This window comes from Butyrivibrio sp. XB500-5 (assembly GCF_003625505.1).
Taxonomy (GTDB): Bacteria; Bacillota; Clostridia; order Lachnospirales; family Lachnospiraceae; genus Butyrivibrio.
The window spans coordinates 1-115,343 of record NZ_RAIS01000006.1 but is presented as its reverse complement, the minus strand read 5'-3'; the positions used below and the strand labels follow the sequence as shown (position 1 = coordinate 115,343).

107 protein-coding genes and 1 tRNA gene (1 of these 108 running past the window's edge) are annotated in these 115,343 nt (G+C 42.1%); 106 read left to right on the top strand and 2 right to left on the bottom strand.

All coding sequences use genetic code 11. The features are described 5' to 3' along the window. From ilvN to D6856_RS11405, 23 genes are all read left to right on the top strand, one after another. On the top strand, positions 1–467 hold the 3' portion of the coding sequence (gene ilvN / locus D6856_RS11515; RefSeq protein WP_092242975.1) for an acetolactate synthase small subunit. The gene continues 37 nt to the left of window position 1, outside the view; 467 of the gene's 504 nt are visible here — the last part of the coding sequence; its start codon lies beyond the left edge, outside the window; it ends in the stop codon at positions 465–467. A gap of 62 nt (positions 468–529) precedes the next feature. Then, complete coding sequence (gene ilvC / locus D6856_RS11510) at positions 530–1,558, top strand: ketol-acid reductoisomerase (protein WP_092242972.1); 1,029 nt, start codon at positions 530–532, stop codon at positions 1,556–1,558. A gap of 134 nt (positions 1,559–1,692) precedes the next feature. Further along, positions 1,693–4,152 carry a YfhO family protein gene (locus D6856_RS11505; protein WP_120686998.1) on the top strand — a complete coding sequence of 820 codons (2,460 nt, stop codon included), beginning with the start codon at positions 1,693–1,695 and terminating at the stop codon, positions 4,150–4,152. A 94-nt stretch (positions 4,153–4,246) separates the two neighbouring features. Then, positions 4,247–5,518 carry a 3-isopropylmalate dehydratase large subunit gene (leuC, locus tag D6856_RS11500; RefSeq protein WP_120686997.1) on the top strand — a complete coding sequence of 424 codons (1,272 nt, stop codon included), beginning with the start codon at positions 4,247–4,249 and terminating at the stop codon, positions 5,516–5,518. Positions 5,519–5,545: 27 nt separating this feature from the next. After that, positions 5,546–6,043, top strand: a complete 498-nt coding sequence (leuD, locus tag D6856_RS11495) for a 3-isopropylmalate dehydratase small subunit (RefSeq protein WP_092242960.1) — start codon at positions 5,546–5,548, stop codon at positions 6,041–6,043. Then, complete coding sequence (locus D6856_RS11490; RefSeq protein WP_120686996.1) at positions 6,043–7,029, top strand: glycosyltransferase family 2 protein; 987 nt, start codon at positions 6,043–6,045, stop codon at positions 7,027–7,029. Before leuD ends, D6856_RS11490 begins: the two co-directional genes overlap by 1 nt. A 98-nt stretch (positions 7,030–7,127) precedes the next feature. Then, a complete protein-coding gene (locus tag D6856_RS11485; RefSeq protein ID WP_092242954.1) occupies positions 7,128–7,946 on the top strand; it encodes an Mrp/NBP35 family ATP-binding protein in 819 nt (272 codons plus the stop codon). Between the two features lie 17 nt (positions 7,947–7,963). Next, entirely contained in the window at positions 7,964–9,355 is a 1,392-nt protein-coding gene (locus D6856_RS11480) for an AI-2E family transporter (protein WP_120686995.1), read from the top strand. A 100-nt stretch (positions 9,356–9,455) separates the two neighbouring features. Further along, entirely contained in the window at positions 9,456–10,487 is a 1,032-nt protein-coding gene (locus tag D6856_RS11475) for a branched-chain amino acid aminotransferase (protein ID WP_120656813.1), read from the top strand. Positions 10,488–10,631: 144 nt separating this feature from the next. Further along, positions 10,632–11,684, top strand: a complete 1,053-nt coding sequence (locus D6856_RS11470) for a hypothetical protein (protein WP_120686994.1) — start codon at positions 10,632–10,634, stop codon at positions 11,682–11,684. 11 nt (positions 11,685–11,695) lie between these two features. Then, positions 11,696–12,178, top strand: a complete 483-nt coding sequence (rlmH, locus tag D6856_RS11465) for a 23S rRNA (pseudouridine(1915)-N(3))-methyltransferase RlmH (protein ID WP_120686993.1) — start codon at positions 11,696–11,698, stop codon at positions 12,176–12,178. Next, positions 12,175–13,224, top strand: coding sequence for a PhoH family protein (locus D6856_RS11460; RefSeq protein ID WP_120686992.1), 1,050 nt, complete (start codon positions 12,175–12,177; stop codon positions 13,222–13,224). The genes rlmH and D6856_RS11460 overlap by 4 nt, the downstream gene beginning before the upstream one ends. After that, positions 13,214–14,425 carry a hypothetical protein gene (locus D6856_RS11455; protein WP_120686991.1) on the top strand — a complete coding sequence of 404 codons (1,212 nt, stop codon included), beginning with the start codon at positions 13,214–13,216 and terminating at the stop codon, positions 14,423–14,425. The genes D6856_RS11460 and D6856_RS11455 overlap by 11 nt, the downstream gene beginning before the upstream one ends. Next, complete coding sequence (ybeY, locus tag D6856_RS11450; protein WP_120686990.1) at positions 14,409–14,912, top strand: rRNA maturation RNase YbeY; 504 nt, start codon at positions 14,409–14,411, stop codon at positions 14,910–14,912. Before D6856_RS11455 ends, ybeY begins: the two co-directional genes overlap by 17 nt. Before the next feature lie 24 nt (positions 14,913–14,936). Beyond that, on the top strand, positions 14,937–16,577 hold the full coding sequence (locus D6856_RS11445) for a polysaccharide biosynthesis C-terminal domain-containing protein (RefSeq protein ID WP_120686989.1): 1,641 nt from the start codon (positions 14,937–14,939) through the stop codon (positions 16,575–16,577). Continuing rightward, entirely contained in the window at positions 16,574–17,809 is a 1,236-nt protein-coding gene (locus D6856_RS11440; RefSeq protein WP_120686988.1) for an NAD(P)/FAD-dependent oxidoreductase, read from the top strand. Before D6856_RS11445 ends, D6856_RS11440 begins: the two co-directional genes overlap by 4 nt. Positions 17,810–17,918: 109 nt before the next feature. After that, entirely contained in the window at positions 17,919–19,568 is a 1,650-nt protein-coding gene (locus D6856_RS11435; protein WP_330544344.1) for an NAD(P)/FAD-dependent oxidoreductase, read from the top strand. A gap of 9 nt (positions 19,569–19,577) precedes the next feature. Then, positions 19,578–21,074: a GH39 family glycosyl hydrolase gene (locus D6856_RS11430; RefSeq protein ID WP_120686986.1), complete on the top strand. Its 1,497-nt coding sequence runs from the start codon at positions 19,578–19,580 to the stop codon at positions 21,072–21,074. Between the two features lie 22 nt (positions 21,075–21,096). After that, positions 21,097–21,651: a 5-formyltetrahydrofolate cyclo-ligase gene (locus D6856_RS11425; RefSeq protein ID WP_120686985.1), complete on the top strand. Its 555-nt coding sequence runs from the start codon at positions 21,097–21,099 to the stop codon at positions 21,649–21,651. Between the two features lie 69 nt (positions 21,652–21,720). Beyond that, positions 21,721–22,965, top strand: coding sequence for a glutamate-5-semialdehyde dehydrogenase (locus D6856_RS11420; RefSeq protein WP_120686984.1), 1,245 nt, complete (start codon positions 21,721–21,723; stop codon positions 22,963–22,965). Beyond that, a complete protein-coding gene (locus tag D6856_RS11415) occupies positions 22,962–24,080 on the top strand; it encodes a class II aldolase/adducin family protein (protein ID WP_120686983.1) in 1,119 nt (372 codons plus the stop codon). The genes D6856_RS11420 and D6856_RS11415 overlap by 4 nt, the downstream gene beginning before the upstream one ends. After that, positions 24,077–25,201 (top strand): S66 family peptidase, encoded by a 1,125-nt coding sequence (locus D6856_RS11410; RefSeq protein ID WP_120686982.1) that lies wholly within the window; start codon positions 24,077–24,079, stop codon positions 25,199–25,201. The genes D6856_RS11415 and D6856_RS11410 overlap by 4 nt, the downstream gene beginning before the upstream one ends. 131 nt (positions 25,202–25,332) lie before the next feature. Next, positions 25,333–26,397 carry a lactonase family protein gene (locus tag D6856_RS11405; RefSeq protein ID WP_120686981.1) on the top strand — a complete coding sequence of 355 codons (1,065 nt, stop codon included), beginning with the start codon at positions 25,333–25,335 and terminating at the stop codon, positions 26,395–26,397. A gap of 92 nt (positions 26,398–26,489) precedes the next feature. Here the strand turns inward: D6856_RS11405 and aroC are convergent, their stop codons facing one another. Further along, positions 26,490–27,590 carry a chorismate synthase gene (gene aroC / locus D6856_RS11400; protein WP_120686980.1) on the bottom strand — a complete coding sequence of 367 codons (1,101 nt, stop codon included), beginning with the start codon at positions 27,588–27,590 and terminating at the stop codon, positions 26,490–26,492. A gap of 157 nt (positions 27,591–27,747) precedes the next feature. On the opposite strand from aroC, the gene D6856_RS11395 reads away from it, so the two are divergent. The 12 genes from D6856_RS11395 to glgB all read left to right on the top strand — a co-directional run bounded on the left by D6856_RS11395 (position 27,748) and on the right by glgB (position 44,525). After that, positions 27,748–28,908 carry a M15 family metallopeptidase gene (locus D6856_RS11395; RefSeq protein ID WP_120686979.1) on the top strand — a complete coding sequence of 387 codons (1,161 nt, stop codon included), beginning with the start codon at positions 27,748–27,750 and terminating at the stop codon, positions 28,906–28,908. A gap of 9 nt (positions 28,909–28,917) precedes the next feature. Further along, positions 28,918–30,099 (top strand): tRNA guanosine(34) transglycosylase Tgt, encoded by a 1,182-nt coding sequence (gene tgt, locus D6856_RS11390; protein ID WP_120686978.1) that lies wholly within the window; start codon positions 28,918–28,920, stop codon positions 30,097–30,099. Positions 30,100–30,165: 66 nt separating this feature from the next. After that, a complete protein-coding gene (yajC, locus tag D6856_RS11385) occupies positions 30,166–30,525 on the top strand; it encodes a preprotein translocase subunit YajC (protein ID WP_092242880.1) in 360 nt (119 codons plus the stop codon). A 101-nt stretch (positions 30,526–30,626) separates the two neighbouring features. Continuing rightward, entirely contained in the window at positions 30,627–31,736 is a 1,110-nt protein-coding gene (gene leuB, locus D6856_RS11380; RefSeq protein WP_092242877.1) for a 3-isopropylmalate dehydrogenase, read from the top strand. Then, on the top strand, positions 31,705–33,399 hold the full coding sequence (locus tag D6856_RS11375; protein WP_120686977.1) for a glycosyltransferase family 39 protein: 1,695 nt from the start codon (positions 31,705–31,707) through the stop codon (positions 33,397–33,399). The genes leuB and D6856_RS11375 overlap by 32 nt, the downstream gene beginning before the upstream one ends. 23 nt (positions 33,400–33,422) lie before the next feature. After that, positions 33,423–35,099, top strand: coding sequence for a dihydroxy-acid dehydratase (gene ilvD / locus D6856_RS11370; RefSeq protein WP_120687110.1), 1,677 nt, complete (start codon positions 33,423–33,425; stop codon positions 35,097–35,099). 29 nt (positions 35,100–35,128) lie between these two features. Continuing rightward, positions 35,129–36,811: a biosynthetic-type acetolactate synthase large subunit gene (gene ilvB, locus D6856_RS11365; protein ID WP_092242870.1), complete on the top strand. Its 1,683-nt coding sequence runs from the start codon at positions 35,129–35,131 to the stop codon at positions 36,809–36,811. Positions 36,812–36,847: 36 nt separating this feature from the next. Next, positions 36,848–38,374, top strand: a complete 1,527-nt coding sequence (locus D6856_RS11360) for a L,D-transpeptidase (protein WP_120686976.1) — start codon at positions 36,848–36,850, stop codon at positions 38,372–38,374. A 178-nt stretch (positions 38,375–38,552) separates the two neighbouring features. Beyond that, entirely contained in the window at positions 38,553–39,635 is a 1,083-nt protein-coding gene (gene serC / locus D6856_RS11355; protein WP_092242861.1) for a 3-phosphoserine/phosphohydroxythreonine transaminase, read from the top strand. Continuing rightward, entirely contained in the window at positions 39,635–40,804 is a 1,170-nt protein-coding gene (locus tag D6856_RS11350) for a phosphoglycerate dehydrogenase (RefSeq protein ID WP_092242855.1), read from the top strand. Before serC ends, D6856_RS11350 begins: the two co-directional genes overlap by 1 nt. Before the next feature lie 2 nt (positions 40,805–40,806). Next, on the top strand, positions 40,807–42,060 hold the full coding sequence (locus D6856_RS11345) for a DUF1015 domain-containing protein (protein WP_120686975.1): 1,254 nt from the start codon (positions 40,807–40,809) through the stop codon (positions 42,058–42,060). Between the two features lie 44 nt (positions 42,061–42,104). Beyond that, positions 42,105–44,525 (top strand): 1,4-alpha-glucan branching protein GlgB, encoded by a 2,421-nt coding sequence (gene glgB, locus D6856_RS11340; RefSeq protein WP_120686974.1) that lies wholly within the window; start codon positions 42,105–42,107, stop codon positions 44,523–44,525. A gap of 35 nt (positions 44,526–44,560) precedes the next feature. Here glgB and D6856_RS11335 read toward each other — a convergent pair. Further along, positions 44,561–44,633, bottom strand: a tRNA-Thr gene (locus tag D6856_RS11335). Positions 44,634–44,804: 171 nt separating this feature from the next. Between D6856_RS11335 and D6856_RS11330 the strand changes: the two genes are divergently transcribed. From D6856_RS11330 to D6856_RS10975, 71 genes are all read left to right on the top strand, one after another. Further along, entirely contained in the window at positions 44,805–45,329 is a 525-nt protein-coding gene (locus D6856_RS11330) for an adenine phosphoribosyltransferase (RefSeq protein ID WP_092242844.1), read from the top strand. Positions 45,330–45,334: 5 nt separating this feature from the next. Beyond that, positions 45,335–47,614 carry a RelA/SpoT family protein gene (locus D6856_RS11325; protein ID WP_120686973.1) on the top strand — a complete coding sequence of 760 codons (2,280 nt, stop codon included), beginning with the start codon at positions 45,335–45,337 and terminating at the stop codon, positions 47,612–47,614. After that, positions 47,614–48,267 carry an MBL fold metallo-hydrolase gene (locus D6856_RS11320; RefSeq protein ID WP_120686972.1) on the top strand — a complete coding sequence of 218 codons (654 nt, stop codon included), beginning with the start codon at positions 47,614–47,616 and terminating at the stop codon, positions 48,265–48,267. The genes D6856_RS11325 and D6856_RS11320 overlap by 1 nt, the downstream gene beginning before the upstream one ends. Before the next feature lie 228 nt (positions 48,268–48,495). Next, positions 48,496–49,668: a phage tail tip lysozyme gene (locus tag D6856_RS11315; protein WP_120686971.1), complete on the top strand. Its 1,173-nt coding sequence runs from the start codon at positions 48,496–48,498 to the stop codon at positions 49,666–49,668. 80 nt (positions 49,669–49,748) lie between these two features. Next, complete coding sequence (hemZ, locus tag D6856_RS11310) at positions 49,749–51,161, top strand: coproporphyrinogen dehydrogenase HemZ (RefSeq protein ID WP_120686970.1); 1,413 nt, start codon at positions 49,749–49,751, stop codon at positions 51,159–51,161. A gap of 11 nt (positions 51,162–51,172) precedes the next feature. Further along, positions 51,173–51,841 carry a hydrogenase nickel incorporation protein HypB gene (gene hypB, locus D6856_RS11305; RefSeq protein ID WP_120686969.1) on the top strand — a complete coding sequence of 223 codons (669 nt, stop codon included), beginning with the start codon at positions 51,173–51,175 and terminating at the stop codon, positions 51,839–51,841. 214 nt (positions 51,842–52,055) lie between these two features. After that, a complete protein-coding gene (locus tag D6856_RS11300) occupies positions 52,056–53,204 on the top strand; it encodes a GGDEF domain-containing protein (protein WP_120686968.1) in 1,149 nt (382 codons plus the stop codon). A gap of 103 nt (positions 53,205–53,307) precedes the next feature. After that, complete coding sequence (gene topA, locus D6856_RS11295) at positions 53,308–55,413, top strand: type I DNA topoisomerase (protein WP_092242826.1); 2,106 nt, start codon at positions 53,308–53,310, stop codon at positions 55,411–55,413. Between the two features lie 151 nt (positions 55,414–55,564). Beyond that, complete coding sequence (gene codY / locus D6856_RS11290; protein ID WP_092242823.1) at positions 55,565–56,344, top strand: GTP-sensing pleiotropic transcriptional regulator CodY; 780 nt, start codon at positions 55,565–55,567, stop codon at positions 56,342–56,344. Positions 56,345–56,574: 230 nt separating this feature from the next. Then, complete coding sequence (gene flgB / locus D6856_RS11285) at positions 56,575–56,970, top strand: flagellar basal body rod protein FlgB (RefSeq protein WP_120686967.1); 396 nt, start codon at positions 56,575–56,577, stop codon at positions 56,968–56,970. A 14-nt stretch (positions 56,971–56,984) separates the two neighbouring features. After that, positions 56,985–57,431, top strand: a complete 447-nt coding sequence (gene flgC, locus D6856_RS11280; protein WP_092242819.1) for a flagellar basal body rod protein FlgC — start codon at positions 56,985–56,987, stop codon at positions 57,429–57,431. Between the two features lie 44 nt (positions 57,432–57,475). Beyond that, positions 57,476–57,820 carry a flagellar hook-basal body complex protein FliE gene (locus D6856_RS11275; protein ID WP_092242815.1) on the top strand — a complete coding sequence of 115 codons (345 nt, stop codon included), beginning with the start codon at positions 57,476–57,478 and terminating at the stop codon, positions 57,818–57,820. Positions 57,821–57,864: 44 nt separating this feature from the next. After that, positions 57,865–59,481 (top strand): flagellar basal-body MS-ring/collar protein FliF, encoded by a 1,617-nt coding sequence (gene fliF / locus D6856_RS11270; protein WP_120686966.1) that lies wholly within the window; start codon positions 57,865–57,867, stop codon positions 59,479–59,481. Between the two features lie 74 nt (positions 59,482–59,555). Next, complete coding sequence (gene fliG, locus D6856_RS11265) at positions 59,556–60,590, top strand: flagellar motor switch protein FliG (protein WP_242948067.1); 1,035 nt, start codon at positions 59,556–59,558, stop codon at positions 60,588–60,590. Continuing rightward, positions 60,583–61,458 carry a FliH/SctL family protein gene (locus D6856_RS11260; protein ID WP_120686965.1) on the top strand — a complete coding sequence of 292 codons (876 nt, stop codon included), beginning with the start codon at positions 60,583–60,585 and terminating at the stop codon, positions 61,456–61,458. Before fliG ends, D6856_RS11260 begins: the two co-directional genes overlap by 8 nt. Positions 61,459–61,488: 30 nt before the next feature. Beyond that, positions 61,489–62,847 carry a flagellar protein export ATPase FliI gene (gene fliI / locus D6856_RS11255; protein WP_330544341.1) on the top strand — a complete coding sequence of 453 codons (1,359 nt, stop codon included), beginning with the start codon at positions 61,489–61,491 and terminating at the stop codon, positions 62,845–62,847. Between the two features lie 19 nt (positions 62,848–62,866). Next, the gene (fliJ, locus tag D6856_RS11250; RefSeq protein ID WP_092242805.1) at positions 62,867–63,325 is read left to right on the top strand and encodes a flagellar export protein FliJ; all 459 of its coding nucleotides are present in this window, start codon (positions 62,867–62,869) and stop codon (positions 63,323–63,325) included. A 2-nt stretch (positions 63,326–63,327) separates the two neighbouring features. Further along, positions 63,328–64,287, top strand: a complete 960-nt coding sequence (locus tag D6856_RS11245) for a hypothetical protein (RefSeq protein WP_120686964.1) — start codon at positions 63,328–63,330, stop codon at positions 64,285–64,287. A 116-nt stretch (positions 64,288–64,403) separates the two neighbouring features. Beyond that, a complete protein-coding gene (locus tag D6856_RS11240) occupies positions 64,404–65,891 on the top strand; it encodes a flagellar hook-length control protein FliK (RefSeq protein ID WP_120686963.1) in 1,488 nt (495 codons plus the stop codon). Positions 65,892–65,917: 26 nt separating this feature from the next. Continuing rightward, positions 65,918–66,799 (top strand): flagellar hook capping FlgD N-terminal domain-containing protein, encoded by an 882-nt coding sequence (locus D6856_RS11235; RefSeq protein WP_120686962.1) that lies wholly within the window; start codon positions 65,918–65,920, stop codon positions 66,797–66,799. 27 nt (positions 66,800–66,826) lie between these two features. After that, on the top strand, positions 66,827–67,252 hold the full coding sequence (locus D6856_RS11230) for a TIGR02530 family flagellar biosynthesis protein (protein ID WP_092242792.1): 426 nt from the start codon (positions 66,827–66,829) through the stop codon (positions 67,250–67,252). Positions 67,253–67,410: 158 nt separating this feature from the next. Beyond that, complete coding sequence (locus D6856_RS15395) at positions 67,411–70,530, top strand: flagellar hook-basal body complex protein (protein ID WP_243114082.1); 3,120 nt, start codon at positions 67,411–67,413, stop codon at positions 70,528–70,530. A 359-nt stretch (positions 70,531–70,889) separates the two neighbouring features. Then, positions 70,890–71,069, top strand: coding sequence for a flagellar FlbD family protein (locus tag D6856_RS11215; protein ID WP_243114081.1), 180 nt, complete (start codon positions 70,890–70,892; stop codon positions 71,067–71,069). Between the two features lie 27 nt (positions 71,070–71,096). After that, complete coding sequence (locus tag D6856_RS11210; RefSeq protein WP_120686961.1) at positions 71,097–71,906, top strand: motility protein A; 810 nt, start codon at positions 71,097–71,099, stop codon at positions 71,904–71,906. Beyond that, positions 71,906–72,739, top strand: coding sequence for an OmpA/MotB family protein (locus D6856_RS11205; protein ID WP_120686960.1), 834 nt, complete (start codon positions 71,906–71,908; stop codon positions 72,737–72,739). The genes D6856_RS11210 and D6856_RS11205 overlap by 1 nt, the downstream gene beginning before the upstream one ends. 22 nt (positions 72,740–72,761) lie before the next feature. Next, on the top strand, positions 72,762–73,301 hold the full coding sequence (locus D6856_RS11200; protein WP_120686959.1) for a flagellar basal body-associated FliL family protein: 540 nt from the start codon (positions 72,762–72,764) through the stop codon (positions 73,299–73,301). Between the two features lie 52 nt (positions 73,302–73,353). Further along, positions 73,354–74,337 carry a flagellar motor switch protein FliM gene (fliM, locus tag D6856_RS11195; RefSeq protein WP_092242786.1) on the top strand — a complete coding sequence of 328 codons (984 nt, stop codon included), beginning with the start codon at positions 73,354–73,356 and terminating at the stop codon, positions 74,335–74,337. A gap of 4 nt (positions 74,338–74,341) precedes the next feature. Then, a complete protein-coding gene (gene fliY, locus D6856_RS11190) occupies positions 74,342–75,577 on the top strand; it encodes a flagellar motor switch phosphatase FliY (protein WP_120686958.1) in 1,236 nt (411 codons plus the stop codon). 31 nt (positions 75,578–75,608) lie between these two features. Then, positions 75,609–75,947, top strand: coding sequence for a flagellar biosynthetic protein FliO (locus D6856_RS11185; protein ID WP_092242784.1), 339 nt, complete (start codon positions 75,609–75,611; stop codon positions 75,945–75,947). Between the two features lies 1 nt (position 75,948). Next, a complete protein-coding gene (gene fliP, locus D6856_RS11180) occupies positions 75,949–76,893 on the top strand; it encodes a flagellar type III secretion system pore protein FliP (protein ID WP_243114080.1) in 945 nt (314 codons plus the stop codon). Between the two features lie 30 nt (positions 76,894–76,923). After that, complete coding sequence (fliQ, locus tag D6856_RS11175; RefSeq protein ID WP_092242779.1) at positions 76,924–77,196, top strand: flagellar biosynthesis protein FliQ; 273 nt, start codon at positions 76,924–76,926, stop codon at positions 77,194–77,196. Positions 77,197–77,212: 16 nt separating this feature from the next. Then, entirely contained in the window at positions 77,213–77,998 is a 786-nt protein-coding gene (locus D6856_RS11170) for a flagellar biosynthetic protein FliR (protein ID WP_092242777.1), read from the top strand. Between the two features lie 4 nt (positions 77,999–78,002). Then, a complete protein-coding gene (gene flhB, locus D6856_RS11165; protein WP_243114079.1) occupies positions 78,003–79,130 on the top strand; it encodes a flagellar biosynthesis protein FlhB in 1,128 nt (375 codons plus the stop codon). A 49-nt stretch (positions 79,131–79,179) separates the two neighbouring features. Next, positions 79,180–81,237 (top strand): flagellar biosynthesis protein FlhA, encoded by a 2,058-nt coding sequence (flhA, locus tag D6856_RS11160; protein ID WP_092242775.1) that lies wholly within the window; start codon positions 79,180–79,182, stop codon positions 81,235–81,237. 1 nt (position 81,238) lies between these two features. Beyond that, positions 81,239–82,489, top strand: a complete 1,251-nt coding sequence (gene flhF / locus D6856_RS11155; protein ID WP_092242773.1) for a flagellar biosynthesis protein FlhF — start codon at positions 81,239–81,241, stop codon at positions 82,487–82,489. 27 nt (positions 82,490–82,516) lie between these two features. Next, positions 82,517–83,440: a MinD/ParA family protein gene (locus D6856_RS11150; RefSeq protein WP_120686957.1), complete on the top strand. Its 924-nt coding sequence runs from the start codon at positions 82,517–82,519 to the stop codon at positions 83,438–83,440. 48 nt (positions 83,441–83,488) lie between these two features. Further along, positions 83,489–84,214 carry a flagellar brake protein gene (locus D6856_RS11145; protein ID WP_120686956.1) on the top strand — a complete coding sequence of 242 codons (726 nt, stop codon included), beginning with the start codon at positions 83,489–83,491 and terminating at the stop codon, positions 84,212–84,214. A gap of 2 nt (positions 84,215–84,216) precedes the next feature. Further along, positions 84,217–85,287 (top strand): chemotaxis-specific protein-glutamate methyltransferase CheB, encoded by a 1,071-nt coding sequence (gene cheB, locus D6856_RS11140; protein WP_177223766.1) that lies wholly within the window; start codon positions 84,217–84,219, stop codon positions 85,285–85,287. Between the two features lie 39 nt (positions 85,288–85,326). Beyond that, on the top strand, positions 85,327–87,438 hold the full coding sequence (locus D6856_RS11135; protein ID WP_120686955.1) for a chemotaxis protein CheA: 2,112 nt from the start codon (positions 85,327–85,329) through the stop codon (positions 87,436–87,438). 33 nt (positions 87,439–87,471) lie between these two features. Beyond that, on the top strand, positions 87,472–87,969 hold the full coding sequence (locus D6856_RS11130; RefSeq protein ID WP_092242767.1) for a chemotaxis protein CheW: 498 nt from the start codon (positions 87,472–87,474) through the stop codon (positions 87,967–87,969). 14 nt (positions 87,970–87,983) lie between these two features. Continuing rightward, positions 87,984–88,616: a chemotaxis protein CheC gene (locus tag D6856_RS11125; RefSeq protein WP_092242766.1), complete on the top strand. Its 633-nt coding sequence runs from the start codon at positions 87,984–87,986 to the stop codon at positions 88,614–88,616. A 14-nt stretch (positions 88,617–88,630) separates the two neighbouring features. After that, a complete protein-coding gene (locus D6856_RS11120; protein WP_092242765.1) occupies positions 88,631–89,116 on the top strand; it encodes a chemotaxis protein CheD in 486 nt (161 codons plus the stop codon). Then, complete coding sequence (locus D6856_RS11115) at positions 89,113–89,457, top strand: hypothetical protein (protein ID WP_092242762.1); 345 nt, start codon at positions 89,113–89,115, stop codon at positions 89,455–89,457. The genes D6856_RS11120 and D6856_RS11115 overlap by 4 nt, the downstream gene beginning before the upstream one ends. A gap of 20 nt (positions 89,458–89,477) precedes the next feature. Beyond that, a complete protein-coding gene (locus D6856_RS11110; RefSeq protein WP_092242760.1) occupies positions 89,478–90,251 on the top strand; it encodes a FliA/WhiG family RNA polymerase sigma factor in 774 nt (257 codons plus the stop codon). A gap of 30 nt (positions 90,252–90,281) precedes the next feature. After that, positions 90,282–91,859 carry a DUF342 domain-containing protein gene (locus D6856_RS11105; protein ID WP_120686954.1) on the top strand — a complete coding sequence of 526 codons (1,578 nt, stop codon included), beginning with the start codon at positions 90,282–90,284 and terminating at the stop codon, positions 91,857–91,859. An 83-nt stretch (positions 91,860–91,942) separates the two neighbouring features. Further along, the gene (locus tag D6856_RS11100; RefSeq protein WP_120686953.1) at positions 91,943–92,338 is read left to right on the top strand and encodes a hypothetical protein; all 396 of its coding nucleotides are present in this window, start codon (positions 91,943–91,945) and stop codon (positions 92,336–92,338) included. A gap of 58 nt (positions 92,339–92,396) precedes the next feature. Further along, positions 92,397–93,341, top strand: coding sequence for a DUF6115 domain-containing protein (locus tag D6856_RS11095; RefSeq protein ID WP_120686952.1), 945 nt, complete (start codon positions 92,397–92,399; stop codon positions 93,339–93,341). Positions 93,342–93,354: 13 nt separating this feature from the next. Next, on the top strand, positions 93,355–94,182 hold the full coding sequence (locus D6856_RS11090; RefSeq protein WP_120686951.1) for a hypothetical protein: 828 nt from the start codon (positions 93,355–93,357) through the stop codon (positions 94,180–94,182). A 239-nt stretch (positions 94,183–94,421) separates the two neighbouring features. Continuing rightward, positions 94,422–95,174 carry a 30S ribosomal protein S2 gene (rpsB, locus tag D6856_RS11085; protein ID WP_120686950.1) on the top strand — a complete coding sequence of 251 codons (753 nt, stop codon included), beginning with the start codon at positions 94,422–94,424 and terminating at the stop codon, positions 95,172–95,174. Positions 95,175–95,222: 48 nt separating this feature from the next. Beyond that, the gene (gene tsf, locus D6856_RS11080; RefSeq protein WP_092242753.1) at positions 95,223–96,176 is read left to right on the top strand and encodes a translation elongation factor Ts; all 954 of its coding nucleotides are present in this window, start codon (positions 95,223–95,225) and stop codon (positions 96,174–96,176) included. Between the two features lie 114 nt (positions 96,177–96,290). Beyond that, the gene (locus D6856_RS11075) at positions 96,291–97,049 is read left to right on the top strand and encodes a septum site-determining protein MinC (RefSeq protein WP_120686949.1); all 759 of its coding nucleotides are present in this window, start codon (positions 96,291–96,293) and stop codon (positions 97,047–97,049) included. A 12-nt stretch (positions 97,050–97,061) separates the two neighbouring features. Beyond that, positions 97,062–97,841 carry a septum site-determining protein MinD gene (gene minD, locus D6856_RS11070; RefSeq protein WP_092242749.1) on the top strand — a complete coding sequence of 260 codons (780 nt, stop codon included), beginning with the start codon at positions 97,062–97,064 and terminating at the stop codon, positions 97,839–97,841. Between the two features lie 15 nt (positions 97,842–97,856). Then, positions 97,857–98,135, top strand: a complete 279-nt coding sequence (gene minE, locus D6856_RS11065; RefSeq protein WP_120686948.1) for a cell division topological specificity factor MinE — start codon at positions 97,857–97,859, stop codon at positions 98,133–98,135. A 129-nt stretch (positions 98,136–98,264) separates the two neighbouring features. After that, positions 98,265–98,717, top strand: coding sequence for a MarR family winged helix-turn-helix transcriptional regulator (locus D6856_RS11060; RefSeq protein ID WP_120686947.1), 453 nt, complete (start codon positions 98,265–98,267; stop codon positions 98,715–98,717). Between the two features lie 108 nt (positions 98,718–98,825). Continuing rightward, positions 98,826–99,122 (top strand): metal-sensing transcriptional repressor, encoded by a 297-nt coding sequence (locus D6856_RS11055; protein WP_092242744.1) that lies wholly within the window; start codon positions 98,826–98,828, stop codon positions 99,120–99,122. A 42-nt stretch (positions 99,123–99,164) separates the two neighbouring features. Continuing rightward, on the top strand, positions 99,165–101,093 hold the full coding sequence (locus D6856_RS11050; RefSeq protein WP_243114078.1) for an NADH-quinone oxidoreductase subunit 5 family protein: 1,929 nt from the start codon (positions 99,165–99,167) through the stop codon (positions 101,091–101,093). Continuing rightward, entirely contained in the window at positions 101,093–101,962 is an 870-nt protein-coding gene (locus D6856_RS11045; protein WP_120686946.1) for a respiratory chain complex I subunit 1 family protein, read from the top strand. Before D6856_RS11050 ends, D6856_RS11045 begins: the two co-directional genes overlap by 1 nt. Before the next feature lie 18 nt (positions 101,963–101,980). Next, a complete protein-coding gene (locus D6856_RS15475) occupies positions 101,981–102,733 on the top strand; it encodes an NADH-quinone oxidoreductase subunit B family protein (protein ID WP_120686945.1) in 753 nt (250 codons plus the stop codon). After that, on the top strand, positions 102,733–103,065 hold the full coding sequence (locus tag D6856_RS11035; protein WP_092242732.1) for an NADH-quinone oxidoreductase subunit C: 333 nt from the start codon (positions 102,733–102,735) through the stop codon (positions 103,063–103,065). The genes D6856_RS15475 and D6856_RS11035 overlap by 1 nt, the downstream gene beginning before the upstream one ends. Before the next feature lie 14 nt (positions 103,066–103,079). Further along, positions 103,080–104,159 carry a hydrogenase large subunit gene (locus tag D6856_RS11030; protein ID WP_120686944.1) on the top strand — a complete coding sequence of 360 codons (1,080 nt, stop codon included), beginning with the start codon at positions 103,080–103,082 and terminating at the stop codon, positions 104,157–104,159. Between the two features lie 39 nt (positions 104,160–104,198). Next, complete coding sequence (locus tag D6856_RS11025; RefSeq protein ID WP_120686943.1) at positions 104,199–104,705, top strand: 4Fe-4S dicluster domain-containing protein; 507 nt, start codon at positions 104,199–104,201, stop codon at positions 104,703–104,705. Continuing rightward, positions 104,705–107,020, top strand: coding sequence for a carbamoyltransferase HypF (gene hypF, locus D6856_RS11020; protein ID WP_120686942.1), 2,316 nt, complete (start codon positions 104,705–104,707; stop codon positions 107,018–107,020). Before D6856_RS11025 ends, hypF begins: the two co-directional genes overlap by 1 nt. 31 nt (positions 107,021–107,051) lie before the next feature. After that, on the top strand, positions 107,052–107,270 hold the full coding sequence (locus D6856_RS11015; protein ID WP_092242720.1) for a HypC/HybG/HupF family hydrogenase formation chaperone: 219 nt from the start codon (positions 107,052–107,054) through the stop codon (positions 107,268–107,270). A gap of 1 nt (position 107,271) precedes the next feature. Next, positions 107,272–108,318 carry a hydrogenase formation protein HypD gene (hypD, locus tag D6856_RS11010; protein ID WP_120686941.1) on the top strand — a complete coding sequence of 349 codons (1,047 nt, stop codon included), beginning with the start codon at positions 107,272–107,274 and terminating at the stop codon, positions 108,316–108,318. Positions 108,319–108,322: 4 nt separating this feature from the next. After that, positions 108,323–109,333 (top strand): hydrogenase expression/formation protein HypE, encoded by a 1,011-nt coding sequence (hypE, locus tag D6856_RS11005; protein WP_120686940.1) that lies wholly within the window; start codon positions 108,323–108,325, stop codon positions 109,331–109,333. A 41-nt stretch (positions 109,334–109,374) separates the two neighbouring features. Further along, complete coding sequence (locus D6856_RS11000) at positions 109,375–110,271, top strand: adaptor protein MecA (RefSeq protein WP_120686939.1); 897 nt, start codon at positions 109,375–109,377, stop codon at positions 110,269–110,271. A gap of 76 nt (positions 110,272–110,347) precedes the next feature. Further along, positions 110,348–111,067: a pseudouridine synthase gene (locus D6856_RS10995; RefSeq protein ID WP_120686938.1), complete on the top strand. Its 720-nt coding sequence runs from the start codon at positions 110,348–110,350 to the stop codon at positions 111,065–111,067. Positions 111,068–111,181: 114 nt separating this feature from the next. After that, positions 111,182–113,224 carry an NAD-dependent DNA ligase LigA gene (gene ligA, locus D6856_RS10990; RefSeq protein WP_199704158.1) on the top strand — a complete coding sequence of 681 codons (2,043 nt, stop codon included), beginning with the start codon at positions 111,182–111,184 and terminating at the stop codon, positions 113,222–113,224. Continuing rightward, positions 113,214–114,191 carry a homoserine O-acetyltransferase MetA gene (metA, locus tag D6856_RS10985; protein WP_120686937.1) on the top strand — a complete coding sequence of 326 codons (978 nt, stop codon included), beginning with the start codon at positions 113,214–113,216 and terminating at the stop codon, positions 114,189–114,191. The genes ligA and metA overlap by 11 nt, the downstream gene beginning before the upstream one ends. A gap of 135 nt (positions 114,192–114,326) precedes the next feature. Then, the gene (locus D6856_RS10980) at positions 114,327–114,806 is read left to right on the top strand and encodes a hypothetical protein (protein ID WP_120686936.1); all 480 of its coding nucleotides are present in this window, start codon (positions 114,327–114,329) and stop codon (positions 114,804–114,806) included. Between the two features lie 146 nt (positions 114,807–114,952). Continuing rightward, the gene (locus D6856_RS10975) at positions 114,953–115,261 is read left to right on the top strand and encodes a hypothetical protein (protein WP_120686935.1); all 309 of its coding nucleotides are present in this window, start codon (positions 114,953–114,955) and stop codon (positions 115,259–115,261) included. Positions 115,262–115,343 lie beyond the last annotated feature (82 nt).

Below are 115,343 nucleotides of genomic sequence, written 5' to 3'. Positions count from 1 at the left end.
ATCCCGGTGTACTTTCCAGAATATCGGGACTGTTTTCGAGAAGAGGATATAATATTGAGAGCATCACCGCCGGTGTTACCGCAGATTCGAGATATACCAGGATCACGATCGTTGCGGCGGGAGATGATGTGATACTTGATCAGATTGAGAAACAGGTAGCCAAGCTTGTCGATGTAAGAGATATTCATGAGCTCATCCCTGCGGACAGCGTATACAGAGAGCTTGCAATGGTCAAGGTAAGAGCACATGCGGATCAGAGACAGAGTATTCTTGCAACTGCCAATGTGTTCAGAGGTAACATTGTTGATGTAAGTATTGATTCACTTATTATAGAGATCACAGGTAGCCAGTCCAAGATTGATGCTTTTCTTAAGCTTCTTGAGGGCTATGAGATCTTGGAGCTTGCAAGAACAGGTATTGCCGGACTCGGAAGAGGAACGGACAATGTCATCTATCTCGATGACTGATGATCGCCTTTTAAATTATTAAAATATATAATCTATCTAAAGGAAAAAATGGAGGAAAAACAATGTCACAGGAAGCACGTATTTTTTATCAGGAAGATTGCAACTTATCTTTACTTGAGGGTAAGACAATTGCAATTATCGGCTATGGCTCACAGGGACATGCACATGCCCTTAACCTTAAGGATTCAGGCTGCAACGTTATTATAGGACTTTACGAGGGTTCAAAGAGCAAGGCTAAGGCTGAGGCTCAGGGACTTAAGGTTTACAATACAGCTGAGGCTGCTAAGATGGCTGATATCATCATGATCCTTATCAATGATGAGAAGCAGGCTAAGATGTACAGAGAGGACATCGAGCCCAACCTTCAGCCCGGCAACATGCTTATGTTCGCACACGGTTTCAACGTACACTTCGGACTTATCAAGGCTCCCGCAGGTGTTGACGTTGCTATGATCGCTCCCAAGGCTCCCGGTCACACAGTTCGTTCTGAGTACCAGGCAGGAAAGGGAACACCTTGTCTTGTAGCTGTTGAGCAGGATGCTACAGGTAAGGCACTTGATATCGCACTTGCTTACGGTGCAGGTATCGGCGGTGCAAGAGCAGGTCTTCTTGAGACTAACTTCAGAACAGAGACAGAGACTGACCTCTTCGGTGAGCAGGCTGTTCTTTGCGGCGGTGTTTGTGCACTTATGCAGTGTGGTTTCGAGACTCTTGTTGAGGCAGGATACGATCCCAGAAATGCATACTTTGAGTGTATCCATGAGATGAAGCTCATCGTTGACCTTATCTATCAGTCAGGTTTCGCAGGAATGAGATATTCAATTTCCAACACAGCTGAGTACGGTGATTACATCACAGGACCCAAGGTTATTACACCTGAGACTAAGAAGGCTATGAAGCAGATCCTTAAGGATATCCAGGACGGAAGCTTCGCTAAGGAATTCCTTCTTGATATGTCAGAGGCAGGCGGACAGGTTCACTTCAAGGCTATGAGAAAGCTCGCTTCCGAGCATCCCGCTGAGAAGATCGGTGAGGAGATCAGAAAGCTTTACAGCTGGAACAACGAGTCTGATAAGCTCATCAACAACTAATTTAAGCCTAACTTTACGTTGAAAAACTTTGTTAAGTAGACTAATATTAAAAGAGTGTCATTATGGCACTCTTTTACTTTTGTTTATTTCAAAAAAACGATGCATTTTTGCATGATGGTTGAAGGGGAAAGGTTTTGAATTCTAATAATTTAGAGTATGCAGGATCCAATAATAAAAAGGGCCGGTATGTGACACTTATCGTGTTCCTTAGCTCGTTTTTGTTCTATATTTTGGCGGTGTTGCCTATCTTTATACGCAGAGGTTTGCCGTTCTTTTATTACGGGGATTACAACGTTCAGCAGATTCCGTTTTATATTGTTGCTCACAGGGCAGTCAGAAGCGGAAGCCTTTTTTGGAACTGGAATATTGATCTGGGCGGCACGATGCTGGGCGACTTTGCCTTTTATCTGATGGGTAGTCCTTTCTTCTGGATATCTACACTATTTCCCGAGGCTGCGATACCTTATATGATGCCTTTTTTAATGGCGCTTAAATATGCTACTGCCGCAGCTTGCGCATATGTTTATATAAGAAGATATGTTCATAAGTACACCTACGCCATGATAGGTGCATATCTTTATGCATTTTCGGGCTTTAACGCCTGCAACATTGTCTTCAACCATTTCACCGAAGCGGTTGCGTTTTTCCCGTTGTTCCTTTTGACATTTGAAGAGCTTATGAAGGTTGATGACGGAAAAGAAGAGGTTAGCATTAAATTTTCCGGACTTCCTTTTGTAAGATTCGCACTTATGACAGCACTTATGTCCGTTATTAATTATTATTTCTTCTTCGGACAGGTTGTCTTTATGGTGATATACTTTGTCATTCGCTATGCACTCAGCAATAAGATCAAGACTACGCTTGTTATGATGCTTCGTGCTGTGCTTGCGGGTATAAGCGGTATTTTGGTTTCTGCGTTTTTTCTTCTTCAGGCATTTGCCGGACTTAAGGGAAATACCAGACTCAATAACTTTGTACTTGGCTATGATATGTTTGTTTATCCAAGCGAAAAGATGCTCTGGGATATCGTAAAGAGCCTTGCCATGCTTCCGGATATCATCGGAAAAGGTACTTTGTTCTATACGGGTACGGTTAAGAACGCTTCACTTGCGGCATATATTCCTTTGTTTGGAATATCCGGTGTCATCGCTTTCTTTTTAATTTATAAGAAAAAGAAAAACTGGGAAAAGAGTCTTTTGATAGCATGCGCAATAATAGCTGTAATACCTTTGTTTAATGCGGCATTTTCAATGTTTAACAGCGCATATTACGCAAGGTGGTTCTACATGCCCATTCTTATAATGTGTCTTATGACAGCTCAGGTCGCTGAGAGAGGTAAGTCTCCTCAGCTTAAAAAGGGCGCGGTTGTATCCGTTATCCTGTTCCTGTTCTTTGTGCTTGTGTACTACTTGCCTTCAAGGAATGATGATGGTGAGATTGTTTTCTTTAACATGACGGAGAATACCGAGATATTCTTAAGAGATGTCATGGGGACAGCGATCCTATGCTTTGTTCTTTTGGTTATAGTATTCGCTCTGCCCAAGAGATTTAAGAAGGAAAAAGAACTTACGGGTAGACGTGTGTCTTGGAGAGATAGAATAGTTCTGGTTGTAGTTATGCTCAGCTGTATCTTGTCAACATATATCCCTCTTCAAAACGGAAGCTCGATCATAAGCGAAAGAGGAAAGAAGATGTGGCAGCAACAGATGATTTTTAATAAAGTCACTGTAGATATGAGTGATTTCTGCCGCGGAGAAGTTGACAGCACTTCTACCAACTATGATATGGTCTGGGGAATTCCTTCAATTCATTGCTTCCTTAGTACGGTTCCTTCCGAGATTTTTGATTTCTTATACGGAACAGCGGGTATTAAGAGAACGGTAGAGACTACAATACCTGTAAACAGATGCGGCGCAAGAGCGATCCTTTCCGCAAGATATTACATGGAAAATGCCGAGATCAGTAAGAACAGAGTTTTCTACAATGATGAAGGTACGGAAGGATATCATTTTGCTGATCTTATGAACGGCTTTGATATCTTTGAAAACGAGAATTTTATCCCTATGGGATTTACATATGAGAATTACATAACAGAGTCAGAGTGGGAGGATCTAAACCCTGCAGATCATGACTATGATCTTTCGAGAGTTCTTATAATCTCTGATGATGATGCCCTTAAATACGGCGATAAGATCGGAATGAAAGAGCTTACCGCTGAAGATATCGCGAACGATGAGTTCTCGTATTCTGATTTTGCAAATGAGTGTAAAAAGAGAGCACAGACTTCATGTACGGACTTTGTATATGATACACATGGCTTTACTGCCAAGACATCGGCACTTTCAGAGGATACACTTGTATTTTTCTCAGTTCCTTGCACGGAAGGTTTTGTTTGCACGGTAGACGGAAAAGATACCGAACTTATCAAGGCGGATTACGGCCTTATGGCAATCCCTGTAACTGCGGGTGTTCATGAGATCAACGTGACATATATTCCCGAAGGCTTTAAGCTTGGTCTTATACTGAGCATTGTAGGAATCGCTTTTCTTGGGACTTATCTGGTTGTCATATTAAAAAACGTCAAGAAAAAGTGATTAAATTTGTTATGTGTTTTTTATGATCGGTGTATGTTATATTTACTGTTAAGTTTTTGATTTATATTAACTATAGATGTGAAGGAGACAGACTATGAGTGGAATGACAATGAGCCAGAAAATATTGGCTGCTCATGCCGGACTTGATCATGTTGAGGCAGGACAGCTTATTGAGGCAAATCTGGATCTTGTACTTGGCAATGATATTACCAGTCCCGTTGCCATCAATGAGATGAGCAAGTTTACTACAAAGGGAGTTTTTGATAAGGATAAGATCGCGCTTGTTCCCGATCACTTTGTTCCCAATAAGGATATCAAATCAGCTGAGAACTGTAAGTGCGTTCGTGAGTTTGCAAGAAAGAACGAGATCACCAATTATTTTGAAGTCGGAAAGATGGGTATCGAGCATGCTCTTTTACCTGAGCAGGGTCTTACTGTTCCCGGTGACCTTATTATCGGTGCTGACTCTCATACATGTACATACGGAGCACTCGGAGCTTTCTCTACAGGTATCGGTTCAACCGATATGGCTGCAGGTATGGCTACAGGAAAGGGATGGTTTAAGGTTCCTTCCGCAATTAAGTTCAATATTGTAGGAAAGCCTTCAAAGTGGGTTAGCGGAAAAGACGTTATCCTTCATATCATCGGTATGATCGGCGTTGACGGCGCTCTTTACAAGTCAATGGAATTTGTGGGAGAGGGAATTAAGAATCTTTCCATGGATGACAGATTTACTATCGCAAACATGGCTATCGAGGCAGGCGGAAAGAACGGTATCTTCCCTGTTGACGAGCTTACTGTTGCTTACCTTGAGGAGCACGCTCCCGGTAAGAAATATACTGTATTCGAGGCTGATCCCGATGCGGTCTACGATGAGGAATACACGATTGATCTTGGCGCTCTTAAGTCAACCGTTTCATTCCCTCACCTTCCCGAGAATACACATACATTTGACGATATCGCAGATATCAAGATCGATCAGGTAGTTATCGGCTCTTGTACAAACGGAAGACTTGACGACCTTAGATGTGCCGCTGAAGTAATAAAGGGACATCACGTTGCGGACGGTATCAGATGTATCGTAATACCTGCTACACAGCAGATCTTCTTAAAAGCTATGGAAGAAGGTCTTGTAAGAACATTTGTTGAAGCCGGTGCGATCATCTCAACTCCCACATGCGGACCTTGTCTTGGCGGATATATGGGTGTTCTTGCTTCGGGGGAGAAGTGCGTATCTACTACAAACAGAAACTTTGTGGGAAGAATGGGAGCGATCGATTCCGAGATTTATCTTGCTTCACCCGCTGTTGCGGCTGCAAGTGCCATCACAGGAAAGATTTCTCAGCCGTCTGAAATCGGGTTATAATAAAAGAGATTATTAAGGAGAGTTAAAATGAAAGCTGCTAAAGGAACAGTTTTTAAATATGGTGACAATGTGGATACGGATGTTATCATCCCCGCAAGATATCTCAACAGCACTACCGGAGAAGAGCTTGCCAAGCATTGCATGGAAGATATAGATAAGGATTTTACCAAGAACGTTAAGAAGGGCGATATCATTGTTGCCGAGAAGAATTTCGGCTGCGGTTCATCAAGAGAACATGCGCCTATTTCAATTAAGGCTGCCGGTGTTTCTTGCGTTATCGCAAAGAGCTTTGCAAGAATCTTTTACAGGAATTCGATCAATATCGGACTTCCCATCATTGAGTGTGAGGAAGCTGCCGATGCTATTTCAAACGGTGATGTTGTAAGCATCGATTTCGATTCCGGCCTTATCACCGATGAAACAACCGGAAAGACATTTAAAGGACAGGCATTCCCTCCTTTTATGCAGAAGATAATCGATTCCGAAGGTCTTATCAATTACATTAACTCATCGGAGGATAAGTAATGAGCAGATTATTCTGTGTAATCCCTTGTTATAACGAACAGGAAGTTCTGCCCGAGACTGCGAAGAGACTTAAAGAGAAGTTTGAAAGTCTCATCGCAAATGGGAAAATCGACGAGGATAGTAGGGTTTTATTTGTTAATGACGGTTCAAAAGATGAAACCTTCAATATGATCAAAAAACTTCATGAAGAGAATAAGCTTTTTCAGGGTATCAATCTGTCCAAAAACATGGGACACCAGAATGCGCTGCTTGCGGGACTTATGACCGCAAAAGATTTATGTGACATGGCAATATCGATGGATGCCGATCTTCAGGATGATATAAATGCCATTGATGCCATGGTTGATAAGTTTAATAACGAAGGCTGTGATGTTGTTTACGGAGTAAGATCCAAGAGAGCAACAGATACTTTCTTTAAGAGATTTACTGCCGAGTCATATTACAAGCTTATTGACTCGATGGGAGCCAAAACCGTATATAATCATGCTGATTACAGACTTTTGAGCAGACGTGCGCTCTTTGCGCTTTCTGAGTTTGGCGAGGTTAATCTTTTCCTTAGAGGAATCGTTCCCATGCTCGGCTTTAAGTCAGATATAGTTTACTACGAAAGAGCCGAGAGATTTGCGGGTGAGAGTAAGTATCCTCTTAAGAAGATGCTTAGCTTTGCGATTGAAGGAATCACGAGCCTTAGCACCAAGCCCATCAAGATGATCACGGGTCTTGGCTTTATGATCGTTTTTATCACTTTGCTTGTATTTATCTATTCACTTGCAAGGTATTTCACGGGACACAATGAGCCCGGATGGACAACCATCGTTATGTCTGTCTGGTTTATCGGTGGTCTTACAATTTCTTCGATCGGTATAATCGGAGAGTATATCGGTAAGATTTATCTTGAGACCAAGAACAGACCAAGATTTATAATCGAATCATATGTCGGCGACGATGAAGATGTGGAAGTATCCGATTATATCTACAAGCGCTGATATGTAAGTAATAAGGAATGTGTCTTTTTGCATAGTATAATATATGCTAAAGGCACTCCTTTTATGTTCTAAAATAAATTCAGAAACGGAGACATATAATGGCTAACGGACACGGCAAGAAACCCGAAGATTTCAAAAAGCAGATGGAAGATAATTTCAAGGTTAAACCATCTGAGCATTCTCATATTAAAAAGGTTATAGGTATAGTGAGCGGAAAGGGCGGCGTCGGAAAGAGCCTTGTGACAGGACTTTCAGCCGTTTACATGAATAAAAAAGGTTATAAGTGCGCGATCATGGATGCCGATATCACAGGACCTTCAATACCTAAGATGTTTGGCATAGGCCAGGCCAAGAACGCGGATGAGACAGGTCTTTTGCCGGCTGATTCCAAGAACGGCATTAAAGTTATGTCGCTTAATATGCTTATGGACAACGAGACAGATCCCGTTATATGGAGAGGACCTGTAATTGCGGGAATCGTTAAGCAGTTCTGGTCGGATGTAAACTGGGGCGATGTTGATTATATGTTTGTTGATATGCCTCCCGGAACAGGTGACGTTCCGCTTACGGTGTTCCAGTCTCTTCCCGTTGACGGAATAATCGTAGTTTCAACTCCTCAGGAGCTTGTAAATATGATAGTCGAGAAGGCTGTAAATATGGCTACCATGATGAATATCCCTGTGCTGGGAATAGTTGAGAACATGAGCTATATGAGCTGTCCTCACTGCGGAGAAATGATTAATATTTTTGGAGACAGCGGGCTTGATTCATACGCCGCATCCAAGGGAATTGACGTTCTCGGAAGACTCCCTCTCGATCCCAAGATTGCGGGATTATGTGATTCTGGTAAGATAGAAGATATAGAAGAGAATTATCTTGATAGTCTTGTTTATGTTCTTGATGCTATGAAAGAGTAAATAGGAGAGTAATTATTATGAAGATGAAACCCGAGAAAAATCAGGTCACATGGGCAATCACCATATTTTGCTTGTGTATTGCACTTATGCTTGCATATTATGTGCTGTTTGACGGAAAGACGATCGTAAAAACTTTTTCGTCAATATTAGATTCGCTTTCGGGCATTGTAATCGGTATAGTTATCGCGTTTGTGCTTATTCCGCTCCTTGAGTTCATCGAGGAGAAGATTCTTATGCCTATCTATAAATTGAGAGGTATAGACGTATCCAGAGCGAGCACAGCCGATAAGAAAAAGAGAAAGCATATAAGATATATTTCTGTTTTGATCACAATGATCATTTTTCTCTTTATTATGTACGGGCTATTTAGGATCATTATCCCCGAGCTTATAAGGAGTTTACGTGAGATCATAAGGAATATGCCTATTTATATCAATCAGATTGATACGCAGTCCAACAAATATCTCGCCGATAACCCCGAGCTTCAGAAGTTTATCGATTCTCAGCTCGATACTTATTATGAGAACTTGAGCTCTTATATTACCAAGCAGCTTATCCCGATGATGCCGAGTGTAAATACCATCATGAAGTTTGCTTCACAGAGCTTCTTTTCAGTATTCGGTGTTATCCTTGATCTTGTAGTCGGTTTTATTGTTGCGATCTATGTGCTTCTTTCAAAGGAACGCTTTACAACGAGCGGCAAGAAACTTGCATATGCGATCTTCAGAGAAGACTTTGCCAATGAACTTATCGGCGGTTTCAGATTTGTGAACAATACATTCGAGGGCTTTGTAGGCGGTAAGCTTGTTGATTCCTTCGTAATAGGTGTTATCTGTTACATAGGATGTCTTGTCCTTAAGCTTAAGTATCCGCTTTTGATTTCGGTTATTGTAGGTGTTACCAACATTATTCCTTTCTTTGGTCCTTATATCGGAGGAATAATGGGAGCGCTGCTACTTGTGCTCATTGATCCGATACAGGCTTTGATATTCCTTATATTTGTCATCGTGCTTCAGCAGTTTGACGGCAATATCTTAGGGCCTATGATCCTTGGAAATTCCACGGGACTTTCAAGCTTTTGGGTTATCTTTTCCATTATGTTGTTTGGCGGACTGTGGGGAATTGTAGGATGGCTTATAGGTGTTCCTATTTTCGCTGTTATTTATGCGCTTGCTTCTCGCCTTACGAATATTCTTTTGGAAAAGAAGGGACTCAGTACAAACACCAAGGATTACTATGATCTTGCCTATATAGAAGATAAAGAATATAAGACGCTTAGCAATCCCGATAATACCAAATTTAACGCAGGAAAAGAAACATCAACATTTAAGAAGATCTTTAGTATCAATTTAAAAGAAAAGATAAGTGCCGCCAAGAACAGTAAAAATAAGGCGGATAAAAATAAGTGATATAAAATCGTATAGCTTACTTGACGCACGAAAATAAAGGGTTATAATTTAAACATTAGTGTTTTGACGTGCTAAAGTAATCTAAGGAGATGGAAGAAAGATGAGCAAGAAGAATTTGGATTGGGCAAATATTGGTTTTAGTTATATGGTTGCTGATAAGAGATTTGTCTCCAACTATAAAGACGGCAAGTGGGATGATGGTGTCATTACAAGCGACAACACAATCGTACTCAGTGAGGATGCCGGTGTTCTTCATTACGCACAGGAGTGCTTCGAGGGACTTAAAGCTTATGAGACAGAGGATGGCAAGATCGTAACCTTCAGACCCGATCTCAATGCCAAGAGAATGGTAGACTCAGCTAAGAGACTTGAGATGCCTGCATTTCCTGAAGATAAATTTATAGAAGCAGTTGAGAAGGTTGTTGAAGCCAACAAGGATTGGGTTCCCCCTTACGGAAGCGGTGCAACACTTTATATCAGACCTGTTATGTTCGCTACAGGTAATGTTATCGGTGTTAAGCCTGCAGATGAGTATCAGTTCAGAATCTTTGTTACTCCCGTAGGACCTTACTTCAAGGGCGGCGCTAAGCCTATCGTTGTTAAGATCAGTGATTTTGACAGAGCAGCACCGCACGGAACAGGTAATATCAAGGCCGGACTTAACTACGCAATGAGCCTTCATGCTATCGTTACAGCACACAACGAAGGTTTTGCAGAGAACGTATATCTTGATGCCGAGAGCAGAACATATATCGAAGAGACAGGCGGAGCAAACATCATCTTCGTTACAAAAGAGGGCGGACTTGTAGTTCCCCAGTCACATACAGATTCAATCCTTCCTTCAATCACAAGAAGATCACTTGTGCAGGTTGCAAGAGATATCCTTGGACTCAATGTTGAGGAGAGACCCGTTAAGCTTTCAGAGGTTGAGAACTTTGTTGAGATGGGACTTTGCGGAACAGCTGCTGTTATCAGCCCTGTCGGAAAGATCAACGATCACGGCAAGGAAATCTGCTTCGCAAGCGGAATGGATGAGATGGGACCTGTTATCAAGAAGCTTTACGATACACTCACAGGTATCCAGATGGGTACAGTTGAAGCTCCCGAGGGATGGATCCACACAATCTGCTGATCACGGCAAAAAAATAATGGTTATTAAGGGTCACGTTCGCGTGACCCTTTTTTGTATCTGAAGCTAAGAATTGTAGTATTCTTCGTGCTTGGAATTGTGGTATAATGAGCGTTGTAGTATGAAAAAAAGGGGAAGAGAAATATTATGGATAACAAAGAAAAAATGAGAGTAGCAATAACGGCAGGAGTTATCGCCGTTATATTATTGATATTGATAGCTTACATTGCAATATCAGGTAAAAAGGTTGATAAGAATAGCGAGGATGCGCTTCTTGCAAGCGATATCATGGAATATGCGAACAGCGGAGCATCCGATGATCAGTCATCAAATCTTGTCTCACAGGGCGTATCACTAGGTTCTTCGGATAGCTCAGAGGATGCTTCATCTGCGGCTTCTTCCGATAATGCCGATTCGAGCGTTTCATCATCAACAGTTATTGAAAAGAACGAGAAAGTAAATAAGGAACCCGGTAAGTGCTTTTACAGAGCAGATGCTGCCGAGCTTAAGGATAAATACGGCAAGGTTAAATACGACAGAGATGCTCAGCTTAAGGAAATGCACGATTACTGGGCTAAGAATAATATGAACGCCGTAAGAGAACTCGCTCATCTCGAAAGATATGAAGCGATGTCTTATGCTCTTAACGGAAGCTACGACTTTTATTATTACGGTGAAAAAAATAAAGACGGTAAACCCGAAGGAAAAGGTCTTGCGGTATATGCCAACGATCAGTATTACTTCGGTGAGTTCAAGGACGGAAAGAGAAGCGGAAGCGGTTCATGGATCTGCTTTTATCCTTCATATTCCGGCAATGTCGTAACCGAGCACACTTATTCCGGCGAGTGGGCTGAGGATCGTCCGAACGGAAAAGGTCAGGAGCACTATGACTATGACACAAGTAGAATGAACACTGCAGATGTCTATATTCAGAATGCGATAGGTTCTTTCAAGGATTCTTATTATGACAAGGAAATGTATATTATTACCGTAGATAAGTCCGAACATACCGATGAGTGGGTCGGAACATGTACTGAAGGAAAGTTTAACAGCCCTGCGCATGCTTCCAAGGATAAAACAGGAAGATATCCCGTTATGTCACTTAAAGGTAATGATGATACACATCTATATATGACCGATAAGGAAATTGAAGAGAATCTTATCAGAGGTATCATCACAGGCGGAAATGCCGCAAACTAAAAGGAGAATTATTGAGCTCTGTAGATATAATATGCGTCGGTAAGATCAAAGAAAAATACTGGAATGATGCTATCGCTGAATACTCCAAGCGACTTTCAAGGTATTGTAAGCTTAATATCATAGAAGTTCCGGATGAAAAGACTCCCGATAATGCTCCGCCTGCTATAGAAGAGCAGATCAAGCAAAAAGAGGGAGAGAGAATCCTTAAAAATATTGATGATAAAGCCCATGTTTGTGCGCTTGCTATCAAAGGTAAAAAACACAGCTCAGAGTCTTTTTCCGAATTTATAAATGACTTGGGAGTAAGAGGTGTCAGTCGTATTCAATTCGTTATCGGAGGATCGCTCGGACTTTCTGACGAGGTACTTAATAGAACCGATTCGCAGATAAGCTTTTCGGATATGACGTTTCCTCATCAGATGATGAGAGTAGTGCTTTTGGAGCAGATCTACAGGGGTTATAAAATTATAAGCGGAGAACCATACCATAAATGAGTGAGATTACAGAACTTAGCCTGGCGCTTACAGCTGAAGACGAGCGCAATATATTCGGAGGTAACGACAGCTATATCAGAAAGATCGAGGACAGCCTTCATGTCGAGATAATCGATCGAAACGGTGAGCTACATATTATCGGAGATAAAGAGGGCGCTCAGAAGGCATCCGAGATAATAAGAGAGCTTGTGCAGCTTTCAAGACGCGGCTCTGACATTGAGGAGCAGAGCGTTGATTATGCAATTCTTTTAAAGGATGACGAAGAAAAAAAGAATAATCCGGAAGCTGATAACAGCAATGTCCTTGCTGACATAGACAGAGATATTATCTGTCATACCATTTCGGGAAAACCTATAAAGCCCAAGACTCTCGGGCAAAAGAAATATATCGATGCGATCAGAAATAAGATGATCGTCTTCGGTATCGGTCCTGCCGGTACAGGTAAGACTTACCTTGCCATGGCTATGGCTATAACCGCATTTCAGAGAGAAGAAGTAAGCAGGATCATTCTTACGAGACCTGCTATTGAAGCGGGAGAAAAGCTGGGATTTCTTCCCGGTGACCTTCAGAGTAAGGTCGATCCTTATTTAAGACCTTTATATGATGCGCTGTATCAGATAATGGGAACAGAGAACTTTATCAAGAATATGGAGAAGGGACTTATTGAGGTTGCACCTCTTGCATATATGAGAGGAAGAACACTTGATAACGCATTTATTATTCTTGATGAAGCTCAGAACACTACACCTGCACAGATGAAGATGTTCCTTACCAGAATCGGTTTTGGCTCCAAAGTGATCATTACCGGCGATGAGACGCAGAAGGATCTTTCTGCCGATGTAAGAAGCGGACTTGATGTTGCCCAGAGTGTACTTAAGACCATAGACGATATCGCATTTTGTAAGCTGACCAGCAGCGACGTTGTAAGACATCCGCTTGTTCAGAAGATTGTAAAAGCATACGAAGACTTTGAGAAAAAGTCTGCCAATAAGATGACCAAGAAAGAAATACAAAAGATGGAGAGACGTTCAAAGAATGGCAAATGAGAATTCAACTGCTAAGAAGATCAAGCTTTTATATTCTGTAATGTTTTTTCTTACGGGCATTTTTGTATTTGCATTTTCATATTTTACCGATAAGAGCATCGAAGCGATAATAAGAAACACCGTTGTTTCTCTAATGATGAGCGGAACTGTGATATTCATGCTTCTTGATGCTTCTTCAAGGGGAAGAGAGGGCTTTTTTTACGATAACTACGATCAGAGAAACAGATTTGTTCTGGCTTATATAATCGGCCTTTTGCTTTCGCTTGTTCTTTCACTTGTACCGAATATGTTCTGGCCTTATCTGGCTTTCTTTGTAATACTTTCTCTTTTATCCAATACGGAGATCGGACTTATAACCGGAACTTTTTTTGTTTGCCTTTCGGTTATGCTTGAGGAAAGCAGCGGATGCAGCGAACTGTTTATGTATGTTCTTGCCGGAGTAGTTGCCATTGCAATGTTCAGGGATCTTAAGGAAAACAGTTCGATCGGACTTCCGACCTTTGTTTCGCTCTTTATGCAGGCGGTACTTCTTATCGCTTTCAATATTTTGTTCCTTAACAGGACGCTTTCGTTTAATCTTTTTGTTGCACCGTTCATCAATCTGATGATCAATCTTATTTTCTTACTTCTTTTCCTGAATTTATTCGGGGTGTATGTAATAAGAAAATCCAATGATATGTATATGGAGATCAACGATCCTGAGTTTCCGCTTCTTGTATCCTTAAAGGAAAAAGATAAGGATGAATACTTCAGGGCGATTCATACAGCTTACCTTGCCGAGCGTATAGCGATGGGGCTTTCGTTTAACGCAAGAGCTGCCAAGACCTGTTCATATTATCACAGGATAGGGGCTCCTGAAGGAAAGCTTAAGTGGGATGAGATCAAGCACTATTATGAGGAAAACAATTTCCCTACGGAAGCGATCGAGCTTCTTCATGAGTACACGGAACCTCAAAAAGGAAACGTAAAATCCAAGGAATCTCTCACAGTTATGTTAAGTGAGACCGTTATTGCTTCGATCATGTATCTTATCAAGAAAGATAAAGACATCAAGATTGATTACGATAAGCTCATTGATTCTGTATTGGAGAAAAAGATGAGTGAAGGTAAGCTAAAGGACTTTGACGTTACGTTCAGAGAGTTTGACGAGATCGGAAAGATACTTAAGAAGGAGAAACTCTACTATGACTTTTTACGTTGAGAATGAGGTGAACGCCGAGTTTGACTTTGATATAGAAGAGGTTGCCGAAACAGTTGCAGCGGAGGTACTTAAGGAAGAGGGCTGCGAGCACGACGTAGAGATAAGCCTTACGATCACCGATGATGAAGGCATCAGGGAAATGAACAGGGATTTCAGAGATATAGACAGACCGACAGATGTTCTTTCTTTTCCGAATGTTTCCTACGATGAGCCGGGCGATTTCTCCGTGATAGACGGAGAGCAAAGGGTAGACCTTTTTAATCCCGATACAAATTGCATTATGTTTGGTGATATAGTTATTAATGAAAAAAGAGTTCGCGAGCAGGCTTTAGAGTATGGACACAGCCTTAAGCGAGAATTTGCTTTTCTCGTAGCGCACAGTATGCTTCATCTTTGCGGCTACGATCATATGGAAGAGGACGAGGCTGCTGTTATGGAAAAGAAGCAGAGCGACGTTCTTAATAAACTTGGAATTACAAGAGACTGATTTTTAGGCATTTGGAGAACTTGTATGAAAATTTATTCTGAAGAAAAGAGAATACGTCCTGATATACTTACATCTGCGGTATATCTGGCTGTTGTTATAATGATGTTGTTTGCGATTTTTTCAATTCGCATTTTCGGAGATAAAGGAGCCGGCTTTGTATGCGCTCCGCTTGCATTTTTCTTTACCTTTTATGCTATTTTCGTTCTGGCTGTTCAGAAGGCTGTTTGGGTAATGGTAAGAGTGCGCGCAAGACGTTCGCAGTTTGTAAATGCCGAGCACAATATGAAAAGTTCGCTCAGATTCTTTGCTGTTTCGGGAGGAATTGCGGCGTTTCTTCTTGTGCTTATCAATATATTCGCTTCTAATTTTCTTTTCGGTACACAAAGAGGGCTTATTCAGGGACTTATTGCCGCAGTAAGTATTTTGTTCTTGGCGGTTCAGGGTGTCCTTAGGGGCTATCTTCAGGGAATAGGTTACACCAAACCTATCGTGATATCGGATGTGATCATAGCTGCCGTTGCTTTAATATTCGGCATTCTTTTTTCATCGGTTCTTTTCGGATACGGAATTAAAGTAAATGCACTTTTTCATGTAAATGAATTCAGCGCTGTTTACGGCTCTACAGGAATGATGATCGGTATTTTGATTGCTTCATTGGCGGGCCTTATACAGATCGGTATCAGTTTTTATCTAAGAAGAGATGAGCTTAGAGATATAGTTAAGGGCGGAGCTCCCAGATATCTTGACAGCAGTAATGATGTGCTCAGCAGTGTCAGACCGCTTATTTTCTTATATGCAACGCCCGGTGTGATGCTTCTTTTTGATCAGATCTTTTATTTGATCTATGAAAGAAAGATTGGAAGCGAAGCGGATACACTTCTTAATTTCGGAATATACGCGGGAAGAGTCGTTACTTTGATTGTTCTGTTTTCGATCCTTGTTTGCATTCCGTTTATCAAAACGTGGAACAGGATCATGGCCAGAGCTTCGAGAGATGAGTTCGACGGAGCAAGGGACAGATACGCTACTTTTGTAAAGAGGTTCTCACTTCTTGTATTTCCTGTAGTGATATTTGTGTTTACACTTGCTTCACCCATTGAGGTCGCGTTATTTGGAAAGACTTCGCAGCTTGCGGACGGTCTTTTGAGAGCGAGCGCTTGTTTGATATTGCTTGTTCCCATTGCGGTTTTTGCTTCATGGATGCTTAGTCAGATGGGCAAGACTATCCTTATAGTCACCAATCTTGCGACCGCATGGCTTTTCCATATTGGAATGACTGTTGTGTTTGAGATCATTCTCAAGATGGGAATCTACGGAGCAGCTGTAGCTACGATCGTCTCGGTACTTGTTTATGATATTTTATGTCTTCTTATGTTCTCTAAGATGTTTAGGATCAAAGTGAATAAAATGAGGACATTTGTATTTCCGCTTGCGTGCAGCGCTGTTGCGGGACTGGTTGTATTCTTCCTTAGTATGGCACTTGTCAATCTTATAGGTGATATACTTACCATCGCAGTATGCTTTATACTGTTTTATGTAGTTTATGTAGTGGCAATTGTGCTGCTTAGGCTCGTTAATTCTTATGAGATCGGAGTTATTCCCTTTGGCAAAGCTTTTTCCGGACTTCTTATGATGTTCGGCGGCTTTGATGGAGATGAGGAATGAGCGTAAATAAAAAGAAAATAATAGTTGCGGGAGGCGGCGCGTCAGGACTGTGTGCGGCTATATGTGCGGCAAGAAGCGGCGCCGAAGTAACTTTACTTGAAAAAAATAATGTTCTTGGAAAAAAGCTGTCGATGACGGGAAACGGAAGATGTAATCTTACGAATCTTAAAATTGACGGCTCGTATTATAATGCAGCTGCGAAAAGCAGGATCGGCTCATGGCTTAATGAATTCGGTGCATTGGATACGATAGAGTTTTTCAGATCTCTTGGCGTTATCACGATGAGTGAAGATGGCTATGTATATCCCGTATCAGAGCAGGCGGCCGGTGTTGTTAGTGCTCTTTCCAATGAGCTTTCAAGACTTGGTGTTACTATTGTATATAACAGCCAGCTTAAGAGCGTTGAAAGAACGGGAGAATCCGTAGGTTATACGGTAAAGACTTCCGAGGGTGTTTATGAAAGCGATAAGGTTATCATCGCGACAGGTTCGTTATCGGGCGCGAAGACTACAATGTCTACGGGCGATGGCTATTATATTTGTAAAAAGCTTGGAATGAGCGTAAAGGATACTTTTCCCGCACTTGTAGGCTTTAAGACGACGGATGAAGATATCATGCCTGCTGCCGGAGTCAGGAGTAAAGCCGCTATTTCTTTTTATCTGGGAGAAGAGCTTCTTACTTCCGAAAAAGGTGAAGTGCAGCTACTTACTGATGGTATTTCGGGTATTCCCGTCATGCAGGCAAGCAGGGAAATAATCAAGCTTGTTTCCGAGAATAAACCTGTTTATGCACTTCTTGATCTGTATCCCGATTATGACGAAGAGTCTTTTGACAGGCTCATCAATGAAATGATAAAAATTCGAGACAGTCGTAGTATTTCTGAGCTTCTTTCGGGATTTGGAAATAGCTATATCAATGAGATGGTCTTAAAGCGAATGAAGCTTTCACCGACTATGAAAGCTGTCAATATCTCAGAGAGCATGCTCAGATGCATATTTGAAAACTACAGAAAGCTTAAGTTTAATATAAAAGAGTGCAACGGCTATGCGGCTTCTCAGGTGACAATAGGCGGGATCAGCATTGGAGATATTAACGATGATTTTTCATATAAAAACGATCCCGGTATATATGTTGTCGGAGAGCTTTTGGATGTTGACGGAAGATGCGGAGGTTATAATCTCCAGTTTGCTTGGACTTCCGGGTATATCGCGGGAAACACCGCTTCGCACTGATTGCGAGGCTTAAATATAAATTAATTGAGGAATTTAAATGATCCGAATCAATCAGATTAAAATTCATAATGATCTAAATACAAGCAAAACAAAGGAGGAGCTTTTTGATATGCTGTATCAAAAGGCTTCTAAGCTTTTACGGATAAACAGGAGCGATATCGAAAGCCTTGAGATAATAAGGCATTCGATCGATGCCAGGAAAAAGCCCGATATCTTTGATGTTTACATGGTAGACCTTTCCGTTAAAACGGGCTCTTATGAAAGAATCGTAAAAAAGTGTAAGGATAATAATATATCTGTTGTTTCGGTAGCCAAATATAATTTCGAAGAAATGGCTAAAGCTGCCAAGACAAAGGTTTCGGAGCATATTGATAAAGATGGAAAGATAGTTATTGTCGGGGCAGGTCCCGCAGGACTTTTCTGTGCATATATGCTTTCGGAGGCAGGATACAAACCTCTTGTGATCGAGAGAGGTTCCGATGTTGATAAAAGGCTGCATGCAGTGGAAGCCTTCTGGAGCGGAAAAGAGCTTGATGAGCATACGAATGTTCAATTTGGTGAAGGCGGTGCAGGTACTTTTTCCGACGGTAAGCTTAATACCATGGTAAAAGATAAGGACGGCAGAGGAAGAAAAGCACTGTCGATATTTGTAGAGCACGGTGCAAGTGACGATATCATGTACGAGGCAAAGCCTCATATCGGTACGGATATCTTGTGCAGAGTAATCAAGAGCATGAGGGAAAAGATCAAAGAACGCGGCGGAGAGTTTATGTTTGACTCTAAAGTCGATGAGCTTATGCTTGATGAAACAGGTAAGCTTACAGGCGTTAAGGTGGCGGATAAGATTATAAGCTGCTCATGCGCGGTTCTTGCGATCGGACACAGTGCGAGAGATACCTTTTACATGCTAAAGGATAAAAAGGTAAATATAGAGCCCAAGCCTTTTGCTGTGGGATTTAGAGTAGAACATCCGCAGAGTATTATAAATTTATCACAGTATGGAGTCGCAGATCCAAAGTCGCTTCCGGCATCACCATATAAGCTTGTGATGAATACGGATAAGGGCAGAGGGGTTTATTCGTTTTGTATGTGCCCCGGAGGTTATGTCGTAAATGCTTCTTCCGAAAAAGGAAGGCTTGCAGTTAACGGAATGAGCTACAGTGCCAGGGATTCCCGCAACGCCAATTCCGCGATAATCATGACGGTTTCACCAAAAGATTTTGGCGGTGATGATGTTTTGTCGGGAGTTGAGTTCCAAAGAAGACTTGAAGAAAAGGCTTTTGAGATCGGAAAAGGTAAGATTCCCGTTGAGTACTACGGTGATTTTAAGAAGGCCGTTAGCGGTAACGACAGCTCTTTTGACAAGAATAATAATGGAGATGCATCCAAAGCGGTACCTGAAAATGAGCTTATAAAAGAGCTTGATAAAAAAACCAATCTGCCGTGCATGAAGGGTGAATACTCTTTTGCGGAAGTGCATAAGATACTTCCCGATGAGCTTAACAGGGACTTCATACAAGGAATGGAGAAGTTCGGAAGGATGATAAAAGGATACAACAGTGACGGAGCGCTGGTTTCGGGCATTGAGTCAAGAACATCGTCACCCGTAAGGATACCGAGGGGGGATGACGGTGTGTCTACGAATATAAGAGGTCTGTATCCGTGCGGTGAGGGCGCGGGATATGCAGGCGGAATAATGTCCGCTGCGATGGACGGAATTAAGACAGCTGAGCTTATAGCAGCAAGTATAATGAATTAAGGAGTTTATATGAGCGACATGATCAAAATCGATTCTGCCGGCAAGGTTAACTTTAACAACAATGTCGATTACTGCGTCGGAACAGGACGCTTAGGGCTGGCTCTTACAGAGGAATATCTTAAAGAGCTTAAATATGTTCAGGATATGATCGGTTTTTCTTTTATAAGAGGACACGGTCTGTTTTCCGATGATGTCTCCATCTATCATGAGTATGAAGAAGACGGAGAAACAAAGGTTGAATATAATTATACGTATATAGACAGGATCTTTGACAGCTACTTAAAGCTGGGAATTCGTCCGTACCTTGAGCTTGGCTTTATGCCGGAGCAGCTCGCGAGCGGAATTCAGACTATCTTTTACTGGAAAGGAAACACCACACCTCCCAAGGATTACAAGAAGTGGACGGATATGGTGATAGCTCTTTTGCAGCATCTTATGGACCGCTATGGCGATGAAGTTGCAACTTGGCCCATAGAAGTATGGAATGAGCCCAATCTTGCCGGCTTTTGGTACGAAGCCGATATGGATGAGTATTTTAAGCTCTTTAAAGAGACATTTTATGCGATAAAGAAGTTTGATTCACGTTTTATGGTCGGAGGTCCCGCAATCTGCGGAGTTAAGGATGCCGAGTGGATAGAAGGCTTTTTAAAGCTTTGTAAAAAAGAGGGTATCCGTCCCGACAGGATAACGAGACATCATTATACGGTTGATTTCCCCGAGAGGATCGGGCATTATGATTATTCCACATTGGAAGACAGCGAGATGCGTTTTGACAATCTTAAGTCTACGCGCGATATAGTTGATTCTTTTGAAGAGTATAGAGGTCTTCCGATTCATCTAACGGAGTTTAGTACTTCTTATACTCCAAAGGGTGTTATTCATGATACGAATATCAATGCGGCTTACCTTGCAAGGCAGCTTTCAAGACTCGGCGATGTAAACGAAGCATATTCGTATTGGACTTTCGGAGATGTGTTTGAAGAGCAGGGTGTTCCTGATTCTCTTTTCCACGGAGGTTTTGGAATGGTCGCTGCGGGTAATATCCCCAAGCCAACTTTCTGGACATTCTATTTCTACAAGCAGCTTAAGCTTTTTGGAAGTGATTGTGTATATAGGGATGATAATTCTGTTATAGTTAAAAATGACAAAGGATTTAGCGGAATTCTTTGGAACATAGATGAAGAGGATATAGAGAGGCAGTATTCGTTTGACCTTGATCCTTCATCCGAGTACACGCTGATAAAAAAGATTGTTGATGAGTCTACATGTAATCCGCTTAAGCTTTGGCACGATATGGGTGAGCCCGCATATCCTATGGGCGATGAGATCGAGATGATCAAGAGCGGCGCTAATCCGCTTGTTTCAAGTGCCGTTGTCGCAGGTAAGATTGGCGCGGAAGTTTCTTTTGAGGTTAAAAAACACGGTGTTGTCTATTTTACTCTTACAAAGAGAAATTACACACCGGATCGCGGATATGATTATGATAAAGTGATATCTTTTCACTGATATTTTTTATGAAGGGGAGTATATGAAAAGTAAAGACGACATTAGGAAAGAACTGCTAAAGAAAAGAGATATTCTGACTTCGGAAGAAGTTGAAGTAAAGAGCAGAGCGATCTTTGAAAAGCTTGTGAATAACGAAGCCTACAAAAACGCAGAGAATATTCTTATTTATGCTTCATTTTTGACTGAAGTTAAGACGGATGAGATCATTCTCGATGCGCTCAGCCTTGGGAAAAATGTCTTTTGCCCAAAGGTTACGAACAGGGATCTGGGCTTTATGAAGTTTGTAAGGATATATGATACTTCGGAGCTTTCGGAAGGCTATTTTGGAATCAGAGAGCCTGAAATATCGGAAAATTCTGAGATCTACACTTCTTCGCCGAACACACTTGTGATAATTCCGGGAGTTGCCTTTGATAAAAAGGGTAACAGGATTGGCTACAAGGGCGGTTTTTACGACAGATTCCTGGCCGATCACAATGAAGCTTATAAAATTGCGATAGCTTACAGTTTTCAGATTTTGGATGAAATTATTCCCGAAATTCATGATATTCCTGTAAATGAGGTGATTTGTGAGTGATTTTCGGATATAATGTATTGAAGATTTTGATTTTTGAATCTGAAGAATTAAAAACGATGGGAGTATTAAATGGAACTTATTGAGATATGCAAACGTGCCAAAGAGGTTAAGTACGAAGTTCAGAATCTTTGCACGGATAAAAAGAACAAGGCACTGCTTGCCGTTGCGGATAAGCTTGAAGCAAAAGCGCAGGATATAATAAATGCCAACAAGAAAGATTACGAGAACGGTGAAAAGAACGGAATGTATCAGGGGCTTCTTGACAGACTCCTTCTTGATGAAAAGAGAATCAAGGCTATGGCTGACGGACTTCGTGTTGTAGCCGAGCTTCCCGATCCCGTGGGCGAGGTCACCGAGGAATTTGAAAGACCTAACGGACTTAAGATAAAGAAAGTAAGAGTTCCTATGGGCGTTATCGGAATAATCTACGAGGCACGTCCCAATGTAACAGCCGATGCATTTGCGCTTACTTTTAAAGCGGGAAATGCGGTTATCTTAAAGGGCGGAAGCGATGCGATCAATTCAAATATCGCTATTGCCAATACAATGAGAGAAGCTCTTACAGATGAGGGAATCAATCCCGATGCGATCCAGCTCATAGAGGATACGGACAGAAGCGTAACTACACAGTTCATGCAGATGAACGGTTATGTTGATGTTCTTATTCCCAGAGGAAGTGCCGGACTTATCAGAGCAGTTGTTGAGAATTCAACTATACCCGTTATTGAGACAGGTACCGGTAATTGCCACATCTATGTTGATAAGGCTGCCGATCTTGATAAGGCCATTCCCATTATAATCAATGCCAAGACTCAGAGGATCGGTGTATGTAATGCCGCTGAATCATTGGTTGTTCACGAGGCAGTTAAGGACGAATTCCTTCCTAAGTTTGAGAAAGCTATGAAGGAGCATAACGTTGAGATAAGAGGTGACAAGGACAGCGCGGCTGTAATGAGTTCAGCCAATCCCGCCACTGAAGAGGACTTTGGAAAAGAGTACCTTGATTACATTATCTCTGTTAAGACGGTTAAGGATGTTGATGAAGCTATCGCTCATATCAACAAATTCAACACAGGGCATTCCGAATCCATTATCACAGAGGATAAAGAGACGGCTCAGAAGTTCCTTGACAGAGTCGATGCTGCTTGCGTATACGTTAATGCTTCGACCAGATTTACGGACGGTTTTGAGTTCGGATTCGGTGCCGAGATCGGAATCAGCACACAGAAGCTTCACGCGAGAGGACCTATGGGTCTTAAAGAGCTTACATCATACAAATATCAAATTGTGGGAGAAGGACAGATCAGGGGATGATAGAAAACGAAATGGAGTTACTTGAAGCAAAGAAACATATCATAGCAGTTTCGCGCGAGCTCCACGAAGTCGGATTGCTCGTTCGAACCTGGGGAAACATAAGCCAAAGAATTGATGATAACAGTTTTTTAATTACACCTACGGGAATCAGATATGAAGATCTTACATCCGACATGATCTGTGAGGTTAAGATATCAGATCTTTCTTGTAAGGGAGATTATGCACCGTCAAGCGAGACGGCTGTTCATGCGGCTGCTTATAAAGCAAGAAAGGATGCGGGCTTTATTGTCCACACGCATCAGGTGTACGCATCATGCTGCAGCGCACTTGGTCAGAAGAAGATATATACATATTTTGACGATGAGGATATTGTTGTTCCTTGCGCTCCTTTTGCGCTTCCATGGACAGACAAGCTTGCTCAAAATGTCGGCGCCACACTTGAAAAATACAGTGATGCGCAGGGAATAATCATGGCCAATCACGGCGCACTCTGCATCGGAAGAGATTCGAAGGAAGCTATTTATGTTGCCGAGAAGCTTGAGGTTTCCTGCAACAACTTCCTTATCGATGTATGTAAGACGGATATGACGCATGGAGTGGAAGAGGGCTATAGCAGTCATCTTGAAAACGGACATATAGTCTATGATATTCACGATACTCCGAACAGAGTTAAGGATATTCACAAAGAGATATATGCAAAACGTCCCGATGTGAGATATATCATACACAATAAATCGGAGGCTGTTGTAACCGTATCGAGAACGGCAACACATATGAGACCTCTTTTATATGATTTTGCACAGCTTATCGGATACAGTATCAAGGTGCCCAGCAATGAGCACGGTAAAGACGGAATGAATTACCATAACATCAAAAAGAATGTAAACGCCGTTTTTGCTCTAAATGACGGAGCATATTGCCTCGGTGTTACTTACGATGATGCCATGGATGCTTCGATCGTTCTTGATAAGGGATGTATTGCACATCTGGCTGCGCTTCGACACGGAGAATGTCACTATCTGTCTATCTTTGATTGCATCAGGATGAACAGGCTATACAGGAATAAATATTCCAAGCTTGCAGATATGTACAAGCATAACAAGGAGAATGAATGATAAAAAGGCCAAAGAGTATAGGTCCGGGATCCGTTATCGGTATTACCGCACCTTCTTTTGGTTGTGCGCGAGAACCGTACAGCTATCTAATAGATGTTGCCATTGAGAATATTACTAAAAGAGGCTATAAGATATTGGAAGGCAAGACAGCCAGACTCGGTGACGGAATCGGAATCAGCACCGATCCCAAAGTGGCGGCTGCGGAGCTTACAGAGTTTTACAAAAGAGACGACATAGACGCGATAATCTCTGCGGGCGGCGGCGAGCTCATGAATGAGACAATAACTTATGTTGATTTTGAGGAGCTTAAAAGTGCAAAGCCCAAGTGGTTTGTAGGCTATTCAGACAATACCAACTTTATTTTTCCTCTTGTGACCATTACAGGCGTTCAGGGAATTTACGGACCTTGTATTTCGGGCTATGGTAAGGTCTTTGAAGCTACGGAAGAGGATGCGTTTGCTCTTTTGGAAGGAACTAAGAACGAATTTAAGGGCTATGACAGCTTTGTAAAAGAGCCTGAGAAGACAGATGAATGTGAAGCGGAAGCTTTAGACGATACGGAGCCTGAACAGGATCTTTTTTCAAAGCCGAGAGAAGAGATCTTAAAAGTTTTGCGCGAGTATAGATTTGAATTAAATGAAAAGAAGGTTCTGACTTCTTTTTCATGTGACGGAGGAAAGGTTGTTAAGCTATCTTCCGGCGATAAGGTAAGTGCCTCCGGAATTCTATTGGGCGGCTGCCTTGAAGTCCTTGAAAACCTTGTCGGTACAAGATTTGACAGGGTAAAAGAGTTTAAGAAAGAAAATAAAGATATTATATGGGTTCTTGAAAAGTGTGAAATGAATCCGATGAGTTACAGAAGGAGTCTTTGGAATCTCAGAGAAGCGGGATGGTTTGACGGTGCTGCCGGCTTTATAATAGGTCGCCCCGGAAACTTCTTTGACGGCGACATGATGGGAGTAGACAGATTTAATGCTGTTACAGATATACTTGCGCCTATCGGAGCTCCGATAATAATGGATGCCGATATAGGACATGTCAATCCCATGCTTCCCGTGATAATGGGAGCTGATGCGCTTGTTACAGCCGTCGGAAATGACCTTAATATCAAATATCTATAGATTAAAAGCCATATACACCCTGACTTTATGACGAGCCGGGGTGTATTTTTGTTCCCACTTTTCTTTATCTGTGCTAAAATATGAAGAAGACAAAGCTTTTACAAATCGCTTTAGGGAGGCATATATTAACAATGGCTGGTAATAAAAAGTATGTTGCTTACGTTTCAAGCTACACATCCGGACTTGGTTCTGATTACGGAATCAGAATTTATGATGTAGATCTTAAGAAAGGCAGACTCACCGAGAAACAGAAGGTTGAGATCACCAATTCTTCTTATATAGGAATCGCACATAACAAAAAGACATTGTACTCGATCACCGACGAAGGTGTTGAGGCTTATCATATTGAGAAGGACGGAAGTCTTAAGTTCCTTAACGAGGCTTCTATCAACGGTATGCGCGGATGCTATGTTAATATGGATCAGCAGGATAATTATCTTATCACCGCAGGTTATCACGACGGTAAGGTTACAATCCTTAAGCTTAATAAGGACGGAAGCATTGGCGAGATAACAGATGAGAGATACCATAAGGGACTTGGTACAGCTGCGGGCAGAAACCATGTTCCTCATGTTCAGTGTATCAAGGTGTCCAAGGACAATCAGTATCTTCTTGCGGCAGATCTTGGTATGGACAGAGTTAATGTTTATAAGCTAGATCTTGAGACAGGTAAGATCAAGGAAGTTGACGTTATTCACTGCGATCAGGAATCATCACCCAGACATATGCAGTTTTCCAAGGATGGAAAATTCTTGTATGTTTGTCTTGAGCAGAAGTGCGCGATCGAAGTTTATGAGTATGTAGATAACAACGGCGATCCCGATTTTAACAAGGTTCAGTCCGTTTCATGTTCCGATGAATCCGATTCACTCGGCGTGGCAAGCAGCGCGCTTACTTTCTCTGAGGACTACAATTACCTTGTAAGCTCAACAGCAGGAGAGAACAACGTGATCGTATTTAAGGTTGATAAGGATACGGGACTTCTTACGAAGCTTATCCAGCTTCCTGTTGCGGGAGAGTATCCCAAGGATGCAGCTCTTTTCCCCGATAACAAGCATTTGGTATCACTCAACCACGAGTCTGATTCAATGACTTTCTTCCATGTTGATATGAAGGCGGGAACGATCGTTATGAACGGACCTGAGCTTCCGATACCCAGACCTAACTGTATCGTATTCCATCAGCTTGAGGATTGATCAAAATAAAAAATATTAAAGCCGCAGGAATCTGAGTTTTCAGAACCTGCGGCTTATATTATTTGATTTTTTGTTATATCGGAATATATTCTTTATTTCTTGTAGAAGTTTATGACATTTTCTGCCTTTGCATACATATTGGATATCATGAGGTCCAAAAGTGTGATGGCGCACATGCTCTCAACAACGACAACCGCTCTCGGAACTACAACGGGGTCGTGACGGCCTTTGATATTGATCTCGATATTTTCACCGTTTTTGTTTACGGTATTCTGAGAAGCAGCGATGCTGGGAGTCGGCTTTACATGGGCTCTTAACATGATGGAAGAGCCATCGGACATTCCTCCGAGTATTCCGCCTGAGTGGTTGGTAGCTTTGGCTACTGAGCCTTCTTCCATAATAAATTCATCGTTGTTTTCAGATCCGGTATATTTTGAAACATTGGTGCCATCACCAATCTCGATTGCTTTAACGGCACCTACACTCATAACGGCTCTTGATAGAAGAGCATCAAGTTTATCAAAAACAGGTTCTCCGATTCCTGCGGGAACTCCCGTTATCTTACATTCTATGACACCGCCTATAGAGTCACATTCGGCGCGTTTAGCCGCAATAAGTTCCATTGCTTTTATATCTGCATCTCTGTCAGGCATTGAAGTGGGAGTCGAGAAGATCGCGTCCTTATCAAACTTGGAATCGTCAATCTCGACATCTCCGATAGAACGTGTATATGCGCATACATCGATGCCCATTTGCGAAAGAAGCTTTTTGCAAAGAGCTCCTGCGGCAACTCTGCCGATTGTTTCTCTTCCCGAAGATCTTCCGCCTCCTCTGTAATCTCTAAAGCCATATTTCATATCAAAAGGATAATCGGCATGACCGGGGCGATAGTAGCTTGCAATCTCACTGTAATCCCCAGAGCGCTGAGAAGTATTCTCAACAAGCATTGAGATGGGGGTTCCGGTTGTCTTACCTTCGAATATTCCGGATAAGATCCTTACCTTGTCATCCTCTTTTCTTGAAGTTGTAGCGGCGCTTGTTCCGGGCTTTCTTCTGTCAAGGAGCTTCTGAACGTCTTCTTCGCACAGCTCCATGCCTGCAGGGAAACCGTCTATAACCACTCCCAGAGCGGCTCCGTGAGATTCTCCCCATGTTGATATTTTGATATTGTTTCCGAGAATTGAACCTGACATTTTAGTTCCTCATTTCCAGTATTAGTTGTCTTTCTATATCATAATACATTACCTAGGGCAAAAAATGTAAAAAAAGATGAAAACGGTACAAAAATGTTATATAATATATAAAGACTTTGATTAAGGCATAATATCGAAATATGAGGGGATTTCCGATATGAACGCTAGTAATCTACAGATGAAGCTCACCTTTAAGAATAAGGTGGTTTCAGCCGTTAGTAAATTTAACAGGAAGCATAAGGCTTTGTCCTTTTTAGGCATCGCTTATGCGTTATTTGCGATAACTGTTTACAATATTCTGTTTTGTTTTTACAGAAATGCAAAGAGGCATATTTGTCTTGCGTGTATCTTACTGTTCTTTGTCTTCAGCAGCAGCTTTTCTTATCCTGCTATGTCCCTTAACATCAGTTTTGCTACAGATATGAGTATAGAGGATTATTCGGCCGATGATTCTATAAGTCTGTCCGAGACGGAAGTTGCGGAATCAGATGCTGAGCTTGCTGTTGTAAATGATGTTGACAAGACTCTTATCGAAGAAGCTATGGACAGCGTCAATCCCGACGTTGCCGAGGCTGAACACATGAATCCCGAAAAGCAGGCATCACTTTCTCAGATCTTGGAGTCTGCCGGCGATTCCGATGATACATCAATAGAAAATACTGCCGATGATGTAGAGTCTAACTCTGAAAAAGCAGATCCTGTGACAGAGTATTTTTCACAGTTTACGGAAACAGGTAAGGTTTTTGACAGCAGCGAATGGAATATCATTCTTGTCAACAAACAGCACCCGATACCCGAGAATTATGAGTTTCCTCTTGGAGTTATCAGCGGAAGCATGAAGTGCGATGAGAGGATCATCTCACCGCTCCTTGATATGATGAGAGCGGCAAGCGCCGATGGTGTTAGTCTTATTATCTGTTCTCCTTACAGAGATCGTGACAGACAGACAATGCTTTTTGACAACAAGATTGACAGATACATGGATGGCGGAATGTCTTATATGGAAGCTTATAACCTTGCGTCTCAGGCTGTTACGGTTCCGGGATCTTCAGAGCACCAGATCGGACTTGCGATTGATATTATCAGTGACAATTATTCCAACCTCGATGAGGGATTTGGCAATACACCGGCCGGAAAGTGGCTTCACGACAACAGTTACAAGTATGGATTCATATTAAGATATCCCGAGGGAAAAGAGAAAATTACAAGTATTGAGTACGAACCCTGGCATTTTAGATATGTGGGGGTTGACGCAGCAACGATTATCTACGAAAATGATATCTGCCTGGAGGAATTCTGGAATACATACGTTAAGTAGAGGATATATATGTACAAAATAATTAAAAAAGACGGAAACGCCAAGAGAGCTGAATTTACTACCGTACACGGAGTGATTCAGACTCCCGTGTTTATGAACGTTGCAACGGTTGCGGCAATAAAGGGCGGTGTTTCCACTTATGATCTTGAAGGTATAGATACTCAGGTGGTTTTGTCCAACACCTACCACCTGCATTTAAGACCGGGAGATGATCTGATCTACAGAATGGGCGGGCTCCACAAGTTTATGTCGTGCGATAAGCCTATTCTTACTGATTCGGGCGGATTCCAGGTCTTTTCTCTTGCAAAGACAAGAAGAATCAAGGAAGAAGGCGTTTATTTCCATTCGCACATTGACGGACATAAGCTCTTTATGGGTCCTGAGGAGAGTATGAGAATACAGTCGCACCTTGGTTCCACGATCGCGATGGCTTTTGATGAATGTCCTTCCGCCAAGGCTGAGCATGATTATGTTCAGATGTCTGTAGACAGGACAACAAGATGGCTTGAGCGTTGCAAAAAAGAGATGGACAGATTAAACAGCCTTCCTTACACGGTCAATCCGAATCAGATGCTTTTCGGTATAAATCAGGGAGCAATCTTTGATGACATAAGAATTGAACACGCCAAGAGGATCAGCGAGATGGATCTTGACGGTTATGCTGTCGGCGGACTTGCTGTAGGTGAGAGCCATGAAGAAATGTATCATGTTCTTGAAACTACGGTTCCTTATCTACCGGAAAACAAACCCACATATCTGATGGGTGTCGGAACACCGGCCAATATTCTTGAAGCGGTAGACAGAGGAATAGACTTTTTTGACTGTGTTTATCCAAGCAGAAACGGTCGTCACGGCCATCTTTATACAAAGAGAGGCCATATCAATATCTTAAATGCAAGATATGAATATGATGACACACCGATTGAAGAAGGATGTAAGTGTCCAGCATGTACGAGATATTCCAAGGCCTATATAAGACATCTTCTTAAGGCCGGAGAGATGCTTGGAATGAGACTTTGTGTTCTTCATAATCTCTATTTTTACAATCATCTTATGGTTGATATTAGAAATGCCATTGAAAAGGGAGAGTATTCGTCCTTTAAGAAGCAGATGATCGAAGGAATGCAGGAATTTGACGGCGCTGAATCAAAAAGTAAATACAACATCGCCGTTAATTGGAGAAAAGGTTGAATTTAGCTTTTCTTTTTAGTATTATTTATTGGTGTATATTAAACTAACTAATAGTTGGAGGATGTTATGGTATTATTTTTAACAGCTCAGGAAGCCGGAGCCGGCACTCCTATTTACGGAACATTGGCTATATATGCGGTATTCATGGTAGCTATTTACTTTTTGATGATCCGTCCCGGAAGAAAAGATCAGAAGCAGAAGGCACAGGTACTTGCTTCTCTTGATATCGGTGACAGTGTTAGAACAACAGGCGGATTCATCGGTACAGTTATTGATATCAATGATGATATGGTTATCGTTGAGTTCGGTAACAATAAGAATTGCCGTATACCCATGGTAAAGGATGCAATCGTTGAGGTTGAGAAGCCTGAGGATGCAACCGTTAAGGCAGACAGCAAGGATGCCAAGGATTCCAAGAAAAAGTAATCACTTTAGAATTCTTAAAGCCTGATTGGCATGCCAATCAGGCATTTGTTCTATAATAGAAATTTATTAAATTAACTTACTAAAGCATCAAGGGAGTCATTATGAAAATGAACATTACTTGCATCCCGGGTGACGGAATTGGACCCGAGATCGTTACAGAGGCCAAGAAGGTTCTCGATAAAGTTTGTGAGAACTTTGGTCATGAGATTGAATACAAAGATATTTTGATGGGCGGATGCTCAATAGATGTACACGGAGTTCCTCTTACAGATGAGGCAATTGCCGATGCCAAGGCTGCCGACGCGGTTCTTATGGGATCGATCGGAGGAAACACTTCAACATCTCCTTGGTATAAGCTTGAACCACAGCTTCGTCCCGAGGCAGGACTTCTTAAACTTCGCAAGGCACTTAATCTTTTTGCCAATTTAAGACCTGCATATCTTTATCCTCAGCTTAAGGACGCTTGTCCTTTGAAGGAAGCCGTTGCGGAAGAGGGCTTTGACATGCTCATTATGAGAGAGCTTACGGGTGGCCTTTACTTCGGAGAACGCAGCACAGAGCTTAAAGACGGAGAGATGGTCGCAACAGATACACTTACATACAAAGAGAGTGAGATCAGAAGAATAGCGATCAGAGCTTTTGATGTTGCAAGAAAGCGCAGAAAGAGCGTTATCAGTGTAGATAAGGCCAACGTTCTTGATTCTTCAAGACTTTGGAGAAAAGTAGTCGAGGAAGTTAAAAAGGATTATCCCGATGTGACTTTAGAGCATATGCTCGTAGATAACTGCGCAATGCAGCTTGTTAAGAACCCTGCTCAGTTTGACGTTGTTCTTACAGAGAATATGTTCGGAGATATTCTCTCCGATGAAGCCAGCATGATCACAGGATCTATCGGAATGCTCTCAAGCGCATCCTTAAATGATACAAGCTTTGGACTTTATGAGCCCAGCCACGGCAGTGCTCCCGATATTGCGGGAAAAGATATCGCCAATCCCATTGCAACGGTTTTGTCGGCTGCAATGATGCTCAGATATTCATTCAACCTCGATAAAGAGGCTGATGCCATTGAAAAGGCAGTTGAGAAAGTACTTGAGGACGGTTTTAGGACTGTAGATCTTTTACCTAAGGGTGAAGAAGATAAGTTTACACTTGTCGGATGTAGCCGGATGGGAGACCTTATTGCTGAACGAATCATTTGTAGCAAAGAGTGAAAAAAGAATATATGACCTGTTACCGCATGAACCTGAGACAATCGGTGTAACCTTGTTTATAATCGGTATGGCCGTCTATTATCTGTGGCGTATGTTTGCGATTACTCCTCAGTATGATGAGCTTTATACTTTTTATACTTTTATAAGTAAAGGACCGGTATATTCAGCAATTCATTGGCCGCTTCCGAATAACCACGTAGGATATTCGGTTTTGTCTGCGATACTCAATGTTTTCGGCAATCCGTATATCGGACTTCGCGGTATTTCTTATATCTGCGCGGTTTCAAACCTTATTCTTGTCTACAGGATATGTAAAAGATACTACGCTCACGGACTTCCGCTTGGTGCGGTGTGCTTATACAGTGCAATGCAGATTGTTAATGAGTACAGTGTTCAGGGAAGAGGATATACGCTTGCGACAACATGTTTTTTGATAGCAATCTATGTTATCGGAGACATTTGCAGAATCGGTGAGGATGATACGTTCCCTTATGCCAAGCTTACCATTGCGCTTGTGCTCGGTTTATATACCGTTCCCAGCAGCATTTACTGGGTTATCCCGGTCGGTTTGTCGGCAGTTCTTTTTCTTGTTATCAATGCATACAGAAGTAAGAGCGTTTACACCAAGATAGGGGATAATATTTATTATAAGAAGCTGCGTTCCTTGGTTATTTCGGGAATAGTAGCGGCGGCCATCACATTCTTTTTATATCTTATTATTTGGCTCGCTATCGGTTCCAACCTTTTGGTGAAAACCGAAGATTCCGGATTCTATGGAATGTCACACGTAAGTGTGCTCCTTCATGCTCCGTTTAAAGCGGCCGGAACGGGAATTAATTACATGCTTTCGCAGCCTTATATTCAGAGTGTCAGTGCCGCAGAGTTTAAGGCCAGATACCCGGGCTGGATCATAAGTCTTTTTGAATACATGATACCGAGAGGCGGAGCAGTACTTCTGATTTTTGTTATCATAAGCTTGGGATGTCTTTTTTATGAGTGTTTCAAGCATTTTGAATACAGTAGAACGGTCATAAACCTTGTTGTTATAGTAAATGTGCTTTTTATAGCGATCGTATTGATCCTTCAGCGTAAATTGCCTTATCTTAGGGTGTTCAGCTACAGCGGTTTTATTTTTGCCTTATGCATTTGCACTGTAATGGAGAGGCTTATCAATGTGACGGTAAGACTTTACAACAAAAAGAAAATGGCCGGAAACTGGGATGCTTCTTTACATCTCGAAAATGAGAGCATTGAAAAAAGCGGAAAGTGGTACGGCGGACTTGGCGTCTATCTTCCGATGGCGTTCATGCTGCTTGTGTTTATCTGCAGATTCTTTAGTCCTTCGTACAGCATGCAGCTGGGCGGACGAGAGAATGAAGTGTTCAACATTCTGTATATTGCCGATGTTCCGATCAGAGACAATATGGCGGTGCTTGACTGTGATCAGCAGTATCTTCTTAAGTTTGGATGGGACATAAATTGCAATAAGATGGATGTTACTGATTCGGATTGTGTTATTCTTGATAAGAATATGATGACTCCCGGATACAGCGGTGATGATTTTTGGAAATTCTATCAGACATATGAGACCATTGATTGGGATTATCTGAATACACTTCATGTTTTATATGAAAATGAGAATTTTATTCTATATATCAAGTGAGAAAAAGGAGAAATGTTATGGCTATGAATAGTGACAGAGTTATGGAAGGTTTACAGCAGGCTCCTCACAGAAGCTTGTTTAATGCTCTCGGATTTACCGAGGAAGAAAGAAAAAGACCGCTTATCGGTATTGTTAGTTCATACAACGAGATTGTTCCCGGTCATATGAATCTTGATAAGATCACTGAGGCTGTTAAGCTTGCGATTGCGGAAGCCGGTGGAATGCCTGTCGTTGTTCCCGCTATCGCTGTCTGCGACGGTATTGCCATGGGACATATCGGAATGAAGTATTCACTTGTTACAAGAGATCTTATCGCTGACAGTACGGAATGTCTTGCTACAGCACATGCTTTTGACGGAATGGTATGCATTCCCAACTGTGACAAGAACGTTCCCGGACTTCTTATGGCAGCTGCAAGAGTAAATATCCCTACAGTATTCGTTTCGGGCGGACCTATGATGGCCGGAAGAGTTGACGGTCATAAGACATCACTTTCTTCTATGTTTGAAGCGGTTGGAAGTGTCTCAGCAGGTAAGATGACAAACGAAAAGCTCTGCGAGTATGAAGAGAAGGCTTGTCCCACATGCGGATCTTGCTCAGGTATGTACACAGCCAATTCTATGAACTGTCTTACAGAGGCGATCGGTATGGGACTTCCCGGAAACGGAACAATTCCCGCCGTATATTCAGCACGTATCCGTCTTGCTAAGCACGCAGGTTACGCTGTAATGAACCTTATTAAGAACAACATTCGTCCCAGAGACATCATGACAAAAGAAGCATTTATGAATGCTATGGCTATGGATATGGCTCTTGGATGCTCTACAAATACAATGCTGCATCTTCCGGCTATTGCTCATGAAGCAGGTGTTGATATCAACATGGAAGTTGCCAATGATGTATCAAGCAGAACTCCCAATCTTTGTCACCTTGCACCCGCCGGTGCCACATACATGGAGGATCTCAACGAGGCAGGCGGTGTTCTTGCCGTTATGTCAGAGCTTGTTAAGAAGAATCTTCTAAATCTTGATGTTCTTACGGTTACAGGTAAGACCTTGAAAGAGAACCTTGAAGGTGTTAAGAATCTCAATCCCGAAGTTATCAGGCCTATTGAGAATCCTTATATGGAGTCAGGCGGAATTGCCGTACTTAAGGGAAATATTGCTCCCGATACAGGTGTTGTTAAGAAGTCTGCCGTTGTTCCAGAGATGCTTGTTCACGAGGGACCTGCCAGAGTATTTGACTGCGAGGAGGATGCTATCGAAGCTATCCTTACAGGTAAGATCGTTGCAGGAGACGTTGTGGTTATCAGATATGAAGGACCTAAGGGAGGCCCCGGAATGAGAGAGATGCTCAATCCCACATCTGCGATCGCAGGTAGAGGACTTGGCTCAAGCGTAGCTCTTATCACTGACGGAAGATTCTCAGGAGCCAGCCGCGGAGCTTCTATCGGACACGTTTCTCCCGAAGCTGCAGTCGGCGGACCTATTGCTCTTATCGAAGAAGGTGATATAATCAGCATCGATATTCCTAACAATGCACTTAATGTTAAGGTATCCGATGAAGAGCTCGCAAAGAGAAGAGAGAAATGGCAGCCCAGAGAGCCCAAGATCACTACAGGCTATCTTGCAAGATACAGAGAGCTTGTTACCAGCGGAAACAGAGGAGCAATCCTTGAGATTCCCGGTACTTCAAAATAATTATATATAAATAGGATGGTATATAAGAAATGCAACTTACTGGTTCACAGATCGTTTTGGAATGTTTGAAAGAACAGGGCGTGGATACCGTTTTCGGTTATCCCGGCGGAAGTATTCTCAATATTTACGATGAGCTGTACAAACAGCAGAATGATTTTTTGCATATCAGAACTTCACATGAGCAGGGCGCGGCACATGCTGCCGACGGTTATGCAAGAGCTACGGGTAAGGTTGGCGTTTGTTTTGCGACAAGCGGACCCGGTGCTACCAATCTTGTAACCGGAATCGCTACCGCATATATGGATTCTGTTCCCATGGTTGCGGTTACATGTAACGTTAATCTGCCTCTTCTTGGAAAAGATACTTTCCAGGAGGCTGATATTGCAGGAATCACGATGCCTATCACCAAGCATGGCTATATTGTAAAAGACATTAAAGAGCTTGCTTCCACTATGAGAAAGGCATTTAAGATCGCTACTTCAGGTCGTCCCGGTCCGGTTCTTGTTGATATCACCAAGGATGTAACAGCCAAGACCTGTGACTTTAAGCCTCTTAAAAATGATAAAAAAGAAGAGCCTAAGAAATCTTATACAGATGAAAACATAAATGCTGTTCTTAAGATGCTCAAGGCTTCAAAGCGTCCTTTTATTTATGTAGGTGGCGGAGCCGTTATTTCAGGTGCTTCCAAAGAGCTTGCAGAGTTTGTTTCCAAATTCAATGCACCTGTTTGCGACACACTTATGGGAAAAGGCGCTTTTGACGGAACAGATAAGCTTTATGCCGGAATGATCGGTATGCACGGAACAAAGGCTGCCAATTTCGGTGTAAGTGAGTGCGACCTTCTCGTTACTCTCGGAGCCAGATTCTCTGACAGAGTTACAGGTAACGCCAAGACATTTGCTTCAAAAGCAAAGATCCTTCAGATTGATGTAGACGCTGCAGAGATCAACAAGAATATCAGGACCAATTATTCTATAGTCGGAGATCTTAAGGAAGTTCTTTCTGATATCAATAAAGTACTTCCCAAGATGGATCATTCCGATTGGGTTGCCAAGATTGATGATTATAAGAAGCAGTTTCCTCTTAGCTATGAGAAGGATAAGCTCACATGCCCTTATATCATCGAAACATTAGATAAGCTTACCAAGGGTGATGCCATTATCTCGACCGATGTAGGTCAGCATCAGATGTGGACAGCTCAGTATTATAAATTCAGAAATCCCAGAACCTTCCTTACATCGGGAGGCCTTGGTACTATGGGATACGGACTCGGAGCTTGTATCGGAGCCAAAGTCGGCATGCCTGATAAGGTTTGTGTAAATATCACAGGCGACGGCTGCTTTAGAATGAATATGAACGAGCTTGCTACCGCTTCCGGATACGGTATTCCTATCGTTGAGATCATTATCAACAACAGCGTTCTCGGAATGGTAAGACAGTGGCAGACTCTTTTTTATGAAAAGCACTACTCACAGACTGTATTTTCCGATAAGGTTGATTATTGTAAGGTTGCAGAGGCACTTGGCTGCAAAGCGATCAGGATTACCAAAAAGTCTGAAGTTGAAGATGCTTTGAAGAAAGCGTTAAATTCAAAAGTTCCTGTAGTGATCGATTGCGTTATAGAAGAGGACGACAAGGTGTTCCCTATGGTTCCCGCGGGCGCTTCTATCAGTGAAGCTTTCGATGCCAAGGATCTTGCGAAGAAAAAATAATCTTTATAAATACTTCATTTAAGTTGGGGAAAAAAGATGAAGAGAAAATTTAAGCGGATATGGCTTGTGCTTTGGTTAAACCTGGCGGCCATTATAGCTTTGTACATAGCACTTGCGTTTTATTACAGTGAAGGTTTTCCTTGCTGCTGTTGGATAAACGGTGTTTATTGTACAGGAAAGAGTGTTGAAACAGTAAATAAAGAACTTCTTGCTAAGCACGGATACGAAGGCGTCAATGTAATTGACGCCGGAGGAGCCGAGCTTTATATAAGTGCGGAATCCGTAGATTTTAATGCGGATTATACCGAATCACTTGATTCTTTTATTGAGTTACGGAATTCTTTTCTCTGGGGCTATAATCTTTTTCAAAATCTCATTGTAAAAGTTGAACCGAGAGTATCTCTTAATGAAGATAAGCTTCTTGGTTTTGTAAATGATTGGGAGATCTTTTCTGATATAGGAAGTAATGATGTCTATATAGAAAAGGGCGATAACGGTTATATTCTTATAAACGGTATAACCGATGTTCCCAATAAAGAAAAGATAGTAAATACCGTATATCATTGTATGCTTCATCTTGAAGATACAGCCGATCTCGGAGCTACGGAAGGCTGCTATACGGAGGTTGAGGCTACAGAACAGCAGAGGGCTACGATAGATCTTTTTGATAAGGTAAAAGAGCTCCAGACCTGCGGTATCACTTATGATATCGGAGGTGAGCTGATAAGCTTCGGCCCGTCGGTTGCATCTGATTGGTTTGTGACGGCTGATGAGGTTGATGAATATTTGAATCAGGAAACATCGTCTACGGACCCTGCAAGCGGATTGTTTATCATAGACAGAGCCGTTAGAACATTCCCTTCGGAAGAAGAGATGTATACACTGAACGGTTTTGTATGTGATGTAAATGGAAGTCCAATCCTTAGTGAAAAGAAAATATATGATACTTTGAACAATATCGCAAGGTCGCACAGCACAAAGAGCTTGATCGAGAGATACAGACAGACTCATGAAGGAAGCATTTTGGTCAAAAAGGGAAGTAAAGGTGACGGAAGTCTCTATGATGTGAACGGAGAGTTTAACTATCTCATTGATAAGTATGTTTCCGGCGATATCTCTGCTGAAGAGAGCAGACCCCTTTCTTATTATGATTCTGTTGTCTCTTATGATGCGGCGAGTGAGCTCGGTGATACTTATATAGAAGTAAATATGAGCGAGCAGCTTCTTTCTTATTACGTAAACGGTGAGCTTAATATGCAGATGCCTGTGGTTACCGGAAATATCAACAGAGGAAGAGGAACGCCGGCAGGACTTTTTAATGTCTATAATAAAAGATATCACACTTATCTTAGAGGAACCGATTATGTTTCTTATGTAAATTATTGGCTCGGAGTTAATAAAGGCGTCGGAATTCATGACGCAACATGGAGAACTCAGGAAGAATTCGGAGGAGATACTTTCAAAAGAAACGGATCTCACGGATGCATAAATTGTCCTTTGGAATCAGTCGAACAATTGTGGAATGTCGCGGAAGTAGGCACTCCCGTCATATTATACTATTAAATTATCCGCTCTTTTATGATTAAAGGAGCGGATAATTTTTTGGCCAAAAACCGATTTAAAAAAATAAAATAACAAAGATTATGGAATGACGTTATTGACATTTTTTTATCTGCGTATAGAATAAAATTATTGAGGCTTTTTAATGCTTTAATATGATAAAACACAGGAGGATACAAAAGTGTCACGAGTTTATAATTTTTCTGCCGGACCGGCAGTGTTACCCGAGGAAGTATTGAAGCAGGCAGCTGCAGAGATGCTTGATTACAACGGATGTGGAATGTCCATCAACGAGATGAGCCACAGATCCAAGACTTTCGATGAGGTTATTCAGACTGCCGAGCAGGATATCAGAGATCTTATGAATATTCCTGACAACTACAAGGTTCTCTTTTTACAGGGTGGCGCAAGCCAGCAGTTCGCTGCAGTTCCTCTTAACCTTATGAAGAACGGCAAGGCTGCATATATCGTTACAGGTCAGTGGGCTAAGAAGGCTTACCAGGAAGCTCAGAAATACGGTGAGGCTATCGAGGTTGCTTCAAGTGCTGACAAGACTTTCTCTTACATTCCGGATTGTTCAGATCTTGACATCCCTGAGGATGCTGATTACGTATATATCTGCGAGAACAATACAATCTACGGAACAAAGTTCAAGACTCTTCCCAATACTAAGGGGCATGTTCTTGTTTCCGACGTATCATCATGCTTCCTTTCAGAGCCTGTTGATGTTACAAAGTACGGCGTGATCTACGGCGGTGTTCAGAAGAACGTAGGACCTGCAGGTCTTGTTATCGCTATCATCAGAGAAGACCTTATCAGAGATGACGTTCCCGCATTTACACCTACAATGCTTAAGTGGAAGACTCAGGCAGACAACGGTTCACTTTACAACACACCTAACTGCTGGAGCATCTACATGTGCGGTCTTGTATTTAAGTGGCTCAAGAAGCAGGGCGGACTTGAGGAGATGAAGAAGAGAAACGAAGCTAAGGCTAAGATTCTTTACGATTATCTCGATCAGAGCAAGATGTTCAAGGGTACAGTAAGACCTGAGGACAGATCACTTATGAACGTTCCTTTCGTAACTGACAGCGAAGAGCTTAATGCTAAGTTCATCAAAGAAGCTACAGCTGCAGGCTTTGTAAGCCTTAAGGGACACAGAACGGTTGGCGGTATGAGAGCAAGTATCTACAACGCTATGCCTATCGAAGGTGTTCAGAAGCTCGTTGAATTTATGGCTAAGTTTGAGAAGGAGAATTCATAATGTATAAGTACAAATGCATGAACCCGATTGCCAAGATCGGTCTTAATAATTTCACTGATGAGTATCAGGTAGTAGACAATGTTGATGACGCAGAAGGCATTCTTGTAAGAAGTGCCAACATGCTTGAGATGGAGTTCTCTGACAACCTTCTTGCAATCGCAAGAGCAGGTGCCGGAGTTAACAACATCCCCCTTGATAAGTGCGCTGAGCAGGGTATCGTTGTATTCAACACACCCGGTGCCAATGCCAACGGTGTTAAGGAGATGGTTCTTGCTGCAATGCTTATTGCTTCAAGAGATATCATCGGCGGTACAGAGTGGGTTAAGGCTAATGCAGGAGACCCCGATATCGCTAAGCTTACAGAGAAGTCAAAGAAGAAGTTTGCAGGAACTGAGATCTTCGGTAAGAAGCTCGGTATCATCGGACTCGGGGCTATCGGTGTCAGAGTAGCTAATGCCGCAAGACAGCTTGGTATGGATGTTTACGGATATGATCCTTATCTTTCAATTGACGCCGCTTGGAGACTTTCTTCAGACGTTAAGCACGTAACCAATGTTGATGATATTTATTCTAAGTGCGATATCATCACAGTTCATGTTCCTGCGCTTGATTCTACAAAGGGCATGATCAATGCGGACGCTATCGCTAAGATGAAGAAGGGAGTTATCCTTATCAACCTTGCAAGAGATATCCTTTGCAACGAAGTTGATGTTCTTGCAGGAATCAATTCAGGCAAAATCCGTAAGTATGTTACAGATTTCCCGAACCCTACAACATCAGGTCACGACGGATGTATCGTTATCCCTCACCTTGGTGCTTCTACAGAGGAGTCTGAGGATAACTGTGCTGTTAAAGCAGTTCTTGAGCTTAAGGATTATCTTGAGAACGGTAACATCAATAATTCGGTTAACTATCCTAACTGCGACATGGGCATCTGCACACGTCCCAGAATCGGAATTTTCCATAAGAACGTTGCCAACATGATCAGCCAGTTCACAACTGCGCTCGGTGATGCAGGTTACAACATCTCCGATATGACCAATAAGTCTAAGGGAGACTATGCTTATACACTTATCGATCTTGAAGATAAGATCACAGACGACCTTGTTAAGAAGCTTACTAAAGTTGACGGTGTTATCAGAGTCAGAGTTGTAAAGAAAGAAGCATAATTATGGCGGATATCAGACCTTTTAAGGCATACAGACCGACAAAAGAAAAAGTGGGAAGAGTTGCGGCTCTTCCCTATGATGTTTTTAGCAGAAAAGAGGCTCTTGAATATGTAAAAGAAAATCCCGAGTCTTTTCTTGCTATAGACAGACCTGAGACACAGTTCGAGCCCGATCATGACATGTATGCGCCCGAAGTTTACAAGAAGGCACATGACATGCTTCATGAGCAGATGGAGAACGGTGTCTTTGTTCAGGACGAAGAAAAGAGTTATTACATCTATGAGCAGACAATGAACGGCAGAACTCAGACCGGTATAGTTGCCTGCGCTTCTATAGATGACTATTTAAACGGAGTCATCAAGAAACATGAGAATACAAGAGCTGACAAGGAAGAAGACAGAATTAAGCATGTCTATAACTGTGAAGCTCAGACGGGACCTATTTTCCTTTGCTATAGAGAAAATAAGATGCTTTCCGATCTTATTAATAAGGTTAAAGAAGTGGATGAACCCGTTTATGATTTTGTTTCCGCAGATGACGTGAAGTCCAGAGTATGGGTTATTGATGACAATGAGGAGACCGATACAATCAGCAGGATTTTTGCCACCATCGATGCCGTATATATTGCGGACGGTCATCACAGATGTGCATCGGCGGTCAAGGTCGGACTTAAGAAAAGAGAAGAGAATGAAGGAAAGGTTCGCGGTAAGCAAGAGTATGACTATTTCCTTTCGGTTCTTTTCCCTGACAACGAGCTTATGATCATGGACTACAACCGCGTGGTTAAGGATCTTAACGGCCTTTCCAAGGATGAATTCTTTGATAAGCTTAAAGAGAAGTTTGATCTTGTAAAAGAAAATGAGGCTGTTAAACCTTTTAAAAAAGGCGAGTTTGGCCTGTTTATCGATGACGAATGGTTTAGACTTTCCGCTCATGCAGACATATTAAAGAGCGATGCTGTAGACGGACTCGATGTTTCTGTTTTACAGAACGAAGTTCTTTCACCGATTCTTGGTATCGGAGATCCCAGAACGGATAAGAGAATTGATTTTGTCGGAGGAATCAGAGGACTTAAAGAGCTTGAGGATAGGTGCCATAATGACATGAAGCTTGCTTTTTCCATGTATCCCACATCTATTTCGGAGCTTTTTGCCGTTGCCGATGAGAAGAGACTTATGCCTCCAAAGTCAACTTGGTTTGAGCCTAAGCTCTTAAGTGGGTTATTTATTCACGAAATTAATGGTACAATTATCTAAATAACAACAATTTAAGTATTGTTTTTTATTTGGAGGGGACCATAGTGAATAACAGACTGTACAAGATGATGAACTGGCCGGAGATTGAAGAGATTATTTATTCTGACGGAGACGATCCGCACAGAATACTCGGAGCACATAAGGTTGGAGGAAACTATCTTGTGCAGGCTTTTTATCCAAATGCGAAGGCTGTAAGTGTTCTTGTTGAGAATACCAAGAAGGCTTATGAGATGGAGCTTGCTGATGAAGCCGGTTTTTATGCGGCTATTGTTCCTTATGTTGACAAGCTTAAGTACAAATTCATCATAACCGATGAAAACGACAAGCAGGAAACTGTTATTGATCCTTATTCCTTCGGACCTACCATGGACCGTGAGGATTTTATAAAGTTCGGTAGCGGTATTCATTACCGTATCTATGAAAAATTAGGAGCTCATCCCATGAGGCGTGGCGGAGTAGCCGGCACGCAGTTCGCGGTATGGGCTCCTTCTGCTGCCAGAGTCAGCGTTATTGGTGATTTCAATAATTGGGACGGAAGAATGTGTCAGATGCACAGACTCGATCCTATCGGAATTTTTGAGATATTTGTTCCGGGCGCCAAGGTAGACGACGGCTATCAATTTGAAGTTAAGACCAGAAGCGGTCACATCTATAAAAGACCCGATCCCTATGCTACAAAATCAAAAGGAGAAAACGGCGTTATTTCCGTTATAAATAAGTTTGTTCCGTTTAAATGGACTGATGAAAAGTGGATCGCCGCAAGAAAGAAATTCGACAAGGACGAGGGAGCTCTTTCTATTTGCGAGCTTTCTCTTGATGCGTTTGCCGAAAGACATGAGCATAAGACTACAATAGAAGAGATAACGCAAGATATCCTGACTTATGTTACGGACCACGGCTTTGATACAGTTGAACTTATGCCTGTTATGAAGCATATTCCCGAGCATTTTTATCATATTCTTGATTTCTTTGCTCTTGACGATGCCAACGGTAAGCCTGAAGAGTTTATGAACTTTGTAAATACCATGCATGAGAACGGAATCAGAGTCATCCTTGATTGGGTTCCAACGTTCTTTCCCAAGGCGTCATACGGACTTAGCGATTTTGACGGTAAAGCTCTTTATGAATACGAAGATCCGAGAGTCGGAATCCATCCCAAATCAGGCGATCTGATATTTGATTACGGTAGAAAAGAAGTTACGAATTTCCTTGTTTCAAACGCTCTTTTCTGGATTGAAAAATATCATGTGGACGGTCTTAGGATATCCGATATCTCAAGGATTCTTTATCTTGACTATGACAGAAAACCGGGAGAATGGATGCCTAATATCTACGGCGGAAACGAGAATTTGGAGGCGCTTGAGTTTCTTAAACAGTTAACTACTGCCGTACACAAGGATAATCCCGGAGTATTCATGATAACCAAGGAGACGGCATGCTGGCCGCAGGTTACCGACAGTATAGACGACGGCGGTCTTGGGTTTGATTATAAGTGGAACAACGGCTGGACGAGAGATTTTCTTTCTTACATGCAGAACGATCCATTGTTTAGATCGGGCCACCACGACGAGCTTACGTTTAGCATTATCTACAGTTATACAGAGCGCTTTATCTTAAGCTTTACGCATGAGGAGCTTGAAAAGGGACTGGATGGTCTGTATTATCTCATGCCGGGTGATTCCAATCAGAAGATGGCAAATCTAAGGCTGGCGCTGAGCTTTATGATGGTTCATCCCGGAAGAAAGCACATATATATGGAACCTGATGCACTCACTGTTGACCAGTCGGTGTTTGTTGAAAACATGCTTTCAAAGCTTAATGCTCTTTATAAAGAGCATCCGGCACTTCATCAGCTTGACAGTGTTGAGGGCGGCTTTGAATGGATCAATAATCTGGCTGCGGATGATTGCATGATCTCTTTTGCACGTAAGAGTTCTGATGAAAAAGAGATTCTGCTCGTTGTTGCCAACATGGCGGGAATCGAGCGTGAATATGAGATAGGTGTCATCGCTGACGGAAGATATACGGAAATTTTTAACAGTGACGATGTCAGCTACGGCGGATCCGGAATCCTCAATGAAGGTAAGATAGAAGCTAAAAGAAAAGAGGCCGACGGACGCGATTATTCCGTAAGCATAAAGCTTGCTCCCGTTTCACTTGCAATCTTCTCGCTTACTCCTTATACACAGCAGGAGAAGAAGATACGCGCCATTAAGGAAGAAGAGGAGATCAAGAAAGAAAAAGAGCGTGATGAGAAGCTCACCGCTCTAAAAGAAAAGCAGAACGAAGAGGAACAGAGACTTCTTTCGGAGCTTAAGAAAAAATATGAAAAAGAGCTCGCGAACGAGGAAAAGGCTATCGAAGAAAAATATGCCAAGATCGAAGAGGAAAGAATATTTGATATAGTATCAAAGGAAGCAATAAAGAATATCAATAAGAAAAAGCGTGGCAGAAGAAAAAAGTAATAAAAAAAGAAGGCTGATAAAGCCTTCTTTTTTTAAGCTGGAAAAGGGACTTGAACCCTCGACCTACTGATTACGAATCAGTTGCGCTACCAACTGCGCTATTCCAGCATGCCCATGCTTTCTTGACACAAAAATGATTATACATTCAGGATGCCCATTTGACAAGAGAAATTGGAAATATAATTATTCAAATGCAGTCAGTTTGTGATATACTAATATACTGAAATAATATTTTGTATTGCCGGTGCGTTTTAGCGCAAGGTAGAGAGGATTTTCATTATGAAAGATTTAAAAGATTACGTTAGAACCATTCCTAATTTTCCCGAGGAAGGAATCATGTTTAGGGACATCACATCTGTTTTACAGGATCCCGACGGATTTAAACTTGCTATCGACAAAATGCAGGATATGGTAAAGGATTTGGATTTTGACGTTGTTCTTGGTGCTGAATCCAGAGGCTTTATCTTTAGCGCACCTATAGCATATAACAGAGGTAAGGCGCTTGTTCCTGTTCGTAAGAAGGGTAAGCTTCCTTGCGAGACAATCGAGGTAGAATATGACCTTGAATACGGTAAGGCTGTACTTGAGCTTCACAAGGATGCGATCAAGCCCGGACAGAAGGTTCTTCTTGTAGACGATCTTATGGCTACAGGCGGTACCATCGAAGCTATGATCAAGCTCGTTGAGAAGCTTGGCGGCGAAGTTGCCGGAGTTCTTGTTCTTATGGAACTTAAGGGCCTTAAAGGAAGAGAAAGAATCAGCAAGTACAGACTTGATGCTGCAATAAGCTACGAAGGGAAGTAATGTAAATGCCGCAGGACTTCGATGACGGAAAAATTGAAGCCATTGAGGAATTTCAGGCGCCTGATAAGCTCTATGAGGGACTTATAGAGAGAGTCAGAAAGTATCACCCTTCAGATGATATTTCCCTTATAGAAAAGGCTTACAACACAGCGGCTGAAGCTCACAAGGACCAGTTACGCAAATCGGGTGAACCTTATATTATTCACCCTCTTTGTGTTGCCATAATCCTTGCCGACCTCGAAATGGATAAAGAGACTATAGCAGCGGGCCTTCTTCATGATGTTGTTGAGGATACTATCTACACCAAGGAAGAGGTCGAAGCGGAGTTTGGCGCGGATGTTGCGTTACTTGTAGACGGTGTTACCAAGTTGACGGCTCTGCAGCTTTCAACAGATAACGCCAATAAGACGCAGGAACAGCTTGATATGCAGGCTCAGAACCTTCGTAAGATGTTCCTTGCGATGGCTAAGGATATCAGAGTCATTCTGATCAAACTTGCCGACAGACTTCATAATATGAGGACTCTTGCTCATATGCCTCCGGAGAAGCAGTCAAGGATTGCTCAGGAGACCCTTGATATTTATTCCCCTATTGCGGGAAGACTTGGTATCAGCCGTATCAAGGTTGAGCTTGATGACCTTTCACTTAAATATCTTAAACCCGATGTTTACTATGATCTTGTGGAGAAGGTTTCCGTAAGAAAGAGCGAGAGGGAGAAATACGTTGAGGATATCTGCGCCAATGTCAGAAAGGCTATAGCAGATGCCGGAATAATCGGTGATGTCAACGGAAGAGTTAAGCATTTCTTTAGTATTTATAAGAAGATGCGCAATCAGAACAAGACTCTCGATCAGATTTACGATCTTTTTGCCATAAGAATCATTGTTGCGACTGTAAAAGACTGTTATGCGGCTCTTGGTGTCATTCACGAGATGTATAAGCCTATTCCCGGAAGATTCAAGGATTACATCGCTATGCCCAAGCCCAATATGTATCAGTCTCTTCATACGACGCTTATCGGTCAGACTGGACAGCCTTTTGAGATTCAGATTCGCACCTATGATATGCACAGAGCTGCTGAATACGGTATCGCTGCCCACTGGAAATATAAGGAAGCATCCGACGGTAAAAAGGCTGAAAACGGAGAAGAGGAGAAGCTTATCTGGCTTCGTCAGATCTTGGAATGGCAACAGGACATGTCTGACAACCAGGAGTTCATGAATCTTCTTAAGAGTGACCTCAACCTTTTCTCAGAGGATGTTTATTGTTTTACTCCTACAGGAGAAGTCAAAAACCTGCCTGCAGGTTCTACGCCTATTGACTTTGCTTACAGTGTTCACAGTGCTGTCGGCAACAAGATGATAGGTGCCAAAGTTAACGGTAAACTTGTGCCGATCGATTATAAGATCCAGAACGGTGACAGAGTTGAGGTTATCACCAGCCAGAATTCAAGAGGCCCGAGCAGAGACTGGCTTGCCATTGCCAAGGCCACATCAACCAAGAATAAGATCAATCAATGGTTCAGGCATGAGCTTAAAGAGGAGAATATTGCCAAGGGCAGAGAGCTCCTTATCGAGTATTGTCGCAGTAAGGGAATAGATCTTTTTGCAATTTCCAAGCCTGAATTCCAGAATATTGTTATAAGAAAATACGGTTTCCATGATTGGAACGCAGTTCTTGCCGCAGTCGGACACGGCGGACTCAAGGAAGGCCAGATCATCAACAAGATGCTTGAGCTCGGAGAGAAAGAGCATAAGCGTAACATCACCGATGAGGAAGTTCTTGCTGCCGTTGCGGAGTCCAATGTTACTCCTCAGGTTTCCGGTTCCGACAATGCTATTATCGTTAAGGGTGTACATGACGTAGCTGTTAGATTTTCCAAGTGCTGTAATCCTGTCCCCGGCGATGAGATATGCGGTTTTGTTACAAGAGGGCGAGGTGTATCGATTCACCGAAAAGACTGTGTCAATGTTATTAAGATGCAGGAAGAAGACAGAACCAGACTTATCGAGGCAAGATGGCAGTCTGATTCCACAACGGGAAGTCAGTATGCCGCTACGATCAAGATATTTGCCAATAACAGAAGCGGTCTTCTTGCCGATATTTCAAGAGCGCTTACCGAGAAAGATATCGATATCATCTCGATGAATACAAGAACGAGTAAGCAGGGGCTTGCCACAATGGAGACTTCGTTCCGTGTAAGCTCCAGAGAGCAGCTCAGAATTATCGTCGATAAGATCAGACAGATTGATAGCGTTATTGACATTGAAAGGACAACAGGCTGATGGCAAAAAGAAAACTTAATGTCGGGTTACTTACACTTGGCATGGTTGCTACCAACTTTTACTTTGTTTTTGATCCGGAGAAGATTGATGAAAGCGGGAAAAAGCACGTTATATGCTTTGATCCCGGAGACAGAGGAAAGTATATCTATGATTATCTTTCCGAAAAAGACTTTGTGGTTGACCTTATATTACTTACGCACGGTCATTTCGATCATATCGGCGGAGTTGAGGAACTTAAAGAGCTAACGGGAGCGAAGGTTGGCTGTTATGAAAAAGAAATTGCCATCTGCCAAGATCCCCATCTTAATCTTTCCAATTATTACGGAATGAATTTAGGAATAACTCCGGATGTAACATATAAAGACGGAGATATAATTGAAGCTGCGGATCTTTCGTGCAAGCTTATTGCCACTCCCGGACATACCTCCGGTGGCTGCTGTTACTATTTCGAAGATGCAGACATACTTATAAGCGGAGATACGCTTTTTGAGGAATCTATCGGAAGAACCGATTTTCCTACCAGCTCCACAAGCGAGCTTGTAAGATCAGTTACAGAAAGACTGTTTGTCCTCCCTGATGAAACTTATGTATATCCGGGGCACGGAGAGATGACAACAATCGGTCATGAAAAGGAATATAATCCTTTTTTCTAAAAAAAATTTGCAGCTGTAAATGCAGTAACGAAGAGCCTTTGCGGGCTCTTTTTTAATTTATTTTAAAAAAATAATTAAAAAAGATTTGACAAATAGTTACATACGATGTAATATATGATCGTCCGATGATTACAAAATCAATAAGGACAAAGTTATAGTAAATTGCTTTTGGCAATAACTCAGTTTAACAAATATGCTTATTTAAAATGAAAGGGAGAAATTTTAAAAATGTTTAACAGAAAAAAAGTAAATGTTCTTTGCAGAACAGTCGCGGCTGTAGTCGCTTCAATATCTATGATGCTCGGATGTGTTGTACCTTCATTTGCACAGGTACCCGGAAACACTCCTGATGAGCAGATCTACAATTTCATGAAGAATGAATGTGGTGTTAAGAATGATGCCGCTATCGCAGGTATTATTGCCGTAATCGAACAGGATTCAGAATTTAATCCTCAGATGGTTGCTTGTGACGGTGACACAGGGGCAGACAGAATCGGTCTTTGCTTATGGACAGGAAATAGACTTAATAATCTTAAGGCTTTCTGTAAGAAGAACAATTATGATTGGCAGAGCTTCGAAGGTCAGTTACGTTTTATTAAATACGAGTGGGAAACTTCATTTAAGAACGTAAACAGAGCAATGCATAATACTCCTATCGATCAGGATTATAACTTCCCTGATTCAGAGGCAGGTGCACAGAGTTTTGGTGATTACCTTGTATGCCAGTATGTTCTGACAGGTTTTGCGGAAAATGATGAAGGAAAGAGAGCAAAGGAGTATTACCCCAGAGTAAAGCAGATTGCACAGGCTTCATCAGCAAATGCAGCTACAACAAATGCATCAACTCAGGCACCCGCTGTAACTAACAGTGCAGCACCCGCTCCCGCAGCTCAGGCAGCTTCAGCTCCCGGTCAGTCACAGGAGAGCACAGAGCAGCATATTTACAATTTCCTTGTAAATAATGCAGGAATTAAGAATAAGGCTGCTATTGCAGGTATCATGGCAACTATGGAATTTGATACAGGTTATAATCCCAATGCTGTTAATAATCAGGACGGTGTTGAGAGATATGGTCTTTGCTCATGGTCAGGTGACAGACTTAAGGGATTAAAGGTATATTGTAAGAAGAATAAGCTTGATTACCAGAGTGTTGACGGCCAGCTCAACTACATGGTATATGAGTGGAATACATATTTTAAGAACATTGACAGAGTAATGCATAACAACGTAAAGGATCAGGATTATAATTTTGCTGACAGCGCAGAAGGCGCAGATCAGTTTGCTACATTCTTTGTACTTCAGTATACAAAATTTACAAATGTTATCAATAACGAGTTCGCCGGTGACAGAGCGCGTAACGTAACATATCAGAAGGTTGTTAACGGATTCACAGCTAAATAAAAATATCTTTAAAAGAGCCGCTTGCGGCTCTTTTATTGTGGTATAATCTTTTGGATATTAGTATTTCAAAAGGTATTACAATGATTAAGATTATTATTTCGGAAGATAAATTTGCATATGACATCCATTCTCTTTTTAAGGCTTTTTTTCCTAAAGAAGAGATAAAGGTTATTCCCGGAGACACTAATTTTATAGAAGATTCAGCCGGCGAAGATATTGTTTATAACATTGATGTAAATGTTACCAAGAATGAGCTTAAAAGAAATATATATAAGCTCTTATCTAAAGAAACCGGGAAAGAGCTTCCATGGGGCAATCTTACCGGTATCAGACCTACAAGGATTGTGATGAATCTTTTGGATGAAGGCATGTCTGATGATGAGATTCGCACCTATATGAAAGAGACTTACTTTGTCAGTGATGAAAAGATCGAGCTTAGCCTTCTTATAGCTCACAGGGAAAAAGAGATCCTTAGTGATATAGATTATGAGAACGGCTATAGTCTATACATCGGAATCCCTTTTTGCCCGACAAGATGTCTTTATTGTTCTTTCACGGCTTATCCGATCGGAGCATATGCGAATATCGTTGATGATTATCTTACTTGCCTTGAAAAAGAAATTGATTATGTTTCGGAGAATTTCAAAGGTAAGACACTTGATACGATCTATATAGGAGGAGGAACACCCACAACACTTGAGCCGAATCAGCTCAAGAGACTTTTGTCTTATGTTTACGATAAGCTCGATGTCTCCAAGGTAAAAGAGCTTACGGTTGAATCCGGAAGACCCGACTCTATTACAAGAGAAAAGCTCAAAGTGATGAAAGAGATGGGAGTAACCAGAATATCGGTTAATCCTCAGTCAATGAAGGATGAGACACTTGAACTAATAGGAAGAAGGCATACTGTCAAAGAGCTTGTCGATGCTTTTAACTTGGCAAGGGAAGAGGGCTTTGATAATATCAATATGGATATTATTCTCGGCCTTCCCGGTGAAGAAGAAAGAGACGTTGCCTATACTATGAGTGAGATAAAAAAGCTGGATCCCGATGACCTTACGGTGCATTCGCTTGCCATAAAAAGAGGTTCGAAGCTTGCGGAGATCCTAATGGAAAGAAAGGCTGACGCCGAGAAAAAAGGCAATATTCTTCACGGCGAAGAAGATGAGGCTGTTATTATGGCGGGAATGATGAAAGAAGCATCTGAGGGAGCTAAGCAGATGGGTCTTTTACCATATTATCTTTATCGCCAGAAGAATATCAGCGGAAATTACGAAAATACCGGCTATGCAAGAAAAGGAAAGGCCGGAATCTATAATATACTTATTAATGAAGAGGTTCAGTCAATAGTTGCTCTCGGTGCAGGCACAGTTACAAAGAGAGTTTACGGTTTCGGCGGACGAATACAGAGGTGTGATAACGTCAAGGATATTAAGCTTTATATGGAGCAGATTGACGAGATGATAGAAAGAAAGAAAAAATTATTTTCATAAAGGAGACAGCAATGGGTAACATACGCGTGGTTGAAGTTAAGAGAAGCATCTTTGAAGATAACGATCAGGATGCGCAGAAGCTTAGAAACGAGCTTAAAGAAAGTAAGACATTTCTTTTGAATCTGATGTCATCACCCGGATCGGGAAAAACAACGACTCTTACAAGAACGATCGAATTATTAAAAGACAAATACAGGATTGGTGTAATGGAAGCCGATATCGATTCAGACGTTGATGCTATCAAGATCGCAGAGACGGGCGTTAAGTCAATTCAGCTTCATACAGGCGGAATGTGTCATCTTGATGCCGATATGACAAGACAGGGCGTTAAGGAACTCGGTGTCGAGGATATTGATTTTGCTGTACTTGAAAATGTAGGAAATCTTGTTTGTCCCGCAGAGTTTGACACGGGTAGTACCAAGAATGCCATGATCCTTTCGGTTCCCGAGGGACACGACAAGCCTCTTAAATATCCTTTGATGTTTTCAATCTGTGATGTTGTTCTTATAAATAAGATTGATGTAATGCCATATTTTGATTTTGATCTTGAAAAATGTAAAGAGAACATACTTATGAGAAATCCTAAGGCTAAGATCATTCCCATCTGTGCCAAGACAGGCGAAGGCATGGAAGAATGGGCAAAGTGGCTTTCGGAAAACATAGAAGAAAGCATCAGATAAGGGATTGTGGTCACTTTTAATAGCAAGTGTTTTTGTTTATACAATTTTTATAAATTCTGCAAAAAGTCCACTTGACCCCGATGGGGTCTGGTGGCTTTATTTGCATAAAGCGAAAATGGCATCTTGATATTTTTTCTTCTTCGTAGTAAAAATGTTTATGGGTTTATCTGGGAGAAGGATGGATATGATATTCATATAACAGTGGGGTAGATGTATGAATATGGCTTGTTTAGGGGATTTGGTAATCAATATCTACACATTTTCGTTGGCAATGATGCTTCTTGTCTTTCAGGAAAATGATAGAAAATCCAAATCAAATTTAAGTTTTACCAGATTGATAGGAATTTTGGCCATACTTGTTATTGCCTCAGCTCTTATCGATGTAGGCACGCTTGTAGGCGGTACGTTTACAGGCTTTTCTAAATTTGCCACATACGTTATATTCTCACTGGATCCCTTCGGATTTCTTTTCGCAATCCATTATATCGATTGTTTCGTTAAGAAAGACGAGCTGACCGACGACCTTAGCGGCTTTTTTATATTGCCCGTTAAGGCGTACGCTATCAGCAATTTCTTTATCATCACCGTTTCGACATTGTTTAGCTTAAATTTGTTCTTTTACTATGATCTTGCAGGCTACCACAGAGGTAATTTCTTTTATATAAGACTTGTTTTCCATGCAATGGCATGTATCTGTATTCTTGCGTATATCATTTATTACAGAAACGCAATTATATCGGTATACAGAACGCCGCTTCTTGCTTTGCCCATTATTGTAGGCGTCGGCATAATCTCGCAATTTATTATTACAGGCATTAATTTTGCTTACGCGGCAACGGTCTTTGCTTTCCTTATTTTGTTTATCTATGTTCAAAGATGCGACGTCAACATGGATTATCTGACGGGTGTGGTTAACAGAAGAGGAATCGACAAGGCTCTTAAAAAAGCGGTTAACGACAGTGTGTTTAAGTCTTTTTCCGTTATTATGGTAGATATTGACTACTTTAAGCTTATTAACGACAGATTCGGACACAGATCCGGAGATGAAGTTTTATCCGCTATCGCGAATATATTAAAAGAAACTTTTGATGACGATACTGTTGTCGGAAGATTCGGCGGAGACGAATTCTGCGTTGTAACTCCGATTTCCGATGAAAAGATACTAAAAGAGCGTGTTGATAAGATCAAGGATGCGGTATCCATGATCGAATGGAGCAATAAAGGCGAGATGGATCTTTCCGTAAGTACCGGAATTGCTACTTATAAGCGCAACAGTAAGATGCAGATCAAAGACTTTATAGATCATGCCGACAGAATGATGTATGAGGAGAAAACTCGGCATCATCTTGCAGCCGGTCTGTAATGTATAACAACACTCTTAAAATTTTAGGGTTGACGAAAACTCTTAAAATGTTTATTAATAAGAACGTGAGTAAATTTTGTATGAAGGGGTTGTATTTACAGTAATGGCAACTAAGAAACCAGTATCAAAGAAAAATTCACTTCTTATTGTTGAGTCACCGACAAAAGTTAAGGCTATAAAGAAATTCCTCGGCTCGGGATATGAAGTTGCGGCCAGCAACGGACATGTCAGAGATCTTCCGAGGAGTCAGATGGGCGTAGATATCGAGCATGATTTTGAGCCCAAGTATATTACTATCCGCGGAAAAGGAGACGTTCTTGCGGCACTTCGTAAGCAGGTTAAGAAAGCCGACAAAGTGTATCTCGCAACCGACCCGGACCGTGAGGGAGAAGCTATTTCCTGGCATCTTATCTCCGCACTTAAGTTAAAAGAGGGCGAAGCCAAGATCCAGAGAGTCACATTTAATGAGATCACCAAAAATGCGGTAAAAGAAGCTATGAAACACCCAAGAGACATCGATATGAATCTTGTCGATGCTCAGCAGGCAAGGCGTGTCCTTGACAGAATGGTTGGTTACAGTATTTCTCCGCTTTTGTGGTCAAAGATCAAAAGAGGTCTTTCTGCAGGAAGAGTACAATCTGTTGCTCTTAGAATAATCGCGGACAGAGAAGAAGAAATCGATTCTTTTATACCCAAGGAATATTGGACACTTGATGTAAAACTTGATATTGCGGGAGAAAAGAAGCCTATCGTTGCGCACTATTACGGTAAGGGCAACGAGAAGAAGGAGATTGAATCCAAAGAAGAGCTTGATGCTATCTGCGCATCCTTAAAGGGTAAGAGCTATAAGGTTTCCGATATCAAGACGGGAGAGAGAACCAAGAAGGCTCCGCTTCCTTTCACTACATCAACTCTTCAGCAGGAGGCATCCAAGGCCCTTAATTTCTCAACTCAGAAGACAATGAGGGTTGCTCAGCAGCTCTATGAAGGAATTGATCTTGGAAGTGAAGGGACAGTCGGTCTTATCACTTACCTAAGAACCGATTCAACCAGAGTATCAGATGAAGCAGTGGCTGCGGCCAATGATTATATCAAAGAGAACTTCGGTGATAAGTATCTTGCGGACGGATCCGTTTCCAAGAAAAAAGACGTTAAGATTCAGGATGCACACGAAGCGATCAGACCTACTTATGTTGATAAGACACCGGTTAAGGTCAAAGATTTCCTTTCAAGAGACCAGTTCAGACTTTATCAGCTTATCTGGAGACGCTTCATGGCAAGCAGAATGGCTGCTGCCAAGTATGAGACAACTTCGGTTAAGATCGATGCAGGTGAGCATCGCTTTACACTTGCCGCATCCAAGACTGTTTTTGACGGATTTTTAAATGTATATACAGATGATGAGGATCAGATTGAGAAGAATGTAATCAGCTCCAATCTTAATGCCGATTCAAAGCTCTCTTTTGACTCATTTGAATCAGATCAGCACTTTACACAGCCGGCTCCTCATTACACAGAGGCATCACTTGTTCATGACCTTGAGGCACTCGGAATAGGCAGACCTTCAACTTATGCTCCGACTATCTCTACTATCATGGCAAGACATTACATTACCAAGGAAAACAAGAGTCTCTACATAACAGAGCTTGGACAGGCCGTTAACAAGATGATGATGGATGCATTTCCCCAGATTGTCGATGTTAACTTTACTTCCAACATGGAGGCGCTTCTCGACGGAATCGCTGAGGGTGATGTTAAGTGGAAGACTGTTATAAAGAATTTCTATCCCGATCTTGAAGAAGCTGTAAGTGCAGCTGAAAAAGAGATGGAGAAGATACAGGTTCAGGATGAGGTTACTGACGAGATCTGCGAGGTTTGCGGAAGAAATCTTGTTATCAAATACGGCCCTCACGGTAAATTCCTTGCATGTCCCGGATTCCCGGAGTGTAAGAATACCAAGCCTTACTATGAGAAGATTGGTGTTAAATGCCCTAAGTGCGGCAAAGACATTGTAATGAAACGTACAAGAAAAGGTCGTATTTTCTACGGATGTATCGATAATCCCGAGTGTGACTTCATGTCATGGGCTCGTCCTGTCGACAAGAAATGTCCCAAGTGCGGAAGCCTTATGGTCGCAAAGAGCAACAAGCTTGTTTGCAGTAATCAGGATTGCGGATTTATCTGCTCGAAAGACGATGAAAAGAAATAACTGATAATTTGATTGAATTTTTAGAAAACTTTAGCTTTTTTTCATAATTGTAGGCGCTTTGTGGTTTGAAGCGCCTATTTTTTTATGATATGATTACAATAGTGTATATAATAAATTGTCGCTATTTGGACAACAAAAGGAGATATTTTTAATGAGTAGTGTTCAACTTTTGGATAAGACCCGTAAGATTGGTAAACTATTACACAATAGCAATTCCGGGAAGGTCGTATTCAATGATATCTGCAGAGTGTTGTGCGACATTTTGTCTTCTAATATGTTTGTTATCAGCAAAAAAGGCAAGGTTCTCGGAATAGGTGAGAGCGTAGGCGTTGATTCGTTAAGTAAGATGCTTGCCGCAACGGTTGGTGAATTCATCGATCCGATGCTTAACGAAAGACTTCTTACCATTCTATCCACCAAGGAAAATGTAAACCTTGAGACGCTTGGATTTGAAGGGTTGGACAGCTCCAAATTTCAGGCAATAATTACTCCTATTGAGATAGCGGGTGAGAGACTGGGAACTTTGTTTATCTATAAGACCAAGGTTCCGTATGATATCGATGACATTATACTTTGCGAATACGGAACGACGGTAGTCGGACTTGAGATGCTAAGGGCCGTCAACGAAGAGAACGCTGAAGAAAACAGAAAGCTTGCGGTTGTTAAATCGGCGATCAGCACACTTTCTTTTTCCGAGATGCAAGCAATTATTCATATATTTGATGAGCTTGACGGAATGGAGGGCGTTCTTGTAGCAAGTAAGATCGCGGACAGAGTCGGCATAACAAGAAGCGTTATAGTTAATGCGCTTAGAAAGTTTGAGAGTGCGGGCGTTATAGAATCAAGATCTTCGGGAATGAAGGGAACATATATCAAAGTTACGAACGATGTTGTCTTCTCCGAGATAAAAAAGCTCAAACAAGAGATGTAATAAGGCTTTTGGCATAATATCCAAATTCATATCAGGATGGAATTTGATGAAAGGATTTATCGTTTTTGATAAATCCTTTTTATATATTTTGTAGTGAGTTTTTAATACAAGCACAAGATAAAGTATATTTTGCTTGTATTTTGAACAAAATAATTCTATTATAAATATAAGTATGATACCAAAACTGTATCTATCATTATGTTCATTTTTGGTATCGAGGAGGGCGAGATATGATTAACAGCAATGTTTTTGATTACATCAACGTCCTTGATAAGGCGGCAGATGCCTCCTGGACAAGGAATGAAGTACTTTCCAACAATATTGCCAATGTTAATACTCCGGGCTATAAGAGGCAGGATCTTAACTTTGAGGCTGAGCTTGAAAGAGCGCTCGGTCATTCCAAGTATAGGACCATGGATCAGAAGGTCGGAGATCTTAAGGATAAGCATCTTAAGGCAAGAGTAGTTAATGATTATTCCAATTTCTCATATAGAACCGATGGGAATAATGTCGATATAGATACTGAGAACGTAACTCTGGCTGCCAACCAGCTTAAGTACCAGGGACTTATGGAAGGGCTTAATGCAGAGTTTAAGAACCTTCAAATGGTAACGAAGTCATCATAACGGAGGGATAGAGTATGAGTATATTTGATTCTTTTAATATCAATTCATCGGGCATGACTGCTGAGAGATTTCGTATGGATATAATCTCTGAGAATATTGCCAATGCAAATACAACAAGAACCAAGAACGGAAGCCCTTATGTAAGAAAAGTGGTTACTTTTGCTGAGAAAGGCTCACAGACTCCGTTCTCAAGAATCCTTAACGAGAGAATGGACCATTATTCGGGACGCGGCGTTAAGGTTACCAAGGTTCAGGATGATACCTGGACTCAGATGAATATTGTTTACGATCCTTCACATCCCGATGCGGATGAGAACGGTTACGTTACATATCCCAATGTAAATACGGTCACAGAGATGACCAATCTCATAGACGCAAGCCGTTCTTATGAGGCTAATGCAACTGCATTTAATGCAAGCAAGAATATCGCAACAAGAGGTCTTGAGCTCGGACAGGGCTGATGTTCTCGGAATTATTATGAGTATCTTTTTGGGAGGATATTTATATGGCATCACTTGATATTTCTCAGCTTAGAAACGTATCATCACCTGTTATCAGGAATGCTGAGAAGGCTAACAGCAGAGTATATAACGTTCTCGGTAGCGATCAGAAGGGCAATGAGCAGGCTTTTTCAGTGTTCTTTGATAAGGCTGTGGAGAATATCCATACAACCAATGCTTATTTATCTGACGCAGAGAATGAAGAGATCAAATGGGCGCTCGGACAGACCGACAATACCCACGATCTTTCAATTGCTCTTCAGAAAGCGCAGATGGCTCTTCAATATACAACGGCCATCAGAGACAGAGCGCTTGCTGCTTACAGAGAGCTTACTCAGATGCAGATCTGATGTTTTTTAGATTTATTTTTTAGTTTTTTGGGGAGGGAGAATACATGGCTGAAAGACTTAAGGCCTTGTGGCAGAAAATTCTCGACTGGTGGAATCAATTTACTGCAAAACAGAAAACACTCGTTGTTGGGGCGGGTTCTGTTATATTACTGACCATAATTATAACGGTTTCCGTACTTAATCAGCCTCAGTATATTCCTTTGGCTACCGCCAATTCTACGAAAGAAGCTTCAGAGATAAAAGAGCTTCTTGATTCTAACTCTATTAACTACAAGATTTCCGATGACGGATTGGAATTCAAAGTACTTAAAAAAGATCAGGCCAACGCCAATCTGTTGCTTGGAGCCAACGATATTCAATCATACGCTTACAGTATCGATAATGTCACAAGCGGCAGTTTTTCAACAACGGAATCAGACAAACAAAAGAAATATGTGCTTTACTTGGAGAGTAGACTGGAATCCGACTTTATCCAAAAGTTCAGCGCAATAAAAAGTGCCAACGTCAATCTCCATATTCCGGATAATGACGGAACACTTATCGGTAATAAGGAACAGTCAAGCGCCAGTATATTATTGGAGCTTGCTGAGGGCGCCGAATTTTCGGAAGATAATGCGGCTTTCCTTGCCAAGGCCGTTGCCAAGGCTATAGGTAATGACAATACTCAGAATATTGTTATTCTTGATACTAACGGAAACATGCTCTTTTCCGGAGACGAGGATACAACCACTTCCGGAATGGCAAGCACACAGCTGTCTGTTAAAGCCAAGGCTGAGCAGATAGTTAAAAATGAAGTGAAGAAAGTATTACTTGGAACCAAGCTGTACGATGATATAGAGGTTGCAAGTAATCTTGTCATGGATTTTTCTCATGAAGAGACTGTAGATCATACTTATACACCCGCCGAAGATCAGACTCAGGGTGTACTTAGTCATGAGGATATTTATACTGCGGAGAACGTAAACGGTATCAGTGGAATTCCGGGAACGGATACCAATGCCGATGATGAGACCACATACGTAACTCAGGACAATAACAATTCAAGTTCGAATATCAACGAGGAATCAAGGGATTATCTTCCCAATGAGAAGATAACCACAAGGACCAATCAGCCGGGTGCTATAAAGTACTCGGATTCATCAATATCTGTTACTGCGATCAACTACATTGTCATGAAAGAAGAGGATTATGATCCTGCTGAGAATGAAAACATGACATGGAATGAGTTTAAGATCGCAAACAAGGAGCCTATTCCGACCGAGGTTCCCGAGGATATGATAAATGTTGTTTCCAAGGCAACGGGTATCAGCCCCGAGAATGTTGCGATGACGGCCAATAATGAGTATGTATTCTTTGACAGAACAGGATCGAGGATGACTCTTACAGATATCCTTCAGATACTGATGATACTCATTATTCTCGGACTTTTGGCATTCATTATCGTCAGAAGTATGTGGATGCAGAAAAAGACAGAGGAAGAGCCCGAACCCGAACCGCTTTCGGTTGAATCACTTCTCGAGTCACAGCCTGAGGAAGTTCTTGAAGATATCGAGATTGATACGGGATCTGAGACTAAGAGACTTATCGATAAGTTTGTTGATGAGAATCCCGAAGCCGTTGCGACACTTCTTCGCAACTGGCTCAATGAGGATTTTGGTTGATATATTTAATTTTGAGCATCTAAGTTTTTTAACTTAAAAATATATACAAATAAAAGTTTCAAGAGGGTAGAATTATGGACGCTGGGATGAGAGGAACCAATCCGCTTACCGCGGATTTTACCGGCACACAAAAAGCGGCAATACTTCTTATAGCTTTAGGACCTGAGAAGTCATCCGCCATATTCAAACATCTCAAGGAAGAGGAAATTGAGGAGCTTACTCTTGAGATTGCCAACACAAGGAGCGTAACATCGCAGATCAAGGAGGCAATTCTTGAAGAGTTTTACGGTGTCTGTCTTGCGCAACAGTATATTGCGGAAGGTGGTATCAACTACGCCAAAGAGCTTCTTGAAAAAGCCCTCGGTGAAGATAAGGCTCTCGATGTTATCAGTAAGCTTACCGCTTCACTTCAGGTTAAGCCATTCGAGTTTATCAGAAAGACCGAGCCGTCTCAGATACTTACCTTTATTCAGGACGAGCATCCGCAGACCATCGCTCTTATTTTGTCATACATGTCACCGGCACATTCATCGCTCATTCTTTCGGCTCTTCCGCCTGACAGACAGGCTGATGTTGCCAAGAGAATTGCGACCATGGACAGAACAAGTCCGGATACCATAAAGGAAGTGGAAAAAGTGTTGGAATCCAAGCTGTCTTCTTTGGTAAATCAGGATTATACGATCATCGGCGGCGTAGATGCTGTTGTAGAGATCTTGAACACAGTAGATCGTGCAACGGAGAAGCATATCATGGAGACTCTCGAGATCGAAGAGCCCGAGCTTGCCGACGAGATCAGAAAGAAAATGTTCGTATTCGAGGACGTTCTCCTTCTGGACGACCGTTCTATTCAGAGAGTGCTGCGTGAAGTTGAGAACAGTGACCTTGCTCTTGCATGTAAGGGTGCTACCGAGCAGGTTCAGAATGCTATCTTTAACAACCTGTCCAAACGTCTTGCTGCAATGATCAGAGAGGATATGGACTTTATGGGTCCTGTTCGTATGAAGGATGTTGAAGAAGCACAGCAGAAGATTGTTAACGTTATCAGAAAGCTTGAAGATTCCGGCGAGATCGTAATCTCCAGAGGCGGAGGTGATGAGCTAGTTGTCTAATCTTTTTAAGGCCGGTTATGTAAGCTTTGATCAAGGCGAAGCCCGCATAATTGACAATAACGAACTTGCCAACAGAAAAATAGAAGAATATCAGGAGCAGGAAATAAAACGCCAAAGAGCTCAGATGGCAACGGAAGAGGGCTTTGAGGAAGAAGGTGCTCCCGAGGAATTCACACCCGGAATAGATATGAACCAGCTTACTCAGCTCACGGAAGATCAGGGCATGCTTGGTTCTTTTCCTGACCCTCAATTTGACATGGAAGCAATGCAGGCTGAGATCGATCTTAAGCTCCAGCAGGCGCAGGAGCAGGCTGATATGATCATAGAAAATGCCAATGCACAGGCTGAAAATATCAGAAATCAGGCTATTGAAGAGGGACGAACAGAAGGCTTTAACGCCGGTTATAATGAGGGCGTTGCCGAAGCGGAAGCCATTAAACAGGAGGCTGAAGCGCACAAACAGGAGCTTGATAAAGAGTATCAGCAGCTCGTAGATGAGATAGAACCCGAGATGGTTGATGTTCTTACGCAGATATATGAGCACGTATTTGATATCGACCTTAGAGAAGATAAGGGTATTATCTTACATCTTTTGAAGAGTACTCTCGGTCGAATTGAGCCCGGAAATGACCTTATCGTTCATGTTTCATCCGATGACTATGACGAGATAATGGATCATAAGGAAACTCTGGATGCGTGCATAACTTCACCGAATACCACGATGGAGATCATTGAAGATCCGCTTCTTAAAGAGAACGAGTGCATGATCGAGTCTGACAGTGGTGTATTCGACTGCAGTCTCGGCGTAGAGCTTAAAGAGATTTCAAGGAAGCTGAAGCTTCTTTCTTTTGACAGAAAAAAGAGATAGTAAATTTGAAGAAAAAAGAAGGAACTGCCTATGCTTACATCGTCTATTGATTTTTCAAAATATAAAAAGATGCAGACCGCGCCTTTTTATCGCATGAGAGGCAAGGTCGTCAATGTTATCGGCCTTACCATTGAATCTGCGGGTCCCGATGCTAAGCTTGGTGACATCTGTCTTATTTATCCTAAGAAAAAAGACAATGAGTCTGCGACTGAACATGTCGAAAGACCTGCAATGGCTGAGGTTGTTGGATTTAAAGACAATCATGTTCAGCTTATGCCTTATGAAAATACCAGCGGAATCGGTAACGGAAGTATTGTAGAGAATACCGATTCGCCGCTTCGCGTTAACGTTGGAGAGGGGCTACTGGGAAAGACTCTCGACGGACTCGGAAGGATTGACGGAACGAGCTTTGGAAAAGGTACTATGCTCGAAGGCGGAGTTGCCTATTCTGTTGAAAATCAGCCGCCGGATCCAATGACAAGAGACCCGATATCGGATGTGCTTTCACTCGGAGTTAAGGCTGTTGACGGACTGCTCACAGTCGGAAAAGGCCAACGTATCGGAATATTTGCAGGTTCAGGTGTCGGAAAGAGTACACTCCTTGGCATGTTTGCAAGAAATACTCAGGCCGATATTAATGTTATCGCACTTATCGGAGAGCGTGGAAGGGAAGTTCGAGAGTTTATCGAACGAGACCTTGGCGAAGAAGGTATGAAGAGATCCATCGTTGTTTGTGCAACCAGCGATAAACCTGCGCTTGAGAGACTTAAAGCTGCTAAGACGGCTACTTCTATAGCCGAATATTTCAGAGATAAGGGTAAAGACGTTCTTCTTATGATGGATTCGCTTACCCGTTTTTCCATGGCACAGAGAGAAATAGGACTTGCCAGCGGAGAACCTCCTGTTTCGAGAGGATATCCGCCCAGTGTTTACGCAGAGATGCCCAAGCTCCTTGAGAGAGCCGGCAGATCAAGAAAAGGATCCATAACAGGTCTTTATACCGTTCTTGTAGACGGTGATGACATGAATGAACCCATTACCGATACTGCCAGAGGTATCTTGGACGGACATATCGTTCTTAACAGAAAGCTTGCGCAAAAGAATCACTATCCTGCGATAGATGTTCTTGCGAGTATTTCCAGATGTATGTCGGCAATAGCCGATCCCGAGCATAAAAAAGCCGCGGGAAAGCTTAAAAACGTTCTTGCCACATACAATGACGCCGAGGATCTTATCAATATCGGCGCTTATAGAGCAGGTGCCAATAAGAATATCGATTATGCCGTATCCAAGATAGAACGTGTTAATGAGTTTCTTATGCAGGAAACGGATGAGAAATTCTCTTTTGAACAGATCAGAGAGATGCTCTTAAACATTTTTGCCGATTGATTTTTATAAGTGGTAGTGTATGGCGAGATTTGTCTATAGAATGCAAAGTGTCCTAAATATCAAGCAAAAGACCGAAGGGCAGATAAAAATGGAATTTGCCGCTGCCCAGGCCGAGCTTAACAGGCAGTATGATATTTTGGATGAATATATAAACAGAAAAGAGAATTATCTTATCGAAGCCGAGAAGCTTCGAAACGAAGAGACTCTTCCGCTTCAGGATATTCTCGACAATCAGTATGCGACTGCGCAGATGGACGTTATGATCGCTTCGCAGTACAAGATTGTTCAGGAACATGAGGCAGAAGTGGAAAAGGTTCGTGTCAGGCTCACAAGGGCCATCCAAGAAAGAAAGATGCAGGAAACCTTGAGGGAAAGAGCCTACGCCGAATATCTTGAAGAAGAAAAACAGGAAGAAGCCAAGGAAAACGACCAGAGAAGCAGTTTTACTTACGGACAGAGACAACAGGAGAATAACTGATCATGGCAGATACCAATTTAACAATGCCGCCGTTTGACGATCCCAAGGCGGCAAAAGCCAAGCTTAAGGCTGATAAAAAAGAATACAGAAAACAGCTTCGCGAACAGAGAAAAGAACAGAGGGTAAAAGAAAAAGAGTTTGCCGACAGAGCAGCCGATCTTAGCGGGGATGACGCCGGCGGACTTGCCACTTTGGTCATCACTTTTCTTATCGTTCTTATTTGGCTTGCCATTATGTGCCTTTTGATCAAACTGAACGTTGGTAATTTCGGTTCCGATATTTTGGCTCCGATCATTAAAGATGTTCCTTATCTTAATCTTATCCTTCCGGATGAAGTATTGGATAAGGATGACGACGTTGCGGTAGTTTCACTTCCGGATAGTGCCAATGTTGACATTTCCGTAGAAGATGCCGATTCTATCACAACTCTGGAACAGGCCAATGCTTATATTAAGAGGCTTGAGAAGGCTCTTCAGGATGAAATGGAGCAAAACAGCGCGTATGCTTCCGAAATAGACAGACTTAAAACCGAAGTGGCAAGGCTTGAACCTTTTGAACAACAGCAAAAAGCATTTTATGAACAGCGTAAACAGTTTTACGAGGAAATGGTTAACGGTGAGAACGCACCGTCTACAGAAACATATACACAGTGGTATGAGACTATAAATCCCGAGGATGCCGAGCGAATTTATAAAGAGATCAAAGAAGGCGATCTCGATGAAGCTGCCATTAAGGCATTTGCCACAACTTATTCGGGCATGAAGGCTAAACAGGCTGCCAAGATCTTTGATGAGATGGTCGCAGAGAATCAGATTCAGCTTGTAGCTCGTATTTTGGCTCAGATGAGCGTTGAGAACAGAGGAGACATCCTTGCTCAGATGGAAAAGCCGAATGCAGCCAAACTTACACAGCTTCTTGAGCCCGGAGCACTTGAAAAAAAATCCACTCAGGTTACCGGATAATTTATATAAAAAAGTTTGATTTTTCTCTAAAGTTTGGATTAAATACTCCGATATACAAACTGAAAGTGTATAACTATGTTTATGCACAAAAGTTAATATCGGAAGGAGGACATTTAATGAGCAGTGCAGCAAACGCAGTTAACAGCGTAATGCCGATCATGGCACAGAGCACTGCAGCCGCAAATGTTTCCGCTTTATCCGAACTTAGACAGACTGCATCCAAGGCAGGCGCGAGCTTTGACAACATCTTGGGAAAGGTTTCCGAGACTGTTATGAACACCAAAGCAAATGACAACGGAAATAACCTTGGTAAGATGCAGCAGGATACAAAGGGTGTATCCGCTCAGTCTAAAGATAACAATTCTTTTCTTAATCAGACCAAGACGGTCTCCGGAGAGAATGAAAACAAACTTAGCGATGACACAAACTTAACAGAGGAGACAACACAGATCGTTAAGGATGCGGATAACGGAGCACAAGGCAAGGAGGCTTCAAAAGAGCTGCAGGAAGCTATCAATGAAGAAGGCAAAGAGCTTATCTCTAAGATAGCACAAAAGCTTGAAATGTCTGAAGAAGATATCATAAACGCTATGCAGGTGCTTGGACTTACAGCAGCGGATCTGCTTATTCCAAACAATTTACAGCAAGTCGTTTTGGCATCAACTTCTAATGACACAGCCCTTGATCTTATCACAGACTCAGACCTATATGCATCATTGCAGGACCTCATAGAGGATGCGGATAGTATGGGAAGCGAACTTATGAATGAGTTCGACTTAACTGAGGAAGAATTTCAAGAGGCTATAGGCATTACTCATGAGGAATTTTCTGAAAAACTTAAGGGTGAAGGCAAAAAGGATCCCGAAGCTTTGACAGTTCCCGTCATGGAAGATGAACCTGAAGAAAACAATGATGTTTTAATTGGGAACAAGACAAAAGAAACTGTTAAAGTGACTTACGAAGAAGATGTGGATCATGACTTTAAACCCATCGAAATTTCCCATGAAACAGACCAAAATAATAACAGCAGCCTGAACAAGCAGGCTAATCCGGAGACTTTCTTCAATAACTTTATTAAGAACGTCACGGATACGATAACAAACGAATTTGATGTAATGAACACGGAAGTGTTTGAGCAGAGAGCTCAGATGGAAAACGTGATCAGACAGATTACAGAGAAGATCACTGTAACAGCCAAGGAAGACGTTACATCAATGGAACTTTCACTTCATCCCGCAAGTCTTGGTAACGTAAGTGTACATCTTACAAGCACCAAGGATGGAATTGTTGCTAAGTTTGCGGCTCAGAACGAGATCGTAAAGGAAGCGGTCGAGAGTCAGCTGGTAATGCTTCAGCAAAAGTTTGAAGAGAAAGGCATCAAGGTTACAAGCGTAGAAGTTACGATAGCAAGTCACGGATTTGAGCAGAACCTCGACGGAGGCAATCAGAAGGAAGCTCAGGGAGAGGATCCCAAGAATAAAAAGAGCCTTCGCAGGATCAACCTTTCGGAGATAAAGGATATCGATGAAAGCCTCGAGGAAGAAGAAAAGCTTCAAGCTCAGATGATGGCAATGAACGGAAATACCGTAGATTTCAGTGCATAAGCAACAGCTTATAGAAAGAGGGTATTATGGCAGATAACAATATTAATCCTGTAAGCGCCGTTATCAAGGATGGTAAGATCGATAATCTCGATACTAAAAAAGCGTCAAAGGATATGAACACAGCTGCAGGCTACGACAAAGATTCTTTTCTTAAGATCCTTGTAGCTCAGATGAAATATCAGGATCCCATGGAGCCTACATCCAATACCGAGTATATTTCACAGTATGCGACATTTACTCAGGTTGAGCAGCTTTCTAATATGGCTAATGCCATGAGCATGTCCAGAGCATCTGAAATGGTTGGTAAGACCGTTACCATTAAGCAGGTAAATGCAGAAACAGGTAAGACATCCGAGATACAGGGTGTTGTCGATATGGTTACATACAGCGGAAACAAGGCATACCTTACCATCAACGGCAACAATTACAGTATTGATGATGTTACCGAGGTACTTAACAGCGATTATGTTAAGCAGACACAGATCGTTGAAGATCTTCAGAAGAACATTGACGGGCTTCCCAGAACTCTCGATCTTATCAGCCTTGGTGAGCACGGTGAGAAGATCCTTACAATGTATGATTATTACAATAATCTCGATGACAAGACCAAGAACCTCATCGATAAGGATTATGTAACCGCACTTACTCAGTATAAGAAGAGAGTTGATGAACTCAACGATGCTCTCGGTGAGTTTGAAAAAGCCATCGAGAATCTTCCCAAGAACGAAGAAGATGTCACACTAGAAGATCATGGCGAAAAGGTTGATGAGCTTTACAAGTACTATATGGCACTTGATTCTGCTACCAAGCAGGTTGTTGAAGATGATTACAAGACAGCACTTCAGCAATATGTCGATAAGATCGACGAACTTAGAGGCGACACACACAGGGTTGTTTCAAAACAGTAACCGATAAAATTAGCGGAGGAATAAATCATGATGATGGATAATCGTCAGTTCTTATCCATTGGGCAGGTGCAAGACCAGTATTTAACCGGTAACTTGCCCAAGGATGATAAGAATAAACAAAATATTCCCGCAGGTGAAAATTCTTTTGCATCTGTTCTAAATAAAGTTAAGGAATCTGCCGATAAAAGTTATAGTACGGAGGACCTTAAGTTTTCTAAGCATGCCGTGAACAGACTTAACGACAGAAACATCGAGCTTTCCAAGGAGCAGATGCAGAGACTTAACCAGGGCAAAATAGAGGCCGGAGAAAAAGGCATCAAAGAATCACTTATTCTGGTTGATGAGCTTGCGTTTATAGTAAATGTTCCGAATAACACGGTAGTGACAGCAATGGATCAGACCGAAAACAAGAACAACGTATTTACAAACATAGACGGTGCAGTGATAGTATAATGGATTGGACCGAAGCGGTAATGAGCCCGAAGTGCCTTGCCGTCAGGAAATCTAAGCTTCCCGACCGACAGAAGGAAGCATCTTAAAAATCACAAAGCATCCGTCCAAAATCCAATTTAATAACCTTTTTATTTATTTATGATGGAGGACTTTGCCTTATGATGAGATCTTTGTATTCCGGTGTAGCAGGACTTAAGACCCACCAGACAAAAATGGACGTTATTGGTAACAATATCGCCAACGTTAACACAACATCTTTCAAATCTCAGTCAATCACATTCTCTGATCTTATGTATCAGACAACACAGACAGCTTCAGGCGCAACTGAGACTAAGGGTGGTGTAAACGCACGTCAGATCGGTCTTGGCGCTAAATCCGGAGCAATCAACACAGCAATTACAGCGCAGGGCGCAACTCAGACAACAAATAACCCCTTTGATATCATGATCACAGGAGAGTCATTCTTTGTTGTTAATAACGGAACTCAGAACCTTTACACAAGAGACGGTTCTTTCTACGTAGACGGTGCAGGTAACCTTGCAATGCAGTCTAACGGATATCTTGTTCAGGGATGGGCTGCAAAAGAAGATCGTGAAACAGGTGAGATCACAATCAACAAGGGAACTCTCACTGGTCTTCAGATCATGAGTGCTGCTAACTACACATATGCACCTGCTTCTACAACAGCCGGACTTATAAGCGGAAATATCGATGCAAGAGATAAGAACGTTCAGTCTGACGATGGAAAGACAATCACTCTTGAGTTTTATGATAACAAGGGCTACCTCTACACAGGTAAGTTCGTACTTAAGGATACAAAGCCTGAGGACGAGCACATGTATGCTCTTACGCTTACAGATATTATTGACTCTAACGGAAAGTCAATTAACGAAAACGAGAATATGTATGATCTTATGAGCCAGATTACTTTCGGTAACACAGAAGCTTCTTCAAGATCATCAAAGCCCAGCAAGACTGAGCCCAATTACAGCATCGTTGCAGGAACGGATTCTGCACACGTTGTTATAAATAAGGCAGACGGTGATGTTAAGTTTGATAACGTTCCCGCTACAGGAAACCTTAAAAATCTTATGTCAGCAGAGTCTGCAGGTAATTCACCTTATGCAAACCTTTTATCAAACGCATACGGTTTATCTGATGATGCAGTAAAGGCACAGCTCGGAGATGCTTGGGAGACAGCACAGTACACAATCGATTCAAGCGGAGAGCTTACAATCAGAAGTGAAGTCTCTGATTTCCCGAGCCCTGATTCATCTGATTCTTATGTAGGCTTTAACACAACCAAGTTTGCTAATATTGATTTCAGAACTCCCAATGAGACAGTTAAGTATTACACACAGATTGACGGAAATGTGGCTTATAAGGTTCCTACAGGAACTCCCAATGAGGCAAAGAATCTTACTGCAGATCTTCTTTCAGATGTGTTTGGAATAAACCAGACATACGGTGATGAATACAGATATGAGATGACTGCAGGTGGAAAATTAAACATCTACAAGAAGACAAACAATATTAATGCTTCAGCTGATAATACAATTACTCCCGAGGCGAAGGCACAGATGGAGTTCTTCAAAGATGCAAATGGTAATTCATTAATTGATGCAATTGATGGATATACAGGAACAGGCGTACTTAAGTATACATATACCGATGGTAAGCTTACTTTAAAACTGACAGAGAATCAGACAACTGATGCTACTCCAAAAACTGTTCAGGGTGATTTCTCTGCTCATGAGCAGGGACTTACAGACTTGAGCGCAGCATTTAATCTTGATTGGGGTACAAACGCTGCCGCAGATTTAAGCTATGAAAATCTAGCTCTTGTATCTGTTGAAGATCCTGCGGATGGAAATTATACTGCAGATGCAATCAGCGCAGCACAGTATATTGTTTCCCTTATAGATAGTGAGCTTAATGGACAGAATGACGTTTCTGATAAATTAGTTAAATTTACACAAATCTCAGGAACAACCGGATTTGTTTTAAACTATAAGGTTACTGATGAGGTTACAACTGATTATCCTTCAGCAGGAGTATCTTATGAGAATAAGGCTGCTGTAAGTGCATCACCTAATACAGCAACATTTACAACAAAAACTCCCGCATATGTATATACAAGCGTAGATACATACGGAAAATCATACTTCGTTCCTGAGGATAAGCTCGAGAAAACAGTTACTAAGGATACTGCGTCAGATAACATGAACGCTGACTTTATCAGCAACGTATTCGGAATTGATGTATCTACTCTTACTGACGGAACAGAGTATACATTATCAATCGATAAGAAGACAGGTGGAATTAAGATTTCTCATTATCAGAACGGAACACCCAATGGTCTTGTAGGTGAGTACTCAGGACAGGGGATGTTCGAGTCAACAGGTGACGGAAAGTTCAGATATAAGACAAGCAAGGCTTATGTAGATGTTCCTACAACAGGAAATATCGCAGACCTTCTTGAAAAAGCAAGTTCAACTGATGATGCTGCAGGAAAGTACGCAGGTGTGCTTAGCAAAGTATATGGAATCACAGATGACATGGCAAGAGCTTACGGTACAGACGGAACGTATACAATTGACAATACACCCGGTTCTGCAACATATGGTCAGATTACACTTACAACAGGTAAGCACACAGTTCAGCTTAAGTTTAACGCTGATGACGGATCAATCCTTTCAGCCGACAACGACAAGAATGCCAAGATCAACATGACTTTCGGACAGGGTTATCCCGGACTTGAGGCTTTCGGTTTCCAGGCATCACCTAACAACGCAGCTGAGCAGGAGAGAGCATATACAATCTCCTTTGACTTTACAACACTTACAAACTACAACACTAACGGATCATCAACAATCACAGCTACAAAGGGTGATCTTTCATCACTTAACACAGGACGTGCCGTTGGTGAGATGAACGGTGTATCTGTAGGAACAGACGGACGTATCTTCGCTAACTATTCAAACGGCCAGACTAAGCTTCTCGGACAGATTGCATCTGCAGAGTTTGCCAATGCATCAGGTCTTTCTAAGGAAGGTGATAACCTCTATGCTTCTACTCTTAACTCAGGAGAAGCAACAATCCAGGATATCACAACAGACGGTGGCTACATGAATACCGGCGTACTCGAGATGTCAAACGTAGATCTTTCACAGCAGTTTACAGAAATGATCACTACACAGCGTGGATTCCAGGCTAACAGCCGTATCATTACTGTATCTGACACACTTCTTGAGGAACTTACAAACCTTAAGAGATAATAGTTAAAAAACATAGGCAAAGTTATAGAAACCCTACTTTTCTGTCGGAAGTAGGGTTTCTTTTTGAATTAATGCTGTACTATACCAAAAAATGTGTTACAATAAGTATAATACCACAATATGTAGTACTATGTCTTTTTATAAGTAACCGTTAATTAGTTACGAAATAGCATAGATGCACAATAAAGTTTCATAAAACAAGTGTAAAAATGAAATTTTTATTCAAAACACGCTTACATGTAAACGCAAATACGAGATTTTGAAGGCGAAAAGTGGTAAAATATTAGTATCTGGAAATAAAATTTCAATTTTCATTCAATAATTTCATTCAAAAATGAAATTTTATTGCGAAAGGCACTATGAATTCAGGTATCATCGAGCTTACCAAACTTGATACAAGGAAGATACTTATCAATCCGGCGGCCATAGAAAGCGTTGAGGCCAATCCGGATACTGTGATCATTCTTACGACCGGACGCAAGCTTCTTGTAAAAGAGAAGCTTGAAGAAATATACACTAAGATTAACGGTGGACTTTAAATTTTTTTCAGATGAGGGGTAAATGCTGTGGATATTGCGTCAATTATCGGTGTAGCAATGGGTATTATTCTGATGCTTCTGGGTATTATCACATCCGGTGGTATTCAGACCGTAGGAAACTTTTTGGATGTACCGTCTGCTCTTATCACTATCGGTGGATCTAACATGGCGGTTCTTGCGTCAAGAAGTATTCCGGAATATGTTGGGGCTTTAAAAAGTTATACAATGATCTTTAAGGTGGCTGCTAATGATACCAAGGGTGTTATCAAGCAGATCATCGATCTTTCAAATACAGCCAGAAAAGAAGGTTTGCTTGCTCTGGAAGAAGCTGCGGGCGCACTTGACGATCCTTTTATGAAAAAGGGCGTTATGCTTATCGTTGACGGTACCGAGCCTGAGCTTGTTAAGAGCATTCTTGAGGCTGAGATTGATTCCATGGCCGACAGGCACAAATCCAATTATTCTGTTTTTGAAGATATCGCAGGTCAGGGTCCTGCTTGGGGTATGATCGGTACCCTTATCGGACTTGTTAACATGCTTAATGATATGAGTGATGCGTCCAAGATCGGTCCTTCCATGGCGGTTGCTCTTATCACTACTTTGTATGGATCTATCGTAGCGAACTGGTTCTGTTTCCCTGCTGCGGGTAAATTGAAGGCAAGAAGTAATGCCGAATATATGGCTAAGAGTATTGTTATCGAGGGTCTCCTTTCCATTCAGGCAGGAGAGAACCCACGTGTTACCGAAGAGAAGCTTAAATCATTCCTTTCACCCGCCGACAGAGCGGCTTATGAAGCTGATAACGGCGGCGGTGCTACTGAGGGAGGCGCAGAGTAATGGCAAAAAAAGCGGAAGAAGTAAAACCCGGCGCACCGGCCTGGACCGCGACGTTTGGCGATCTTATGAACCTTCTTTTGTGCTTTTTCGTTTTGCTTTTCTCCATGTCAACTATGGACGCTGCAAAATTTGAAGAAGTTGCCGCTTCGTTTAGTTCTGCTTTTGGTATTTTTTCAGGCGGAGAGATGGCAATAGGTCAGGGTGCACTTATAGGAGACGGTGTTTCGCAGTTAACCGAACTTTCAAGCTATATTACTTCTATGGGACTTGCACAGAGCGGTGACGATTCCGATTCGGAAGAAGCTGCCGTGGGCGACATGGAACAAGCGGAGCTTTTGGAGGCTGCGGAAGAAGAACAGCTGGAGGCATCTCAGGAACTTGCGGAACAGATCGAGAAGGCTCTTGAAGAAGAACAGATTCAAAATGATGTAGATATTAATTATACAAGCCAGTATGTACAGCTTACGATCCAAGGTTCGATTCTTTTCGATTCAGGTAAGACATATCTTAAGGAAGATGCAATTCCCGTTATCGATAAACTCGGACAGGTTCTTGAAACATATGCGGGCGGTACGATTGAGATCGAAGGTCATACAGACAATGTTCCGATGACTTCCGGAGGCAAATATTCCAATAATGATGAACTTAGTTCCGGAAGAGCGCTTTCGGTATTTTACTACCTTGTAGAAAATACGAATCTCGATCCGGCCAATCTGATACATACGGGGCGCGGCGAATACAGTCCGATAGCCGATAACTCGACGGATGAGGGACGTGCTCGCAACAGAAGAGTAGAGATAAAGATTTATAATCCACTTAGTTCTTCATATTAACAAAGAGGGGGATCAATCCTATATGAAAAAGAATCTATTATCGATAATCATCTTGGCACTACTGGTTGTAAATATTGCTATGACAGGTTTCATGCTTCTCTCGGTGATGACAACCAATTCGCAGACGGCTAAGCTTGTTTCCGATATTGCCGCAGCTCTTGAGCTTGAAGCCAGCGGCGGAGCAGGCGGTGGTTTTTCACCTGATAATACGGGAGTCGTTGAGGTTTCAAATATCGCGACATTCGGATTTACAGGCCAGGATAAGCTTACAATCAACCTTAAGCCGGGTGCTGACAGCAAGTCACATATTATGGTTGTAGAAGTTGTATTTTCAATGAATACCGCAAGTCCAGATTACGCAACCTATGGTTCGAGCGAATCACTTGCGGGAACAAGAGATCTTGTAAAATCGCAGGTTACTAATGTTCTTTCAAAGTATTCAATGGAAGAGCTTCAGGCTGATACAGAGGCGGCCAGAGCTGAGATCCTTGAGGGAGTTCAGACACTTTACGGTTCAGCATTTATATATGATGTAACCTTTAGCAGTATTTTGTATAACTAATTATCATCTGATTTGCTTATGTTTAGTGTAATTCAGAGGAAGGAGAACCAATTTGAGTGAAGTACTGTCACAAAATGAAATAGATGGTCTGTTGGCAGCACTTAACAGCGGTGAACTTGATGTAGATCAAATGCAGGCGGCGGACGAGAAGAAAGTCAAGGATTACGACTTTAAACGGCCTGCCAAGTTCTCTAAGGAACACCTCAGAACGCTTGAGATGATCTACGAACATTACGGAAGATTATTATCCACCACATTGCCGTTATATCTTCGAAAAAATGTTGTGGTTACGGTAGCCAATTCCGAGACCGTTACATATTCGGAATTCAGCAACGCCCTTTCCAATCCTGTAATCCTTGGAGTTATAAGTTTTCTTCCTTTACAGGGAAACATTATTTTGGAGTTGCAGGCAAATATAGGTTTTTCTTTTATCGACAGAATGCTTGGAGGTAGCGGAGGAACCTTGGATAGGCCCCGTCCGTTCACCGATATTGAGATGCCGCTTATTGAGAAGCTTGTTACTATCTGCATGCAACTTATGGTTGAGCCGTGGCAGAACGTTGTAGCGATCAACCCTGTTATGGAGAGGATTGAGACCAATCCGCAGTTTGCACAGGTCATATCGCCCACGGACATGATCGCGATCGTAACGCTCAACATCAAGATCGGAGAGACAGAAGGACTTATGAATGTATGTCTTCCGTATTTCACACTTGAGAGTGTAATGGACAAGCTCAATACCAAGTTCTGGTTTTCAACAATGCAGAAGAACACCGATGAGAGCTTTGACGAATATATCGAGGCAATGGTCAAACACGTTGATGTGCCGGTTAAAGCGGTTCTCGGAAGGTGTAATGTCTCGGTCAATGATTTTGTTCATCTTCAGGCCGGAGATATCATAAGACTTGATAACAGAGTTAATACGGATATGCAGGTATATGTTGGTAATCTGTATAAATTTACCGCATTACCGGGTACGACAAAAGATAAATACGCCGTCAGGATCACGTCGGTCGTAAGAGAGGAGGAAGAGTAGGAGCATGGATGGAATGTTATCTCAAGATGAAATAAATGCTTTATTGTCCGGTATGGATACATCAGCCGGTGGGGATGCTCCCGCTGCAGATGCCGCCGATGGCGCAGCACCTGAACCTGCAGCTCCTGCAGCTACGGTAGGAGGTGGAGATATAGACGAATCGCTTCTTACCGATTCAGAGAAGGATGCGATTGGTGAAGTTGCCAACATAAGCATGGGTTCGTCTGCAACAACACTTTACTCTCTCGTCAATCAGAAGGTTAATATTACAACCCCTCAGGTTGAACTGGCTAATTGGGAGAATGTAATAAACAATTATGAGAGGCCTTGTGTATTCATTCAGATCAAATATACACAGGGACTTGACGGAACCAACATCCTCATTCTTAAAGAGCATGATGTTATGGTCATCACAGACCTGATGATGGGAGGAGACGGTACCAATATTGAAGGTGAGATCGGAGAATTGCAGCTTTCAGCTATCTCTGAAGCAATGAACCAGATGATGGGTGCTGCTGCCACATCACTTTCAACCATGATCAATTCAAAGGTTGATATCAGCCCTCCGTCTGCGACAGTACTTGATATGATCAATGACGATCCTTCCGATATCGCTGATTTTCTTACAGGTACTTTTGTAAAAATTTCCTTTAAGATGCAAGTCGGTGAACTCGTTGATTCCACACTTATGCAGTTATATCCCGTGGAATTTGCAAAAGAGTTAAAAGACACAGTTATCACTGCAGAGAATAAGACTTCCGGTGAGCAGAATGCCGAAGCTGAAGCAGCTCCTGCACCTGCACCGACTCCTGCACCCGCTCCTGCACCTGCGCCTATGCCTGCTCCCGATGCTTCGGCTATGGGCGCTCAGCCTATGCCTCAGATGGGAATGCCTCAGATGCAGATGGCAATGCCGCAGATGCAGATGGCACCTCAGATGATGAATATGAATATACAGCCTGCTCAGTTCCAGACGTTTGCAGGCGGTACAACCATCATGGCGGGCGGCGAGAATATCGGTATCATCAAGGATGTACCTCTCGAAGTTACGGTTGAACTCGGAAGAACGGCAAAGCCTATTTCCGATATCCTTGATTTTGCTCCGGGTACCATCATTGAGCTTGATAAAGTGGCCGGTGAACCCGTGGATGTTCTTGTAAACGGTAAGTTTGTTGCCAAAGGCGAGGTAGTAGTTATCGAAGAAAGCTTTGGTGTCAGGGTTACAGAGATAGTTCAGTAATTTAGTTAATATACAATTCGGAGAAAGCGGTATGTCCGGTGATTCATACTTACAATTTATAGTGATACTCATTATATTTGTCGGAATCTTGGCACTTACCTATTATGTCACCAAGTGGATGGCAGGGTATCAGAAGACCAAGAGTATTGGCTGCAATATTGAAGTTATAGAGACTTCAAGAATATCAGCGACCAAATATGTTCAGATCGTCAGAATAGGCGACAAATATATGGCCATCGGAGTCGGTAAAGACGAGATTACCGCTTTGTGCGAGGTTTCCAAGGATTCTCTTTTGATAAAAGAGGAACCGGAAAACAATATGAGTTTTAAAGAAATTCTTGAAAAAATAAAAGGCGAGATTAAGAAGTAATATGAAAATGAAGTGGGGAGACATTAAAAAGAATAAATATGTTATGGCACAAATTAAGAAGTGCCTTCTTTGTGTCACTCTGACAGCGCTTTTGTCTTGTTTTCTTGGATTTGCGATTCCTTCCACCGTTCATGCTACGGAAAATGTTGTGGACAGCACAACACCCACAGATCCAACCAGAGACAGAGACTCTAATCTTACGGGTTCGCAAGATGAGAGGACCAATATTACGGACCCGGGAAGTTCGGAAGATCCCGATGATCTTAAGAAACTTAATATTGCCAACACCGTTACGGTAACTTACGACAACGGAAACGGCTCTCTGAACGGCGCCTTGAGGATACTTATTACTCTGACGCTGATTTCGCTTGCGCCGACACTTCTTGTAATGATGACTTCTTTTACAAGAATTGTCATTGCGCTTCATTTTACGAGAACCGCGATAGGTACCCAGACATCACCGCCCAATATCGTGATGATAGGTATAGCTCTTTTCATGACACTTTTCATCATGCAACCGACTCTTACCGAAGTCTATAATGATGCGGTCATTCCTTTTGAGAACGGACAGATGGATCAAAAAGAGTTTATCGATACCGCAATGGGACCGTTTAGACAGTTTATGTACGGCCAGACGCAGACTAAGGACGTTAGGCTCTTTATGGAAATTGACCATATAGAGTGGGACGGAGAGCTTGAGAGTATTCCGAACGTCGTTCTTATTCCGAGTTTTATTGTAAGTGAGCTCAGAACAGCCTTTATTATCGGCTTTCTGATATATGTACCGTTTATTGTTATCGATATGGTCGTGGCTTCGGTGCTTATGAGTATGGGTATGATGATGCTACCGCCTACCACGATCTCAATGCCGTTTAAGATACTTCTTTTTGTTCTTGCGGACGGATGGAGCCTTATTATCGGTAACCTTGTTAAGTCGTTTTATTAGTTACTTTAGTTTGGAAAGGAGGAGATATATATGATCACAATGTCCGATATCAATACAATCGTTAACGGAGCGCTTTTTCTTGTTATCAAGATGTCTCTTCCGGTACTTTTAACTTCGATGATAATCGGTCTTGTAATTTCTATATTCCAGACCGTTACTTCTATTCAGGAGCAGACACTTACCTTTGTGCCTAAGGTAATCGGCGTGTTTGTAATGATCATGCTTATTGGTAACTGGATGCTCACAGAGCTTTCGGGATATATTACGCAGCTTTGGTCCGATTTTTCGCAGTATGTTCGCTAGATAGTGGGATAAACAGATGATCGATTATTCTTTTAGCTACGGCGACCTTGAAGTATTTCTTTTGATACTTGCAAGGATTACAAGTTTTATATTTGTTTGTCCGTTTTTTGGAGGAAGGCAGACACCGAATCTTGTAAAGGTTGGTTTCGGGATCATGCTTTCTGTGCTTGTTTACGGAGCGGTGCCTTTTTATCCGCCCAATTACAACACGATCATCGGGTACACGGTTATTGTGTTAAAAGAGGTTATTACAGGCTTCCTTGTCGGTTATGCCGTTCAGTTATGCGAGATGATAGTTAATTTCGCCGGTCAGATTGTTGATATGCAGATAGGTCTTTCAATGGTCAATCTTTTTGATCCCGCGACCAATCAGCAGGTGACCATAACGGGCTCCTTGTATTCACAGGTGCTTACGGTAGCTCTTTTGTTATCCGGGATGTACAGATTTATCTTAAGCGCACTTGTTGATACTTTTACACTGATCCCGATAAACGGTGCGGTTATTCACGCTGACAGAATGCTTGATTCGGTTGTATTGTTCCTTAGGGACTACATTGTTATCGGATTTAGAATAGCTCTCCCAATATTTATTATTACGTTTATTACCAATGTAATCTTGGGAGTTCTTGCTAAGGTTTCACCTCAGATGAACATGTTCTCTGTAGGTATTCAGATCAAGATTGTCATCGGACTTATGGTTATGTTCATAACGGTTTCGATGCTTGGCGATGCTTCCAATTTCATTTTTATAAACATGAAGGAGCTGATGCATAACTTTGTTTACAGTATGCAAAGCGGATGATAATTTGTTATACGAACCGCTGTTAATTGCATATGATCTGCAGTTTTTTGCAGAGGACGCCAACGGTGCCGAAAAGACCGAGGAGCCTACTGCCAAAAAGCTTGATGATGCAAGAAAAGAAGGTCAGGTTGCAAAGAGCCAGGAAGTTGCGACTGCCTTTAGTTTGCTTGCACTTTTTATTATTTTAAGGCTCTTTTATGCGACAATGGGTGCCAATTTCCACAAGATGTTCGAAAGGGTATACAACGATATTCCCAATGTTGCAAGGACATATGACGGATACCTTCCGGTTGCGACACTTAGTGCAATCGTTAAGAATGCAATGTTGCAGCTACTTATTCTTTGTGCGCCGTTCTTTGGTGTAGGATTTTTGGTCGCATTTATCTGCGATTACGTTCAGGTTGGATATAAGCCGACTTCAAAACCGTTACAGCCTAAGCTTTCCAAGCTTAATCCCGTTTCGGGACTTAAGAAGATCTTTTCCGCAAGAAAGCTTTTCGAGCTGGCAAAGTCATTACTTAAGCTTGCGCTTATGGCTATTGTCATTTATACGTTTTTTAAAGCAAGGACGGAATCACTGTTTCTTTTGTATGACATTCCTTTAAAGAGCGCGATCGGACTGATGGGTAATCTTATATTTGACCTGGGCACGAGGATCGCTGTCGCATATATGGTCATAGCTTTTGCGGATTTGATCTATCAGAAGCGTAAGTTCAGGAAAGACATGATGATGACCAAACAGGAAGTAAAGGACGAGTTCAAGAATTCGGAAGGAAGTCCAGAGGTTAAGTCTGCGCAGAAGAGAAGGATGATGGAAGCATCCAGAAGGCGTATGATGCAGTCGATTCCGCAGGCCGATGTTGTCATCACGAACCCGACGCATTACGCCGTTGCGATCAAATACGATGCGGAAGAAGCCGATGCTCCTATTGTTGTCGCAAAGGGTGCGGATTATGTTGCCCAGAAGATAAAAGAGCTTGCTAAGGACAATGACGTTGAGATTGTTGAAAATAAGCCGCTTGCGCGTATGCTTTATGCAAATGTGGAAGTCGGAGAGATGGTTCCGCCGGAGCTGTATAAGGCGGTTGCCGAGGTTCTTGCTTATGTATATCACTTGAAGGGCAAGATCTGATATTGTTTTTGTTTAGTTTTTAATACTGACAGGGAAAGGAGGAAATGGCATGGATACAAAGAAAATAATGAACCGTGTTTATGATTACGGCCTTGCGCTTTATATCGTTGCGGCTGTAGTAATGCTTATCATTCCTCTTCCCGATTGGTTTTTGGATATTTTGCTTGCGTTTGATATGTCGATTTCCTTTGTGATCATGTTTACGGCTATGTTCGCTCAGGACGTACTCGATATGTCATTCTTTCCTACGATACTTCTTTTTACGACCATATTCAGGATCGCGCTTAACGTATCGTCTACAAGACTTATTCTTACGCAGGGAAGCGCGGGACAGGTTATTGAAGTATTCGGTTCCTTCGTTGGTGGAGGCGACCTTATCGTAGGTGCGATCATCTACATAATCCTTATTATCGTTCAGCTTATGGTCATCAACAAAGGTTCCGAGCGTGTAGCTGAAGTATCTGCTCGTTTCACATTGGATGCTATGCCCGGTAAACAGATGGCTATCGACGCCGACCTAAATACCGGCGCGATATCGGATGAAGAAGCTAAACAAAGAAGACAGAAGATCCAGGACGAGGCAAGCTTCTTCGGAGCTATGGACGGTGCTACCAAGTACGTTAAGGGAGATGCTACCGCCGGTCTTATCATCACCGCGGTCAACCTTCTCGGCGGTATCGCCATGGGTGTTGTCCGTATGGGAATGGATGTCAACACTGCTATAAATACTTATTCGATTCTTACCATGGGTGACGGTCTTGTAAGTTCTATTCCTTCACTCATGATTTCTATGTCTACAGGTATTCTGGTTACCAAGGGCTCTAAAGAGGCTGACTTTGGTCATGTACTTATCGGGCAGCTGTTTGGAATGCCTAAGACTTTGTACCTTGTAGGCGGCGTAGTTGCGGGACTTGGTATTTTGTCACCTCTTCCGACACTTCTTTATGTTACTTTCGGTGCCGGATTTATCTTTATGGGAAGAGTTGCAAGCCAGACAATTGAAGAAGTCGCTACGGAAGGAGAAGTTGCGACACCTGAAGAACAGCAGGCTGAGGAGATTAGACAACCCGAGAATGTCACGAGCCTGTTGCAGGTTGATCCTATCGAGCTTGAGTTTGGTTACGGTATCATTCCTCTTGCCGATGTCAATCAGGGCGGAGACCTTCTTGACCGAGTTGTTATGATCAGGCGTCAGGTAGCGCTCGAACTAGGTACTGTGGTTCCGATTATTCGACTTCGTGATAATATTCAGTTGAATCCTAATCAATATATCATTAAAATTAAAGGTATACAGGTGAGTGACGGAGAGATTCTTTTTGACCATTACATGGCCATGAATCCGGGTCACGTTGAAGATGAGATCACCGGTATTCCTACATTTGAGCCTTCTTTCCATCTTCCTGCGATTTGGATAACAGAGGGCCAGAGAGAAAGAGCGGAGAGTCTCGGCTATACTGTAGTCGATCCGCCATCTATTATCGCTACGCACTTAACTGAGATTATCAGAGAACATATCTCCGAACTTATGACCAGGCAGGATGTTCAGAATCTTATCGATAATCTCAAGGAGAGCAATGCTGCTCTTGTTGAAGAGCTTGTTCCTAAGCTTATGAGCCTTGGTGAGATTGAGAAGGTACTTCAAAATCTCCTGAAAGAAGGCATATCTATCAGAGATCTTGTTACTATTTTTGAGACGCTTGCAGATTTCGCACCCTCAACACATGATCCGGATATCCTTACGGAATATGTTCGTCAGAGTCTTAAGAGGGCGATATCAAACAAGTTCTTTATGCCCGGAGAAACTACAAGTGTTGTGACACTGGATCCCAAGATAGAGCAAGAGATCATGAACAGCGTAAAACAGACCGAGACAGGTGCTTATCTGACTTTGGATCCCGCTCGCACCAAATCGATACTTGCATCTGTGGGAGAGCAGGTCAAGAAGCTTGAGGATGCCGGAAAACAGGCCATTATCATGGCATCGCCTATCGTGCGAATGTATTTTAAGAAAATGACGGAAGATTACTACAAGGATCTTGTGGTGATTTCTTATAACGAAGTAGAAGCTAACATTGAATTACAATCTGTGGGGATGGTAACGGCATAATATGATTATCAAAAAGTATGTTGGAAAAACTGAAAGTGAGGCTGTAGAGGAGGCTAAAAAGGAGCTCGGACCAAACATCGTTGTGATGAATGTAAGACCTCTTAAAAAGAAAGGTATCTTGTCTCTTTTCCAGACTCAAAAGATCGAAGTGACTGTTGCACTCGAGGAGGAGACGGAGAGACCTATGAGGACATATTCTCCGCAAAAGAGTTCGTCACATGACAGCGCTCAGAGAGATACGGTTGTAGCTGCGACCGCTACCGCAACCAAGGTGCGCGAAGTCAAGGAAGACAACAGTGCGATCGAGGAGAAGCTTGATAACTTAAGCTCTCTTCTTGAGAAAAATATTCTTAAAAATGAAAAAGATGAACCTTCGGAAGATAAGAAAGAGGTAAAAGAAAAGGATACCAAGCAGAAGTCTCAGATCAATGCAGCCGGTAACGATATATCCGAAGAGACCCTCTCTTTTATCAAATTGTTATATAATACTCTTATAGAGAATGAGGTAGATGAGATCTATGTAAATCAGCTCACGGATGAGGTTGAGAAGGTTAGTAAGCCGGGACTTCCTTTTGATTTTGCACTTGCAAACGTATATCAGAAGATGGTTCTTAAATTTGGTAAGTCCGAGCCTATCGACACGGAAAAAGAAGGTCCGAGAGCAGAGATCTTTATAGGACCTACGGGAGTCGGTAAGACAACTACGATCGCCAAACTTGCTTCCGAACTTTCTGTAACCAAAAAGAAGAAGGTGGCTCTTTTAACCGTTGATACATATAGAATTGCCGCAGCCGAGCAGCTTCGCACATATGCATCAATTCTTGAGATACCTTTCAGAGTTATATATTCCGTTGATGAAATGAAGCAGGCAGCTGAGGATTTCAAGGACTATGACTATATCATGGTCGATACCGCAGGACATTCTCTTAAGAATGAAGAGCTTAAGAAAGATGTCGAGAACTTCATCAGATGTCTTGAGGATGTAATGGAGTGCGAGAATTTCCTTGTTCTTTCGGCGACTACAAAATATCGCGACCTTATTGAGATTGCGGATGCTTATTCACAGATGGTCGCTTACAAACTTATTTTTACCAAGATGGACGAAACAGGTGCCAAGGGTAATCTTTACAATATCAGGATGCATACCGGCGCACCCGTTGCCTATATAACCAACGGTCAGAACGTTCCTGATGATATCGCCGTATTCGATGCGCAAAGAATCGTCAAGAATCTTCTGGGAGGAAAGAGTTAATCTACATCATAGTTCGGGGAAAGCATTATGGATCAGGCGCAGCAACTTAGAAATATTATTAAAAATTCAAATAAGCCCCAAAGACCTCTTGCCAGGATCATCACTGTAACAAGCGGTAAGGGAGGCGTTGGTAAATCTAACGTTTCCATTAATCTTGCGATACAGTTTCGCAAGATGGGTAAAAGAGTCATCATTCTGGACGCGGACTTTGGACTTGCAAATATTGAGATCATGTTTGGCACGGTGCCTAAGCATAATCTCTGCGATCTTATTTATCAGGGTAAGAATATTAAAGATATCATCACCTGGGGACCCGAGGGAGTCGGCTTTATATCCGGCGGTTCGGGAATTTCGGGAATGTATAACTTAAGCAGGGATTATCTTGTATATATTATTGTCAATCTGGCAGAGCTCGACGCTATAGCTGATATAATAATAATAGATACCGGTGCCGGCATTTCGGATGCCGTTATGGAATTCCTTGTTGCAAGCGGTGAGATCATTCTTGTGACTACACCGGAGCCGACATCGATCACCGATTCGTATTCTCTTTTGAAAGCACTTAATCAGTCACCCAGATTCTCGAGAGAGAACACACAGGTCAAGGTCGTATCAAACAGGGTGTCTTCCGATGATGAAGGGCAACAACTATTTAATAAGCTTAACGCCGTTGTTGCGAGATATCTTAAATTGCCGCTTAATTACATGGGTGCTATTCCGCAAGATCAATATCTTGCAAAGAGTGTTATGCAGCAGTCGCCGGTATCACTTCAATATCCCAATGCCAAATCGGTAAAGGCATTTGAAAATATAGCCGGTCAGCTCATGAATCCCGGCGATGCCGAGCAGGTTAAGCAAAGGGGCATGGCTGCTTTCTTTTCACATATCATTACGGGAAGAAAGCTTTCGACTACTCAGCCCAAAGCGGCTGAAGCCAAGGTGATCAACTAATTATTACTTTACTTATAATCAGATTCAGAATGGAGATTACTGATATTTATGCTCACGGATTACATTTCACCCGGAAACAGGGTTGAATTAAAAGCCACCGGAAAGATCTGGATGGACGAGGATATGCGTACAAGGCATATCTACATGAGTAAAATAATGGATGTTACGTCGGATGACAGGATAGAGGTACTGATGCCTTATGAAAAAGGGAAACTCGTCCTGCTTCCCATTGACGGTGAATACAGTCTTTGTTTTTACAGCCCGAGAGGACTTTTTCAGTGCTATTCAAGGATTGTAGACAGATACAGAAGCGACAACATGTATATTCTGGTGCTTGATCTTACAAGCCAGCTTCAGAAGCTTCAAAGGAGGGAATATTACAGATTCAGTTGCGCTCTTGAATTAAAATCAAGAATCTGCTCCAAAGAGGAACTGGAGGCATTTGAAAACAACAGAAAATATCTTGTCGATAACAACAAGAATCAGCTTCAGAGAAGCGTAGTTGTTGATATAAGCGGCGGCGGACTTAGGTTCGTATCAAATTTCAGATATGAAGAAGGCAGTACCATATATTGCTCATATCGTTTACCTGGAAACGTAAATGATAAAGAATATGAGATGATTTGCAGTATCCTGAAGGTTCAAGAGCTTGAAAGCAGACCGGGACTTTTTGAACATCGTATCCAATATGTGTATATTGATGAGACTTCCAGAGAAGATATTATCCATTTTATCTTTGAAGAAGAACGAAAAATCAGAAAGAAGCAAACATAATTATGAAAAAAATTTTGTTAATTGATGACTCTGCACTCATGAGAACGGTTCTAAGTGATATCATTAATTCAGATTCAAGATTCCAGGTGGCTGACAAGGCCCGTGACGGAGTCGAAGGTCTGGAGCTCCTTAAGAAGAATTCGTATGATGCCGTAGTACTTGATATTAACATGCCTAGGATGGACGGAATCACGATGCTCAAAGAGCTCAACAAGCTGGGAATCAAGGCTAAGATTATGATGGCCAGCACCGATACCAAAGAAGGTGCGAAGGTCACTCTCGACTGTCTTGATCTCGGTGCCTTGGACTTTGTACACAAACCTGACAGAGCATCTGAGTGTAAGGGCGATGAATTCAGTAAACATTTCATCGATACACTTGCGGCTGTGGCAGACAGTAAAATGCCTGTTACAAACAAGGCTTTTTCTTTCGAAGAAGTCAAGGAATCACGCAAGGTAGTTGAACTGGTTACTAAATCCGCCGGAAAGATCACAGGTAACAGAATCGTTGCCATCGCCAGCTCTACCGGTGGACCTCGTGCACTTCAGAGCGTTATACCCAAGCTTCCAAAAAATATAAAAACTCCTATTGTTCTTGTTCAGCACATGCCGGAAGGATTCACGGCTTCACTTGCCGAGAGACTCGATTCTCTTTCGGAAGTAAGAGTTAAAGAGGCTGCCGAAGGAGACGTTTTGGAAGTCGGAACCGTCTATATCTCTAGAGGCGGAAAGCATATGCACATAGTTAAGAACGGTTCAAAGAGCGTTGTTCACTATGTGGACGGACCCACAAGAGAAGGCGTAAGGCCTTGCGCCAACTTTATGTATGAATCTCTTATGGATTCGGATTATGACGAAATATGCTGTGTTGTTCTTACAGGAATGGGAGCTGACGGCACGGAAGGAATCAAGAATCTAAAATCCAAGAAAAAAGTTCACGTGATCGGACAGGAAGAAAGTACCTGTACCGTTTACGGAATGCCCAAAGCAGTAGCAGTAGCCGGGCTTGTCGATCAGGTTGTAAAGCTTGACGATGTGGCTCAGGAAATAATAATGAATGTCGGCGTGAACTAGGTTTTTAGTTTCTTATTTTCTTACGGAGGTAAATAGGTTATGGATGTTTCCCAGTATCTAAGTGTCTTTCTTGACGAAGCAAAGGAGCACCTTCAGTCCCTCAATGATAACATTATGACTCTCGAGCAGGATCCTGAGAATGAGGATTGTATCAATGAGATTTTCAGATCCGCTCACTCCATGAAGGGTATGGCCGGTACTATGGGTTATACCAGAATGCAGAATCTTACACATGACATGGAAGATGTATTCTCTGACGTTCGTGCCGGTAAGATTAAGATCAAATCTGAAATGATCGATATCTTGCTTCAGTGTCTTGACGCGATTCAGGGTTATGTTGACAACATTACCGAGAATCAGGACGAAGGTACGGAGGAACACCAGAATATCATAAAAGCTCTCGGAGATATCAGAAACGGTACTCTCGGAGCATCGGGTGATGCCGCTCCTGCAGCTTCAGATTCGGCACCTGCCGAAGAGCCTGCTGAAAGTTCCGCTCCCGGATCCGATCCCGCATCGGATTACAGAGCAATACGTCTTGATTCTTCTGCAAGATCAACTCTTGAAGAAGCTAAGAATCAGGGCAAAAAAATCTACGGCATTACAGTACATATTATGGAATCCTGTATTTTGAAGGCTGCAAGAGGCTTCCTTGTATTTAAGGGCCTTGAAGATGTCGGAGAGATCGTCGTATCAGAGCCCAATACACAGGATATTGAAGATGAGAAATTCGATTTTTCTTTCAGTCTCATTCTTATTTCTGATGAGTCAAAAGAAAAGATTGAAGAGATAGTTAAATCAGTTTCCGAGGTTGAAGGCTGTGATGTCGGTGAATTTGATCTAAACGGCGCTAAGGGATCCGATGATAAAGAAGAAGCTTCTTCCGAAGCTTCAACTGCGGCAGCTCCCACAGCCGGAACACCCGCACCCGCAGCGGTTAATACACCTGCACCCGCAGCTGCAGCCGGTGGCGCAAAGAAGCCTGTCGGTAAGCCTGTGGTTAACAGAACGGTTCGTGTAGATATCGAAAAACTCGATGTACTTATGAACCTTGTAAGTGAGCTTATCATTGCTAAGAACTCACTTATTTCCGCAGCCAATTCGTCAGGTGTCAGCAACGGAAACGTTAATGAACAGATTGAATATCTTGAGAGCGTAACGACTAACCTTCATGAATCAGTCATGAAAGTTCGAATGGTTCCTATCGAGAGCGTTCTCCAGAAATTCCCTCGTATGATCAGAGATCTTAACAAGACTCTGGGTAAGAAGATGGAACTTACAATGACCGGTGAAGATACAGAGATGGACAGAACCGTGGTTGATGAGATCGGTGATCCTTTGATGCACCTTATCAGAAACAGTGCCGATCACGGTATTGAGTCTGCTGAACTTCGTGCCGAGAGAGGTAAGCCTGAAGTAGGACAGATCTTCTTACACGCTTTCCAGGACGGTAACAGCGTTGTTATCGAGGTAGGCGATGACGGTAACGGTATTGATGCTGAGGCCGTTAAGAACAAAGCTATTGAAAAGGGCGTTGTTTCTGCTGAGCAGGCAGCTCTTTTAACTGATAAACAGTGCGTTGAACTTCTTTTCCATCCCGGATTCTCAACTGCCAAGCAGGTATCCGAGATCTCAGGAAGAGGCGTCGGACTTGACGTTGTTAAGTCCAAGGTTGAGTCACTTTCCGGTGAAGTATCCGTTAAGACCAAGCTTGGCGAAGGTTCAACATGGGTTATCAGATTACCTCTTACACTTGCTATTATTCAGGCTCTCATGGTTATCATCGGAGAAGAGAAATATGCAATTCCTCTTGATTCAATTCAGAGTATTGAGGATGTTTCTCCTTCAGACCTTAAGCTTGTTGAGAACAGAGAGGTTATTAACTTAAGAGGAAGCGTTACACCTATCGTCAGACTTAATGAGGTTCTTGACACAGAATCCACCAAGGCTCCCGAGGATGATATGGTCGTTGTTATTGCAAGAAAGGGTGACCAGCAGGTCGGACTTGTAATTGACGAACTTATGGGACAGCAAGAGATTGTTATCAAGCCTCTTGGCAAGTACACCAATAAGTGCAAGCTTATAAGCGGTGCTACTATCCTTGGTGATGGTGAGATAGCTCTTATTCTTGATACTAATTCAATTTTCTGATCGTAGTTTAATACGAGGAAAGGATGAATCGATATGAATGAACTTAGAGAGACTACTACCGATGTTGGAGAACTTATTCAGTATATAGTTATTAAGATTGATGATGAGTATTACGGAATCAACATCAAATTCATAGACAATATTGTAAGAATGCAACAGATCACACGTGTTCCCAAGGTTGATGCGTTCCTTAAAGGCGTTATCAATATCCGTGGTGAGATAGTTCCGGTTATGAGTATTCGTATGAAGATGGGACTTGAAGAAGATGTGATCACGGACAAGAGCCGTATCATTATTCTTAAGACTGAAGCGGGCGACCTTGTAGGAATCATCGTTGATCAGGTTAATCAGGTTCTAACACTTGATTCCAAGAATATTGAAAAGGTTCGCTACGATGACAAGAAAGGCAAAGCAAATGCCACATTTGTCAGCGGAGTAGGACATTATGACGGCGGACTTGTATCAATTCTCGATCTCGATGCCGTTGTATCCGAGAAGGAAGTTAAAGAAAAAACATCTAATGCAAGTTGATCGGAGGAAGTAATATGGGAGAGATGAATCTGGACAATTTATCCAGCCAGTATTTTGACGTACTTAAGGAACTGGGTAATATTGGTGCAGGTAATGCCACAACAGCACTTGCGCAGATGATTGGAACCAAGGTCGATATGTGTGTTCCCCAGGTAAGACTCCTTGATTTTAAGGATGTCGGTGATCTTATGGGCGGTGCCGAGAAGATCATGGCAGGTATTTATCTTGCGCTTAACGGTGATATCGACGGAAGCATTATGTTCCTACTTGGCAAGCAGGCTGCGAGACATCTTGTAGATAAACTTATGGGAACAGGTCCGAAATCGGAAGATGAGGAGTTTGACGAGGTTGAGATGTCCGCTCTTAAAGAGGTCGGCAATATCATCACAGGTTCATACCTTAATTCCTTGTCAATGATGACTAACCTTAAGCTTATTCCTTCAATTCCTTATGTTGCAATTGATATGGCCGCTGCGATCTTAAGCGTTCCGGCTATCCAGTTCGGCATGATGGGGGATAAGATCCTTCTTATCGAGACCCAGTTTTTTGACGAGCTTAAGTTAAGTGGTTACTTTATACTATTACCTGATATTGACGGTTACAGTAAAATTCTCTCTTCACTGGGAATGGGAGAGATCTCAAATTAACGAAGGGGTCTTATATGAGTCAGATTATTAAGGTTGGTATGGCCGATCTGAACATTTGCGTAAGCCCTGACGGAATAACCACTTTAGGGCTTGGATCCTGCGTAGGAATTGCGATAAGGGATCCCGTCACCAAGATAGGTGGCCTGGCGCACGTAATGTTGCCGGATTCAACTGAAATAAAAAACAACTCTAATATACCTAAATTTGCGGACACCGGAATTCAAGAGCTTGTAGACCAGATTGTTGCCAAGGGTGCGAACAAATCGAGGCTTGTCGCCAAAATAGCGGGAGGCGCTCAGATGTTTGCATTTCAATCACAGAATGCAACGATGCGAGTCGGCGACAGGAATGTAGCTGCTTCGCTTAAGAAGTTAAAAGAGCTTAATATACCGGTTCTTGCACAGGACACCGGCGATTCATACGGAAGAACGGTCATTTTTTATCCTGAGAATGGGGATTATATTATCAGAGCTGTTGGAAAGCCTGAGAAAGTAATATGAATGAAACCGAAGACTTAAAGAAATTCAATAAAAAGATCATCACGCCGCTGATAGTGCTTTCTGCGACTGCAATTATTGCGGTATTTACGTATTTTAAGCACTATCCTATGCGTGATTGGCTTTTGATAGTCCTTTGTTCATTGGTCATCTTTGTTGCGATATCTCTTTTGTTTGAAAAGATGATCATGGGCTTTATGGATATAAATAGAGAGAAGGCTCTGGCATTACAAGCCGAAGAAGAAAAACTTCTTGAGGAGGAAAATCCCGAAGAAGAGGAAAGTATTGAAGAACAAGAAGAGTCGGATTCCGATTCAATGGAAGTTCACGACATTCTTGAATAAAACATTCGGGGATCTGGTACATGGACGAAGCAGGCAAGAATAAATTATGGACAGAATATGGAAAGACTAAATCCGCTGAACTTAGAGAGCAGCTCATATTAGAGTATGCTCCTCTTGTTAAGCTTGTAGCGGGTAGACTCAGCATGTATCTTGGATTTAACGTTGAGTATGACGATCTTGTTGGATACGGCATCTTTGGACTTATCGATGCGATCGACAAATTCGACCTTATGAAGGATGTTAAGTTTGAAACTTATGCAAGCCTTCGTATCAGAGGCGCGATTCTTGATCAGATAAGAAAGATGGACTGGATACCGCGTACTATCAGACAGAGACAGAAAAAGATAGAAGCGGCCATAAGAGAGATCGAAAAAGACAGCGGTCACGTTGCGACCGATGCTGAGATAGCTGCCAAAATGGATATCTCTGAGGATGAGTATCAGAATTGGCAGAATCAGATGAAGGTAACGGGCGTGGTATCTCTAAATGAGTTTATGGATTCCGGAGCCGATATTCCCGAGGATTCCAACAATCATTCTTCGGGATTCACCAAACCCGAAGAGGCTGTTGAGAAGGAAGAACTTAAGAAGATGCTCGCGGAATCTTTGGAGCTTCTTACCGAAAAAGAGAAGAAGGTTATTTTGCTGTACTATTATGAAGAGCTCACATTAAAGGAAATCAGTGAGGTTCTTGAAGTATCTGAATCGAGAGTATCTCAGCTTCATACCAAGGCTCTTCAGAAAATGAGGGAAAAATTGGGTAATTATCTTGGACTTGTTACCAATTCCAGATAAAAGAACTATATATATAAAGGGGTTTATGAGATGAACGGTTACTTCCAGCTTGTTATCACACCTAAGGGTACCGGGATTAAAGTATTTGCACCAACAGACGGAGGAGATGCTTTAAATTTTACTGATGTCCGCGATTACCTTGAGGACAAAAAAATAGAATATGATCTGACTGTTTTAAATGAAGCTGTGGCCAATGCGGATGGTAACGTGGTTTTGATTAATAATGCTCAAATTTTGCCCGAAAGAGAGTATGTCAAATTCTACGTTCCTAATGACCGTATGAGTGTCACGGCATTTTTTATTCCTCCGACAGAGGGCGGAGAGCTTATGACCGAAAAAGAATTCCTTGATACTCTGGCTTACAGAAAGTATAGATTCGGAATTCAGACCGAGGATATTCATAAGTTCTTTGAGCACAGAGAATATTGTAAGGATATCATAGTGGCAAAGGGCCAGGAAGTTGTTCAGGGTAAAAATGCGAGCGTAGAGCTTCATTTTAATGCCAATTTAAGAGCTAAACCCACTCTTCGTGAAGACGGAAGCGTGGATTACTTCCACCTTAATTTCATAAACAATGTTCAGGCGGGTGATCTTCTTGCGACACTTCATCCGGAAGTTTTGGGACAACCGGGAACAACCGTTTTTGGTGAACCTATAAAACCCGCTGCTGTTAAGGCTACATATATTAAAGCCGGTAAAAATACCGTACTTTCCGAAGATAAGCTTACTTTGACAGCTGCCACTGCGGGCCATGTTACCGTTAAGGAAGGCAGAATAACGGTATCCGATGTACTTACGCTTGAAAATGTTGATGTTTCAACGGGAAATATAGATTACGAAGGAAGTGTTGAGGTTAACGGCCTTATTGCTTCTAATTTTACCGTTAAAGCAGGTGGAAATATCCATGTAAGAGGCATTGTAGAAGGAGCTACACTTGATGCGGGCGCCGATGTTATACTTGAATGCGGAGCAAAAGCAGGCGGTAATATTCATGCGGGCGGCAATGTAGTAACAAAATTCATTGAGAATGCCACGGTTACCGCAAGCGGAGGAATCACGAGCGAATCCATACTTCATTCCAATGTTTCATCGGGAACCGAGATAAACGTTACCGGAAGAAGAGGCTTTATTGCAGGTGGAAGAGTTAGTGCCGCCGATAAGATAACGGCCAAGGTTCTCGGCTCTGAAATGGGTGCAAATACCATTATTGAAGTCGGTGCGGATCCTCAGATCAAGCAAAGACTTAAAGAACTTCAGAAAAACATAGCTGATTCTCAGAAAAAAATAGAGAGCATCAAGCCTACGATCGAAGGCTTTACCAAGATGCTCAAGGCCGGCGTTAAATTTAATCCTCAGCAGGTTGAAAGTGCCAAGAAGCTTATTGAAATGAATAAGACGCTTACTCAGGAGATTCAGGATGATTCCGATGAATATGCCAATCTTATGGCTAAGCTTGCGGAGGCAAAGGATGCGCAGGTTGTCGTTGAAGGTACCGCTTATCCGGGTACAACCGTTAATATAGGCGAACTTTCAATGATAGTTAAAAAACCCGTTCAATACAGCAGATTTGTTGTTAAGGAAGGAGATGTAAGGTTGGCTCCTATTTAAGCCGATATTAATAATATAGGAGTCGTATATCGTAATACATACTTGCATGTTAAGTAAAGACGCCCAAAAGGAAGGTGAGTAACATGTCGATCAACAGGATAGACTTTGGAGTTATAGCCGCATCAAATGAGGTCTCCGCAGTAAAAGCCGCGGAAGATTCAAGACCGATGATGGACAGGCAGAGCTTCCAGACACAATTTAATGAAGAAGTAGACAATCAAAAGAATTCGGTCATACAAAAAGATGATGTGAGTGGACCGGAGGTTCAGGCTGATGCCCAGGGGAAGGGCAACAACGAATATGCCGGTGACGGTGGAAAAAACCGTAAAAAAGGACGTGAAGAGAGAGGTGAAAATAATCCGATCTTTGAAAGGCAGCTTTCTTTGGAAAAAATGGAAAAGATCGGGGAACACATGCTTGATAAAAACGGAAAAGCCGTTGATCTTCATATTTCCTCGGGTTTTGATTTGAAGATTTAAACTATCTATATTATAATAAATTAGTTTATTAAACGTAGAAAGTTGAGTTGGGTCCCGAATGATTAGTATTACCGAGATTGTTCTCATAATTGCGGGTTTTGCCGCAATAATATTGGGGTATCTTCTTCCTGTGGGAAAAGAACTGGATGAAGAAGATAAAGTGCTCATGGAGAGAGAAATCCGTGAGCTTGTTCGTCGTGAAGTCGAGGGACAAAAAGAGACAATTGAGAACATGGTCGATGACAGCGTCGAGGACACCATCGGTAGAACAGAACGCGCAATGGAGCGCATTTCCAATGAAAAGCTTTCCGCAATAAATGAATATTCCGACACTGTCATGAGTGATATCCACAAGAATCACGATGAAGTCATGTTTATGTACGATATGCTTAATGATAAGCATAAGAATCTTACAAGTGTTGTTTCCGAAGTGACCAGAAAGGCCGATGAAGCCAGACAGACTGTCTTGGATGCGGAACTTACCGTTAAGGAAGCTCAGGAAGCAACCAATTCACTCAAGAATCTTCCCAAGAACGACATACCGGAACCGATCAAAAAGACACCGGAACAGCAGGTTTCTGCCGATCAGCCGATCAAACAGAGATCCGAAGAGCCGCTTAAAGAGAGTTCTGAGCAGCCGATTTCCGCCGTTCGAGAGCCTGAGCTTAATGAAATGAAGCCTAAAGTTATCGTTCCCGATGAAGTTTCCAATCTTCATATTATCGGTAACGATATTAAGGATAAAGACGATGCGGCCGAGCCCCACGTTAAAAGCAAGGTAGTTCCTATCACCGAAGCTGTTCGCGTTGAAGGGAAAAGCGTTAATCCCGATAAGAACATGCAAGAGCTTACAGCCAATGATCCGATTTCTCAGAACAGGCAGATCATCGAGATGCATAAGGCAGGCAAATCCAATATGGTCATTGCAAGAGAACTCGGACTTGGTATTGGCGAAGTTAAGCTTGTTATAGATCTTTCGAATAAACACAGAAAAGTAAAGTAAAGGATAAGAGTAGATGAAACTTAAGTATTATCTTAGGGGAATCGGTATAGGCGTTATCCTTACGGCTCTTATTATGGGCTTTGCTCTCGGTGGAAGGAAATCCACCATAAGCGATGCCGAAGTGATAGAGAGAGCCAAGAAACTGGGAATGGTCCAGGGCGGCGTACTTACCGATTATTCAAACGAGGAAAACAGCATTGATAATAAAGAGAATTCTTCTTCATCCGCTACGGAAATATCTAAAGAAGGAAAAGCGATATCTTCGGAAAACGACGAAGGACTCACTTTATCAAGTACGCCGATTCCAAAAGTGGATACGGCGACATCGGAAAAAAGCAGCGAAGATAAAATGGCCTTTGCCGCAAGTTCACAAGGTAAATCGGAAGTAAATTCCGATAATTCTAACAAAGCTACAGATGCATCTAAGGATTCCGCGAAAGATACCAAAGCGGATTCCAAGTCAGATAATCCCGATTCAGATAGTAAAGAAGATAATAAAGAAGATTCCAAATCAGATACCAAGGCAGAGGATAAAAAAGAGGACTCCAAAGCTGATGATAAGGAGGAATCCAAGCCTGCGGAGGAATCTACAAAGCAGGAAACTCCCAAACAGGAAAACGCATCTTTTGCTACAGGAGAAGCCAAGACAATTACAATACCCGGAGGACTTTCTTCCGATGGTGTTGCTAGACTTCTTTATGATCAAGGACTGATCGATGACGCTGTTTCTTTTAATAAGTATCTTGTAGATAACAAGAAGGACAGGATCATCCGTTCGGGAGTTAAGAATATACCTGCCGGATCGGGTTATGAACAGATTGCTTCGATAATTACAAAATAACTTGTTAAATACGTTAATATAGTGTTGCATTCCCGCAAATTATATGCTAATATGAAAAAGCTGTTGATTTGCGGGATTTTTATGCCCTGATCACGGTGAAAACAAGTAAACACGCATATCTGTTTCTCTTATTGGTGTCAAATCTTTGATCGTAAGGGAGTCACCGCATTTGATAACGCGCTTATGCGGATTAACGACTAAGGGTATGCGGAAGAATTTAACCAAACGGAGGTAATATCATGAGCGTTGTATCAATGAAACAGTTACTTGAGGCAGGTGTACATTTCGGACACCAGACAAGAAGATGGAACCCTAAAATGGCTCCTTACATCTTCACAGAGAGAAACGGTATCCACATCATCGACCTTCAGAAGTCAGTTGTTAAGGTTGACGAGGCTTACAAGGCAGTTTTCGAGATTGCACAGCAGGGTGGAACAATACTTTTCGTAGGAACCAAGAAGCAGGCACAGGACGCAGTTAAGACTGAGGCTGAGCGTTGCGGAATGTACTACGTTAACGAGAGATGGCTCGGCGGTATGCTCACAAACTTCAAGACAATCCAGAGCAGAATCGCAAGAATGAAGACTATCGAGAAGATGCAGGAAGACGGAACATTCGAAGTTCTTCCCAAGAAGGAAGTTGCACAGCTTAAGAAGGAGCTTTCCAAGCTTCAGGCTAATCTTGGCGGAATCAGAGATATGAAGAGAATCCCTGACGCTATCTTTGTAGTAGATCCCAAGAAGGAAAGAATCTGCATCCAGGAAGCAGAGGCACTTGGAATCACTCTTATCGGTATCGGCGACACTAACTGCGATCCCGAAGAGCTTGACTTCATCATCCCCGGTAACGATGATGCTATCAGAGCAGTAAAGCTTATCGTTGGTAAGATGGCTGACGCTGTAATCGAGGCTAATCAGGGTGCTGAGGCTGACGTAGCAGCTGAGAACGAGGACGCTGAAGTAGAAGAGACTACAGAAGAAGTAGCTGAGTAATTTTTGAATATATTTTAATTAAATAAAATCTTAGGGAGGATAATATAGATGGCTATCACAGCAGCAATGGTTAAAGAATTACGTGAGTCTACCGGTGCAGGAATGATGGAATGCAAGAAGGCTCTTACAGAAACTAACGGAGATATGGACGCAGCCGTTGAGTTCCTTAGAAAGAACGGTATCATGAAGGCTGAGAAGAAGGCTAGCAGAATCGCAGCCGAGGGTCTTACAAAGATCGCTGTTAAGGATGACAAGACTGCAGCAGTTGTTGAGGTTAACTCAGAGACTGACTTCGTTGCTCAGAACGAGAAGTTCCAGGCATTCGTTGAGGCTGTTGCTACACAGGCAGTTAATTCCGATTCTAAGGACCTTGATTCATTCATGGCTGAGAAGTGGAATGAGGATGCTTCCAAGACAGTTAACGATGCTCTTGTAGAGATCACCGCAGTTATCAGCGAGAAGCTCAGCATCAGACGTTTCGAGAAAGTTGTTGCTTCTAACGGTATCGTAGTTCCTTACGTACACGGCAACGGAAGAATCTCAGTTATCGTTGAGGCTGACACAGACGTTGTTAACGACGAGATCAAGGATGCTGTTAAGAACATCGCTATGCAGGTTGCAGCTCTTAATCCCAAGTATGTTGCTACTGAGGATGTTTCTCAGGAGTACAGAGATCACGAGAAGGAAATCCTTCTTGCTCAGGCTATGAAGGAGAACGAAGAGCTTCCCGAAGGCAAGAGAAAGCCTCAGGAGATCATTGAGAAGATGCTTATCGGACGTCTCAACAAGGAGCTTAAAGAGATCTGCCTTAACGAGCAGGTTTATGTAAAGGCTGAAGACGGTAAGCAGACAGTTGGTCAGTACGTTGCTCAGGTTGCTAAGAACAACGGTGCTAACCTTAAGATTAAGAGATTCGTTCGTTTCGAGACAGGTGAAGGAATCGAGAAGAAGAGTGAGAACTTTGCAGAGGAAGTTGCAAAGCAGGCAGCTGGTCTTAACTAATCATATTTAAAGATTTACGGAGCTCCGGTTTGTTGACCGGAGCTCTTTATATTTTAGGCGAAATGTCCTATACTAGTAGGGTATGATTTTTTAAGCAAAGGTTGGTAAGGAGTTTTGAATCAGCTAGTTACGATCAAAGGAACCAAATCAGGAATTATCCTTGTTCTTGAGCCTTCTGCTCCTTTCCCTATACTATCTGATGAAGTTGCTTCCAAGTTTAAGGAGGCCTCGTCATTTTTGGGAAATAAGAACATGGGTCTCATTATCAGAGGCAGAAGTCTTTCTGACGATGAGGAAAGCAAGATAGTTAAGATTATCGAAGATAACTGCGACCTTAAGATATTCTGCGTTATCGATGAGGAATCGGGCGCCGAGAAGTTTTTTGAACATGTAGTTCAGGAACCCGTGGTCAATACTCGCGGAATGGATTCAAGCGTTGAATCCGATAATGTAACTGCGCAGAGTGGCGATGACGGCAACAATGCTCTTATTCTTAAAGGAAACTTGAGATCCGGACAGGATGTTTCATGCAAGCAGAGCGTTGTTATCCTGGGTGATGTTAAGCCCGGTGCCAACGTTATATCTTATGGCAGTATCTTTATATTGGGTGAGCTTCGCGGTAATGCATTTGCAGGTGCCGGCGGAGACAGAAATGCGATTGTTATGGCGCTTAATCTTAATCCTTTACAGGTTAGGATTGCGGATGCCATTGCTATTTCACCCGATGCCGAGAAAGGCCCCAAACTTAAATTCAAGAAAAAGAAGCTTATGGGTAATGAAAACGGTGGTGAGCCTGAAGTTGCTTATATTGAAGGTGACCATATCGTAAAGACAGCTTACGGCGCTTCGTTTCTCAGACAGCTAAATAACTAATTGGAGGAAAAAATGGGAGAAGTAATAGTAGTAACATCAGGAAAAGGCGGAGTAGGAAAGACAACAAGTACTGCTAATTTGGGTACCGGTCTTGCCAAACTTAATAAAAAAGTAGTTCTCATAGACACTGATATAGGTCTTCGTAACCTCGACGTTGTTATGGGACTTGAGAACAGGATTGTTTATAATCTTGTCGACGTTATAGAAGGTAATTGTAAGATTAAGCAGGCTCTTATAAGGGATAAGAGATATGAGACACTGTTTCTTTTACCCGCTGCTCAGACAAAGGATAAGACAAGCGTAACTCCTGAGCAGATGAAGCAGCTTACCGAGCAGCTTGCTGCTGAATTTGATTATGTTCTTCTTGATTGCCCCGCCGGTATCGAACAGGGCTTTAAGAATGCCATTGCGGGAGCAGACAGAGCACTTGTAGTTACAACACCTGAGGTTTCAGCTGTTCGTGACGCAGATAGAATTATCGGTCTTTTGGAGGCCAACGAGATCAAGAAGACTCAGCTTATCGTTAACAGACTTCGTGCCGAGATGATCAAGAGAGGCGACATGATGTCAGCCGATGATGTCATTGACATTCTTGCCGTTGAACTTATCGGACAGGTTCCCGATGATGAACATATCGTTGTTGCAACCAATAACGGTGAGCCTTTGGTCGGTGACAATTCACTTGCGGGACAGGCTTATATGAATATCTGCCGCAGGATTACCGGAGAACAGGTTCCTTTCCTTGATCTCGAAGCCAAGAAGGGCTTGTTTGGCTGGCTTAAGAAAAAATAAAAAGGAGGCAATATTATGAAATTCTCAGATCTTTTCAAAAAGAAAACTTCAAGTGATATTGCCAAGGATCGTCTTAAGCTTGTACTTGTTTCCGACAGAGCATCATGCTCACCCGAGATTATGGCTAAGATCCGCAGTGATATTATAGAGGTATTATCCAAATACGCTGAGATTGATATGGATGGCATTGACATCAACATTACGCATATTGACGCCGATGAAAACGGCGGAAAATCTGCACCTGCGCTTTATGCCAATATTCCTATCAAGAACATGAATCATAACGTTAAATAAAAATAATGGGCAAGGAAGTAATATTCCTTGTCCATTATTTATTTAAACAGCTTTAAACTAATGAATAATCCTTATTTTGTGGTATAATTGGGATAGTTAAGTTTTTATTATATCTTTCAGGAGACTTTTATGAGCGTAAAAGAAGAAGCATATGAATCATTAAAACTTGGAAATCAGCTTTGTTTCCCTCTTTATGCATGTTCCAAGGAAATCATCAGAAAGTATAAGCCTTTTCTTGACGCTTTGGATCTTACTTATACTCAATACATTGTAATGATGGTAATGTGGGAGAAGAAGAGAGTTAACGTTAAGACTTTAGGTGAGAATCTTTTTCTTGATTCCGGAACTCTTACTCCTGTTCTTAAAAAGCTTGAGAGTAAGGGCTACATTAAGAGAGAACGCTCGGAGAAGGACGAGAGAAATCTCGTGGTTACGCTGACGGATGATGGAGAAGCTCTTAAAGATAAGGCTGTTAATATTCCTCAAAAAGTCGGATCCTGCGTTTGTTTGTCTATGGAAGAATATAAAACTTTATATGATCTCTTGTATAAAATAATTGGTAAAGTCAAAGAAACAGATTGATTTTTTTACCAAATAGAAATACAATTTATACGGTCAATGATGCGTGGTTAGTTTGTTTTTTGAAAAGTCAAAAATTTAACAAATCACGCGTTGTTTATGGAGGTAATTATGAGTTCTCATAATCATAATCATCACCACGACCCGGAAAAGATGAAAGCCATCGTCAACAGGCTGTCCAAGGCAATCGGACACCTTGAATCGGTCAAGAGGATGGTCGAGGACGACAGGGATTGTTCCGAAGTTCTCGTACAGTTGGCAGCTGTACGTTCCGCGCTTAACAACACGGGAAAAGAGATACTTAAAGAACATATAAGTCACTGCCTTGTCCACGCAGTTCAGGAAGGTGATGAAGATGCCATCATAGAACTTAATGATGCCATCGACAAATTTATGAAGACAACATGAGAATAAATCTCATGTAAATTGTATGTGAAAGGGGCGAACACCTTGGCTAATATTATAAACGTAGTTAACTTTCTTATTCTTTTTCCCTTTATTATGGCGATAATAATCGGATTACTTAAGAAAGCAAGTCCGCTTAGAAGTGCTGTTATTATCATAGGCGGATTTACTATTATGGCTGCTGCAATTTATGTTGCTGTTAATGTTCTCTTGTCCGGTAAAATACTCATCGTTTATCTTGAGAACATAGAGCTTTATAATCATATTGTTGTAGCTTTGGAAGTATTTTTGATGGTACTTGTATGTTTCCTTAGTATCAAGTACAAGAAATTTTACGCAATTATTTTTTCGCTTGTCGGAACCATTCCGGTTCTGTGGATGGATCTCACAGGTAGAGCAGTAGAGTACTCTAATCATCTACGTATTGATACTTTTACTGCTGTTATGTATCTGATCGTAGGTGTTGTAGGTATTCTTATCTGTATCTATGCATCAGGTTACATGAAAGACTATCATCACCATCACACAGATGTGCAGGATCGTTCCAATTATTTCCTTGCACTTATGTTTGTGTTCCTTGGAGCGATGTTTGGTCTCATTTCTTCAGACAATCTTGGATTCATCTATTTCTTCTGGGAGATCACAAGTGTTTGTTCATTCCTTATGATCGGTTATACAAGAACCCAGGAAGCTGTAGATAATTCATTCAGAGCTTTATGGATGAACCTTCTCGGAGGCTGTGGATTTGCGGCAGGCCTTATGTATTGCAATATGAATCTCGAAATTGCAAATTTAAGCGACCTTACAGGCATCGCAGCTACTTCTAAATTCGTTATTGTTCCGGTTACACTTTTTGCTTTTGCTGCTCTTACAAAGAGTGCACAATTTCCTTTTTCAAGATGGCTCCTTGGTGCCATGGTTGCACCTACACCTTCAAGTGCGCTTCTTCACTCGGCAACAATGGTTAAGATCGGTGTATATATGCTTATAAGAGTGTCCCCTCTTTTGTACAATACACTTACAGGTATCATGATCACTGTTATCGGTGGATTTACATTCTTTGCAGCGTCTCTTCTTGCTATTACAGTAAGCGATGGCAAGAAAGTTCTTGCTTATTCAACAATTTCAAATCTCGGTCTTATTACAGCCTGTGCCGGAACCGGTACAACAGAGGGTGTTTGGGCCGCTGTTATGCTTGTACTTTTCCATGCTGTTTCCAAGTCACTTCTTTTCCAGACAGTCGGAGATATCGAGAACTGCATGGGAAGCCGTGATATAGAGGATATGCACGGACTTATCATCAAGCTTCCCAGACTTGCATTTATCATGATGATCGGTATCTGCGGTATGTTCATGGCGCCTTTCGGAATGCTTGTTTCCAAGTGGGCTGCTCTTAAGGCATTCGTAGATTCTGGATCTGTATGGCTTGTTATCTTCCTTGTTTTCGGATCAGGAAGTACACTTTTCTACTGGGCTAAGTGGCTTGGTAAGATCTGTACCGTAATTCACCAGTCATTCGAGCTTGAAGACATTACTCCCAGAAGTGAGATGGTATCTATTTTCCCTCTTACTTCACTGATTGTTATCATGTGCTTTGCCTTCCCTTGGATGTCAACCAACATGATACAACCGATTCTGAATGAGTCATTCCAGGAACTGATCGATCCCGTTATCGGTGGAAGTGACGTTATCATCATGATGATCATGGTAACAATGATCTTTATGATCCCCATTGCTTCAAGATTCCTTGCTATCGGTAAGAATTCCAAGATGACAATGTCATATGTAGCCGGTGTTAACGCCGGAGATGACAGACATTATATTGATTCTTTCGGAAAAGAGAGAGCGCTTTATATGTCCAACTGGTATATGGATGAGTTCTTTGGCGAAAAGAAACTTCTTTTCCCTTGTATCATTGTGGCTGCCGTTCTTGTTGCGGTAATGCTTATCATTGTAGTCGGAGGTGCGTTCTGATGACTGTTTCAATTATCATAAAAGCTTTACTTTATGTATTACTTGCACCGTTTATCGGTGGACTTTTATCGGGCGTAGACAGAGTTTTCTCTGCTCGTATGCAGGGTAGACAGGGACCTCCCGTTTTCCAGCCCTTTTACGATGTTTATAAACTTATAAATAAGCAGACCACCGTCGTTAACGGTATCCAGGTTCTTTTTGTAACTGCTTATATGATCTTTACAATATTTACAGGCGCTCTGTTTTTTGCAGGCGGAGATATGCTTTTAGTATTCTTCGCGCTTTCAATGTCAGAGGTCATGATGGTACTTGCCGCTTTTTCAACAAACGGTCCTTACAGTATCATGGGTGCTCAGCGTGAGCTTTTGCAGATGATGTGCTATGAGCCTATGACTCTTCTTGTTGCTATAGGTTTCTACTATGCAAACGGAAGCTTCATGGTAAATGACCTCATTCATGCAGATATGCCTGCAATTGTACAGATCCCCGGTTTCTTTATCGGATTTGTTTTCATCCTTATCATTAAACTTAGGAAGTCACCGTTTGATCTTAGTACATCTCATCATATGCACCAGGAGATGGTAAAAGGTCTTACGACCGATCTTTCGGGTGGCAACCTTGCACGTGTTGAGATAGCAGAATGGTATGACACTGTTCTTATGATGGGTATTGTAGGAATGTTCTTTATCACAAGCAATCCTATCAGTATCTTATGGGCAGTGATCGCATGCTCGATCGTATTTTTCCTTGAGACACTTATTGATAATCTTTTCCCTCGTGTTAAGTACATCACAATGCTCAAGGTTACATGGGCGGTTATCCTTGTATTTGCGGGAACCAACCTGCTGATCCTTAATGTTCTTAAATAATCAAAAGGAGAAAAGCAAATGAAAATATCGAAATCACCATGGGTGTTACATTATGACGGCTCCAGCTGTAACGGCTGCGATATAGAAGTTCTTGCTACAATGACTCCTCTCTATGACGTAGAGAGATTCGGAATTATAAATACAGGTAATCCCAAGCATGCCGATGTCCTTCTTTTGACGGGAGGTGTTAATGCTCAGACTGCACCTGTAATCAGACAGCTCTACAATATGATGCCCGATCCCAAGGTTGTTGTTGCTTGCGGAATCTGCGCCTGCGATGGCGGTATCTTTAAGGAGTGCTATAACATTTTGGGTGGCGCCGATAAGGTGGTTCCGGTTGACGTATATGTACCGGGATGTGCCGTAAGGCCTGAAGCTCTTATCCAGGGTGTTGTAAAGGCTGTTGGAATTCTCGAAGAGAAGAGAAAGAAGTTAAAAGAGTCTATGAAGGCCGGTTACTGTATGGTTGATTACAGTAAGATGGCAGTACATATGACCGCGGATGACTATGATCCCAGCACTCAGTATGATGCTATCCTCACAGAGGAAGCACTCAGAGAGCAAGCTGAGGAGAAGATGAAAGCAACTGCAAAGCCTGCACCTAAGCCGGCAGCTCCCGCTGCGGCACCAAATGCGGCTGCAGCCAATACAAATGCTGCGCCTGCTGCGGCAACAGCTACTGCGACGGCTCCCGCTGCTACAGCAACAGCAACTGCAACGGCTCCCAATGCAAATGCTGCGGATAATTCCGGGAAAGGAGATAACGCATAATGAATACAGAATTCACAGCCGTTAACCCCGGCAGCATTATAGATGAATCACAGAAGCTTAAATTCGCGGGATACCATCTCATGCAGCAGTGTGCTACAAGAATTCCCGATGCTTATGAGCTTATATATACCTTCGGAAAAGGACTTGAAGTTAAGCAGCTCAAGATTACCCTTCCTGAAAACGAAGAGATCTCAAGTATAACAAGTATTTATCCTTGTGCTTTTATATATGAGAACGAGATGCATGATCTTTTCGGCGTGCAGATCAAGATGATCAACATTGACTTTGAAGGTAAACTCTATCGCACAGCGATCGAGACACCGTTTAAATAATTGGAGGAACCAAAATGTCTAACAGAAGTGTAATTCCCTTTGGACCCCAGCATCCGGTTCTTCCGGAGCCGATTCATTTAGACCTTGTTATGGAGGATGAGAAGGTTGTAGAAGCTATTCCTTCCATCGGTTTCATTCACAGAGGTCTTGAGAAGCTGGTAGATAAAAAAGATTTTAACGAGATGGTTTACGTTGCTGAGCGTATCTGCGGTATCTGTTCTCTTGGTCACGGTCTTGGTTATTCTGAGGCTGTTGAGCATATTATGGATATCGAAGTTCCCGCAAGAGCAAGGTATCTTAGGACTATTTGGTCCGAGCTAAGCAGGATTCATTCTCATTTACTTTGGATGGGTCTTCTTGCCGATGCTTTCGGATTTGAGAGCTTGTACATGGACTGCTGGAGACTCAGAGAAGAAGCTCTTGATATGTTCGAAGCTTCTACAGGCGGACGAGTTATCTTTTCCGTTATGAAGATCGGCGGTATCAGAAGAGATGTATCCGATGAGATGCTCAAAGACTTTAATGAGCGTATTTTCAAGATGGAAGAGGATCTTAAGACTATCGCAAGGCCTTTCCTTGAAGATGCGGCGGTTCAGACAAGACTTCGCGGTGTCGGCGTTCTTACTGCAGAGCAGGCCGATGCTCTCGGATGTACCGGACCGTTCCTTAGAGCAAGCGGAATAAGCTGTGATATAAGATCAACAGGTTACTGCGCATACGGTGATATCGATTTTACACCTATCGTAAGCACAGAAGGCGATTCCTATGCTCGTACTAAATGCCGTATTGAAGAGATTTTCCAGGCATTTGATATCATTCATCAGTGTATCGATAAAATGCCTTCAGGAGATATCGAAGTACCCGTTAAGGGAATGCCTAACGGTGAATATATGATGAGAATCGAGCAGCCTCGAGGCGAAGCTCTTTACTATGTAAAGGCTAACGGAACCAAGTTTATCGACAGAATGAGAGTCCGCACACCTACATTTGCAAATCTTTCCGGTCTTGTTGAGATCTTGAAAGGCTGTGATCTTGCGGATGTTCCTATCCTCGTTCTTACGATCGATCCTTGTATCAGCTGCACGGAGAGATAAATAGTATGAGTATTGATATGCTCACAATGGGAGATTATTATGGCACTTATAAGTTTTAAGAAAACTATATTACGTAATCTTTTTTCAAAGCCCTATACGAGAAAGACTGAGAAGGAATTTCCGGAAGGAACAAGAGGACATGTTGAAAACGACATGGATGTGTGTATTCTTTGCGGACTTTGTTCGATCAAATGTCCCACACATGCTATCACTGTAGATAAAGCAGAAAAGACATGGTCAATAAGACCTATGAGCTGCATACAGTGCAGATGCTGTGTAGACAATTGTCCTAAGAAATGCCTTTCAATGGGTACAAGATTCCAGGAGCCGGGCGATGAGAAGGTTACCAAGACCTTTAAACAGTCTGAAAAGGCTATCGCTGCACAGGAAGCACTTATGAAAGCTGCCAAAGAGAGAGCTGCCGCAGCAGCCGCTGCAAAAGCCGCAGCCGCACAGGGTGGAGCGGCACCTGCCACACCTGCGCAGGGAGCACCTGCAGCACCTGCTCAGAACGCACCGCAGAACGCGGAAGAAAAGAAAGATTGATGATAATATCACTTATGATTAAAGGGGCGGTCCAAGGAGTTGGCTATCGCCCCTTTATTGCCAGCTTAGCAACTGAATATCATCTTAAAGGATTAGTAAGAAATATCGGCACTGCAGTTGAAATTCAGGTGACAGGTAACGACAAGGATTTAAATGAGTTTGTAAATGTCGTTAAGACCGAGTACCCTGCAGGTGCTTTTATTTTGGATGTCGAGGAAAAACATATTAAAAAAGATCCTTCTTTTAAGTATGACAGTTTTGTGATTGAGGATAGCATTCCTGTTTCTTTATCAGATGATCTTTCCGTATTTTCACCGGATATCGGTATCTGTGATGATTGCCTTAAGGAGATGCTTGATATTAAGAACAGAAGGTACAGATATCCTCTTATAAGCTGCGCTTCATGCGGCCCCAGGATAAGTATTACTGACCGTTTCCCCTATGACAGAGATACAACAACCATGGATGCTTTTAAAATGTGTCCTGTATGCGAGGCGGAATACAAAGAAGGCAGACGAAGACACGCTCAGACAATTTCCTGTCATGATTGCGGTCCTCAGATACTTCTTGATCACTATGAACTGCGCGGCAGAAATAATCTTTTATCTCACGAGGAAAAGGACAATGCTGTCAGGAAAGTCACCGAAATTCTGCTTCACGGAGATGCCATAGGTCTTAAGGGTATAAGCGGATATCAGCTTCTTTGCCTTCCGACAGACGGCTCGGCAAGGCTGCTAAGGCAGATAAAAGGCAGAGAAAATAAGCCTTTTGCGGTAATGTTTACATCTATAGAACAAATAAAAGAATATGCGCATGTTTCAGCGCTTGAAGAAAAGCTTTTGACTTCCTCATCAAGGCCGATAGTTCTTTTAAATAAAAAGGTTGATTTCGGTGATGAAGTATTAAAGGGGTCCGAATATATCGGAGCGTTTCTTCCATCAGCAGGGATCCATAGACTGATCTGCGATGAGGTTGGCCCTGTTATATGTACAAGTGCCAACAAGTCCGATGCTCCTATGATCATTTCGGATGATGATTTTAGAAAGACGTTCATGCCGCCGTTTGGTGATGAGTATAATTCTCAGATACATGTGCGCGGTATGCTTTATCATAAAAGAGAGATAAATATGGCTCAGGATGACAGCGTCATGTTTGTTATTAAGCATCAAGACGGATCGGAAACAAGCCATTTTATCAGGAGAGCAAGAGGATTTGCGCCTCTCCCTGTTTTGGTAAAAAACATTAAGAATAATACAAAGATACTAGCCATGGGCGGTGATCTTAAGAGCACTTTTTCTTTTGCCCTTAAAGATAAGATAATTTCGTCTCAATATATTGGCGATCTTGAGGATTATTCGGTATTTGAGAATTACAAGGATGTACTTGATAGATATGAGAATCTCTATGAGTTTGAACCTGAAATCATAGTAAGGGATATGCATCCTCTTTATATTTCACATTCATATGCGGAAAAAAGAGCCGACATGGGCATAGAAAAGCTTGAGATACTTGATGTTCAGCATCATCATGCACATGCGCTTTCCGTCATGGCCGAGAATTCGCTTGACAGCTGTATTGGTGTAAGCTTTGACGGTACAGGATACGGAACAGACGGTAATGTCTGGGGCGGAGAATTCCTTATGTGTAACATGACAAAATTTGAGAGGAAAGGGCATCTTTCGTATGTTAAGCTATGCGGAGGAAATACAGCGCCAAAAGATGCGGCTCTGGTTGCGGGCTGCTATGAAGAAGCTCTTGGATACAAGGTTTTAGAAGTTGCGCAAAGGGCAGCGCTTGCAAATAATATAAATACTTTTGAGACTTCAAGTATGGGAAGGTTATTTGACGCCGTCAGTGCGCTGTTAAATATTTGTACGTTTAATTCATATGAAGGAGAATGCGCCGTAATGCTTGAAAAGGCAGCCAGCTCTTTTTCCGGGGATTCATGTCCCGAAATATGCTTCAATATTGAAGAAGACGACGGCGTACTTATAGCAGATCAGCTTTTGCTATATAATGACATTAAAAAGTTTTTGGATTCAAAAGAATTTGATATAAATCAGATCGCATATGCCTTTCATATGGCTGTTGTTAAGCTTATTTTGGATGTGTGCGTAAGGATAAGGAGAGCTTTTGGCGAAAATAAGGTCTGTTTATCCGGTGGAGTGTTCCTAAACAGGATCATCCTAAGAGAGAGTATTCGTGTTTTAAAAGAGAATTCTTTTGATGTATACGTTAATAAGCTTGTTCCCGCAGGAGATGGCGGAATATCTTTGGGACAAGCGTATTATGCGATGATGTATTGTGATAAGTGATTTTTGCTTATCAACATAGAAAGGAAATATTATGTGCGTTGCGATACCCGGAACGGTCATAGCTTTAGAGGGAACCAAAGCCACGGTTGATTTTAGCGGAAATAAGGTTAACGCTGAGGCCGGACTTGTCGATGTGGCCGTGGGAGATAAGGTTTTGGTTCATGCGGGCTGCATAATTCAAAAGATGGATGAACAGCTTGCAAAAGAAACTATGGATCTATTCAAAGAAATTGAGGATTTGATGGTCTGATATGATCGGAGCTGATATAAATGCTATTGCAGAACAACTTAAGAACTATGACGGCGAAGAAGTGAGGATAATGGAGGTTTGCGGAACGCATACGGCCGCCATATCGGAAAACGGCATTCCTTCTATGCTTTCTCCTAAGATCAAGCTGATATCGGGACCGGGGTGCCCTGTTTGCGTTACGGTTACTGCGGTTATCGATAAGCTTGTTGAGCTTTCCATGAGAGAAGATACAGTCGTACTTACTTTTGGCGATCTTATCAGAGTCAAAGGGACGAACAAATCTCTTGCCGATGCAAAAGCTGACGGAGCACATGTCAAAATGGTCTATTCGCCAATGGAAACCGTAACGATGGCTGAAAAAGATCCCGATCACACATATGTATTTGCGGCTATCGGCTTTGAAACAACGGCTCCCGTTTATGCCAATGTACTTAATGAAGCTGTAAACAAGGGACTTGATAACGTAAAGCTGTTAACTTCTCTAAAGACTATGCCACAGGTCATTCGTTGGGTCGTAAATAACGGCGGCGGGATAGATGGCTTTATTGCACCGGGACATGTTGCCGCAATAACCGGAAGCGATATATTTAAGGCGCTTTCAGAGGAGCTTGGTCTTCCGTTTGTAGTATCGGGATTTGAAGGAGAGCAGCTTCTTTTGACTATATATGCGCTTCTTCGCATGAAGGGTAATAAAGGCATTAAAAACCTCTATAAGAGCGTCGTAACCTCGGAAGGTAATATTAAGGCAAAAGAGATGGTTGATAAGTATTTTGAGCCTTCTGATGCCTCCTGGAGGGGTATGGGTAAGATACAAGGTTCAGGACTTGTTCTTAAGAAGGAATATGAAAAATTTGACGCAGGAAGCCGAGATCTTGATGAAGATCACATGCCGCCCGGATGCTCATGTGCATCTGTTCTTGTAGGCAAGATAAAGCCAAGTGATTGTCCGATGTTCGGTAAAATGTGCACTCCTGATAATGCACACGGTGCATGCATGGTTTCCACCGAAGGAAGCTGCTATAACTATTTTGTTTCGGGAAGAAAGTGATGATATGAAAATTACAATGGCTCATGGGAGCGGCGGTGAATCGACATCTGCTCTCATAAAAGACGTTTTTTCCAAATATTTTAAGAATGAGATTCTTGATAAGCTTGAAGATTCGGCTGTTGTATCGGGAAGTTCCAAGATTGCGGTTACTACAGACAGCTTTGTTGTGACACCTCTTGTTTTTCCGGGAGGAGATATCGGAAGGCTTTCCGTTTGCGGAACCGTAAATGATATTTTAATGAGCGGAGCTACTCCCAAATACATTACCTGCGGAGCTGTACTTGAAGAAGGGCTTGATATCGATCTTCTCGACAAGATAATAGCTTCTATGGCCGAAACTGCCAAGGAAGCAGACGTTATTATAGTGACCGGTGACACCAAAGTTATAGAGAACAGAGGTGCTGAGCCCGGGCTTATCATCAATACTTCCGGTATCGGTTTTATCGATGAGACAAAAGAGCCGGTGGGACCCTATAATCTTAAGGGCGGCGATAAGCTTATCATTACCGGGAATCTTGGCGATCACCATGCTGCGATACTTGGTTGCAGGATGGGGATCGAAAATAATATTAAATCGGACTGCGCACCGCTTGGAGATATTGTGGGAAAGCTCAAAGACGCCGATATACGTGTTCATGCCATGAGAGATGTCACAAGAGGCGGCCTCGGTACTGTGTTAAATGAATTTGCTTCAGCTTCTTGCTGTAATATCGAGCTTAGTGAGGAAGCTTTGCCGGTAGAACCGTCCGTTAAAGAGTTCTGCGGTCTTTTGGGACTTGATCCCATGTACATGGGAAACGAAGGTAAGGCTATTATCTCAGTACATAAGGATGATGCCGAAAGAGCACTTTCTCTTATAAAAAGTGCCAAGTATGGTGAAAATGCAGCTATAATCGGAGAGGTTATTAAGTATAACGAACCTGAAGCCGATAATAAAGTTATTCTGAACACAAAGTTAGGCGGGAAGCGCATTATAGGGCTTATGTACGGCGAGGGGCTTCCAAGAATATGCTAATTGTTGTACAATAGCATATAAGAATTCAAATGAGGTAGATAATGGAATTTAAAAGAATAGATAAAGAAACTGTCAAATGTATCATCACGGAAGATGATATGGATGAACAGGGAATTAAATTAGAAGACCTTTTTGAGAAGAAGAAAGAAGCTATGGATTTTCTTCATGATGTTATGAGGAAAGCCCAGGAAGAAGTTGATTACAGACCCACAGGTTCTTTTACACCCATGCAGATAACAGTTCTTCCGGATCATACGATCTCGCTTACACTTTCCGAGAATTCTTCAAGCTCTTTTGCCGATATGCTTAAAACAGTTACTCAGCAAGCCGGTATCAAGATTCCCAAGAATATTCTTGAGGATCTCGGTGATTGTGAGAACGAGGAGCGACTTCAGAGACTTAATGAGTATCTTCAGAGCCTTAAACAGCTCACAAGCTCGGTGAAGAACATTCTCGATAAGGGCAAGAATAACAATAACAAAAATAACAATAACAATAATGATAAGATAACCATCGAATCCAACGCATCTGCCGATGCAAGAAGACAACTTGCCGATCAGATAACGAACAGTGCAAAAGAAAAGTACAATGATATCAGGAAACCTTCCGATAAGGCATTGGAAGATCTTGAAAGACTTAAATTCAGCGAGTATATTTTCTCTTTTGCGGATATCAGAACAGCAATAAGCTTCTGCGTCAAGGCTCCTATGGATCTTAAGATCACAAGTTCCTTGTACAGAGACATTAGGAGCGGCCGTTATTTCCTTTATCTTGAAAGATGTGAGGAAGAAGCCAAGAGATTTGCGGCGCTCTTTACGATGGCTTATGAATTCGGACATTTCTACGCTTCGAATCCTACTGTGATAGCGCACATCAAAGAGACATACGAGTGCCTTATCGGTGAAGATGCACTTTCCAAGCTTTCGACGATTGCTTGATCTTTAATTGGTTTTTATTCAGTCTCAGCATTAATGCTGAGGCTGTTCTTTTATATCACGATCATCAGGTAATAATATGAGATTAAACAGATATATAGCTTCGTGCGGCGTATGCTCCAGAAGAGCCGCGGATAAGCTCATTGAGGAAAAAAGAATAACTGTTAACGGCGTACTTGCTTCATTCGGAACGGAAGTTAATGATGGCGACAAGGTTTTCTTTGACGGAAACGAGATCTCTCTTTCTAAAGAAAGCATTGTTCTTGCTTATTACAAGCCGGTTGGCGTTGTCTGTACCGAAAAAGATAAGCATGCTGCCGAGACGGTAATTGATAATCTGGGCTTTTCAGAGCGCGTAACTTACGCCGGCAGACTGGATAAGGACTCCGAGGGGCTCCTCATAATGAGTAATGACGGGAAACTCATTGAAGCCATGATGAAGAGTGCCAATAAGCATGAAAAAGAGTACGAAGTAGTCGTTGATAAGGATTTAAACGGCGAGATCTTAAATAAGCTTGCCAACGGAGTATATCTTCCTGAACTTGACCGTACCACAAGGGGCTGTAAAGTAAAACGAACCGGAACAAGGTCTTTTAACATTATACTGACTCAGGGGCTTAACAGGCAGATAAGGCGAATGTGCAAGGAAGTTGGGCTTAAAGTCGTAACTCTTAAAAGAATCAGAGTTATGAATGTCCGTCTGAAGGATTATAACCTAAAGCCCGGCAAGTACGTTGAGCTTTCGGCCAAAGAAAAATCGGCATTGTACGAGGCATGTGGCCTAAAAATGCGCAGCTGACCATATTTTTACAAAAGAAATATCGCAACGGGCGTTTTTGCTGGTATAATAGGATTTGATCGCATATTATATTAGGCGATAGATATAAAAGAATATAAATTCGGGGTGTTTGAGATGTCTTTTGATGAAACTAAAATTGATTTGAAAAAAGAGTATGACGAGCTTGTAAAGACCATCAAACATCACATGGATCTTTATTACAATCAGGATGAGCCTGAAATATCCGATTATGAGTACGACATGCTTATGCAGAAGCTTAAGAGGATAGAGAAGGAGAATCCTGATTTTGTTATGCCCGATTCTCCCAGCAAGATTGTTGGAGGTGTCGCTAAGAGAGAAGCCGGAGTTAAGGTTACTCATAACGTACCGATGCTCTCTATCGAAGATGTGTTTAACAAAGAGGATGTCGAAGCCTTTGTTCAAAAAGTACTACTTAAGCATGCGGATGCTTCTTTTTCCGTAGAGCAAAAGATTGACGGACTTAGCATTTCTCTTAGATATAACAAAGACGATTCCGATAACAAGCTACATTTAACGCTTGCCGAAACAAGAGGTGACGGCCTTATCGGCGAGGATGTTACGGCGAATGCGCTTGTTATTCCCGATATTAAGCAGGTTTTGGATCTTCCGTATGATTATCTTGAGCTTAGAGGTGAGGTTTACATGTCTCATGAAGCTTTTGATAAGTTCAATGAACAGCAGGAAAAACTTGGAAAAAAGACAGCGGCCAATCCCAGGAACTTGGCTGCCGGAACGCTAAGACAGCTTGATCCTTCCATAACAAAGGCTCGCGGTCTTAAGATGTTTGTATTTAACGTTCAGGACGGACCGCAGGAACTTAGAAGTTCACATTGTGGCGGACTTGATATACTTGAAAAGGCCGGCGTAAAGACTGTTTTCCATAAGCTTTGCAATAGCGCGGATGAAGTTGTTGCTACGATCGATCTGATTGGAGAGATGAGAGAGGATCTTGAATTTGACCTTGACGGTGCTGTTATTAAGGTCGATCAGGTCGCATACAGAGAGGATTTTCCCGCAGGATCAAAGTATTCAAGCGGACATATTGCATATAAGTATCCTCCCGAAGAGAAGATCATCGTCATGGACGAGATACTTGTTGATGTAGGAAGAACCGGAAAGCTTACGTTTACGGGAAGCTTCCATGACAGAGAGACCGGAAAGCCGGCAAGGCTTTGCGGAACCAGTGTTTCCAGAGCTACATTACACAATCAGGATTATATTACCGAGAATAAAGTTGGCATAGGCGGTGAGTACAAGCTCTATAAGAGCGGAGAGATCATTCCTAAGCTCAACGGCTGTGTCAAGGAGCCTGAATATATATATGAGGCCCCTCGAATGTGCCCTGTATGCGGAAGCCACCTTATAAGAGAAGAAGATACGGCGGATATCAGATGCGTTAATCCTACTTGTCCCGCACAGGTGACAAGAACGATCGCGTATTTCACTTCAAGAGATGCCATGAATATCATGGGACTTGGGGATACGCTTGTTGAAGCGCTTGTTTCCGAAGGATATCTACATGATTATTCCGATATCTATCTTCTTAAAGATCATAGGGATGAGCTTATAGAAAAGGGAATAATCGGTAAGGAAAAGAATACCGATAAGTTGCTTAATGAAATTGAAAAGTCTAAAACCAACGATCCTATAAGGCTTCTTACGGGACTTGCGATACGAAATGTCGGAAAGTCCACTGCAAGAGAGCTTATGAAGCATTTTGACAATCTTATGGATATGTCAAAGGTCACTGTCGACGGATTTTCACAGATTCAGGATATCGGTGAGACAACGGCGGGCGATCTTTATGATTTCTTTCATGATGAAAAGAACCTTGAGATTCTTCATAAGATGCAGGAGCTTGGCCTTAATTTCACAGCCGTAAAGGAAGAAGGTACTTCCGATAAGCTGGCCGGAATGACTATAGTCGTAACAGGAACACTTCCGACGCTCGGCAGAAAAGAAGCAGAAGAGCTTATCGTCAAAAACGGCGGTAAACCATCCGGAAGCGTATCAAAAAAGACGAGCCTTGTTCTTGCCGGTGAAGCTGCGGGAAGTAAACTTACCAAGGCAAATGAGCTTGGGATCAAAGTTATAGATGAAGCTGAATTTATGGAGATGATAAAAGATGCCAATTAAGATACAGAACGATCTTCCCGCAAGGGAAATACTTGAAAAAGAGAATATATTTGTTGTTGATGAGAACAGAGCATGCCATCAGGATATCAGATCCCTTCAGATCTGTATTCTTAACCTGATGCCGCTTAAAGAGGATACCGAACTTCAGCTCCTTCGCTCAATGTCCAACACACCTCTGCAGATTGATGTTTCTTTTATGCAGATGAGCTCGCATCATTCCACTAACACGTCTCCGAACCACCTTAACAGATTCTACAACACATTTGAGGAGTTAAAAGACAGAACGTTCGACGGAATGATAATAACAGGAGCTCCTGTTGAGCAGATGCCTTTTGAAGAGGTTGATTACTGGAAGGAACTATGCGAAGTCTTTGAATGGACGAAGACCAATGTAACTTCTACGTTTCACATCTGCTGGGGAGCACAGGCAGGAATCTATTATCACTACGGAATAGATAAAGAACCACTTAAAGAAAAGAGATTCGGTATTTACGAGCATACCGTTATGAACAGGAAAGTACCGCTTGTTCGAGGCTTTGACGATGTGTTTAAGCTTCCTCATTCAAGACATACCGAGACTCCCGCGGATAAGATCCATGCATGCGACGATCTTGTTGTTCTTGCGGAATCCGAGATCGCAGGAGTATTCCTTTGTATGAATAAATCAGGAAGCCGGATATTTGTGATGGGTCATGCCGAATATGACAGATTAACGCTTGATAAAGAATACAAAAGAGATCTTGAAAAAGGCCTTGATATCAAGATGCCGCTTAATTATTATCCCAATGATAATCCCGATGAGAAGCCCATGCTTCAGTGGAGGAGCCACGCCAATATTCTTTATACAAACTGGCTAAACTACTATGTTTATCAGAACACTCCTTATCAGTGGGGACAAATCCTTGATGAGGAAAAGAGAAAGCTCGCTTCAAAAGGACTTACCAAGAAGCTTCAGACAGAACTATAATGCCCGTATAGACTTGCTTAATGGGCTGTAATAGTTGTAATTGCACTTAAAATAAGTTAAAATATATATGTTAAGTCGTTCATTTTAACCGTCAATCATGCTTCAAAAAGTGCGCAGCACAAAGGAGATAATCGTATGGGTCTTGAAATGGATAATGAAGAGCTTGAAACTAAAACTGAACTTAAGAAAAAACCTACAAAGAAGACCAAAGAAATGTTAGAAGAAAATTCGAAGCAGATTGAAGAGCTTAAGGATGAGCAGGTTAAACTTAACGAGATCCTTGCGGAACTTGATAAGGAAGAAGAGGCTATTGGCTCTCGCTCTGCGCTTAAAATGAAAGTTACTCATAAGAAGTTCGGCAACGGACAGGTTGTTAAGCAGGAAGGCAAGTACATCGAGGTTAAATTCAAAGATGTCGTTAAGAAATTCGTCCTTCCCGGCTGTATCGCCGATAAATACCTGGAAGTTGAGGACGAGGATGTCTATGAGTACTACGTAAAGTGCAACGAGAATCACAAAAAGCGTATGGAGACAGAACTTAAGTTTAAGTCTGCGACATATGCCATTCAGCGTCACGAGGATGCAATCGATAGATTAAACTCAAAATTAAAATGATTGTTAGGATTATTTTCAAGAGCTTATCATTTGATAAGCTCTTTTGTTATGCGGAAAATATTACTATATCTGTTGAATGCATATATTTACTATGTTAAAATGATTAAAAGTTTGTTACATGTTTATAAAAGGAAGGGATATGGGGAATGTCTCAAAATGAAATGTATATCGATAACTTCAGATACACAGGGATCGTTAATGAGATAAAGAATACTGCGGCTTCCTGCAATTTATCGGCAAAGCCGCTTGAAAGCGTAAAAGCTTGGAATAACACGGACGTCGGCAAGAAGATGAAGCCTATCCTCGAGAGCGTTTACGAGGCCGAGGAACTTTATAAGAAGCAGACTACGGAAGCACTCCCGGCGGCACTTTTTGAGCTTAGGGACAGTATATTGGCGACAGATAAGGCAGCAGCCGACAGTGTAAAAGTTGATAACGAAAAAAATGGGGAATAAAAAATGAGCAGTATAGGAGAGATGGAGCGAGAGATACATGAGCTCGAGGAAAAGATAGAGAAATACAATGATATCATCAAGA

Coding starts and splice junctions, on each gene's coding strand:
- D6856_RS11330 (WP_092242844.1), top strand. CDS start 44,805: ATGAAAGATTTAAAAGATTACGTTAGAACCATTCCTAATTTTCCCGAG.
- D6856_RS11275 (WP_092242815.1), top strand. CDS start 57,476: ATGGCATCACTTGATATTTCTCAGCTTAGAAACGTATCATCACCTGTT.
- minE (WP_120686948.1), top strand. CDS start 97,857: ATGAAATTCTCAGATCTTTTCAAAAAGAAAACTTCAAGTGATATTGCC.
- D6856_RS11000 (WP_120686939.1), top strand. CDS start 109,375: ATGGAATTTAAAAGAATAGATAAAGAAACTGTCAAATGTATCATCACG.
- metA (WP_120686937.1), top strand. CDS start 113,214: ATGCCAATTAAGATACAGAACGATCTTCCCGCAAGGGAAATACTTGAA.
- ilvB (WP_092242870.1), top strand. CDS start 35,129: ATGCAACTTACTGGTTCACAGATCGTTTTGGAATGTTTGAAAGAACAG.
- D6856_RS11445 (WP_120686989.1), top strand. CDS start 14,937: ATGAAAATTTATTCTGAAGAAAAGAGAATACGTCCTGATATACTTACA.
- rpsB (WP_120686950.1), top strand. CDS start 94,422: ATGAGCGTTGTATCAATGAAACAGTTACTTGAGGCAGGTGTACATTTC.
- hypF (WP_120686942.1), top strand. CDS start 104,705: ATGATAATATCACTTATGATTAAAGGGGCGGTCCAAGGAGTTGGCTAT.
- D6856_RS11115 (WP_092242762.1), top strand. CDS start 89,113: ATGAATGAAACCGAAGACTTAAAGAAATTCAATAAAAAGATCATCACG.
- D6856_RS10975 (WP_120686935.1), top strand. CDS start 114,953: ATGTCTCAAAATGAAATGTATATCGATAACTTCAGATACACAGGGATC.
- D6856_RS11095 (WP_120686952.1), top strand. CDS start 92,397: ATGATTAGTATTACCGAGATTGTTCTCATAATTGCGGGTTTTGCCGCA.
- ilvC (WP_092242972.1), top strand. CDS start 530: ATGTCACAGGAAGCACGTATTTTTTATCAGGAAGATTGCAACTTATCT.
- leuB (WP_092242877.1), top strand. CDS start 30,627: ATGAAAATGAACATTACTTGCATCCCGGGTGACGGAATTGGACCCGAG.
- D6856_RS11185 (WP_092242784.1), top strand. CDS start 75,609: ATGTCCGGTGATTCATACTTACAATTTATAGTGATACTCATTATATTT.
- D6856_RS11420 (WP_120686984.1), top strand. CDS start 21,721: ATGGAACTTATTGAGATATGCAAACGTGCCAAAGAGGTTAAGTACGAA.
- codY (WP_092242823.1), top strand. CDS start 55,565: ATGAGTAGTGTTCAACTTTTGGATAAGACCCGTAAGATTGGTAAACTA.
- D6856_RS11100 (WP_120686953.1), top strand. CDS start 91,943: ATGTCGATCAACAGGATAGACTTTGGAGTTATAGCCGCATCAAATGAG.
- D6856_RS11460 (WP_120686992.1), top strand. CDS start 12,175: ATGAGTGAGATTACAGAACTTAGCCTGGCGCTTACAGCTGAAGACGAG.
- D6856_RS11205 (WP_120686960.1), top strand. CDS start 71,906: ATGGCAAAAAAAGCGGAAGAAGTAAAACCCGGCGCACCGGCCTGGACC.
- ilvD (WP_120687110.1), top strand. CDS start 33,423: ATGAATAGTGACAGAGTTATGGAAGGTTTACAGCAGGCTCCTCACAGA.
- flgB (WP_120686967.1), top strand. CDS start 56,575: ATGATTAACAGCAATGTTTTTGATTACATCAACGTCCTTGATAAGGCG.
- D6856_RS11395 (WP_120686979.1), top strand. CDS start 27,748: ATGAACGCTAGTAATCTACAGATGAAGCTCACCTTTAAGAATAAGGTG.
- D6856_RS11105 (WP_120686954.1), top strand. CDS start 90,282: ATGAACGGTTACTTCCAGCTTGTTATCACACCTAAGGGTACCGGGATT.
- D6856_RS11025 (WP_120686943.1), top strand. CDS start 104,199: ATGGCACTTATAAGTTTTAAGAAAACTATATTACGTAATCTTTTTTCA.
- aroC (WP_120686980.1), bottom strand. CDS start 27,590: ATGTCAGGTTCAATTCTCGGAAACAATATCAAAATATCAACATGGGGA.
- ligA (WP_199704158.1), top strand. CDS start 111,182: ATGTCTTTTGATGAAACTAAAATTGATTTGAAAAAAGAGTATGACGAG.
- leuC (WP_120686997.1), top strand. CDS start 4,247: ATGAGTGGAATGACAATGAGCCAGAAAATATTGGCTGCTCATGCCGGA.
- D6856_RS15395 (WP_243114082.1), top strand. CDS start 67,411: ATGATGAGATCTTTGTATTCCGGTGTAGCAGGACTTAAGACCCACCAG.
- D6856_RS11120 (WP_092242765.1), top strand. CDS start 88,631: ATGAGTCAGATTATTAAGGTTGGTATGGCCGATCTGAACATTTGCGTA.
- D6856_RS11090 (WP_120686951.1), top strand. CDS start 93,355: ATGAAACTTAAGTATTATCTTAGGGGAATCGGTATAGGCGTTATCCTT.
- D6856_RS11360 (WP_120686976.1), top strand. CDS start 36,848: ATGAAGAGAAAATTTAAGCGGATATGGCTTGTGCTTTGGTTAAACCTG.
- yajC (WP_092242880.1), top strand. CDS start 30,166: ATGGTATTATTTTTAACAGCTCAGGAAGCCGGAGCCGGCACTCCTATT.
- minD (WP_092242749.1), top strand. CDS start 97,062: ATGGGAGAAGTAATAGTAGTAACATCAGGAAAAGGCGGAGTAGGAAAG.
- D6856_RS11235 (WP_120686962.1), top strand. CDS start 65,918: ATGGCAGATAACAATATTAATCCTGTAAGCGCCGTTATCAAGGATGGT.
- fliF (WP_120686966.1), top strand. CDS start 57,865: ATGGCTGAAAGACTTAAGGCCTTGTGGCAGAAAATTCTCGACTGGTGG.
- D6856_RS11230 (WP_092242792.1), top strand. CDS start 66,827: ATGATGATGGATAATCGTCAGTTCTTATCCATTGGGCAGGTGCAAGAC.
- D6856_RS10980 (WP_120686936.1), top strand. CDS start 114,327: ATGGGTCTTGAAATGGATAATGAAGAGCTTGAAACTAAAACTGAACTT.
- D6856_RS11475 (WP_120656813.1), top strand. CDS start 9,456: ATGAGCAAGAAGAATTTGGATTGGGCAAATATTGGTTTTAGTTATATG.
- hypD (WP_120686941.1), top strand. CDS start 107,272: ATGATCGGAGCTGATATAAATGCTATTGCAGAACAACTTAAGAACTAT.
- fliP (WP_243114080.1), top strand. CDS start 75,949: ATGAAAATGAAGTGGGGAGACATTAAAAAGAATAAATATGTTATGGCA.
- D6856_RS11200 (WP_120686959.1), top strand. CDS start 72,762: ATGAAAAAGAATCTATTATCGATAATCATCTTGGCACTACTGGTTGTA.
- D6856_RS11490 (WP_120686996.1), top strand. CDS start 6,043: ATGAGCAGATTATTCTGTGTAATCCCTTGTTATAACGAACAGGAAGTT.
- hypE (WP_120686940.1), top strand. CDS start 108,323: ATGAAAATTACAATGGCTCATGGGAGCGGCGGTGAATCGACATCTGCT.
- D6856_RS10995 (WP_120686938.1), top strand. CDS start 110,348: ATGAGATTAAACAGATATATAGCTTCGTGCGGCGTATGCTCCAGAAGA.
- D6856_RS11315 (WP_120686971.1), top strand. CDS start 48,496: ATGTTTAACAGAAAAAAAGTAAATGTTCTTTGCAGAACAGTCGCGGCT.
- D6856_RS11130 (WP_092242767.1), top strand. CDS start 87,472: ATGAATGAACTTAGAGAGACTACTACCGATGTTGGAGAACTTATTCAG.
- D6856_RS11110 (WP_092242760.1), top strand. CDS start 89,478: ATGGACGAAGCAGGCAAGAATAAATTATGGACAGAATATGGAAAGACT.
- D6856_RS11030 (WP_120686944.1), top strand. CDS start 103,080: ATGTCTAACAGAAGTGTAATTCCCTTTGGACCCCAGCATCCGGTTCTT.
- flhF (WP_092242773.1), top strand. CDS start 81,239: ATGATTATCAAAAAGTATGTTGGAAAAACTGAAAGTGAGGCTGTAGAG.
- D6856_RS15475 (WP_120686945.1), top strand. CDS start 101,981: ATGAAAATATCGAAATCACCATGGGTGTTACATTATGACGGCTCCAGC.
- leuD (WP_092242960.1), top strand. CDS start 5,546: ATGAAAGCTGCTAAAGGAACAGTTTTTAAATATGGTGACAATGTGGAT.
- D6856_RS11440 (WP_120686988.1), top strand. CDS start 16,574: ATGAGCGTAAATAAAAAGAAAATAATAGTTGCGGGAGGCGGCGCGTCA.
- D6856_RS11215 (WP_243114081.1), top strand. CDS start 70,890: ATGAATTCAGGTATCATCGAGCTTACCAAACTTGATACAAGGAAGATA.
- D6856_RS11060 (WP_120686947.1), top strand. CDS start 98,265: ATGAGCGTAAAAGAAGAAGCATATGAATCATTAAAACTTGGAAATCAG.
- D6856_RS11405 (WP_120686981.1), top strand. CDS start 25,333: ATGGCTGGTAATAAAAAGTATGTTGCTTACGTTTCAAGCTACACATCC.
- D6856_RS11410 (WP_120686982.1), top strand. CDS start 24,077: ATGATAAAAAGGCCAAAGAGTATAGGTCCGGGATCCGTTATCGGTATT.
- D6856_RS11035 (WP_092242732.1), top strand. CDS start 102,733: ATGAATACAGAATTCACAGCCGTTAACCCCGGCAGCATTATAGATGAA.
- D6856_RS11300 (WP_120686968.1), top strand. CDS start 52,056: ATGAATATGGCTTGTTTAGGGGATTTGGTAATCAATATCTACACATTT.
- D6856_RS11125 (WP_092242766.1), top strand. CDS start 87,984: ATGGGAGAGATGAATCTGGACAATTTATCCAGCCAGTATTTTGACGTA.
- D6856_RS11135 (WP_120686955.1), top strand. CDS start 85,327: ATGGATGTTTCCCAGTATCTAAGTGTCTTTCTTGACGAAGCAAAGGAG.
- D6856_RS11470 (WP_120686994.1), top strand. CDS start 10,632: ATGGATAACAAAGAAAAAATGAGAGTAGCAATAACGGCAGGAGTTATC.
- tgt (WP_120686978.1), top strand. CDS start 28,918: ATGTACAAAATAATTAAAAAAGACGGAAACGCCAAGAGAGCTGAATTT.
- tsf (WP_092242753.1), top strand. CDS start 95,223: ATGGCTATCACAGCAGCAATGGTTAAAGAATTACGTGAGTCTACCGGT.
- D6856_RS11435 (WP_330544344.1), top strand. CDS start 17,919: ATGCTGTATCAAAAGGCTTCTAAGCTTTTACGGATAAACAGGAGCGAT.
- D6856_RS11425 (WP_120686985.1), top strand. CDS start 21,097: ATGAAAAGTAAAGACGACATTAGGAAAGAACTGCTAAAGAAAAGAGAT.
- D6856_RS11415 (WP_120686983.1), top strand. CDS start 22,962: ATGATAGAAAACGAAATGGAGTTACTTGAAGCAAAGAAACATATCATA.
- D6856_RS11015 (WP_092242720.1), top strand. CDS start 107,052: ATGTGCGTTGCGATACCCGGAACGGTCATAGCTTTAGAGGGAACCAAA.
- cheB (WP_177223766.1), top strand. CDS start 84,217: ATGAAAAAAATTTTGTTAATTGATGACTCTGCACTCATGAGAACGGTT.
- D6856_RS11245 (WP_120686964.1), top strand. CDS start 63,328: ATGGCAGATACCAATTTAACAATGCCGCCGTTTGACGATCCCAAGGCG.
- flhA (WP_092242775.1), top strand. CDS start 79,180: ATGGATACAAAGAAAATAATGAACCGTGTTTATGATTACGGCCTTGCG.
- D6856_RS11325 (WP_120686973.1), top strand. CDS start 45,335: ATGCCGCAGGACTTCGATGACGGAAAAATTGAAGCCATTGAGGAATTT.
- D6856_RS11240 (WP_120686963.1), top strand. CDS start 64,404: ATGAGCAGTGCAGCAAACGCAGTTAACAGCGTAATGCCGATCATGGCA.
- hypB (WP_120686969.1), top strand. CDS start 51,173: ATGGGTAACATACGCGTGGTTGAAGTTAAGAGAAGCATCTTTGAAGAT.
- topA (WP_092242826.1), top strand. CDS start 53,308: ATGGCAACTAAGAAACCAGTATCAAAGAAAAATTCACTTCTTATTGTT.
- D6856_RS11055 (WP_092242744.1), top strand. CDS start 98,826: ATGAGTTCTCATAATCATAATCATCACCACGACCCGGAAAAGATGAAA.
- D6856_RS11320 (WP_120686972.1), top strand. CDS start 47,614: ATGGCAAAAAGAAAACTTAATGTCGGGTTACTTACACTTGGCATGGTT.
- fliG (WP_242948067.1), top strand. CDS start 59,556: ATGGACGCTGGGATGAGAGGAACCAATCCGCTTACCGCGGATTTTACC.
- D6856_RS11480 (WP_120686995.1), top strand. CDS start 7,964: ATGAAGATGAAACCCGAGAAAAATCAGGTCACATGGGCAATCACCATA.
- D6856_RS11345 (WP_120686975.1), top strand. CDS start 40,807: ATGGCGGATATCAGACCTTTTAAGGCATACAGACCGACAAAAGAAAAA.
- ybeY (WP_120686990.1), top strand. CDS start 14,409: ATGACTTTTTACGTTGAGAATGAGGTGAACGCCGAGTTTGACTTTGAT.
- hemZ (WP_120686970.1), top strand. CDS start 49,749: ATGATTAAGATTATTATTTCGGAAGATAAATTTGCATATGACATCCAT.
- D6856_RS11170 (WP_092242777.1), top strand. CDS start 77,213: ATGATCGATTATTCTTTTAGCTACGGCGACCTTGAAGTATTTCTTTTG.
- D6856_RS11455 (WP_120686991.1), top strand. CDS start 13,214: ATGGCAAATGAGAATTCAACTGCTAAGAAGATCAAGCTTTTATATTCT.
- D6856_RS11485 (WP_092242954.1), top strand. CDS start 7,128: ATGGCTAACGGACACGGCAAGAAACCCGAAGATTTCAAAAAGCAGATG.
- D6856_RS11145 (WP_120686956.1), top strand. CDS start 83,489: ATGCTCACGGATTACATTTCACCCGGAAACAGGGTTGAATTAAAAGCC.
- D6856_RS11430 (WP_120686986.1), top strand. CDS start 19,578: ATGAGCGACATGATCAAAATCGATTCTGCCGGCAAGGTTAACTTTAAC.
- D6856_RS11350 (WP_092242855.1), top strand. CDS start 39,635: ATGTATAAGTACAAATGCATGAACCCGATTGCCAAGATCGGTCTTAAT.
- fliQ (WP_092242779.1), top strand. CDS start 76,924: ATGATCACAATGTCCGATATCAATACAATCGTTAACGGAGCGCTTTTT.
- D6856_RS11045 (WP_120686946.1), top strand. CDS start 101,093: ATGACTGTTTCAATTATCATAAAAGCTTTACTTTATGTATTACTTGCA.
- fliI (WP_330544341.1), top strand. CDS start 61,489: ATGCTTACATCGTCTATTGATTTTTCAAAATATAAAAAGATGCAGACC.
- D6856_RS11150 (WP_120686957.1), top strand. CDS start 82,517: ATGGATCAGGCGCAGCAACTTAGAAATATTATTAAAAATTCAAATAAG.
- fliY (WP_120686958.1), top strand. CDS start 74,342: ATGGATGGAATGTTATCTCAAGATGAAATAAATGCTTTATTGTCCGGT.
- flgC (WP_092242819.1), top strand. CDS start 56,985: ATGAGTATATTTGATTCTTTTAATATCAATTCATCGGGCATGACTGCT.
- fliJ (WP_092242805.1), top strand. CDS start 62,867: ATGGCGAGATTTGTCTATAGAATGCAAAGTGTCCTAAATATCAAGCAA.